The 115,343-nt window shown below is 49.7% G+C and carries 114 protein-coding genes, 1 tRNA gene, 1 rRNA gene and 1 riboswitch; of the genes, 65 read left to right on the top strand and 51 right to left on the bottom strand.

Annotated elements, in window-relative coordinates; all coding sequences use genetic code 11:
• A complete protein-coding gene (ilvY, locus tag M0415_RS18335; RefSeq protein WP_249553260.1) occupies positions 1-873 on the top strand; it encodes an HTH-type transcriptional activator IlvY in 873 nt (290 codons plus the stop codon).
• Between the two features lie 59 nt (positions 874-932).
• On the opposite strand, the gene paeA is transcribed toward ilvY, so the two are convergent.
• On the bottom strand, positions 933-2,249 hold the full coding sequence (paeA, locus tag M0415_RS18330) for a polyamine export protein PaeA (protein ID WP_249553258.1): 1,317 nt from the start codon (positions 2,247-2,249) through the stop codon (positions 933-935).
• 64 nt (positions 2,250-2,313) lie between these two features.
• Between paeA and M0415_RS18325 the strand changes: the two genes are divergently transcribed.
• Positions 2,314-3,261, top strand: coding sequence for a substrate-binding periplasmic protein (locus M0415_RS18325; protein ID WP_249553256.1), 948 nt, complete (start codon positions 2,314-2,316; stop codon positions 3,259-3,261).
• Here the strand turns inward: M0415_RS18325 and M0415_RS18320 are convergent.
• From M0415_RS18320 to M0415_RS18310, 3 genes are all read right to left on the bottom strand, one after another.
• Positions 3,224-3,637 carry a YkgJ family cysteine cluster protein gene (locus tag M0415_RS18320; RefSeq protein WP_249553254.1) on the bottom strand — a complete coding sequence of 138 codons (414 nt, stop codon included), beginning with the start codon at positions 3,635-3,637 and terminating at the stop codon, positions 3,224-3,226. The genes M0415_RS18325 and M0415_RS18320 overlap by 38 nt on opposite strands.
• Positions 3,638-3,788: 151 nt before the next feature.
• Positions 3,789-5,606, bottom strand: a complete 1,818-nt coding sequence (locus tag M0415_RS18315) for a GGDEF domain-containing protein (protein ID WP_249553248.1) — start codon at positions 5,604-5,606, stop codon at positions 3,789-3,791.
• Positions 5,607-5,622: 16 nt separating this feature from the next.
• A complete protein-coding gene (locus M0415_RS18310) occupies positions 5,623-6,648 on the bottom strand; it encodes an ABC transporter substrate-binding protein (protein WP_249553241.1) in 1,026 nt (341 codons plus the stop codon).
• Positions 6,649-7,051: 403 nt separating this feature from the next.
• On the opposite strand from M0415_RS18310, the gene recG reads away from it, so the two are divergent.
• The 24 genes from recG to M0415_RS18190 all read left to right on the top strand — a co-directional run bounded on the left by recG (position 7,052) and on the right by M0415_RS18190 (position 30,811).
• Entirely contained in the window at positions 7,052-9,127 is a 2,076-nt protein-coding gene (recG, locus tag M0415_RS18305; RefSeq protein WP_249553239.1) for an ATP-dependent DNA helicase RecG, read from the top strand.
• Between the two features lie 178 nt (positions 9,128-9,305).
• Positions 9,306-10,202, top strand: a complete 897-nt coding sequence (locus M0415_RS18300) for a DUF3014 domain-containing protein (RefSeq protein ID WP_249553237.1) — start codon at positions 9,306-9,308, stop codon at positions 10,200-10,202.
• 384 nt (positions 10,203-10,586) lie between these two features.
• Positions 10,587-11,321 (top strand): beta-ketoacyl synthase chain length factor, encoded by a 735-nt coding sequence (locus M0415_RS18295; RefSeq protein ID WP_249553235.1) that lies wholly within the window; start codon positions 10,587-10,589, stop codon positions 11,319-11,321.
• Positions 11,314-12,162 (top strand): lysophospholipid acyltransferase family protein, encoded by an 849-nt coding sequence (locus M0415_RS18290; RefSeq protein ID WP_011715575.1) that lies wholly within the window; start codon positions 11,314-11,316, stop codon positions 12,160-12,162. Before M0415_RS18295 ends, M0415_RS18290 begins: the two co-directional genes overlap by 8 nt.
• On the top strand, positions 12,149-12,403 hold the full coding sequence (locus M0415_RS18285; RefSeq protein WP_011621156.1) for a phosphopantetheine-binding protein: 255 nt from the start codon (positions 12,149-12,151) through the stop codon (positions 12,401-12,403). Before M0415_RS18290 ends, M0415_RS18285 begins: the two co-directional genes overlap by 14 nt.
• Positions 12,404-12,412: 9 nt before the next feature.
• A complete protein-coding gene (locus M0415_RS18280; RefSeq protein WP_011621155.1) occupies positions 12,413-12,661 on the top strand; it encodes an acyl carrier protein in 249 nt (82 codons plus the stop codon).
• On the top strand, positions 12,661-13,209 hold the full coding sequence (locus tag M0415_RS18275; RefSeq protein WP_011627439.1) for a COG4648 family protein: 549 nt from the start codon (positions 12,661-12,663) through the stop codon (positions 13,207-13,209). The genes M0415_RS18280 and M0415_RS18275 overlap by 1 nt, the downstream gene beginning before the upstream one ends.
• The gene (locus M0415_RS18270; RefSeq protein ID WP_249553233.1) at positions 13,206-14,570 is read left to right on the top strand and encodes an AMP-binding protein; all 1,365 of its coding nucleotides are present in this window, start codon (positions 13,206-13,208) and stop codon (positions 14,568-14,570) included. Before M0415_RS18275 ends, M0415_RS18270 begins: the two co-directional genes overlap by 4 nt.
• Positions 14,563-14,937 carry an ApeI family dehydratase gene (locus M0415_RS18265; RefSeq protein ID WP_011621152.1) on the top strand — a complete coding sequence of 125 codons (375 nt, stop codon included), beginning with the start codon at positions 14,563-14,565 and terminating at the stop codon, positions 14,935-14,937. The genes M0415_RS18270 and M0415_RS18265 overlap by 8 nt, the downstream gene beginning before the upstream one ends.
• A gap of 20 nt (positions 14,938-14,957) precedes the next feature.
• Positions 14,958-16,766 (top strand): glycosyltransferase family 2 protein, encoded by a 1,809-nt coding sequence (locus M0415_RS18260; RefSeq protein ID WP_249556566.1) that lies wholly within the window; start codon positions 14,958-14,960, stop codon positions 16,764-16,766.
• Positions 16,763-18,328 carry an HAL/PAL/TAL family ammonia-lyase gene (locus M0415_RS18255; RefSeq protein WP_249553230.1) on the top strand — a complete coding sequence of 522 codons (1,566 nt, stop codon included), beginning with the start codon at positions 16,763-16,765 and terminating at the stop codon, positions 18,326-18,328. The genes M0415_RS18260 and M0415_RS18255 overlap by 4 nt, the downstream gene beginning before the upstream one ends.
• The gene (locus tag M0415_RS18250; protein WP_249553227.1) at positions 18,325-18,759 is read left to right on the top strand and encodes an acyl-CoA thioesterase; all 435 of its coding nucleotides are present in this window, start codon (positions 18,325-18,327) and stop codon (positions 18,757-18,759) included. Before M0415_RS18255 ends, M0415_RS18250 begins: the two co-directional genes overlap by 4 nt.
• Positions 18,756-19,613: an outer membrane lipoprotein carrier protein LolA gene (locus M0415_RS18245; RefSeq protein WP_249553222.1), complete on the top strand. Its 858-nt coding sequence runs from the start codon at positions 18,756-18,758 to the stop codon at positions 19,611-19,613. Before M0415_RS18250 ends, M0415_RS18245 begins: the two co-directional genes overlap by 4 nt.
• 9 nt (positions 19,614-19,622) lie before the next feature.
• Entirely contained in the window at positions 19,623-22,178 is a 2,556-nt protein-coding gene (locus M0415_RS18240; RefSeq protein WP_249553218.1) for an MMPL family transporter, read from the top strand.
• The gene (locus M0415_RS18235; protein ID WP_249553216.1) at positions 22,179-23,486 is read left to right on the top strand and encodes an NAD(P)/FAD-dependent oxidoreductase; all 1,308 of its coding nucleotides are present in this window, start codon (positions 22,179-22,181) and stop codon (positions 23,484-23,486) included.
• Between the two features lie 4 nt (positions 23,487-23,490).
• Positions 23,491-24,225: a DUF3261 domain-containing protein gene (locus tag M0415_RS18230; RefSeq protein WP_249553213.1), complete on the top strand. Its 735-nt coding sequence runs from the start codon at positions 23,491-23,493 to the stop codon at positions 24,223-24,225.
• Between the two features lie 96 nt (positions 24,226-24,321).
• A complete protein-coding gene (locus M0415_RS18225) occupies positions 24,322-25,539 on the top strand; it encodes a beta-ketoacyl-[acyl-carrier-protein] synthase family protein (protein WP_249553210.1) in 1,218 nt (405 codons plus the stop codon).
• Between the two features lie 5 nt (positions 25,540-25,544).
• Complete coding sequence (locus M0415_RS18220) at positions 25,545-26,084, top strand: hotdog family protein (RefSeq protein WP_249553208.1); 540 nt, start codon at positions 25,545-25,547, stop codon at positions 26,082-26,084.
• Between the two features lie 125 nt (positions 26,085-26,209).
• Complete coding sequence (locus tag M0415_RS18215) at positions 26,210-26,935, top strand: 3-ketoacyl-ACP reductase FabG2 (protein ID WP_249553205.1); 726 nt, start codon at positions 26,210-26,212, stop codon at positions 26,933-26,935.
• Entirely contained in the window at positions 26,936-28,189 is a 1,254-nt protein-coding gene (locus tag M0415_RS18210; RefSeq protein WP_249553196.1) for a beta-ketoacyl-ACP synthase, read from the top strand.
• A 10-nt stretch (positions 28,190-28,199) separates the two neighbouring features.
• On the top strand, positions 28,200-28,943 hold the full coding sequence (locus M0415_RS18205) for a hypothetical protein (RefSeq protein WP_249553194.1): 744 nt from the start codon (positions 28,200-28,202) through the stop codon (positions 28,941-28,943).
• Positions 28,944-29,458: 515 nt separating this feature from the next.
• On the top strand, positions 29,459-29,677 hold the full coding sequence (locus tag M0415_RS18200; protein ID WP_249553192.1) for a hypothetical protein: 219 nt from the start codon (positions 29,459-29,461) through the stop codon (positions 29,675-29,677).
• Positions 29,678-29,854: 177 nt separating this feature from the next.
• Positions 29,855-30,325, top strand: coding sequence for a hypothetical protein (locus tag M0415_RS18195; RefSeq protein ID WP_249553189.1), 471 nt, complete (start codon positions 29,855-29,857; stop codon positions 30,323-30,325).
• A gap of 54 nt (positions 30,326-30,379) precedes the next feature.
• Positions 30,380-30,811 carry a hypothetical protein gene (locus tag M0415_RS18190; protein WP_011715554.1) on the top strand — a complete coding sequence of 144 codons (432 nt, stop codon included), beginning with the start codon at positions 30,380-30,382 and terminating at the stop codon, positions 30,809-30,811.
• 200 nt (positions 30,812-31,011) lie between these two features.
• On the opposite strand, the gene M0415_RS18185 is transcribed toward M0415_RS18190, so the two are convergent.
• Positions 31,012-31,653 carry a CatB-related O-acetyltransferase gene (locus M0415_RS18185; protein WP_249553187.1) on the bottom strand — a complete coding sequence of 214 codons (642 nt, stop codon included), beginning with the start codon at positions 31,651-31,653 and terminating at the stop codon, positions 31,012-31,014.
• A 355-nt stretch (positions 31,654-32,008) separates the two neighbouring features.
• Here M0415_RS18185 and M0415_RS18180 point away from each other — a divergent pair, with 355 nt between their 5' ends.
• Positions 32,009-32,464, top strand: coding sequence for a GNAT family N-acetyltransferase (locus M0415_RS18180; protein ID WP_249553185.1), 456 nt, complete (start codon positions 32,009-32,011; stop codon positions 32,462-32,464).
• A 59-nt stretch (positions 32,465-32,523) separates the two neighbouring features.
• Here M0415_RS18180 and M0415_RS18175 read toward each other — a convergent pair whose 3' ends face one another.
• Entirely contained in the window at positions 32,524-33,711 is a 1,188-nt protein-coding gene (locus M0415_RS18175; protein ID WP_249556565.1) for a benzoate/H(+) symporter BenE family transporter, read from the bottom strand.
• 129 nt (positions 33,712-33,840) lie between these two features.
• Here M0415_RS18175 and M0415_RS18170 point away from each other — a divergent pair, with 129 nt between their 5' ends.
• The 3 genes from M0415_RS18170 to M0415_RS18160 all read left to right on the top strand — a co-directional run bounded on the left by M0415_RS18170 (position 33,841) and on the right by M0415_RS18160 (position 35,041).
• The gene (locus tag M0415_RS18170) at positions 33,841-34,416 is read left to right on the top strand and encodes a helix-turn-helix domain-containing protein (protein WP_249553183.1); all 576 of its coding nucleotides are present in this window, start codon (positions 33,841-33,843) and stop codon (positions 34,414-34,416) included.
• Between the two features lie 95 nt (positions 34,417-34,511).
• Complete coding sequence (locus M0415_RS18165; protein WP_011627458.1) at positions 34,512-34,835, top strand: rhodanese-like domain-containing protein; 324 nt, start codon at positions 34,512-34,514, stop codon at positions 34,833-34,835.
• Between the two features lie 41 nt (positions 34,836-34,876).
• Positions 34,877-35,041, top strand: coding sequence for a hypothetical protein (locus tag M0415_RS18160; protein ID WP_249553177.1), 165 nt, complete (start codon positions 34,877-34,879; stop codon positions 35,039-35,041).
• A 61-nt stretch (positions 35,042-35,102) separates the two neighbouring features.
• Here M0415_RS18160 and azoR read toward each other — a convergent pair whose 3' ends face one another.
• The 6 genes from azoR to M0415_RS18130 form a co-directional block, all read right to left on the bottom strand.
• The gene (gene azoR, locus M0415_RS18155) at positions 35,103-35,699 is read right to left on the bottom strand and encodes an FMN-dependent NADH-azoreductase (RefSeq protein ID WP_011715548.1); all 597 of its coding nucleotides are present in this window, start codon (positions 35,697-35,699) and stop codon (positions 35,103-35,105) included.
• A 133-nt stretch (positions 35,700-35,832) separates the two neighbouring features.
• Positions 35,833-36,270, bottom strand: coding sequence for a thioesterase domain-containing protein (locus tag M0415_RS18150; protein ID WP_249553175.1), 438 nt, complete (start codon positions 36,268-36,270; stop codon positions 35,833-35,835).
• Positions 36,271-36,309: 39 nt separating this feature from the next.
• Positions 36,310-36,747, bottom strand: a complete 438-nt coding sequence (gene dtd / locus M0415_RS18145) for a D-aminoacyl-tRNA deacylase (RefSeq protein ID WP_249553173.1) — start codon at positions 36,745-36,747, stop codon at positions 36,310-36,312.
• A 15-nt stretch (positions 36,748-36,762) separates the two neighbouring features.
• Positions 36,763-37,365 carry a hypothetical protein gene (locus M0415_RS18140; RefSeq protein WP_249553165.1) on the bottom strand — a complete coding sequence of 201 codons (603 nt, stop codon included), beginning with the start codon at positions 37,363-37,365 and terminating at the stop codon, positions 36,763-36,765.
• The gene (locus tag M0415_RS18135; protein WP_249553152.1) at positions 37,362-38,318 is read right to left on the bottom strand and encodes an alpha/beta fold hydrolase; all 957 of its coding nucleotides are present in this window, start codon (positions 38,316-38,318) and stop codon (positions 37,362-37,364) included. The genes M0415_RS18140 and M0415_RS18135 overlap by 4 nt, the downstream gene beginning before the upstream one ends.
• Before the next feature lie 41 nt (positions 38,319-38,359).
• The gene (locus M0415_RS18130; protein ID WP_249553149.1) at positions 38,360-39,373 is read right to left on the bottom strand and encodes a virulence factor BrkB family protein; all 1,014 of its coding nucleotides are present in this window, start codon (positions 39,371-39,373) and stop codon (positions 38,360-38,362) included.
• Between the two features lie 81 nt (positions 39,374-39,454).
• Here M0415_RS18130 and M0415_RS18125 point away from each other — a divergent pair, with 81 nt between their 5' ends.
• From M0415_RS18125 to M0415_RS18110, 4 genes are all read left to right on the top strand, one after another.
• Positions 39,455-39,676 carry a hypothetical protein gene (locus tag M0415_RS18125; RefSeq protein WP_088212584.1) on the top strand — a complete coding sequence of 74 codons (222 nt, stop codon included), beginning with the start codon at positions 39,455-39,457 and terminating at the stop codon, positions 39,674-39,676.
• Positions 39,677-39,705: 29 nt separating this feature from the next.
• The gene (locus tag M0415_RS18120; protein ID WP_088212583.1) at positions 39,706-40,359 is read left to right on the top strand and encodes a DUF2959 domain-containing protein; all 654 of its coding nucleotides are present in this window, start codon (positions 39,706-39,708) and stop codon (positions 40,357-40,359) included.
• 198 nt (positions 40,360-40,557) lie between these two features.
• Entirely contained in the window at positions 40,558-42,291 is a 1,734-nt protein-coding gene (locus tag M0415_RS18115) for a GGDEF domain-containing protein (RefSeq protein ID WP_249553146.1), read from the top strand.
• Positions 42,292-42,498: 207 nt separating this feature from the next.
• The gene (locus M0415_RS18110; protein WP_249553143.1) at positions 42,499-43,713 is read left to right on the top strand and encodes a 4Fe-4S binding protein; all 1,215 of its coding nucleotides are present in this window, start codon (positions 42,499-42,501) and stop codon (positions 43,711-43,713) included.
• 86 nt (positions 43,714-43,799) lie between these two features.
• Here M0415_RS18110 and katG read toward each other — a convergent pair whose 3' ends face one another.
• The 4 genes from katG to M0415_RS18090 form a co-directional block, all read right to left on the bottom strand.
• Positions 43,800-45,986, bottom strand: coding sequence for a catalase/peroxidase HPI (gene katG / locus M0415_RS18105; protein ID WP_249553140.1), 2,187 nt, complete (start codon positions 45,984-45,986; stop codon positions 43,800-43,802).
• Between the two features lie 353 nt (positions 45,987-46,339).
• Positions 46,340-47,392 (bottom strand): zinc-binding dehydrogenase, encoded by a 1,053-nt coding sequence (locus M0415_RS18100; RefSeq protein ID WP_249553133.1) that lies wholly within the window; start codon positions 47,390-47,392, stop codon positions 46,340-46,342.
• A 49-nt stretch (positions 47,393-47,441) separates the two neighbouring features.
• Positions 47,442-47,948, bottom strand: a complete 507-nt coding sequence (locus tag M0415_RS18095) for a 2,4'-dihydroxyacetophenone dioxygenase family protein (protein WP_249553131.1) — start codon at positions 47,946-47,948, stop codon at positions 47,442-47,444.
• Between the two features lie 44 nt (positions 47,949-47,992).
• Positions 47,993-48,754: an SDR family NAD(P)-dependent oxidoreductase gene (locus tag M0415_RS18090; protein ID WP_249553129.1), complete on the bottom strand. Its 762-nt coding sequence runs from the start codon at positions 48,752-48,754 to the stop codon at positions 47,993-47,995.
• Positions 48,755-48,892: 138 nt separating this feature from the next.
• Here M0415_RS18090 and M0415_RS18085 point away from each other — a divergent pair, with 138 nt between their 5' ends.
• Positions 48,893-49,900, top strand: coding sequence for an AraC family transcriptional regulator (locus M0415_RS18085; protein ID WP_249553127.1), 1,008 nt, complete (start codon positions 48,893-48,895; stop codon positions 49,898-49,900).
• Between the two features lie 86 nt (positions 49,901-49,986).
• On the opposite strand, the gene typA is transcribed toward M0415_RS18085, so the two are convergent.
• Positions 49,987-51,798, bottom strand: a complete 1,812-nt coding sequence (typA, locus tag M0415_RS18080) for a translational GTPase TypA (protein ID WP_011715535.1) — start codon at positions 51,796-51,798, stop codon at positions 49,987-49,989.
• 985 nt (positions 51,799-52,783) lie between these two features.
• On the opposite strand from typA, the gene glnA reads away from it, so the two are divergent.
• Together glnA and M0415_RS18070 are read left to right on the top strand one after the other, a co-directional pair.
• The gene (gene glnA / locus M0415_RS18075) at positions 52,784-54,193 is read left to right on the top strand and encodes a glutamate--ammonia ligase (protein ID WP_011715534.1); all 1,410 of its coding nucleotides are present in this window, start codon (positions 52,784-52,786) and stop codon (positions 54,191-54,193) included.
• 409 nt (positions 54,194-54,602) lie between these two features.
• Positions 54,603-56,840, top strand: coding sequence for a TonB-dependent receptor (locus tag M0415_RS18070; RefSeq protein ID WP_249553125.1), 2,238 nt, complete (start codon positions 54,603-54,605; stop codon positions 56,838-56,840).
• 131 nt (positions 56,841-56,971) lie between these two features.
• On the opposite strand, the gene M0415_RS18065 is transcribed toward M0415_RS18070, so the two are convergent.
• Positions 56,972-57,151, bottom strand: a complete 180-nt coding sequence (locus M0415_RS18065) for a hypothetical protein (RefSeq protein ID WP_220057066.1) — start codon at positions 57,149-57,151, stop codon at positions 56,972-56,974.
• A gap of 417 nt (positions 57,152-57,568) precedes the next feature.
• Here M0415_RS18065 and M0415_RS18060 point away from each other — a divergent pair, with 417 nt between their 5' ends.
• Positions 57,569-58,771, top strand: coding sequence for a dicarboxylate/amino acid:cation symporter (locus M0415_RS18060; RefSeq protein WP_249553123.1), 1,203 nt, complete (start codon positions 57,569-57,571; stop codon positions 58,769-58,771).
• A 184-nt stretch (positions 58,772-58,955) separates the two neighbouring features.
• Positions 58,956-59,279: a YceK/YidQ family lipoprotein gene (locus M0415_RS18055; protein WP_342190836.1), complete on the top strand. Its 324-nt coding sequence runs from the start codon at positions 58,956-58,958 to the stop codon at positions 59,277-59,279.
• Between the two features lie 137 nt (positions 59,280-59,416).
• Here M0415_RS18055 and M0415_RS18050 read toward each other — a convergent pair whose 3' ends face one another.
• The gene (locus M0415_RS18050; RefSeq protein WP_249553119.1) at positions 59,417-60,538 is read right to left on the bottom strand and encodes an aminotransferase class V-fold PLP-dependent enzyme; all 1,122 of its coding nucleotides are present in this window, start codon (positions 60,536-60,538) and stop codon (positions 59,417-59,419) included.
• Positions 60,539-60,542: 4 nt separating this feature from the next.
• The gene (locus tag M0415_RS18045) at positions 60,543-61,721 is read right to left on the bottom strand and encodes a PrnB family protein (protein ID WP_249553113.1); all 1,179 of its coding nucleotides are present in this window, start codon (positions 61,719-61,721) and stop codon (positions 60,543-60,545) included.
• Between the two features lie 282 nt (positions 61,722-62,003).
• On the opposite strand from M0415_RS18045, the gene M0415_RS18040 reads away from it, so the two are divergent.
• Entirely contained in the window at positions 62,004-63,347 is a 1,344-nt protein-coding gene (locus M0415_RS18040; protein ID WP_249556564.1) for an anaerobic C4-dicarboxylate transporter, read from the top strand.
• Between the two features lie 79 nt (positions 63,348-63,426).
• On the opposite strand, the gene M0415_RS18035 is transcribed toward M0415_RS18040, so the two are convergent.
• On the bottom strand, positions 63,427-64,038 hold the full coding sequence (locus M0415_RS18035; protein ID WP_249553111.1) for a TetR/AcrR family transcriptional regulator: 612 nt from the start codon (positions 64,036-64,038) through the stop codon (positions 63,427-63,429).
• A gap of 153 nt (positions 64,039-64,191) precedes the next feature.
• On the opposite strand from M0415_RS18035, the gene M0415_RS18030 reads away from it, so the two are divergent.
• The 4 genes from M0415_RS18030 (at position 64,192) to M0415_RS18015 (ending at position 67,294) form a co-directional block, all read left to right on the top strand.
• A complete protein-coding gene (locus M0415_RS18030) occupies positions 64,192-65,262 on the top strand; it encodes an MBL fold metallo-hydrolase (RefSeq protein ID WP_249553108.1) in 1,071 nt (356 codons plus the stop codon).
• Positions 65,263-65,451: 189 nt separating this feature from the next.
• Entirely contained in the window at positions 65,452-66,165 is a 714-nt protein-coding gene (locus M0415_RS18025; protein ID WP_249553105.1) for a CHAP domain-containing protein, read from the top strand.
• Between the two features lie 16 nt (positions 66,166-66,181).
• Complete coding sequence (locus M0415_RS18020; protein WP_249553103.1) at positions 66,182-66,760, top strand: hypothetical protein; 579 nt, start codon at positions 66,182-66,184, stop codon at positions 66,758-66,760.
• A gap of 21 nt (positions 66,761-66,781) precedes the next feature.
• Entirely contained in the window at positions 66,782-67,294 is a 513-nt protein-coding gene (locus tag M0415_RS18015; protein ID WP_249553102.1) for a M23 family metallopeptidase, read from the top strand.
• A gap of 12 nt (positions 67,295-67,306) precedes the next feature.
• Here M0415_RS18015 and M0415_RS18010 read toward each other — a convergent pair whose 3' ends face one another.
• Positions 67,307-67,498, bottom strand: coding sequence for a DUF2986 domain-containing protein (locus M0415_RS18010; RefSeq protein WP_249553094.1), 192 nt, complete (start codon positions 67,496-67,498; stop codon positions 67,307-67,309).
• Between the two features lie 303 nt (positions 67,499-67,801).
• Here M0415_RS18010 and M0415_RS18005 point away from each other — a divergent pair, with 303 nt between their 5' ends.
• The gene (locus M0415_RS18005) at positions 67,802-69,973 is read left to right on the top strand and encodes a TonB-dependent receptor (protein ID WP_249553092.1); all 2,172 of its coding nucleotides are present in this window, start codon (positions 67,802-67,804) and stop codon (positions 69,971-69,973) included.
• A 71-nt stretch (positions 69,974-70,044) separates the two neighbouring features.
• Here M0415_RS18005 and M0415_RS18000 read toward each other — a convergent pair whose 3' ends face one another.
• From M0415_RS18000 to moaA, 12 genes are all read right to left on the bottom strand, one after another.
• Positions 70,045-70,212, bottom strand: coding sequence for a YqaE/Pmp3 family membrane protein (locus M0415_RS18000; RefSeq protein WP_011621091.1), 168 nt, complete (start codon positions 70,210-70,212; stop codon positions 70,045-70,047).
• Positions 70,213-70,331: 119 nt separating this feature from the next.
• Positions 70,332-71,021 (bottom strand): TIGR01621 family pseudouridine synthase, encoded by a 690-nt coding sequence (locus M0415_RS17995; protein WP_249553090.1) that lies wholly within the window; start codon positions 71,019-71,021, stop codon positions 70,332-70,334.
• 32 nt (positions 71,022-71,053) lie between these two features.
• Positions 71,054-72,310 (bottom strand): sensor histidine kinase, encoded by a 1,257-nt coding sequence (locus M0415_RS17990; protein ID WP_086903949.1) that lies wholly within the window; start codon positions 72,308-72,310, stop codon positions 71,054-71,056.
• Between the two features lie 49 nt (positions 72,311-72,359).
• Positions 72,360-73,037, bottom strand: a complete 678-nt coding sequence (locus M0415_RS17985; RefSeq protein WP_011621087.1) for a response regulator transcription factor — start codon at positions 73,035-73,037, stop codon at positions 72,360-72,362.
• 46 nt (positions 73,038-73,083) lie between these two features.
• On the bottom strand, positions 73,084-73,605 hold the full coding sequence (locus M0415_RS17980) for a hypothetical protein (RefSeq protein ID WP_011715517.1): 522 nt from the start codon (positions 73,603-73,605) through the stop codon (positions 73,084-73,086).
• Positions 73,606-73,931: 326 nt separating this feature from the next.
• Complete coding sequence (locus M0415_RS17975) at positions 73,932-75,035, bottom strand: ABC transporter ATP-binding protein (RefSeq protein WP_249553088.1); 1,104 nt, start codon at positions 75,033-75,035, stop codon at positions 73,932-73,934.
• The gene (gene modB / locus M0415_RS17970) at positions 75,016-75,696 is read right to left on the bottom strand and encodes a molybdate ABC transporter permease subunit (RefSeq protein ID WP_011715515.1); all 681 of its coding nucleotides are present in this window, start codon (positions 75,694-75,696) and stop codon (positions 75,016-75,018) included. The genes M0415_RS17975 and modB overlap by 20 nt, the downstream gene beginning before the upstream one ends.
• An 8-nt stretch (positions 75,697-75,704) precedes the next feature.
• On the bottom strand, positions 75,705-76,508 hold the full coding sequence (gene modA, locus M0415_RS17965) for a molybdate ABC transporter substrate-binding protein (RefSeq protein WP_249553086.1): 804 nt from the start codon (positions 76,506-76,508) through the stop codon (positions 75,705-75,707).
• A gap of 42 nt (positions 76,509-76,550) precedes the next feature.
• Positions 76,551-77,018, bottom strand: a complete 468-nt coding sequence (moaE, locus tag M0415_RS17960; RefSeq protein WP_249553084.1) for a molybdopterin synthase catalytic subunit MoaE — start codon at positions 77,016-77,018, stop codon at positions 76,551-76,553.
• A 1-nt stretch (position 77,019) separates the two neighbouring features.
• Complete coding sequence (moaD, locus tag M0415_RS17955) at positions 77,020-77,271, bottom strand: molybdopterin synthase sulfur carrier subunit (RefSeq protein ID WP_011621081.1); 252 nt, start codon at positions 77,269-77,271, stop codon at positions 77,020-77,022.
• A gap of 19 nt (positions 77,272-77,290) precedes the next feature.
• Positions 77,291-77,770, bottom strand: a complete 480-nt coding sequence (moaC, locus tag M0415_RS17950) for a cyclic pyranopterin monophosphate synthase MoaC (protein ID WP_220054424.1) — start codon at positions 77,768-77,770, stop codon at positions 77,291-77,293.
• A gap of 112 nt (positions 77,771-77,882) precedes the next feature.
• Positions 77,883-78,863, bottom strand: a complete 981-nt coding sequence (moaA, locus tag M0415_RS17945) for a GTP 3',8-cyclase MoaA (protein WP_249553082.1) — start codon at positions 78,861-78,863, stop codon at positions 77,883-77,885.
• Positions 78,851-78,984, bottom strand: a riboswitch (molybdenum cofactor riboswitch). Its footprint overlaps the gene before it by 13 nt.
• A gap of 252 nt (positions 78,985-79,236) precedes the next feature.
• Between moaA and M0415_RS17940 the strand changes: the two genes are divergently transcribed.
• The gene (locus M0415_RS17940; RefSeq protein WP_249553080.1) at positions 79,237-80,886 is read left to right on the top strand and encodes an electron transfer flavoprotein-ubiquinone oxidoreductase; all 1,650 of its coding nucleotides are present in this window, start codon (positions 79,237-79,239) and stop codon (positions 80,884-80,886) included.
• A 303-nt stretch (positions 80,887-81,189) separates the two neighbouring features.
• Positions 81,190-83,106: a methyl-accepting chemotaxis protein gene (locus M0415_RS17935; protein WP_086903941.1), complete on the top strand. Its 1,917-nt coding sequence runs from the start codon at positions 81,190-81,192 to the stop codon at positions 83,104-83,106.
• A gap of 81 nt (positions 83,107-83,187) precedes the next feature.
• Here M0415_RS17935 and M0415_RS17930 read toward each other — a convergent pair whose 3' ends face one another.
• The 4 genes from M0415_RS17930 to M0415_RS17915 all read right to left on the bottom strand — a co-directional run bounded on the left by M0415_RS17930 (position 83,188) and on the right by M0415_RS17915 (position 86,996).
• The gene (locus tag M0415_RS17930; RefSeq protein ID WP_011621077.1) at positions 83,188-83,544 is read right to left on the bottom strand and encodes a DUF4870 domain-containing protein; all 357 of its coding nucleotides are present in this window, start codon (positions 83,542-83,544) and stop codon (positions 83,188-83,190) included.
• Between the two features lie 36 nt (positions 83,545-83,580).
• Positions 83,581-84,276: an MOSC domain-containing protein gene (locus tag M0415_RS17925; RefSeq protein WP_249553078.1), complete on the bottom strand. Its 696-nt coding sequence runs from the start codon at positions 84,274-84,276 to the stop codon at positions 83,581-83,583.
• A gap of 118 nt (positions 84,277-84,394) precedes the next feature.
• Positions 84,395-85,852, bottom strand: a complete 1,458-nt coding sequence (locus tag M0415_RS17920) for a sensor domain-containing diguanylate cyclase (protein WP_249553076.1) — start codon at positions 85,850-85,852, stop codon at positions 84,395-84,397.
• 304 nt (positions 85,853-86,156) lie between these two features.
• Positions 86,157-86,996, bottom strand: a complete 840-nt coding sequence (locus tag M0415_RS17915) for a PfkB family carbohydrate kinase (protein ID WP_088212559.1) — start codon at positions 86,994-86,996, stop codon at positions 86,157-86,159.
• Between the two features lie 366 nt (positions 86,997-87,362).
• Between M0415_RS17915 and M0415_RS17910 the strand changes: the two genes are divergently transcribed.
• Positions 87,363-87,560, top strand: coding sequence for a hypothetical protein (locus M0415_RS17910; RefSeq protein WP_220054420.1), 198 nt, complete (start codon positions 87,363-87,365; stop codon positions 87,558-87,560).
• Positions 87,561-87,568: 8 nt separating this feature from the next.
• Here the strand turns inward: M0415_RS17910 and M0415_RS17905 are convergent, their stop codons facing one another.
• The gene (locus M0415_RS17905) at positions 87,569-87,964 is read right to left on the bottom strand and encodes a hypothetical protein (RefSeq protein ID WP_220054419.1); all 396 of its coding nucleotides are present in this window, start codon (positions 87,962-87,964) and stop codon (positions 87,569-87,571) included.
• A 338-nt stretch (positions 87,965-88,302) separates the two neighbouring features.
• Here M0415_RS17905 and ovoA point away from each other — a divergent pair, with 338 nt between their 5' ends.
• On the top strand, positions 88,303-90,402 hold the full coding sequence (gene ovoA / locus M0415_RS17900; protein ID WP_220054418.1) for a 5-histidylcysteine sulfoxide synthase: 2,100 nt from the start codon (positions 88,303-88,305) through the stop codon (positions 90,400-90,402).
• Between the two features lie 147 nt (positions 90,403-90,549).
• On the opposite strand, the gene M0415_RS17895 is transcribed toward ovoA, so the two are convergent.
• Entirely contained in the window at positions 90,550-92,505 is a 1,956-nt protein-coding gene (locus M0415_RS17895; RefSeq protein ID WP_249553074.1) for a methyl-accepting chemotaxis protein, read from the bottom strand.
• 310 nt (positions 92,506-92,815) lie between these two features.
• Here M0415_RS17895 and ppnP point away from each other — a divergent pair, with 310 nt between their 5' ends.
• From ppnP to glnG, 6 genes are all read left to right on the top strand, one after another.
• Positions 92,816-93,127 (top strand): pyrimidine/purine nucleoside phosphorylase, encoded by a 312-nt coding sequence (gene ppnP, locus M0415_RS17890; RefSeq protein WP_011715502.1) that lies wholly within the window; start codon positions 92,816-92,818, stop codon positions 93,125-93,127.
• A gap of 115 nt (positions 93,128-93,242) precedes the next feature.
• Positions 93,243-93,839, top strand: coding sequence for a TetR/AcrR family transcriptional regulator (locus M0415_RS17885; RefSeq protein WP_088212554.1), 597 nt, complete (start codon positions 93,243-93,245; stop codon positions 93,837-93,839).
• A gap of 149 nt (positions 93,840-93,988) precedes the next feature.
• A complete protein-coding gene (locus M0415_RS17880; RefSeq protein ID WP_220054414.1) occupies positions 93,989-95,146 on the top strand; it encodes an iron-containing alcohol dehydrogenase in 1,158 nt (385 codons plus the stop codon).
• 274 nt (positions 95,147-95,420) lie between these two features.
• On the top strand, positions 95,421-95,954 hold the full coding sequence (locus M0415_RS17875; protein ID WP_011715499.1) for a DUF4124 domain-containing protein: 534 nt from the start codon (positions 95,421-95,423) through the stop codon (positions 95,952-95,954).
• 121 nt (positions 95,955-96,075) lie between these two features.
• On the top strand, positions 96,076-97,122 hold the full coding sequence (gene glnL, locus M0415_RS17870; RefSeq protein ID WP_088212551.1) for a nitrogen regulation protein NR(II): 1,047 nt from the start codon (positions 96,076-96,078) through the stop codon (positions 97,120-97,122).
• 37 nt (positions 97,123-97,159) lie between these two features.
• Positions 97,160-98,575 (top strand): nitrogen regulation protein NR(I), encoded by a 1,416-nt coding sequence (gene glnG, locus M0415_RS17865; RefSeq protein ID WP_088212550.1) that lies wholly within the window; start codon positions 97,160-97,162, stop codon positions 98,573-98,575.
• Between the two features lie 68 nt (positions 98,576-98,643).
• Here the strand turns inward: glnG and M0415_RS17860 are convergent, their stop codons facing one another.
• The 4 genes from M0415_RS17860 to M0415_RS17845 all read right to left on the bottom strand — a co-directional run bounded on the left by M0415_RS17860 (position 98,644) and on the right by M0415_RS17845 (position 101,275).
• Positions 98,644-99,201 (bottom strand): porin family protein, encoded by a 558-nt coding sequence (locus M0415_RS17860; RefSeq protein WP_088212549.1) that lies wholly within the window; start codon positions 99,199-99,201, stop codon positions 98,644-98,646.
• 186 nt (positions 99,202-99,387) lie between these two features.
• Positions 99,388-99,798: a hypothetical protein gene (locus M0415_RS17855; RefSeq protein ID WP_249553072.1), complete on the bottom strand. Its 411-nt coding sequence runs from the start codon at positions 99,796-99,798 to the stop codon at positions 99,388-99,390.
• A 38-nt stretch (positions 99,799-99,836) separates the two neighbouring features.
• Positions 99,837-100,736: a cation efflux pump FieF gene (gene fieF / locus M0415_RS17850; RefSeq protein WP_249553070.1), complete on the bottom strand. Its 900-nt coding sequence runs from the start codon at positions 100,734-100,736 to the stop codon at positions 99,837-99,839.
• Positions 100,737-100,786: 50 nt separating this feature from the next.
• Complete coding sequence (locus M0415_RS17845) at positions 100,787-101,275, bottom strand: Spy/CpxP family protein refolding chaperone (RefSeq protein ID WP_176400000.1); 489 nt, start codon at positions 101,273-101,275, stop codon at positions 100,787-100,789.
• 305 nt (positions 101,276-101,580) lie between these two features.
• Between M0415_RS17845 and M0415_RS17840 the strand changes: the two genes are divergently transcribed.
• Together M0415_RS17840 and M0415_RS17835 are read left to right on the top strand one after the other, a co-directional pair.
• A complete protein-coding gene (locus M0415_RS17840; protein WP_249553068.1) occupies positions 101,581-102,267 on the top strand; it encodes a response regulator in 687 nt (228 codons plus the stop codon).
• A gap of 14 nt (positions 102,268-102,281) precedes the next feature.
• Positions 102,282-103,631: an ATP-binding protein gene (locus tag M0415_RS17835; RefSeq protein ID WP_011715492.1), complete on the top strand. Its 1,350-nt coding sequence runs from the start codon at positions 102,282-102,284 to the stop codon at positions 103,629-103,631.
• Positions 103,632-103,687: 56 nt separating this feature from the next.
• Here M0415_RS17835 and M0415_RS17830 read toward each other — a convergent pair whose 3' ends face one another.
• Positions 103,688-105,547 carry a sigma-54-dependent Fis family transcriptional regulator gene (locus M0415_RS17830; RefSeq protein ID WP_249553066.1) on the bottom strand — a complete coding sequence of 620 codons (1,860 nt, stop codon included), beginning with the start codon at positions 105,545-105,547 and terminating at the stop codon, positions 103,688-103,690.
• Between the two features lie 369 nt (positions 105,548-105,916).
• On the opposite strand from M0415_RS17830, the gene exaC reads away from it, so the two are divergent.
• The gene (exaC, locus tag M0415_RS17825) at positions 105,917-107,437 is read left to right on the top strand and encodes an acetaldehyde dehydrogenase ExaC (RefSeq protein ID WP_023265949.1); all 1,521 of its coding nucleotides are present in this window, start codon (positions 105,917-105,919) and stop codon (positions 107,435-107,437) included.
• A 69-nt stretch (positions 107,438-107,506) separates the two neighbouring features.
• On the opposite strand, the gene M0415_RS17820 is transcribed toward exaC, so the two are convergent.
• Positions 107,507-108,268, bottom strand: a complete 762-nt coding sequence (locus M0415_RS17820; protein WP_249553064.1) for an SDR family NAD(P)-dependent oxidoreductase — start codon at positions 108,266-108,268, stop codon at positions 107,507-107,509.
• 137 nt (positions 108,269-108,405) lie between these two features.
• On the opposite strand from M0415_RS17820, the gene M0415_RS17815 reads away from it, so the two are divergent.
• A complete protein-coding gene (locus M0415_RS17815; RefSeq protein WP_249553062.1) occupies positions 108,406-109,323 on the top strand; it encodes a LysR family transcriptional regulator in 918 nt (305 codons plus the stop codon).
• Here M0415_RS17815 and M0415_RS17810 read toward each other — a convergent pair.
• Positions 109,320-109,808 (bottom strand): hypothetical protein, encoded by a 489-nt coding sequence (locus tag M0415_RS17810; RefSeq protein WP_249553060.1) that lies wholly within the window; start codon positions 109,806-109,808, stop codon positions 109,320-109,322. The two genes, M0415_RS17815 and M0415_RS17810, sit on opposite strands and share 4 nt — an antisense overlap.
• A 28-nt stretch (positions 109,809-109,836) precedes the next feature.
• Positions 109,837-110,259 carry a ribosomal maturation YjgA family protein gene (locus tag M0415_RS17805; protein ID WP_249553058.1) on the bottom strand — a complete coding sequence of 141 codons (423 nt, stop codon included), beginning with the start codon at positions 110,257-110,259 and terminating at the stop codon, positions 109,837-109,839.
• A gap of 207 nt (positions 110,260-110,466) precedes the next feature.
• Between M0415_RS17805 and M0415_RS17800 the strand changes: the two genes are divergently transcribed.
• Genes M0415_RS17800 through M0415_RS17775 form a run of 6 tightly spaced genes read left to right on the top strand, consistent with a single transcriptional unit; the run spans position 110,467 to position 114,382 of the window.
• Positions 110,467-111,063 (top strand): cytochrome b/b6 domain-containing protein, encoded by a 597-nt coding sequence (locus M0415_RS17800; protein WP_249553056.1) that lies wholly within the window; start codon positions 110,467-110,469, stop codon positions 111,061-111,063.
• Positions 111,064-111,096: 33 nt separating this feature from the next.
• A complete protein-coding gene (locus M0415_RS17795) occupies positions 111,097-111,531 on the top strand; it encodes a DUF1924 domain-containing protein (RefSeq protein WP_249553054.1) in 435 nt (144 codons plus the stop codon).
• 47 nt (positions 111,532-111,578) lie between these two features.
• The gene (locus M0415_RS17790) at positions 111,579-112,142 is read left to right on the top strand and encodes a diheme cytochrome c (RefSeq protein WP_249553052.1); all 564 of its coding nucleotides are present in this window, start codon (positions 111,579-111,581) and stop codon (positions 112,140-112,142) included.
• A complete protein-coding gene (locus M0415_RS17785) occupies positions 112,135-112,401 on the top strand; it encodes a PepSY domain-containing protein (protein ID WP_011621049.1) in 267 nt (88 codons plus the stop codon). The genes M0415_RS17790 and M0415_RS17785 overlap by 8 nt, the downstream gene beginning before the upstream one ends.
• Positions 112,401-113,063, top strand: coding sequence for a winged helix-turn-helix domain-containing protein (locus M0415_RS17780; RefSeq protein ID WP_249553050.1), 663 nt, complete (start codon positions 112,401-112,403; stop codon positions 113,061-113,063). The genes M0415_RS17785 and M0415_RS17780 overlap by 1 nt, the downstream gene beginning before the upstream one ends.
• A gap of 2 nt (positions 113,064-113,065) precedes the next feature.
• Positions 113,066-114,382 (top strand): sensor histidine kinase, encoded by a 1,317-nt coding sequence (locus M0415_RS17775; protein WP_249553046.1) that lies wholly within the window; start codon positions 113,066-113,068, stop codon positions 114,380-114,382.
• A gap of 38 nt (positions 114,383-114,420) precedes the next feature.
• Here the strand turns inward: M0415_RS17775 and M0415_RS17770 are convergent, their stop codons facing one another.
• The 3 genes from M0415_RS17770 to rrf all read right to left on the bottom strand — a co-directional run.
• On the bottom strand, positions 114,421-114,933 hold the full coding sequence (locus M0415_RS17770; protein ID WP_086903914.1) for a DUF1993 domain-containing protein: 513 nt from the start codon (positions 114,931-114,933) through the stop codon (positions 114,421-114,423).
• 201 nt (positions 114,934-115,134) lie between these two features.
• A tRNA-Asp gene (locus M0415_RS17765) sits at positions 115,135-115,211 on the bottom strand.
• Positions 115,212-115,241: 30 nt separating this feature from the next.
• Positions 115,242-115,343, bottom strand: a 5S ribosomal RNA gene (gene rrf, locus M0415_RS17760); the annotation flags it as partial.

Raw genomic sequence — 115,343 nt, 5'->3', positions numbered from 1 at the left:
ATGGACATACGCACCCTCAAATTGTACCTGCACTTATGTGACAGTTTGCACTTCGCCAAGACGGCGGAGCAGATGCACGTCAGTCCCTCGACCTTAAGTCGCGCCTTGCAACGGCTCGAAGAAGAAGTGAACGCCAAATTATTCGAACGGGATAATCGCAGCGTGACCTTAACCCACGCGGGGCGCGAGTTTAAATTGTTCGCCGAGCAGACCCTGCACCATTGGCGCAACCTGCGGCACAGTATCGATCTCAAGCAGGATGTACTGCGCGGCACCTTAAATCTCTATTGCTCGGTGACCGCCGCCTACAGCCATTTACCGCAATTGCTGGAACGTTTTCGTCAGGACCATCCCTTTGTCGAAATAGCCCTGACCACAGGGGATGCCGCCAATGCACTGGCCGAAGTGCAACAGAATCGCGCCGACATTGCCATTGCCGCGCTGCCAGATCCCTTCCCTGCTACTTTGCATTTCGCCAAGATTGACGATGTGCCTTTGTCCTTAATCGCGCCGACCATGCGCTGCGCGGTGCAGCAACAGATAAGCCAAGCCCCCATCGATTGGTCGCGGGTGCCCTTTATCATTCCCGACCATGGCCCGGGGCGGCGCCGCGCCGATAATTGGTTCAAACTGATGGGAATAAGCCCCAATATCTATGCGCAGGTGTCGGGGCAGGAAGCGATAGCGTCTATGGTGGCGCTCGGTTGTGGCGTGAGTATCACCCCTGAAGTGGTGATTAATAACAGCCCAGTGCGGGATAGGATCCAGCTATTAGCCTCCCCCGTGGGTATTGCCCCCTTTGAGCTGGGTTGTTGCTGCAAGGTCAAACGCTTGGACGATCCGATAGTGAATGCATTTTTAGAAGCGATATAAATTTTAGTAGCGATATAAAAAAACGGGACTAAGTCCCGTTTTTTATGATGTTGATAAGATTAGGTATCTGGCGACATTAATTTATCGTTGCCATCGATGCGGGTCACCAGCAACTGGTCGACCTTGTAGGCATCGATATCCACCACTTCAAACTTGTAACCAGCATAGTTAACAAAGTCGGTGCGCTTGGGGATCTTACGCAGCATGTACATCATAAAGCCGGCAATGGTTTCGTAGTTTTGGTTATGGGGAAACTCCTCGATATCGAAGGCACGCATCACGTCGGTAATCGGCGTCACTCCATCCACTAACCAGGAATTGCCATCGCGAGCAATAATCTGCTCTTCGCTCTCGTGCAGCGACCAAGCCCCCATCACAGCGCGTTGCAGATCGTTGGTGGTGACAATCCCCACAACCAGGGCATATTCGTTCATCACCACCGCGAAATCGGCGCGGCTATTTTTGAAGTATTCCATTGCCTCGGACAAGCTTAAGGTATCGGGAATAATCAGAGAAGTGTGCACAAGACTGTTGTCTTTTAAGGTAATTTTCTCACCGTTAATCACACGGATCAGCAGCTCTTTCGCATCAACAAACCCTTTGACCATATCCAATTGGCCGTCGCAGACTAAAAACTTAGTATGGGGATCTTCGGCAATCTTACGCTTAATATCTTCCTCGCTGTCTTGCAGCAGGAAATACACTAAGCTCTCGCGGGCCGTCATGGCAGACGTTACCGAAACGGTTTGCATTTCAAATACATTTTCGATCATTTGCTGCTCGCCCTTGTCGAGCACGCCCGCTTCTGCCCCCGCGTTCATTACCGCATAAATATCGTCTGGGGTGATTTCATCGTTACGCACGGTTGGGATTTGCAGCAACTTGAAGATGGCGCTTGCCATGCCATTGAAAAACCACACCAATGGACGAAGGATCGCGATACAGAAACTCATAGGGCCAACCACCACTAAGGCGACAGGCTCTGGCATCGCCATCGCGATACGTTTGGGCATGAGATCCGCCACCAGAATAAAGGCGCTGGTCACCACCACGAAAGACAGCAAGAAGCTCACTTGGCCTAACCAAGGGTCGCTCATCCACGCACTTAAAAACTGGTAAAAATACGGACGAAACGCCGACTCACCCACAATACCGCCCATGATGGCGACGGCGTTTAAGCCAATTTGCACCACAGTAAAAAAACTACCGGGCTGAGCTTGGAGTTGCAGCACTTTTGCGGCACGACTGTCCCCCTCTTCGGCTAGCTGACGTAAACGGATTTTGCGTGATGCAGCCAAGGAGATTTCTGACATAGAAAAGAAACAACTTGCGGCGATTAAGCCCAATATTATCATCACGTTATCAAAGAAATTCATGTAACACCTTTTGTTTCACACTAGACTTACTACACCAACCCGCGCAGTGATTTTCGCGAGTCAGTTGAAATTTGTACCTAAAGAATGGGTCGAGGAACAGACGATAAAAGAACCCAGTGCTGCCAAGAAAGCCTTTGCTACACTTAAAAAATCGTCTCTTCGCCTAAAAAGTATGATGCGTATATTATATCCGCTAATCGTCTTAGTATGCGTGATTCTACACTCGCCAGTTGCCCACGGCGCCGATGAGCATTCCCCATTTAAGTTACGTTTTTGTGTCGAAGAGACTGAATATCCGCCGTTTAATTACTTTATTCGGCAAGATGGCATTAAGACTTCTACGCTTAGCGGCTATGATATTGACCTGCTAGAACAGACCTTCAAACCTATTGGAATTGATTATGAAGTGTTGGCTTTACCATGGTTACGTTGCTTAAAAGACGTACATAATGGCAGCATAGATGCCGCTATGAGCGCATCGCTCAATCGACAACGAGCCACTGATTATACCCCATCTGTTGCTTATTATTACCTCACTCCCAGTTATTTTTATTTGAAAGCTGAACTTGAACCACAGTTTCACATCAAGGATATCAACCAATTGGCTGATTTTGGCACCGTCTGCGGCATCAAGGGTTTCAACTACGATAACTTTGGCTGGCATCACGACACGCCAATTAGCGAGATAAATTCTCTACATCATCTACCGGAGATGCTGCTGAAACACAGGTGTAAATTCTTTATCGCCCGTAAGGAGATTTTGGCAGGCACACTCGCCTTAGCGCAGGCAGGCGAACTGCCGAAGACACTCACCTCACAACCATCGCCGAACACTCAACAGGAACCCTTTTATATGCTGATTTCGAAACGTTCAGCTCATAAAGACTTGATTGCTCGCGAGTTTAATCGGCAGGTCAAGGCCATGCGTGATAACCACCAACTCGAAGCCCTCTACCAATACCATATTCAAAAGCTTACTCACGGGGGCGATAAGGGCAGTGATTCGCCTTAGGGCCAATTTGTGGATGGTTACGGCACGTTTCTGGACGTTGATGATAAATGGTGCAGCGGCGGGTTTTACTGTCTAAATACAAACAGTCATCATTGGCCATACGGGCCAGAGTAAAGATCGCGGTTTTATGGTTAAAGTTGTCGATAATGCGCGCTTTTTGCAGACGTTTGGCGATAGCTTTGAGATCACCCTCGGCTTCAAATTCATCAACTAACGTCATGCGCACTAGGTCGCTGACCGTCACTTCAACAGGCAGCGTACAGCAGGTAGCGTGGCAAGTGTCGCACAAACCTTTACGGTATTTTTGCCAAGTCGACAAATCATCGATATTGAAAATCGCCACCGCATTAGCCGTATTTTTGCCCCGTTTCGACACGCCAGAACCTACAGATGGAAAATAAAGGGCGGCAATTATAGCAGCCCCAAAGCAGAAATAAATCTGCCGCCACGACTAGGTTGCAAACACATTGAGGCGGCCTTAATCAACAGTAACTTAGCTAAGCCTTGAGGCAAAGTCTTGAGGCAGTTTACGATTCAATGACCACAGTATTGCGCCCTTGCTCTTTGGCGCGGTACAGACAAATATCGGCACGGCGCAGCACCTCAGAGAGGGTAAAACCGCGAACACTGGTATCTAAGGGGAGATACACGCCACCAATGCTGAGGGTAATTTTGCCCTTGGGAGAGCTACGATGGGGAATATCCAAGGCGGCGACTCGATAGCAGAGTTGGTTGGCTATCGCCTCCAACTGGATAGGCGTTATCTGCTCAAGAATAATCGCAAACTCTTCGCCACCGATTCGAGCCAGCAAACTATCCTGCGGCAAGACATCACACTGTTTGAGCGCCTGCGCGACCAATCTAAGCGCCGCATCGCCTTCGAGGTGACCGTAAGTATCGTTGTAACTCTTGAAATAATCGACATCCAACATCAGCAATCCCACGGGTTTAGCTTGTTGGAGCAAGGTTTCCAAAGTATGAGTAAAAGGGCGACGATTGCTTAAACCGGTCAACTCATCGGTTTCGGCCATCACACGTAGTTGAGCATTCACCGACACTAAAGCCTGTTGCAGGCTGAGCATCTGTCGCTCTTTTTCCTCACGCAGTAATAATTCGTTCAAGGCCGCCGCAAATTGGGTCAGCATCACCTTCTTTTGTGGGTTCCAATTTAATGGACGACTCACCATAGAAAGTGAGAGTAAACCGAGTAATTCATTGGCATTTTTAATTGCAAATGCGGCGATAGAACAAATCCCAACCGAGCGCAGCGCTTGGTATTCCGCAGGAGACTCATGCTCTAAAAAATCAATCGATTCGATCACTAATGTCGACTCAGACACAAACTTTTGTGCCAGCACGGCAACACTATCGACTGAGATATCTTGGATCTGATTTGCCTGCGACTCGCAGCTCCAAAAGCTACGGTAATTGGCATAGCGCTGGGTAAACTCAATAATACTGACCCGCTCAACATCGAATAACAGTCCAATGCGATGGCAGGCATCGGCGAGACATTCATCCAGTTGCGAGGTATCCGTGGTTAAAAACTGCAGTGACATCTCGGCTAATAACTGGTTCGCCTGGGATTGCCAATTAAGCTCTTGAGTTCGCTCGTCGACTAAACGCGCCAACTGATTCTGCTGCTGTTGTAATTCACGCCCCTGACGCTTGTTAATGGCTAAGTCATTGCGAATACGCTGATACATAGCCTGTAGCGATTGCGCCACATGGCCAATTTCATCTTGGCTGGTCACTACACTGATGGGCACTTTCAGTTTGGGTAATGAATTCAAATTGATTTGATTGGCAAACCGCTCCAGTGCCGATAATCGGTTGGTCACCAATAAACGCACCATAGTGAGGATCAGGTAAATCATCAGCAGGGTTTTAAGGCCATTGCCGAGGACGATGATAATCAACTGCTGCCATAATTCGTAATACAGCTTATTGGTGTCCAGACCAACGGTGAGTGAGCCAATCAGCTGCTCTTGATACATAATCGGATAATGAAACGAAGTTTGGTTGTCCTCCTGTGCACCTAAGGACTTACCTAGCTGCATAGTCACACCATCGACACTTTCCAGATTGACACTCGAGACCATGGGCATCATCCCTAAACCCGACAACAGATCGGATAACAGGCTATGGTCGACATCCCAGAGCGACTTAGCAATGCTAGGCAAGATAGACTCGGAATACTCACGAATATCCGCCGTAGCCTTATCTATGCTCTCCTGATAATTCCATACCAACTGCACCAACATAGTCAGGACGGCAAAAAACGAGCTCACCCCAATAATAGTGAGCGTCATCCTGTGGCTGATGGAATGATTACGATGCTTCATGGATACCTATTCGTTATTATTGCGGTGGCAACTTATCCAAAATTTGGGATTGGAAAATTGCCGACCAATCCCTTGCCACTAACATGCGATAAAACTCTGAGCCCGGCTCAAGCACGCTGAATAACTGGACCTTGTCGTAGGAATAATATTGCCCTGTCGCCTGATAATGTTGCAGTTGCACTAACCCCAATGCGCCCGCTAAAAAATGCCCACCACCGAGTACACTGAGTTGTTGCTCTTGGCGAAGCCGTAAAATCTCGGCTGACGTATTTACAGAGCTCACCAACACCTCTCGCCCTGGGTTGAGCCCTTTTTCCTTCAATGCCTTAATTACCCCCATCGCCATTCTGTCACTTGCGGTCCAAATCAACTTTAAATCGGGATAACGGGTCAGCAGCGTCAATGCTTGCCCATAGGCAATATCCTCACTCCATTGGCCATAAACCGTTTGTGTGACTGTAACATTGGGTTGCATAAAGAAATAATCATTGGCGCCCTGAGTCCGCAGAACAGATGCGGGCGTGGACTTATCGCCCGAGATCAATAAAACCTTAGCTTTTTTAACGTCTAACCCCGTTAACAAAGCTTTAGCGGTCTCGGCTCCGATAGCATAGTTATCGGGCATAATGGCGGGCAATAAATAGGTCTGCCAGTGGGGATCTTGCAATAGCATTTCCCGTTCGGCCACGGAAATATCATTCAATATAAGCTGCACATAAATGGGATGGTGATAAAGCATCTGCAACATTTTTAATGCTGACTGCTTCTCATTAACCAAAATAACCTGATTAGGAAGGGATTGTTGCGATTTTAATAAAGAGTCTAACTGGCTAATCATTTTAAAATGATTGCGATCTGAATGGATAATTTGCAAATTAATGTCGAGTTTTGCTGAGGCCACCCACATTAATTTGTCGACATCACCCCAAAAGCTATCGGCCTCGGCACCGGGATTGAAAAACGCCACATCGAGTTTGGCCCATGCTGGCATAGCAGAAAACAATATGCCAATAAATAAACAGGTTAAGCACCATAGACGCAAAGGCGAGTACTCCTCGACCATGTTTCCCCACATGTGATCCGTCACCAGAGGTCACTTTCTTATTATCGATTCACAACCGTGTTACCGCATAAAGATTTATGCCCGATACAGGCAATCAATCATTCGATTAAACCACAAAAACTTACAAAGTGTACGTTATTAATAACGAATGATGATTTTCTCTATCGTTTAATTCTAGGATTGAAACACATTTATTTTAATATGAATAAGATAAGGAGAAATATGCTCCAAGGGCAATTTAGCCCATAAGACTGAAATAAATCCTCAATTCGTCGCTAAACCCTCCTATAACAGCACCCACCGAGCAACTCAGCCCAAGATTGCCTTACGCTTATACTCTGTTAGTATATGTATAAATTCACAGTGATTGAGCGCTAACGACTTGCAGCAATTGGATCTTGTTCCGATCACCGACCTCAAAGGCGTCGCCAAAAGGGTGGCGGAAAAACTCGCAAAGCTCGGCATCACAACAGTACAAGATCTGCTGTTTCACTTACCCCTGCGCTACGAAGACCGCACTCAAATTTATCCTATTGCCGCCTTAATGCCGGGAAATTACGGCACCATTGAAGCCGAAATCCAGTCGACACAAATCATTCAAGGCCGCAAACGCATGCTGGTGTGCAATGTGCGGGATAATACTGGCAGCATGAGTCTGCGCTTCTTTAACTTTTCGATGGCGCAACGCAATGCGATGCAAAATGGCTTAATGATCCGCGCCTATGGCGAAATTCGTCGGGGCAATCATCAGGCCGAAATCGTCCATCCCGAGTACAAAATTGTCTATCCCGGTGAAGATATTCATTTAAGTGATACCCTCACGCCAATATATCCCACCACGGAAGGGCTCAAGCAGGCGAGCTGGATTAAGCTTACCGAGCAAGCCCTCGAATTATTAGAAGACGGCGGTTTGGCCGAGTTATTACCCGCCAATTTGCAGCCCAATAGCATGAGCTTGAAGCAAGCGTTGCAAACCCTGCATCGCCCCCACGCGGGGATATCACAATTTGACTTAGAGCTCGGCCAGCATCCGGCGCAGCAACGACTGGTACAAGAAGAACTGCTCGCCCATAACCTCAGCATGCTCCGCCTCAGGCAGCGCAGCAATCTCGACGCTGCCGTGACCATGCACGCCAGCGGCCAGCTATTGAATCCCTTTCTCGCCTCATTACCCTTCAAACCGACGGGCGCCCAGCAAAGGGTCGTCGCCGAGATTGGTAAAGATTTAGCGCAGCCACACCCCATGATGCGCTTAGTTCAAGGTGATGTCGGCTCGGGGAAAACCTTGGTCGCTGCCCTCGCCGCATTGCAGGCCATCGAAAATGGTTACCAAGTCGCTATGATGGCACCCACCGAATTACTCGCCGAGCAGCATGCGGCTAACTTTACCGCATGGTTTGACCCCCTCGGGTTAAAAGTCGGATGGCTGGCGGGTAAGCTTAAAGGCAAGGCACGGGCGCAATCCTTAGCCGATATAGAATCGGGTGCTGCGCAAATGGTGATAGGTACCCATGCCATCTTCCAGCAGCAGGTAACCTTCAATAAGTTGGCTTTAATCATTATCGATGAGCAGCACAGGTTCGGGGTTCACCAACGGATGGGGCTCAGGGAAAAAGGCATTAACCAAGGCTTTCATCCCCACCAGTTAATTATGACGGCGACGCCTATTCCGCGCACCTTGGCCATGACGGCCTACGCCGATTTGGACACCTCGATTATCGATGAGTTGCCGCCCGGCCGCACGCCCGTGACCACAGTCGCCATTCCCGATTCGCGTCGCAATGAAGTGCTCGAGCGCGTCCGCAACAGCGTCGTCACGGATAAACGCCAAGCCTATTGGGTCTGTACTCTGATTGAAGAATCCGAAGTTCTCGAGTGCCAAGCGGCGGAAGATACCGCCGAAGAGTTGCGCCAAGCGCTACCGGAACTGAGCATAGGTTTAGTCCACGGCCGGATGAAAAGCGTCGAAAAACAAAAAATTATGGCCGACTTCAAGGCGGGAACTATCCATTTATTGGTGGCAACCACAGTGATTGAAGTCGGCGTCGACGTCCCCAACTCCAGCTTAATGATTATCGAAAATCCCGAACGACTAGGCCTTGCACAGTTGCACCAGCTGCGGGGCCGTGTAGGGCGCGGTGCCGTGGCAAGCCATTGTGTGTTACTCTACAAGGCGCCATTGAGCCAAACCGCAAGCCAGCGGTTAAATGTGCTCAGGCAAAGTAATGATGGTTTTGTGATTGCACAGAAAGATTTAGAGATCCGTGGGCCGGGCGAAGTACTGGGCACTAAGCAAACGGGACTGGCCGAGCTGAAAATCGCCGACCTTGTCCGCGATCAGGCACTTATCCCACATATCCAAAAACTGGCGAGCCATGTGATGTCACAGGCGCCAGAGTCGGTCGATGCCATTATTCATCGTTGGCTTGGACACAGGCAACAATACGTTCAGGCTTAAACCTTAAGCTAACCCCTTCAAGGTAAAATAAATTCCGCCTGTTCAGCTCACCGCTATGGACAAGCGCGTGGAAACTTGCACAATGAACCTGCCACCGACAACTCGTTGGCACTTGCACTTTAAATGTTAGCTGCATGTATTCACCCCGTTACCTTGACACTTAAGCGAAGGATGTAAAATGCAAGTTAATCAAGATGATAGAATTACACCTCAAGAAACCTCCTCAAGCAGTAATCGCTTTGCTTTGATTGCGATTGTGCTCGTCATCCTGCTCTCTGCGGGAGGTTATTATTACTACACCAAAGATGACTCACCCAAGCTCATCCCCAATGCGCCCATAGTGCTGCCTGAGCCGCCTTCATCTGAACCTATGACGCTCGAAACGGGCACTGAGCCTGAAACCACGCCGGTGGAAAATGAAACTCCAGCGGCGACCACGACGGAAACCGAAACAGTCGTCACGCCAACAGAGCCTGCGATTCCAGAAGAAGTCGTCCCCAGCCTGCCTGAGAGCGATGCCTTTGTGCATCAAAAAGCGCTGGCGATCATCAATAACAACGTGGTTGGCTCCTCCTTAGTGAACCAAGATTTGGCTCGTCAGTTTGTGGTGTTCGTGGACAACTTGGCCCAAGGCGATCTCGCCCGCAAAGTCAGCCCAGTCAAAGGCCCAGAAAAGCTGTTCACTGTGTCTGAAATCACTAGCAAAGTGTATTTAAATCCAGAGAGTTACCACAGATATGACGCCTACGCGACCGTGATTGCTAACATGGATGAGCAAACCTTAATGCACACCTACAAACAGCTCACACCGCTGTTTGACGAGGCCTTTGCCGAGTTGGGTTACAGCAACGCCAAGTTCAATGACAGAATGCTGCAAGCCATTAAGATCATGCTTGCTGCCCCTATCATCGAAGAGCCTATTGAGCTGAGCTCAATCAGCGTGAACTACCGCTTTGTGGATCCCAATTTAGAAGCCTTACCGAGCGCGCAAAAACTGATGATCCGCATGGGGCCAGAAAACACCCGTAAAGTGAAAGCGGCGCTGCGTAAACTGGAAAACCAACTCGCCCAGTAATGCTCCAAACTTGTCTAAAAAGGCGCCTAGTGCGCCTTTTTTTACATCCACACTTTCAGCTCCATTTCAGCGTATAAACCCAGCTTGCTAGTCGTTCAACTCTGGTTCAGTAAGACAGTTTATAGTGCTCTTCCCCCAACGGTTCTGCTGCAACTTATGTTGCTTAACAGTGATAAATCGAATCTTGATTGCATTTTGTTAACCGTCATGATGCAAATGGCTTCATTAAAACTAAGGACTTAGTGTAGAATAAGCCGCACATTCATCGGGGAATTGGCGCGATTTATCCAACGCGTAGACAAGCTATAGGCCTATCAATTCATTAATATTTTTCGCTTAGTTAGGGATAACTAAGACAGCTTTAAATAGTGTCGAGGCAAAGTAGTGCAACTCAGATTCAGCATCCATTCTTGGGGCGCATGGGCGCCAAAGTATCCACAGCGTGATGACTGGCAAACTTGGTGCAAGCACTCGGCTGACACAAGCAAAGATGACCTCGAGGGGATTTCCCCTGCACTTCCCCAAGTCCCCGCCATGCAGCGCAGACGTTTTAGCCGTTTAACCAAGATGATGCTGGATGTCAGTTTCCAATGTGAGGCCGCGCCTAACTGTCGCTCGATATTTGCTTCTCGCCACGGCGAGCTGCACCGCACCATTGGACTGCTCGAAGATATTATTGAAAAACAACCGCTTTCCCCCTTAGGTTTTAGTCAGTCGGTGCATAACACTGGCAGTGGTATTTTTGGTATTTTAACCAACAATACCGCCCCTTCAACCTCGATTGCCGCGGGCACAGAAACCCTTTCCCAAGCCATGGTGGAAGCGTTCGCCCAGCTGTACCAATCGCCTGAGCCACTGCTGTTGGTGTTTGGCGATGATCCCGTCCCGCCAGTCTATGATGAATTTACCCAAGAGTTTGAGTTGCCCTTAGCACTCGGATTGACCCTAGCGCCAGCAGATGAGAGTGCGACCGTTACCCTCACCCTCAGCCAACTGACAACGGAGCAGCAACAGCAGGCCACGCCGCTGTCCTACGGCAAATTGATCCACGCGCTGGCGACCTCACAGGATATTGACGGCTGCTTGTCGCACTGGCACTGGAGCCTAACGCATGCCTAATCCAGTACCACACAATGCCGAATTTAATGTCGCTTATACGCTGCCTGAAAAACGCCGCGCGGGAATCAACTATATTCCCCGTTGGCTTGGCGGCGTCAGTTGCTACATCGCCTTTGGTCTCGGTGGACTGTTAAGCTCGTTAACCATCTTGCCTCTGCTGCGTTTTTGGCCGGGCACGCCCGAGGCGAGGATTATCCGCGTGCAAAAAGCCGTGCACACTATGTTTAAAGGCTTTGTGGCCATGTTGACTTGGGCGGGAGTTATCCGAGTCAGCACCCATAATGCCGAGCTGCTGCAAAATGCCAAGGGCGTGATAGTCATTGCCAATCACCCGAGTCTGGTCGATGTGGTAGTTTTAATCAGCTTGATGCCCAATGCGGGCTGTATCGTTAAACAGGGGCTGTGGCGCAATCCCTTCTTACGCGGGGTCGTCTCCTGCGCGGGATATATTCCCAATCGCGGCGCCGAGCTGATGCTCGAAGATTGTCGCGAAGTACTCGCCCGCGGCACGAATCTGATTATCTTTCCCGAAGGCACGCGCACCGTATTTGGTGCAAGCATTAACGAATTTGCCCGCGGCGCTGCCAATATTGCGATTCGCACCCAAGCCGATATTTTACCTGTGGTTTTGCGCACCAATGTGCGTGGTTTGACAAAGGAACAGCCTTGGTATGAGATCCCAAGGCAGACCATGGGAATGGCCGTCGAAATCGGCAACACAATTTCTCACCAAGGCTACCAAGCCCCATTGGGTGAGCATGCGAAAATGGCTCGGCAATTAACCCGAGACCTTGAACAATACTATCAACAACAACTCGAAAATAATTATGACTTTACATAACGAAATTAAACAGTTGATCATCGACTGCCTCGACTTAGAAGACGTCAGTATTGATGATATCGACACAGATGCACCGCTCTTTGGTGAGGGACTCGGACTCGACTCGATCGACGCGCTCGAGCTGGGTTTAGCCATCAAGAAAAAATTTGATGTGAAAATCGAAGCCAACTCGGATAGCACTAAGGCGCATTTTTACAGTGTGGCCAGTCTAGCTAACTTCATCGAATCACAACGTCCGTAGGAGAGGAAGATGCAAAACCGCGAACAAATCCTCGCTATGTTGACCACGATTTTGGTGGATGAGTTTGAAATTGATGCCGATGCCATTACCCCAGAGGCGAATCTCTATCAAGAGCTAGATCTGGACAGCATAGATGCCGTCGACTTAGTGATTAAGCTGCAGCAGCTCACGGGCAAGAAAATTCAGCCCGACGAGTTTAAATCTGTCCGCACAGTCAACGATGTGGTTAACGCCATTGAAGGCCTAGTTAAAGACTAATGCGTGTTCTGCTACAAGTACTAACCGCACTCGCGCTGATTGCTTATCCAGTCGCCGTGTATTTAGGACTGAATTATCTGCCAGCAGGCACCATAGCCCTAGTGCTATGCCTCTTGTTGGTAGTGCGTTTAATGCTGCAAAAGCAAAAGGTTAAAACCTTAGTTTTGCCTTTGCTTGTGGGGATTGCGCTCACCGCGGGCAGTTTTGTCGCCAAACGCAGCGACTGGCTTTTGTATTACCCCGTGGTGATAAACCTCACCATGTTAGCCCTGTTTAGCTACTCGCTATACCAAGGCCCAAGCATGATTGAACGGCTCGCACGGCTCAAAGAGCCCGATTTGCCGGATGAAGCCATAGGTTATCTTAAAAAAGTCACCCTGCTTTGGTGTGGCTTATTTATCCTAAACGGCACTGTGGCGGCCTATACCGCCGCGTTTACCAGCCTAGCAACTTGGACCTTGTATAACGGTTTGATTGCATACGTACTCATGGGACTGCTCCTCGGTGGGGAATGGTTATATCGCAGCTTTTGGTTGAAGAAGACATGACACAACTACTCAAAAACTGGTTAACCCAAGGGCCATTCGCCCAACAACTGATCAGCTTTAATCACCATGACATAGTCACAGGAGCCCTGTTTACCAATCAGGTTGCGCATTTTTACGAGCAGCTGCGCCAAGCGCCTGAACAAAAATGGTTACTGGCGAGTGATACCAGCGATCTGTTTGCCGTGGGTTTATGTGCCGCACTCTTGGCGGGCAAGGAAATTATTCTGCCGCCCAACACCCAAACTGGCACCCTGAGTGAACTGACCCATCAGTTTGAAGGCATATTGTCAGACAAACCACTGTGCGAGAGTCACGCCTTTATCCTGCTGAATAAAGAGCTGAGCCTGCCTACCAAACCTTGGCCAGAGAGCGACACCTTTGGTGAACTGCTGCTCTTTACCTCGGGCAGCAGTGGCGAGCCCAAAGCGATTCGCAAGAGCTTAAGGCAGCTCGATGCCGAAGTGACAGTGCTCGAGCACACCTTTGCCGAGCATTTGCCCCATTGCAGTGTGGTATCGACCGTTTCCCATCAGCATATCTACGGCTTGTTGTTTAAGATCCTCTGGCCCTTAGCCGCCAGTCGCCCTTTTTTAAGCGAGCAGATCGAATACCCAGAGACCTTAAGCTACTACACCGCACTGTTGCCGAATTTGTGCCTCATCAGTAGCCCAGCGCAATTATCCCGTTTGCCTAAGGCGCTAGAACACGAACGCCAACTTCGCTCACCCAGCTTAGTCTTTAGCTCCGGCGGGCCATTAAGTTTCACCGCCGCCCAAGGGGTTGCCCAGTGCTACGGCCATTTACCTATCGAGATATTCGGCAGCACCGAAACCGGCGGTATCGCCTATCGTCGCCAACACGAGGCCGACGAACCTTGGCAAGTGTTTGAACAAATTACCATAGACCAAGACGCTGACGATGGCGCCCTGCTGCTGAAGTCGCCCTATTTGGCCGACGATCAATGGTTACGTTGTGAAGATAAAATCGAGCCGACGGCCAATGGCCAATTCAGGCTCAAGGGAAGACTCGATCGCATTGTTAAGATTGAAGAAAAACGTCTTTCGTTGGCGCAAATGGAGACCTTGCTCTGTAGCCACGCCTATGTCGAGCAGGCCGCCTTGGTCGTATTGCCCCAGTTTAAATCCCAGTTAGGGGCGGTAATCACCCTGTCGCTATTGGGCCGAAATGTGCACCAAGAGCAGGGAAAACTCAGTATCAACAATGCGTTAAAAGCGCATCTACTGACTCAGTTTGAGCGCGTGACCTTACCGCGCCGCTGGCGCTACCCCGAAACCTTACCGTTAAACACTCAGGGCAAGCGCGTCGTCGCCCAGCTAGTTGAGTTATTTGACCATGATTAAGTCGAGTTTACCGCCGATCCTCGCATCAGAGATCGGCCCTGAGAGTATTGAACTGCGCCTCTTTGTCGCCGCCGATCTCGAATATTTTAACGGCCATTTTCCCGAGCAAGCCGTGCTCCCCGGTGTGACCCAACTCGATTGGGCCGTGCGCTTAGGCTGCGAGCATTTTGGCTACAACGCTGCGGTCGCTAATTTAGAAGTACTAAAGTTTCAACAGCTTATTCTGCCAGGGCAGGAAGTCACCTTAGCCATTAGCCATAATGCTGCCAAAGAGAAGTTAACCTTTGCCTACAGCGATGGCGACCATCGTTACGCCTCCGGGCGTATCAGCTTTGCTAGTCAGCAAGATGATGGAGCATCCCTGTGAGTGACGGTATGAGCGACACAATGCTAGTCCCGCCGAGTGATTTAATGGGCACGGCGCCAATCAAGCTGGCGCTGGTGATCCCCAATTACAATCATAGCGCCGCGATCGCCCAGACCTTGGCCGAACTCGCCGCCCTCAATCTGCCCTGCTATTTGATAGACGATGGCAGCAACGATGAGACCCGCTATCTGCTGCAATCCTTGGCGGAGCAACACGACTGGGTGACGCTACTGCAACACCCCTACAATCGTGGTAAAGGTGCAGCAGTGATGACGGGGCTTCGCCGCGCCTATCGCGATGGCTTTACCCATGCGCTACAGGTCGATGCCGATGGCCAGCATAATTTGAGCGATATCCCCGCCATGCTCGCCAAGGCTCAGGCCAAGCCGGATGCGCTGATCTCGGGCAAGCCCGAGTACGACGAGTCCGTCCCCAAGGGGCGACTCTACGGTCGTTACCTCACCCACTTTTGGGTATGGGTCGAAACCTTAAGCTTTGATATTCAAGATTCTATGTGCGGATTTAGGGTGTATCCCTTAACCGCCACCGAGCGTCTCTTAAGCCAGCACGCCCTCACGGAGCGGATGGATTTTGATATCGAAATCCTAGTCAAACTCTACTGGCAAGGGGTGGAAATTCTGTTTCACCCCACTAAGGTCATTTATCCCGAAAACGGCGTCAGCCACTTTCAAGGTGTGGCCGACAATGTGCGCATCACTAAGCTGCACACCCGGTTATTTTTTGGCATGTTAAAGCGCCTGCCACAACTGCTGCGCCGTAAACAGAAGACGCAATCGCCCCAGTCCGATAAAGCCTCAACCCATTGGTCGGGGATGAAGGAGCGCGGCAGTTATTGGGGCATAAAACTGTTGGTCGAAAGCTACCGTTTCGGCGGCCATTGGTTGTGTCGCGCCATTATGTATCCGGTGATTTGCTATTTCTTCCTGACGGGCAAAGTCAGCCGCGAAGCCTCGTTGGATTTTCTGTGCCGTGTGCAACGTCTCGAGCCGCAACATCCGCAATTGAATCGCCCCATTGGCTGGCGCGATAGCCTGAACCACTTTCTCGCCTTTGGTAATGCGGCGCTCGATCGAATCGATGCCTGGTGCGATCGCATTCAATTAAGCCAAGTGGATTTTCCCGACCGCCAAGTACTGGCCGATCAGCTAGAAAGCGGCAAAGGCGCCGTGCTGCTGGTCTCCCACTTGGGTAACCTCGAACTGTGCCGCGCGATTTCAATCCACCAGCGCAAGGTCAAAGTGAATGTCATGGTGTTAACCAGCCATGCCGAAAACTTTAATAATGTCCTCAAGCAATTAAACCCAGATAGCACGCTGAATTTGATCCAAGTGACCGAGCTTAATCCCGCCACCTCTATGCTGCTGCAGCAAAAAATTGAAGACGGTGAGCTAGTGGTGATTGCTGGCGATAGAACCTCATCCCACTCCCAAGGACGCGTGGTATATGCGCCATTTATGGGTGAAGAGGCAGCCTTCCCGCAGGGGCCATTTATTCTGGCCGGCCTCTTGGATTGCCCAGTGTATCTGATGTTTTGCCTGCGCGAACAAGGGCGATATCGCGTGCATTTGGAGCACTTTAGCAACAGCCTCAAGGGCCCGCGTGCAGGGCGAATGGAACGACTACAACAGGCGGTGCATAACTACAGCGAGCGCCTCGAACACTATGCAAGGCGTGAGCCCTTGCAATGGTTTAACTTTTTTGATTTTTGGCGGGACGATAGCAAGGTTAACCGCGCGACATCCGCCCCACAAACGACAGCAGCACTCCCGGAGCTGGAGCGCACTACAGACAGGACAGAGCATTTATGAGCCACGCAGTTACTCACACGACAACCACTGAGCAGCCAATCGAATTTGGCCGTCAGTTACTCACATTAGAGCAAGTCGTCGCCGTTGCTAAGGGCGCTAAAGTCAAACTCTGTGATGATGCCGATTACCAAGCTTATATCCAAAAGGGCGCCCGCTTTATCGACAGCCTGCTACACGAAGAAGGTGTGGTCTACGGCGTCACCACCGGCTATGGCGACTCTTGCACTGTCAACGTGAGTCTCGACTTAGTCCATGAGCTGCCACTGCACTTATCCCGCTTCCATGGCTGTGGCCTCGGCGAAGTCTTGAGCGTGATGCAGGCGCGCGCCGTGATGGCTTGCCGTTTAAACTCCCTCGCCATTGGCAAATCCGGCGTAACCTATGAGCTCTTAAAGCGCATCGAAACCCTACTTAATCTCAATATAGCGCCTGTGATCCCAGAGGAAGGTTCGGTCGGTGCCAGCGGTGACTTAACGCCATTGTCTTACTTGGCCGCCGTGCTAGTTGGCGAGCGCGAAGTGATTTATAACGGCGAGCGCAGAGCCACCCAAGAGGTTTACCGCGAGCTGAACATCACGCCCCATGTGCTGCGCCCCAAGGAAGGTTTAGCCCTGATGAATGGCACGGCAGTGATGACGGCATTAGCCTGTTTAGCCTTTGATCGTGCACAATATTTAGCGCGTTTAGCCAGCCGCATTACCGCCATGGCGTCGTTAACCCTCAAAGGTAACTCGAACCATTTCGACGATATTCTGTTTGCCGCCAAACCTCATCCGGGACAAAACCAAATCGCGACCTGGATTAGGGAAGATTTGAACCACCATGTTCACCCCCGCAATTCAGATCGTCTGCAGGACAGATATTCCATCCGCTGCGCGCCGCACATCATTGGCGTATTGCAGGATGCACTGCCCTTTATGCGCCAATTTATCGAAACCGAAATCAACAGCGCCAACGATAACCCCATAGTCGATGGTGAAGGCGAGCATATTCTCCACGGTGGCCATTTCTACGGTGGGCACATTGCCTTTGCGATGGATTCCTTAAAAAACACTGTGGCCAACATCGCCGATCTTATCGACCGCCAAATGGCACTAGTGATGGACCCTAAGTTTAACAACGGTTTACCCGCTAATCTCTCGGGTTCGACTGGCGCGCGCCGCGCCATCAACCACGGCTTTAAGGCGGTGCAGATTGGCGTATCGGCTTGGACGGCTGAAGCACTGAAACACACTATGCCCGCGAGCGTTTTCTCTCGCTCAACCGAATGCCATAACCAAGATAAAGTCAGCATGGGTACTATCGCCGCCCGTGACTGTATGCGTGTATTGCAACTCACAGAGCAAGTCGCCGCCGCAGCCCTGCTCGCGATGACCCAAGGCATTGGCCTGCGTATCACACAGAACGAGTTAGACGAAGCCTCGCTGACGCCATCGCTGGCGACCACGCTCGCCCAAGTGCGCGCCGATTTTGAGCCATTAGTTGAAGACAGACCGCTCGAAGCCGTATTGCGCCAAACCGTTGCGAAAATCCAAGCGGGCGAATGGGAAGTGTGCCGATGAAATCCTTGCTCAGCATAGAAATGGACATGCAGATCCCCTTCCACGATGTGGATTCGATGGGGATCACTTGGCATGGTAATTACCTGCGTTATTTCGAGATTGCCCGCTGCAAATTGCTCGACGAGTTAGACTACAACTATCGCCAAATGCAGGCCTCGAACTACGCTTGGCCGATTATTGATTTGCAGATCAAATACGTTAAGGCCAGCACCTTCGAGCAAAACATTACCGTGCGCGCCGAGTTGGTCGAGTGGGAAAATCGTCTAAAAATCAATTATCAAATCCGTGATACCGCAAGCGGCGAGCGCATTACTAAGGGCTATACCATTCAGGCGGCAGTGGATATGACGAGCCAAGAAATGTGCTTTGTGACGCCAGAGATATTCCGCAGCAAAATCGCCCCGCTACTTGCAAAGGCGGATAGCGAATGAGTGCCCACTTTACAAATTGGCCACGAGCTAAGTGGTCGCAATGGTTCTGCCAAAGCCTACTATTAAGCTGCACACTGCTGCTTGGTTCAGTACAGGCGCAGAGCCTTGCCGATTCTAATCTCAATGGTGCAAACCTCACTGACTCAACCCTCAGAGGTGCGAGCCAGTACCAAACACTATTCGCCCAAGGCGCAGATAACGCCGCATTACTCGCCCTCAGCCAAAAGCTCAATCTTGGCGAAACGGTTCGCGGCCACTTTGTGCAATCACGCCAGCTTAAAGTGCTGAAAAAGCCCCTAGTGAGCCAAGGCCAGTTTGTGTTCGACAAGGCACAAGGACTGATCTGGCAACAACTTAGCCCCTTCGAATCTTTGCTGATCTTAAAGGATAAGCAACTGATCCAAAAAGATAGCCAAGGGCGAGTGCAAATCAGCCAAGCCGATGCTTCGGCAAGCGCGGCGGCCATGGGGGATTTATTACCGAGTCTAGTAAATGCCATGCTGGGCGGCGATATTTCGGGTTTAAGTGCAAACTTCGAACTGCACTTTTTAGCCCAAGAACCCTTAGCGCAAGGCAAGTCGCCACAAGAAAAATCAAATTCTAACTGCGCAAACTGGCAGTTGGGATTAACCCCTAAAGATCCGCTGATGAAGAAGGCAATCGCTAATATGGTGCTCGAAGGCAGCGATACGCTACACGCCTTAGTGCTACTCAGCGCCAATCCGAGTGTGAGCCCGCAGGATATCACCCGTATCGATTTTAGCGAGCTGCACCAAGGTCCACTGAGTGAGGCTGAGTTAGCCCAATATGCCATCAGCCAGACAACGCCTAAAGACACTGGTCCAAGAGAGTAAGGCAGAATCATGGCGCCCAAGATTGCCACACGTATTGGCTACAGCCTAATGCAAACCTCGACTAAATGGCGCTTCGCTATTTGGTTGTGTTTGATGCTGGCGGCGAGCCTGTGGACGCTGCAACTGTGGCAAAATGGGGCAAAGGTTCAAAGCGATATTCTCGCCATGTTGCCCCATCTGCAGCAGGACGCACTCACGGCGCGCGCCCTCGAACAAGTGGAATCGACACTCGCCGATCAAGTCTATCTCGCCCTGATTGCCAAGGATGAAACGCAAGCAATTGCGGCGGGCATACTCCTGATGGAGCAGCTTAAGACTCAAAATACCGCCTTTACCGATATTCGCAGCGCCGATCTGCAGATGGGTGAAGCCCTAGGGCAATTTTATTTCCCCCATAGATTTAAACTGCTCACGCCTGAGCAAACCGAAGCCTTAAGCCATGATGGCCTCGAGCACTTAATTGCCTCGACCACTCAGCAGCTCTACAACGCCTTTAGTTATGCCAATAGCCAACTCTTGACCCAAGATCCTTTGCTGTTGTTCCCCGACAATTTGCTCGCCCTTGCGCCTAGTTCGAAGCTGAGCGCCAGCCAAGGGATTTTACTTGCTCGTCCACAAAGTGTTGATACCAAACAAGGTGTTGATACCAAACAAGGTCTTGATACCAAACAAGGTCTTGATAATAGTGAAGGCGTGGCCGCCATTGTGATGGCAAAGGGCACAGAAAGCGCCTTTAACCCGAATGCGCAATTACGCCAGCAAGCGGCACTGACTCAGGCGCTGAATGCCGTCAGCGCACAATACCCCAGCATTAAAGTGTTACAGGCGGGCGCGCTGTTCCATGCCATAGAAGCTACCAATACCGCTAAGAGTGAAATCTCTGTCCTCGGCCTCGCTTCTTTGCTTGGCGTAGTGTTATTGGTTTGGCTGGCCTTTCGCTCCGTGATGCCACTCTTGCTGGCGATGGTGACCATAGGCAGCGGCCTATTGCTGGCGGTAACCTTTACCTTAAGCGTGTTCGGGGAACTGCATTTACTCACTCTCGTCTTTGGCACTAGCCTGATTGGGATTGCCATCGACTACAGCTTTCATTTTTACTGCGAGCGGTTAAGCGATCATCAGCGTAACGCGCAGGCGACCGTGGCCTATATATTCCCCACAGTGTCACTGGCCTTTATCACCAGCGCCTTAGCCTATGTCGGTATCGGTTTAGCGCCGTTTCCCGGCATGCAGCAGGTAGCGATTTTCTGCGCCTCGGGCTTACTCGGCGCCTACCTGACGTTAGTGCTCGCCTATCCATTATTGGCGAGCAGCAAGTTACCTTCGGGAAAACGTCCGTTAACCCTCGCGCAAGCTTATCTTGCGAAACTCACAGGATTCTCCAATAAACTGGTCTCGCCATGGGGATTGAGTCTGTTTGCCTTAGTGCTCGCGGGAGTCTGCCTGTTGGGGATCTGCAAGCTTAACGTCGACGATGATATTCGCCATTTACAGCAAAGCCCTGCGAGTGTGACTGAGCCTGAAGACAAACTCAGAAAATTACTCAGTGGCGGCACGGATAACCAGTTTTTATTGGTGCGCGCCCCCAGTGAAGAAGCCTTACTGCAACGACTCGAAGCCTTAAGTCCGCAGCTCGATGCCGCCATTAAACAGCAAGAGCTGGGCAACTATGTCAGCCTCAGCCGTTATCTGCCGAGCAAGCAAAAGCAGGATGCGGCGTATCAATTGCAGGGCAAGATTTACCAGTCGCAATTAACCACAGTGCTAAACAGCATTGGCCTAGATGACAGCCTAGCACCTGAGCTTTCAGCTGCCTACCTTGCCGCCAAGGATAGCTATATCACCCCGACGGATTTTTTCGAACTGGGCCTAGGTAAACAGTTAGCCCCACTCTGGCTTGCACCACAGGGATTAGCACCGCTTGGGCACTCAACAGAGCCAACGACCAGTCCTGATAATGCCAACCAAGTGAACGATAGCCATGGCGCCATAGTACTACTCGGCGGTATTGAAGATATTGCGGCCCTCAAGGCGCGCTTTGCCGAGGATCCGCAGGTACAGCTTATTGATAAGGTGGCGGATATCTCCACGGTAATGGGGCATTACCGCCTGCTTACGCTCAAGTTATTGGGGCTGGCGCTCGTTATCGCCCTCTTGCTATTTAGCCTGAGCTTTGGCGTTAAAAGAGCCGCCCTAGTGGTCGCCGTGCCTGCACTGGCTGCGGTACTCACCTTGGCCATTTTAGGATTAGTCGGATCGCCCTTAAGCTTGTTTCATGCGCTGGCGCTGATTTTAGTCTTCGGGATTGGGATAGATTACAGTTTGTTCTTTGCCTCTGCAGCGCAACATGGCAAGGCAGTGATGATGGCGGTGTTTATGTCCGCCTGCTCGACCCTATTGGCCTTTGGCTTACTCGCCTTTAGCCAAACCCAAGCTATTCATTATTTTGGATTAACCCTATCCCTCGGCATAGGATTTACCTTTGTACTTTCGCCATTGATTTTGACCACCAGTCAGGTTTTAACCACCAACAAGGTCTCGATACCTACAAGGAATGTTATTTAAATGTCCACATCTACCGCTGCAAGCTCCACACAGTCTCACTCCCTTTCCGTCGATGTGGCCATTATTGGCGCAGGCCCCTCGGGCTCGATTGCCGCTAGCCTATTGCATAAGCAAGGCAAACGCGTATTAGTGCTAGAAAAACAACACTTTCCACGCTTTTCTATCGGCGAGAGCCTGCTACCATGCTGCATGCAATTTATTGAAGAAGCAGGCATGCTAGAGGCGCTGAATGCGGCGGGATTCCAATATAAAAATGGCGCCGCCTTCCGTCGCGATGGGGTGTATACCACCTTCGACTTTACCGACAAATTTACCCCAGGGCCGGGCACAACCTTCCAAGTGCAACGGGCAAACTTCGACAAATTGCTGGCCGATACCGCAGCAAGCTTTGGGGTGGAGATCCGCTACGGTGAAACCGTTGAGTCAATCGATTTAAGCGCCAACCCATGCTTAAGCGTGCGTAACGAGCAGGGCGAGCTGTACCAAGTTGAAGCGCAATATGTGCTCGATGCCAGTGGTTTTGGCCGAGTATTGCCACGCCTACTCGACCTCGAAACGCCGTCTTCACTGCCGACCCGTAGCGCTATCTTCACCCATGTTGAAGATAACATCAGCGATCCCGACTTCGACCGGAACAAGATTTTAATTAGCGTACACCCACAGCATCAGGATATTTGGTACTGGTTAATTCCCTTCAGCAACGGCCGCTGCTCACTCGGCGTCGTGGCTGAGCCGCAATTACTCGCGCGTCTCGAAGGCGATTTAGACCAGCAGCTACTGACCATAGTCAAAGAAGAACCCGGCCTGAAAGCATTACTGGCCAATGCCAAGGTCGCTCAGCCCTGTGCGACGCTCAAGGGTTACTCTGCCAACGTATCGCGCCTCGCCACCGAAAAATTTGCCCTGCTGGGCAACGCAGGCGAGTTTCTCGATCCAGTCTTCTCATCGGGCGTGACTATCGCCATGCAGTCGGCATCCATGGCGGCGAAATGCGTGCTTAAACAGCTTAATGGCGATACAGTCGATTGGCCCGCCGAGTACTCGGCGCCGTTAATGCAAGGGGTGAATACCTTCCGCACTTATGTGCAGGCTTGGTACGATGGCCGCTTCCAAGATGTGATTTTTTACGAAAATCCGAATCCTAAAATCAAACAGATGATCTGCTCAATTTTGGCGGGCTATGCTTGGGATGTGCAAAATCCCTTTGTAAAAGATTCCGAGCGACGCCTGAATATGGTGGTCGAGCTATGTCGGCAAGAAGCCGAACTCAGCGCCGAGCCCGCCGTTAGCGAATTAGCCGAGGTGTAATTCGATGCGCTTAAGCCTTAACGCCAAAGGTCGCCCCAAGGCGATAGCAACCTTTTCCCTGCTCCTTATCAGCCTAGGTTTGATGGGATGCAGCGAGCTGCTCTATCGGCAAACCTGTGTCGGTTTGGCGAAAGATATGCGTTACTGCTTAGCGCCACTGCCCCATGATTTTGGCCCTGCAACGAATAAACCGCTCAATAAGCCGCAGGCGAATGACCCTAAAATTCAAGGCAATAGTCAGCAAGGTGACAGCAAGGCTGGGGTATCCTCAACCCAGTCCTTTAGTCAAAAGGTGAGCATTAAGGTGGGCGATAACACCCACGAGCTACTCACCCAGCTCGAACTCGAAGGAGAACGGATGACACTGGTCGGGCTCGCGCCCCTAGGTCAGGCACTGTTTACCTTGGTTTACGATGGGAATACACTCAGCAGTGAACAGAGTCTCTTGCTAGGGGATGAGTTTAAGGCCGAATATCTGATGGCGATGATGCAACTCATCTATTGGCCGGAGCAGAGTATTAAAAGCCATTTAGAGGGCGGCGAGTTAGTGACAGGGCTGTGTGACACGATTCCCTGTCGCCAGTTTTATAGCCAAGACACGCTGATCAGTCGCAGCGATAGCCAGACTCAAGTGATACAAATTCGTTATCAGCAACAGACCGACGATGCCCTCTGGCAGGCACACATTAATTTGACCATGCCACAGGCAAAGTTTGAGTTAGAAATACAACCCATTTAATCGTCTTTTGACAATGCCATAGGCACCCGTTAACAGCCAATCGATATGAGCCTTTAGCCTTGCTCACATCAAAGGCCATAGGTATAGCAAGCAGCAATGAACAACAGAGTCGCCATTACACAAATTGGATTGTGTACCCCGTTAGGGCAAACGCCCGAGCAGGTGTTAGCCCGCTTGATTGCAGGCGATACCAGTGCCATGCAAACCAGTGATACTCTGCTATTTGGGGAGTCGACACTGGTTGCGCCCGTCACTGAGTCGTTACCGACGATTCCTGCCGCGCTGGCGCAATTCGATTGTCGCAATAATCAGTTACTCCTTGCTGCCGCACTGCAAATTCGCGATGCCGTAGAGCAAGCCAAAGGTGAGTTTGGCGCCAACCGCATCGGCGTGGTCTTAGGCACCAGCACCTCGGGGATTTCGAAGGGCGAAGCCGCTTTGGCCTATCGCAATCAACACGGCCACTTCCCCGCCGATTACCATTACTTCCAACAGGAACTCGGCAGCACCAGCGATTTTTTACGCCAGTTATTTGAACTCCAAGGTCCCTGCTACACCATTTCGACCGCCTGCTCATCCAGCGCCAAGGTGTTTGCCAGTGCCAAACGCCTACTCGAGGCCAAGCTGTGCGATATGGTGATCGTCGGCGGTATCGACAGCCTGTGCCAACTGACAGTTAACGGATTTCACGCCTTAGAATCGGTTTCCAAGGGACATTGCAACCCCTTCAGCGCCAACCGCGATGGCATCAATATCGGTGAAGGCGCCGCGCTATTTACTCTGACCTTAGCGACAGACAACACAGCAAATGAAGCCTGCGTTTTGCTTGCAGGCATAGGCGAGTCGAGCGATGCGCACCATATGTCGGCGCCACATCCCGAAGGTGCGGGGGCAATTGCCGCCATGCAGGCCGCGCTTGATGATGCACAGATATCGGCGCAACAGATTGATTATATAAACTTACATGGTACAGCAACGCCTAAAAATGATGCGATGGAAAGCCGCGCCGTAGCCTCAGTATTTGGCGACACGCCGCCCCCTTCAAGCTCAACCAAACCGCTGGTCGGCCATACCTTAGGTGCCGCGGGCGCGATTGAAGCCGCATTTTGTTATTTACTGCTCTCACCCCATAATCACCATCTTGCCCTGCCTCCCCACAGATTTGATGGGCAGCAAGATCCACAGGATCCCTGCATAGCCTTAGTCGCACCCAAGCAATGTGCCCAGCATGGCAGGCTTAACTATGTGATGAGCAACTCCTTCGCCTTTGGCGGCAGCAATGCCAGCCTGATTTTTTGCCGTAAAGGGGCTTAAGATTTATGTCCAGTTCTACTGACACTGCAATGGCAGCCGCCGAGCCGATGTGGCTGCAACAATTAGCCGAGCAGAATATTGCCGATTTTATTCCGCACCGCGCACCGATGATCTTGATTGATAAGATTATTCGCCATCAGCAGGATGCGCTCGAAACCGAAGTGCAGATCAGCCCGCAGAGTGCTTATTTTGACGAGCAACGTCAGGCAGTCCCCAATTATGTGGGGATCGAATACATGGCGCAGAGCATCGCTGCCCTCGCCGGCGTAGAGGCCAAACTGCGCCACGATAAAATCCGAGTGGGTTTTTTATTGGGATCGCGTAAATTAGCCTTGCACACAGCGCAGTACGAACTCAATCGCCGCTACCGCACTCAGGTTAAACGCCTCTATCAGGAAGAGTCGGGACTGGCAGTATTCGATTGCCAGATTTATCTGTTGCCCGAGGGCGGAGCGGAGCAAACACCACAACTCGTGGCCGAGGCCAATGTGAACGTGTTCCAACCCCAAGACACCCAAGCGTATATCGCCTCCAGTCAGGCTTAATGCCTGAATTGGCGCTGATAAGCGCCAAGCTTTAAACCGACACAACGTCAGTCGCACTACAAAAGGATTTAGCCCTTTGATGCATAAACAACTCATCATCAAGCATCACGGGTGGAGAAATAAAGATGAATAACAGAGTATTAGTCACAGGTTCGAGCCGCGGTATTGGCAAAGCCATCGCCCTTAAACTGGCCTCGGCGGGCTACGATATCGCCCTGCATTATCACAGCAATCAGGCCGCAGCCGATGCCAGCGCCGCAGAGCTTAGTGCCCTTGGGGTGAACGTTAGCCTATTAAAGTTTGATGTTGCCGACCGCGCCGCCGTAAAAGCCGCCATTGAGGCCGATATCGAGGCCAATGGCGCCTATTATGGCGTGATACTCAATGCGGGCATCAACCGTGACAATGCATTCCCAGCGATGAGCGAAACCGAGTGGGACAGCGTAATCCACACTAACCTCGATGGATTTTACAATGTCATTCACCCCTGCGTAATGCCCATGGTACAAGGCCGCAAGGGTGGCCGTATCATCACTTTAGCCTCAGTGTCAGGCATTGCGGGCAACCGTGGACAGGTCAATTACAGCGCCTCTAAGGCGGGATTGATTGGTGCCACTAAGGCGCTGTCCTTAGAGCTGGCCAAACGTAAGATCACTGTAAACTGTATCGCCCCAGGTTTAATCGAAACCGATATGGTGGCGGATATTCCTAAGGATATGGTCGAGCAGTTAGTGCCGATGCGCCGCATGGGTAAACCGAATGAAATCGCCGCTTTAGCCGCCTTTTTAATGTCGGACGATGCAGCCTATATCACGCGCCAAGTGATTTCGGTGAATGGAGGCATGATCTAAATGACGCAGCGCAATCCCCTAGGCAGACGAGTCGTCGTTACCGGTATCGGCGGTATCAGCGCCCTAGGCCATGACTGGCCGAGTATCGCAAGCAGCCTTAAGGCACAAAAAAACTGTGTCGTGACGATGGCGGAATGGGATAAATACGACGGGCTGAACACTCGCCTTGCCGCCCCTATTACTGACTTTGAGGTGCCGAGCCACTATTCCCGTAAAAAGATCCGCTCCATGGGACGCGTCTCGATTATGGCGACTCGCGCCAGCGAGCTTGCACTGATGGATGCAGGACTCTTGGACGCTCCTATCGTTACCTCGGGGGAAATGGGGATTGCCTATGGTTCTTCCACCGGCAGTACCGATCCGCTGGTCGCCTTTGGCGATATGCTCAAACATGGCGATATGTCGGGCGTCACTGCCACCAGTTATATCCGCATGATGGCCCACACTACAGCGGTAAACGTGGGGGTTTTCTTTGGTCTTAAGGGACGCATTCATACCACCAGCAGCGCCTGTACTTCGGGCAGCCAAGGCATAGGCTACGCCTATGAAGCCATCAAATACGGGCAACAGACCTTAATGCTTGCGGGTGGCGGTGAAGAACTCTGCCCCACCGAGGCGGTAGTATTCGACACTTTGTTTGCCACCAGCACCAAAAATGCCACGCCAGAGTTAACACCTCGCCCCTTCGATGCCAATCGCGACGGTTTAGTGATTGGCGAAGGCGCTTGTACGCTAGTGCTCGAAGAGTTAGAGCATGCCTTAGCGCGCGGCGCGAAAATTTACGCCGAGATCGTCGGTTTTGGCACTAATTCAGATGGTCAGCATGTCACTCAGCCCAATAGCGATACCATGGAAATCGCCATTCGTTTAGCCCTTAAGGATGCTGCGCTTACGCCCGATGCCATTGGTTATGTGAATGCCCACGGCACTGCGACCGATCGTGGTGATGTTGCCGAAACCCATGCAACTCATGCAGTATTTGGTGCGGATATGCCGATTTCATCCCTGAAAAGCTACACAGGCCATACCTTAGGTGCCTGCGGCGCGCTAGAAGCTTGGGTCAGTATCGAAATGATGAATGCGGGCTGGTTTGCCCCCACGCTTAATCTCGACAATATCGACCCAGAATGTGCAGTACTCGATTACATTCGCGGCGAGCCACGTACACTCGACACTGACTATGTGATGAGCAATAACTTCGCCTTTGGCGGCATCAACACTTCACTGATTTTTAAACGCTGGAAAACGACATAAGGACATATCAATGAAACCATTAGTAGCAAGCATTTTACTCGGCATTAGTTTACTGGGCTCACCCGTGTGGGCGCAGGAATATACGGTTGATACCTATCAAGAAATTTTTAAAGGCGACAATCAATTTAAGCAAAAACAAGCCATCGAAGCACTGACGATTGCCGGATTATCCGATCCCGCCATTTACGATGTGTTAGAGGCCAAACTGCTCGAATCCCTGCCCCTCGCCACCGAGAAAAACGCCATCGACTACAGCGCTTGGTTAGTCAAAGGCTTAGCTTACTCGGGTAATGACAAATACAGCGCGACCATCAGCAATATAGTCAATGGCAGCTACCACAAGAAACTAAAAAAATACGCATCACAAGCCCTTGAAAATCTTGCGCAATACAAGAAGTGGAACGCTATCTTAGCGGATAAGAGCCAATATGTGGCCGAGCAAAGCCCTAAGAACAATGCCTTTGCCAACGCCTTGAAAAGCGATGATTTAGAGCTGATGCGCCTCGCCGCGAAACGCATGATGGACGATCAAAACTACGATGATTTTCTATTAGAGCGCCTTAGCGTTGAGCTGAAAAATCCACGCCTAATGAGCAACGACAAGTTAGCCATCGACACTTACGCCAATATGGCCAAAGCCCTCGCCGCATCGGGTAATACGCAATACCGCGAAGTGATTGAAAATATTGCCAACAACAACCCGAACAAAAAGCTGAAAAGCTACGCCGAAAGCTATCTGAAGAAGTACTACTAATCCCTTTGGATTCGTAAAAGCGTTAATAAAAAGCCGAGAATCATCTCGGCTTTTTGCTCTCTTTTGTAGGTAAACCAAGGGGCGGACAGTCGTCTCACCAATCACCATGGTTTGCCTTTCCAGTATTAGCGCAATTTGCTTGCCATATGACCAATGCGTATAAGACGTTTTCTGAAATCATGCTAGTGAACACTTTTTCCCCACAATGATTCTTTGCACAAAATAAATTACATTTAAATCAGTTTGTTGAAAGTTTTCCTGCTAAGTCATAGGATGTGAGATTATGTGCACTATACAAATGTTATATACATTCGGTCGAACTTTGTGAAATTTAAGAACCCCCTAAAAACCTTCATTTTTGTGGCATTCACACTAAACCTTGGCTGGATGTATTACGTTGAGGATTTAAAAGAACAACCAGAAAAAACTTAGAAGAAAGGATGCGAGTATATTTTACTGACGATGACGAAAAGATAAAAATGACATGGTTCAAAACTAGCGCATCAGGAATATCCTTGGCACTAGAAATACAAGGAATGGATAAACCAAATGTTGATATCGAAAAGATAAAGTCTAATTCCAAATCTATAATTAATAGTAAAGTCTGTAATGAACCTCAGCTACGTTCATACCTTGAAGCTGGAAATTGGATATCTATCGATATTCGTGATGGTTCTCAAACTACTGTAACAAACATTATGAACCTTCAATTCACCAATGAAATATGCATTTAAAAAACTAGAAAAATCATGCAAATGCATAGTTCCAGCTAAAAATGATTTTTGCTACTGTATAAACCAAATGTAAATCAGTAGGCTGCAAATTATTTTACCAACTAGCCTGAAGAAAGATTATGTGCGCATGCACAATACAAATTGTTATGTGTTTTCAGGCTCATCGAAGTAATGTGTATGGAAGAATTATCAACCTCTGTAGTATTAGATAAGTTTAAACGCACGAAACCTGAAGATTATAAATTAGTATCGCAATTCCAAGATTGGTATTTTGACTCGTTCATGGATGCGCTAGGAATTTATATCGAGTGGAGACAGAGAACAAAAAATCCAAAGGGTTTTCTCGATCGGTTATTAAAAATTTGGGGAGTAAAACAATGGATCCCCGAGTATCCACCCGCCGTCCTCAAGAAAATGATCACCAATAGCTACACAACGTTGTCGATTAATGATGTGGCCACTATTAGCATCGCCCTCTCAGCATTATTGATGGACGACAAAATGGGGAAACAGCTCAAGGAACGGGCACTAGTGTGTATAGAAAGACAGTCTAATGATCTCGTACTAACCCAAGCTGGCCACAAGAATTTAAATACTGCTAAGACCTTTTGGGATAACCTCAAGCTATTGATTAGTAAATCAAAATAGAGCTAACAAAGTATCGTAATAAAGTCACAGAACCGCTTTGGGCATTAACAACTAATGAACATCGAAACACTGATTGAACAAATAGAGAATACCAATTGGTTGAGCCAAGCTGAGCACATCTTAGCGCTTTCTCAATTGCAATTTGAATGGGATTGGTTGCCGACCAGTAGAGATCAATCCGATCCGTTCGAAGGAACATTTACGGCTAATGCAGACCAACGGCCTTACGACAAAGAGGCTGAGAAGAGGGTTTATAAAGCCGCGTTAAGATCGTTGCGCACTGTAGGGAATGCTCACCCTAAACTCGTTAATGGCCCACATAACTATACAGAGCCAATGAAGGGTAGCGCGCTGTTCGCTTGTAAACATGCAGCCAAAGAAGTCCTTTCCAATCAGCCTGGAAAATGGTTAACCATCTTAGCATTATATAAAAACGGTGTCTGGCCGTGTGGCATAACCCAAACAGGGGAATTGGTTATCCTGTAGACACAGTGCAGACAGTAAAACCAAAGTAGAGCTGGCATCACTCAACGATCGAGTGCTAGGCCATTAATGCTGGATATCTCTATTTTCCAAAAGAATCGTAAAGATAAAAGCCGAGCATCATCTCGGCTTTTATTTTGCCTCCAGCCTTTGTGAGTGAAACCGGAGGCATAACACGTTTAATCACCGCTATAAGATGCTGGTCAAGCGCTATGCTGTGCATCGTAAGCTAAAGCGGCCTCTTTAAGTTTCTCAATATCCGATGCACATAAATATCGCCTGAGTGACTCAAATTTTGCCTGAGGCCAATCGTAAATCCTTAGGCCTAATAACTCATCGATAACAGAGGCTTCGAAACGATATTTAACCAATTTGGCAGGGGTTCCCCCTACTATGCTATAGGGAGCAACATCTTGAGTGACAACGCTATTTGCCGCAACGATAGCGCCTTCCCCTATCGAAACACCCGGCATAATCATGGCTCTCATGCCCAACCATACACCATCGCCTATATGCGTATCACCTTTGCCAACATAGGCTTCCTCTATAACGTCCATAAAAGGATATAAACAAAACCAGTCGGCCCTGTGGGTATGATTTCCCCCCATCAGAATAACAGCTTCCGCCCCTATGCAGACGTAATCACCAATGTGGAGCTTATCTATTTCCCACAGCGGATCCCAAGTTAGGCTGATTTCGTCACCATAGAGATATCGAACGACTGACTCTTCGAAGCCCTTATCCCAGCAATCGCTGTAATAACTGTGCTCACCTTTGATAGTAATATTCGGATTTGTCACTACTTGATGCAGCAACTGGACTTTGGACCAATGCTTATTTTCCATTAGTATCTTCAACCTCATGTTAATTAATCGAAATTTGACAAATAAAGACTATGTCGTCAGTGAATTCGAGGCTGTTTTAATAAAGGTGAAGAGATAAACGGCATAAATAAACTCAAGTGTTTGAAGTGGATGCTAGAGCACCATAGCTCAGCGTTACGAGCATAAGTTACAACAGCCTACGCCGTATCGGCAAACCTATTACCAATAAGATGCTGTAGTTCAGGCAGATGCCATTCGCTTTGTTGGCTTAGGCTTTGCTTATCCACCGCGGCGTTTTAACCCTAAAAACAACCAAACGCGATAACGCTATGATGGATAAGCGACAACACAGGGAATTTTAATCTTGAGAGCAACAATGAAAATAATACTAGATGATCTAAAAGGGCCTGAAATTGCAGCACTTTTAACTGAACACCTCGAGGATATGCGGGCAACCTCGCCGCCGGAGAGTGTGCACGCATTAGACTTGGATGGCCTGCGCCAACCCAATATTCGCTTTTGGACACTGTGGGATGGCCGAAATCTGGCGGGCTGCGGTGCACTAAAATGGTTAGATGCCGAACATGCGGAGATCAAATCGATGCGCACCGCCACCACCTACAAACAACAGGGAATTGCTTCTAAGGTATTGCAGCATTTGATCAATGACGCCAAAGCCGCCGGTGTACAACGCCTCAGTTTAGAAACTGGCTCAATGGCCTTTTTCCAGCCTGCCCGTAACCTGTATGCCAAATTTGGTTTCGAGCTGTGCGGCCCATTTGCCGATTACGTGCTCGACCCCAATAGCCTATTTATGACCAAAAAACTCTAGGCCTCTGTACTCACATCAATCCACTAAGGTGGCGAACCGCAATCTAGACCTAACCACAGCTAAGCTTTTGCCTGTTTAGCTGTGGTTAAGACGCGATGCTTGTGCCAGTAATGCATTAAAAATCCGAGTAATAATCCCCAGAAGGCACTGCCGATCCCCAACATACTCACACCCGAGGCGGTGACGAGAAACGTAATCACAGCCACCTCTCGCTCGTCGTTATCCGCGAGCGCAGCGGTCAGACTATTACCTATGGTGCCAAGCAGGGCTAATCCTGCAATCGCCAGCACTAATTCCTTCGGAAATGCAGCGAAGAGCCCCACCACAGTTGCGCCGAGTAGACCTGTTATCAAATAAAAGACTCCGCCCCACACCGCCGCCCAATAACGAGTTGCGGGGTTAGGGTCAGCCTCTTTACCCATACAAATTGCCGCAGTAATCGCCGAGAGATTAAAAGCAAAGCCACCAAAGGGTGCAAACAGCACGCCCATCAGACCCGTCACGGTAATTAATGGCGAGATAGGCGGACGATAACCATGGCCGTGAAGCGCGGCCACTCCAGGCATATTCTGCGAAGCCATAGTCACCACAAATAAGGGCAGCGCCACGCCCACCACGCTAGCGATAGAAAACGTAGGCGCTATCCATACGGGGGCGGCGAATTGCAGCTCAAGCTTATCTAATTGCAATAAATCCAATTGATAGCTCATCCCTATCCCCGCAACGAGGGTAAGCAACATAATGTAGCGCGGCGCCCAGGGCTTAAGCACAACAAAGACTAGTAACATCAAGAGGATTAGACTCAGCTGGGTCTGCATGGCTTGAAATAACCCTAAGCCAAACTGCAATAAAATCCCCGCTAACATGGCCGCTGCCACCGAGGGTGGCATGATACGAATAAGCTTATCCATCCAGCCTGCCAAGCCGCAGAGGGTGATCAGCAACGAACTCACTAGAAAGGCACCTACGGCTTCATGGATACTCAATCCCGCAAGGCTGCTGACCATCAGCGCCGCCCCAGGTGTCGACCATGCCGTAAGCACCGGATTTTTATAGTAGAGAGACAGGCCAATACTGGTGAGCCCCATGCCGACACCCAAGGCCCACAGCCATGAACTCATTTGTGCCGATGTCGCGCCCACAGCGTCCGCCGCCTGCAGGATAATCACCGCCGAACTGCTGTAGCCCACCAGCACGGCAATAAAGCCCGCCGATATTTTTGATAGTCCTAAAGCCTCGCGCCACATCATCCCTACTCCTCTGCCTACCTTTGTCTTGATCATCGAACCACTTATCGTGCGCTATAACGCACAAGATGGACAAGATAGCACTTGTGCGTTATAACGTACAAATGATTTTTTAAGCGTCAGAACCTAATGCAGACCATCAACAGTTATCTTGCCGCGACCCTAAAACAACTGCGCAGCCAAAAGGGTTGGAGCTTAGATAAAGCGGCACTCGAGACAGGCGTAAGCAAGGCCATGATAGGCCAGATTGAGCGCGGCGAATCTAGCCCCACCATTGCCACCCTGTGGAAAATCGCCAGCGGTTTTAATACCTCACTCTCGACCTTTTTGGAGCCAACGCCCGAGAGCCAAGGCGCCGTCTTTCGTAACGCCGATGCATTACGCCAAAAGCCAGCAACCGATGGCATGTTAGTGGCGTCGCTATTTCCCTTTGAGCCACGTTTTGGTTTTGAGATGTTTGAACTCACCCTATTGCCCCACTATGAGCGCCTCTCCGAGCCCCATGAGGCGGGTGTGACCGAGCATGTGATCGTGCTGAGCGGCACAATGGAAGTGTTAGTCGATGGTCAGTGGCAGCCATTACAGCAGGGTGAAGCCGTGCGCTTTGCCGCCGATAAACCCCATGGTTACCGTAACTTAAGCGATCTACCCGTGGTGTTTCATGATCTTATCCACTATCACAGGGAACTGCCTGCCACCGAGTAGCGCCGACAAGCCAAGCGCCCAACAGATTGCCGCTTGCACCTGCCAATCCATTAGAATAAACTTATTGAAAATTTTCTAATCATAGAGGCAAAGCTATGTTTCAATCTTTACTGGCTAAATTATCTGGTAGCAGCAACGGTGAAAAGTGTTGGCAATTGATTGATCAAGGTGCGCGCGTTATCGATGTGCGCTCACCGGAGGAGTTTGCCTCGGGTCATTTGCCTCAAGCCATCAACGTGCCGCTGCCAACGCTCGACCAATGGTTACATCAGGTTGAAAATAAACAGCATCCCTTTGTGCTTTACTGCGGCGCAGGCATTCGTGCCCAAAAGGGTTGCGATATTTTAAGGGCCAATGGTTTTGAATGTGTGGTTAACGGTGGCTCGCTAAAAGATTTAGTGTGCTGCCAGCCAAGCTAAAACCTAAGCCAAGCAGATCAACTATGCGTGAGGAGGTGCGGATGACAACAAAGTGCCCACGCCCAACTAGCGGCGAACAACTGCCGGAGCCCAAGGTGGTTCGTGAAGCCCGCTACAGCGTGAGCCGCAACCGTTGCCAAGCCAGCACTAAGGTGCGTTATATCGAAACCAGCGCTATGTCCCTCGGTTGCAAGCTGTGCGAATAATCGCTTGCTGCAGAAACAAAAATGCCAGCATTTACGCTGGCATTTTTTATTATCTTGACGATTAAACGGTTAACGCATCGAGGCTTTGTTTCGCTTCGCTGATACCTTTTTGGTTAGCTTCTGGACCCATGTTCAGCGCTTCGCCATAAACCACTTCCACGTCGGTGATCCCGATAAAGCCGAGGAAGGTTTTTAAGAAAGGTACAATGTGATCCGTTGGACCATCTTTATGGGCGCCACCACGAGTGGTGATCAACACGGCACGTTTACCTTCCACTAAACCTTTAGGGCCGTTTTCGGTATAAGTGAAAGTCACACCTGCACGGGCCACAAAATCAATCCAGTTTTTCAGCTGGGTTGGAATGTTGAAGTTGTACATAGGCGCGGTGATCACAATAGTGTCGTTCGCTTTTAACTCTTCAACTAAGGCGTTAGACAGATCGAGCATCTCTTGCTGACGTGCGGTTAACTCAGCGCCGCCACGCAGGCCAGAGGCAATTTCACCATCAACCATTGGCAACACATCTTTACCCGCTAAATCGCGAACTGTGATGGTCGCGCCTTGGTCTTCCCATTTACCGATCAGGTGGTCAACTAACAAGGCAGATTGTGAATAACCGCCAAGAATACTGGATTTTAACACTAGGACTTTAGACATAATCTGCTCCGAAAATTGAAATTCTTGAGAGTCTTTCAACTTGCTCTCGACTCTATGGGCTTAGTTTATTAGCCCATAAAAAAGAAAAAAAGCGGATAAAATTTGAGATTGATTTCGATTTTTTAGAAAGGTTTTACATTTTAGGCACACTGACATACAAGCCATCGAATTGGGCGCAGAGTTTGTCGTCACAAAAGAGTTGTACTTCGAGTTTGACTTTGGCTTTACGCCCCCGTTGCAGCGAGCTTAAATCCGTTTCAGGCCAACGCACTTTGACCTCGGGTGCACTGGTCACGGGCGCCATGTAGCGGATATGGGCATCGGCTAACACTATGTCGCCATCCACCTGTTGAAGCTGCTGTTGCAGCCACACCATGCCCCAGCCAGTGAGGGTCATAAGGGTATAAATACTGCCCGCAAACATAGTGTTATGCAGGTTGATATTCGGCGCCAGTGGCGCACTCACGCGCAGCTCCCCTTCGACAAAGGAAACTGGCGCTATCTGCATAAACTCGCTAACGGGAATGGTGCTGTGCCAGGTCTGGCGCAATTGGTTTAATAATTCATCCATGTGCATGTCCTTACTGCCGTTGGCACACTGTCCTGTAGGTTACACCTGCAAATTGAAGGTCACAGGGCCATCGTTGATTAGCTCAACCTTCATATCGGCGCCAAATTGTCCCGTTTCTGTGGTCACGCCCTGCGCGCGGCAAAAGGCGACAAAGTCTTCATACAGGCCAAACGCTTGCTCAGGTGTACCCGCCCCCGAAAAGCTCGGGCGCAGGCCACGGCCAGTGTCGGCAGCCAAGGTAAATTGCGAAACCACTAAAAGCGAGCCACCCGCCTGAGTTAAGTTGAGGTTCATCTTGCCATTTTCATCGGAAAACACTCGATAACTCATCACCTTAGTGGCTAATTTTTGCATCTTCTCGCGGTTATCTTCCCGCTCAACCCCAAGTAAAACTAACAAGCCCTTATCGATTGCACCTATGGTTTGATTGTCCACCACCACGCTGGCGCGGCTCACTCTTTGAATTAACGCGATCACAACTTTTCCTTTAAATTAAGACTTAACGAGGGGCATCAAGGGGATAGGACGCAGATACTGCTCCACACCTTCGGGTAATGACTGGGCAATTTCCGCTAAACCGCCATCGGTCCACAGCATAAAGCGGCGAAGTTCCTCGATTTCGACCTTATCGGCAAAGGTCACTGTGCCTTGGATTTGGATCACTGCGCCCTGCTCACGCAGCACGAATTTAGCAAAATTGAGCTTGGCATTCAGCTCACCAATCACCGCGGGCAGTTCAGGATTGGCCTGCAACTGCGGATGCACCGCATAAAAACGGTTCATCAGAATACGGTCAATCCCCGCTGCATTCATGCTGGGTTCGAGCATAAAGTCATTATTGCCAAACTGCACCGCAACCTTATCCGCCCCGGCTTTGATGGCTAAATAGTTGGCATTGAGCAAGGCCTGATACAAGGTATCGGCGGCGGCCTCGTTGGTCATTCCCGCCAACTGCACCACTTTAGGCGCCACGGGAGCGCGCGCCTCAGTGGACTCGACCGCAGAAGATGAGGATTGAGACTCTGGGGTAGGAGATGAGGTGGCCGCGCAGGCAGTTAATCCCAAAATGGCGGCAATGATAACGGCTAATTTCATGCTAGCTCCTGTCGCTTTATCCATGTCCACATGGCTTGGATCTCGAGTGTGACGGCAAGTGAGAGTATGTCACTATTCAGCGAATGCCCACCATCGACAATGGTATGAATTTGTATCCTAGGGTTGTCGATTTTTGCCAAAAATGCGGCTAATAAACGTGCCGGACAGACAGCATCCTGCGTGCCTTGTAATAGCAGGGTACGCGCTGTGACTTGCGATGTCACCCGCTGTAATACGCTGAACATATTGAAGTAATCATTTTTTGCATAGTGCAGCTCGATTTGAGCCAAGGCCAATAGCGGCGGCGCAAGCCGCTTCGGTAAGCCTGTTAGCATGCCCGCTAAGGTTAATTCCCATTGGATCCAACGGCGGGCAAATTCATGACGGGTTGCTTCATCTTGGGCGTTAAATCCTAGCTGATAGTGCGTAAATAAATCCGCCAAACCAATAGAAGGTGCAGCAAATTCACGATAAGCCTGCGGATATAACTGCGCTGCGCCCGAGGGGGCATAGAGCCATTCAATACCGGCCTCTGAGGGAATAAACACCGCCCACAGCACTTGGGCAATCACTCGATGGGGAAATAAACCACTGTAAATTAAGGCTAAGGTGGCGCCAAATGAGCCACCCGCTAAGCACCAACGTTCTATGCCTAAGTGAATGCGAATCGCCTCAATATCGCTGATAAGTCCATTTAAATGATTATGCTCCAACTCGCCAGTAGGCAGTGATTGCCCCGCACCACGTTGATCTAGCAGTAAAATCCAGTAGTGCTCGGGGTTAAATAAACTCAGTTCACTGACCGAAGTTCCCGCCCCTGGGCCGCCATGCAAATACAGCAGCGGAATACCCTGCGGATTACCATATTGAGCCAGATGCAACTGCTGCCCATTGCCCACCATCAACCAATCACGGCGGATAAAAGGGGCAAGCTGATGGGCATCAGTGATCATAGGCGGGATAAGGTTCGTTGAATGTCTTGGTGGATGATTAGCTACGGCTTATCCAGTGTAGTCGATTGTGGCGCGTTTGCGGCAAGTTCACCCATCGTATCAACCTCTTGGCTTGATTGGGCAGATGGTGTTTCGGGCTTCACGGTGGGTGTATCCTGCGCCGCTAAGGGCTCACCATCGAGATTAGTTTCATTAATATCGCTGCTGGACTCATAGTCCAAATACTCAGGCATGGCTGCGGTAATTTCGGCGCCCAGCAGCACTATCATCCAAGATAAATAGACCCAAACGAACAGAATAGGGATGGTCGCCAATGCGCCGTAAATGGCCTCATAACTAGGGAATTTAGTCACATACAGCGCAAAGCCCTTTTTCCCCAGCTCGAATAGCAAGGCTGCCACGACAGCACCCAATAGTGCGTGCCAAAACTTCACCTTTTGATTCGGCACCACCATATAGAGCAGTAAGAACGCTGCCACCGAAAACAGCATAGGCAAACGTTCGATAAATAGCGGCATAACCCCGGATAAGGTATCGCCCTCAAACAGTTTTAACGACACTACATAGGAGGTCGCGACTAGGCTCGCGCCCACCAGCACTGGGCCTAAGGTAATCACCATCCAATACATGGAAAAGGCCACGACCACAGAACGTTTTTCCTTAGTTCGCCAGATATTATTCAGCGACTTATCGATGGCAGAGATCAACATGATCGCTACCACCACGAGAGCCGCGATCCCCACGGCCGTGCCCTTAGAGGCATTGCCAACAAATTCATTGATATAAACTTGTACTGTATCGCCCGCCGCGGGCAGAAAATTCTCGTAAACGAAGGCTTCGATTTGACCACGGATCCCCTTAAACACAGGGAAAGCCGACAGCATGGACATAGTCACAGCTACCATAGGCACAAGGGATAACAGGGTGACATAGGCCAAATGGCCGGCGCGAATATTGATTTGATCTTCCACTAAACGCTGACGTAAATGCAGCAGGAAGCGCCAGATCCCGAGGAATAAGACTTGAATTTGTGCCAGTTCTATCTTCTTAGTCACGGGTTTCTCTTGATTCTGTTGGTATTGACTCGTTATCTTCGTACAATAAACACTTAATTTACAAGTCTAAGGAGTGAATTGATGTCACAACAAGGATCTGCGGGCAACGTTATCGCCGCTATCGCCAGTCTGTTCTTTCCCGGCCTAGGTCAACTGGTACAGGGACGAATTATGGCTGCATTGCTGTTTTTCGTGGTCACTGTGGTTGGCTATGCCCTCTGGTGGTTAGTGGTCCCTGCGGTAATAGGTGCTATCTTTCACCTCTGGAGCATTATCGATGCGGCGCGTTTTAAGGCCGACTAACTTCATTTGACTCAGTGACGGAATACCCAATGAAAAGATTGATCACCTCTAGCCTGATGGCGGCAACGCTATTGCTGACGGGCTGCCAGAGCGCCTATTACGGCGCCATGGAAAAAGTGGGCTACCACAAGCGCGACATCATGGTCGACAGAGTGAAAGCCGCAAAAGAATCCCAAGAGGATGCCCAAAAAGAGTTCAGCTCAGCACTCGAGGAGATGCAAGCCCTGCTCAACCACGATGGTGGCAACCTCGAAAAGGCCTATAACAAGGCCAAAGATGAATACGAGTCAGCCCAAAGTGCCGCCGATGACGTGAGTAATCGCATCAATAAAGTCGAAGATGTCGCCGAGGCGCTCTTCGATGAGTGGCAAGCCGAAATCGGCGAGATCAGCAAAGCCAGCCTGCGCCGCAACAGTGAAACCAAGCTCAAGGAAACCCGCCGTTCCTACGAGCAACTGATGAAAACCATGCGCCGCGCCGAATCTAAAATGCCACCCATCCTCACCGCCATGAAAGACAATATGCTGTATTTAAAGCATAACTTGAATGCTCAAGCGATTGGCGCGATTAAAGGGGAATTTGCGAGTTTGCAGACGGATATTTCAGGCCTAATCAAAGAGATGAACAAATCGATCAACGAGTCGACCAAGTTTATCGAGGCCCTCGAAAACTCTAAAGGTTAACGCTCGCCGTCATCTTGCCTTGTCAGCCTCAGAGGCTGGCAAGGTCGATGCCCTCTTAAATCTTCCATTACGCCTGCTGTTTACCGCTTTATTCAACCCGATAAAATCCCCTAATCTCGCTGATTTTTTTTCATTCTCAGTACGCTATTGATACTTTATGGCATACTTGTTAGCTCAACGTTAATCAAGAGAATCTGTATGGGCCGAGCGACATGGATGGGTTTACTCACATTGGGAGCATTGCTGCTCATCTGCGTGACATTCACGACCAAGGCCGCAACGGCAGAGATATCCTGGCAGGATAATACGACCAGTCTCACCGACTTTCCGATGAGCTATTTTGTCGATACCTCGGAGAACATGCCCTTTACTGAAGTCACGCAACAAACCTTTATCGACTCCAGTAATCGCGTATCCCTAGGCACTGCCGCCATCAAAACCTGGGCAAAAATCCCCTTAGTAAATACCAGCGATAACCCACAAACCCTGTATCTGCACCATCCCTACGCCTATCACAATCGCCAGGTTGGACTCTATGAAACAGTCGATGGGCAGGAGATGCAGCGCCGAATACTCGACCTCGATGATCCAAGCACCTATGGCTGGCTCTATGGCGGTGCGGCGGTATTTGAGGTCACACTCGCGCCACTGCAAAAGAAAACCCTATACGTCGAAAGCGTGTCCTTTTCACACCAATGGTTCTCAATCGATTTATACAACAAGGAACAATCCCAACGAGCATTGCTCGGCAGTTTTACCGATATCGCCGTGATGGTGGGTATGCTGCTGGCGCTGATTATCTACAACCTATTGTTATTTATGTATTCCCGCCAGCGGGACAATTTGTTTTACGCCTGTTACTTAATCTCAGGCGGGATCTGGATTGCCCTCTCCTATGGGCTGGTCGCCGAAGTATTCGCGTTTTACGGCTCGGCGAGCCTGTATTGGCACCTTACCCTGATGACCATGCCCATCTTTTTGATTTTATTTATGATGGATATTTTCGAGACTCGGCAACATTATCGCTTCGAGCATTACGCTCTCGTGTTTGTGCTCGCCCTGTTAGTGGCCGAATTTTGTTACGGCGTGGTGGATATCGTTGGTGCGCTGCGCTATTCCAGCAGCTTGGCAGCCTTGATGATGCTAACCACCCTCTCGGTCACGATTTCGCTGGTAATAAAACGACATCCCATCGCGAAATACTTTCTCCTCGGTCACTGTCTTTTCGTCGGTTTTAGTGGTCTTGCGGTGATGTTTTACAAAGGCCGCGCCGAGTTTAGCTATCTCTCAAGCCACGGTGTCGGCGTGGGCATTATGCTAGAGGCGCTAGTGCTTGCCCTCATCATCGCCTATCGCATCCGTCTGCTCGAAGAAATTAAAGCGTCGCAGGAAGAACTTAAATATCAAGCGGCTACCGATTCGCTCACCCATTTATTTAATCGCCGTCATTTCCACAAAGAAGCGCAGCGGATCTACATGCAGGCGAGCGTGACACAACAACCCATGGCGGTGATTATCTGTGATATCGACCTGTTCAAACGGGTAAACGACAAATACGGCCACCTGATGGGCGATCAGGTCATTATCGATATTGCCACCACCCTCAAACAGCATGCGCGTAAATGCGACATAGTGGCGCGCTACGGCGGCGAAGAATTTATTATGTTGCTGTATGACGTGTCCCTCACCGAGGCACACCAATGCGCCGAACGTATTCGCAGCGCCGTCGCCGGGTTAAGCTTTATGGCCGAGACGCAAGAAGTGTTTACTGTCACCCTCAGTCTTGGGGTGGCGGCCGTTGATTTTGCCCATCCCCTAGAGCATGCCATCAAGCTCGCGGACGATGCCCTGTATCGCGCTAAACATCAGGGCCGTAACAATGTGCAATCCAGTGAAATCAATCTATTAGAGATACAGGAAGGCATAAACTAACACGGCAAACCGAAGCGAGTGCCATCTCCTACTCTACAAAATCGACTCGGTCTATAGGGTGCTGTGTCGGCTTTGTGAGTTATCACTCGCTTTTACCACGGCATACTGTAAATATCGGATCTGCCGCACAATTTCGCTTTAGGCTCAAAAACTTATCCAACCAAAGCCACTCAGATGGAATACGTGTATTCTATTTGCAGTATTAACATGACTTTTATTGAATCTCTTACCCTGATGTTGGCCCTGATGTATATCGCATCCTTAAGTTATTGGAGCGGTAAAAAATGGGGCGCCGTTGCCACCTTACTCTTAAGTGTTGGCGCCGTAGCGATTAGCCTCTACTGGCCTTTGGCGCTCGCCCTAGCCATTGCCTTGCCGTTATGCCTGATAGCCAACAAGTTCGCCCCTGAGGAATTAAAGGGTGAGATAAAAATCAACACCCTGCGCGAAGGCTGTCAGCATCTGCTCGCGCTCTCGCTGTTTATCGTCGCCATCCAATACTGCATCAATGCTATCCAGCTTAAACAAGGCATAGTGCCTTGGTTGATGCGCCCAGATGTCGCCGACGCCTTCTTGCCTATCGCGGGCGGAATTGAGCTAAAAGCCATTTTGGCGCTCAACCTGTGGGACCAAACGCACCCTGCCGCAGCCGTCATGCTCGCCGCCGTGCTACTCACGGGCTTACTCTGCAAACGCGCCTTTTGTGGCTGGGCCTGCCCATTAGGACTCGCTGGCGAATACCTCTACGCCTTACGCAAACGCTTTATCAAAGCAGAACTTGCGCCACCCGCATGGTTAGACTGGCCACTGCGTATGCTTAAGTACCTATTACTACTGGCGCTGTTTTACATCGTCATCGGTATGCCTAGCGAATCGATCCCCTATTATCTACAGGGTAACTACCACAAGATTGCCGACCTTAAGATGGCGCTGTTTTTTGTCACGCCAGGGCTCATTACCTTAGCCTGCTTTGCTCTTATCCTTGCCCTAGCTGCGTGGCGTCGCCAAGGTTTTTGCCGCTACTTGTGTCCCTATGGCGCCATGCTGGGGATCTTAAGTTTCGCTAGTCCACTCAAGATCCGCCGCAATACTCAGCATTGTCTGATTGAAGCCAAGGGTATGAAGTGCGACAAATGTACCCGCGCCTGCCCAGCCAACATCATAGTGCACACCAAAACCACGGTACGCAGCGACGAATGCCAAGCCTGTATGCGCTGTGTGGCCGCTTGCCCTAAATCGGCGGCGCTCGGTTTTGGCCTAAAATCGGGCCACAGAGTTAGCCATAAAGGCTTGTTAGTTTTGTTATTATTGGCACTCTTTGCCCTGCCGCTGGGCGCCTATTTAGCCGGGTTCTGGCATAGCCAAACACCGGACAGTATCCGCATGGAGCTTATCCAAGTAATTGACCGCGTGGGTCATTAATTCTCTGATTTATTGATAAATAGATATAAAAAAGGTGCAGCCCAAGCTGCACCTTTTATGTTCACGCTAAGTTTAAGTGCTAATGATTAGGCAAGGTCAAACCTATCGGCATTCATCACCTTAGTCCAAGCGACCACAAAGTCATACACAAACTTCTCTTTGGCATCATCCTGCGCATATACCTCGGCATAGGAGCGCAAAATCGAGTTGGAGCCAAACACCAGATCGACGCGGGTCGCTGTCCACTTCACCGCGCCAGTTTTACGCTCGACTATCTCATAAAGATTGCTACCCACAAGCTTCCAGTTGTAGGCCATGTCGGTGAGATTCACAAAGAAATCATTGGTTAACACACCCACTTTGTCGGTAAACACGCCGTGACGCGTGCCGCCATAGTTAGTGCCTAACACCCGCATCCCCCCAATCAGCACAGTCATCTCATGGGCGGTTAACCCCATCAATTGAGTGCGATCGAGCATCATCTCCTCGGGCTGAACCACATAATCCTTTTTCTGCCAGTTGCGATACGCATCGTGCAAGGGCTCGAGTACGGCAAAGGATTCCACATCTGTCATTTCCTGCGTCGCATCGCCACGGCCGGGGATAAAGGGCACTGTGATTTTGACTCCCGCATCGTGGGCGGCCTTTTCAATCGCTGCGGCGCCGCCCAGTACGATTAAGTCGGCAATGCTGACTTTTTTGCTTAGGCTTGCCTGCAATTCGGTTAATACTTTAAGCACCTTTTGCAGCCGCTCGGGTTCGTTGGCCTGCCAATCCTTTTGCGGTGCTAAGCGGATCCGCGCGCCATTGGCGCCACCACGGAAATCCGAGCCACGGAAGGTGCGGGCACTGTCCCACGCCGTTGCCACTAACTCAGATACGCTGAGCCCCGAGGCTAATAATTTCGCCTTCAGCTCAACAATCTCACTGGCATCTAAACGGTAATCGACGCTTGGGATCGGGTCTTGCCAAAGCAAATCCTCATTCGGCACTTCTGGCCCCAAGTAGCGACTCTTAGGCCCTAGATCGCGGTGAGTTAACTTAAACCAAGCACGGGCAAATACCTCGGAGAAATAGGCGGGGTCTTGATAAAACTTCTCGGAGATTTTGCGATACTCAGGATCCATCTTCATCGCCATATCCGCATCTGTCATGATGGGATTAAACTTGCGATTCGGATCGCCTACAGAAACGACTTTATCTTCCTCTTTGATGTTAATGGGTTCCCACTGTGAGGCGCCCGCGGGGCTTTTTTTCAATTCCCAGTCGTAATTTAACAATAGGTGAAAATAACCGTTATCCCACTGGGTGGGATGAGTTGTCCAAGCGCCTTCGAGGCCACTGGTCACGGCATTCGCGCCCGTACCTAAGCCTTTTTTATTGAGCCAGCCCAAACCTTGGGCCTCAAGTTCTTCGCCCTCAGGCTCGGGGCCAAGATCCTGCGCCTTACCATTACCATGGCATTTACCGACAGTGTGGCCGCCGGCGGTTAAGGCCACGGTTTCTTCATCATTCATCGCCATTCGTGCAAAGGTGACACGCACATCTTGGGCGGTACGCAGGGGATCGGGTTTGCCATCAACCCCTTCAGGATTCACATAGATCAGCCCCATCATCACGGCGGCCAAGGGGTTTTCAAGGTCGCGCTCGCCAGAATAACGACTGTTGGGATTTTCCGTCGGCGCTAACCATTGCTTCTCAGAGCCCCAATAAATGTCCTTCTCGGGATGCCAAATATCCTCTCGGCCACCGGCGAATCCATAGGTTTTTAAACCCATAGACTCGTAGGCCACATTGCCCGCGAGGATCATTAAATCCGCCCATGAGAGTTTGTTACCGTATTTTTTCTTGATCGGCCAGAGTAGACGACGCGCCTTGTCCAAGTTGGCGTTATCGGGCCAGCTATTGAGTGGCGCAAAGCGCTGATTGCCCGTTCCCGCGCCGCCACGGCCATCGGCAACTCTGTAGGTTCCGGCCGAGTGCCATGCCATACGGATCATCAGGCCGCCATAGTGTCCCCAATCGGCGGGCCACCAATCTTGGCTGTCGGTCATTAAGGCATTGAGGTCGCGCTTCACCGTGGCGAGATCTAAGCTGTTGAAGGCGTCGCGATAGTTAAACTTAGGATCCATAGGATCCGTCTTCTTATCGTGCTGGTGCAAAATATCGAGATTAAGTGCCTTAGGCCACCAATCCATATTGTTGCTGGCGACCGCCGAATTCGCCCCATGCATCACGGGGCATTTACCTTGGGAGCTTTGCGTCTTGTCCATTGAATATTCCTTTACTTAGCTTGCACTAACGGGAGTAGCGCGCCCTAAAACTCTTGCTAGACACACTACGGTCGAAACGAGAGCCTTCACAGTTTGCCAAGGCTTATTGGCAATCTTGTGACAGCAAAAAAGACAAATTTGGTAACAAAGACAATGCCATCACTAGGGATTGGCCCAACCATTAACCCTAGGCTAGATTCAACAAAACACAATCGAAATCGGTCAAAAGTCGCTATTTTGTGAACCAGTTCAGGATTAAAAATTAGCCAATTGAGGATAACAAAAATAGCAACAATAAACAAAAAAGCCGCTAAACGAGTTAGCGGCTTAATTTGATTGAGCGCGTTGAACGATTAGTTGAGCGTCTCCAACTCGCCGTTACGCCAAGGTTCAATCACAACCTTAATATGTGGATTCGGTTGCATTAATTGCTTGAATGCCGCCGATACCCCATCCATCCCCACTTTACCCGTGAGTACCTTACGCCAAGGAATAGTGCCCTGAGCTAATTCCGTTAAACAGGCAGCGAATTCATCTGGCTGATAGTAGTAAGAGAAACGCATATCCAGCTCTTTCACTGTGGCATAGGCGTAGTTGATATTCGCTTCTGCGGTGTGAATACCTGTTACCACTATGGTGGCTTTAGCTGGCGCACGCTTCACAAAGCCTTCGATAAGCTTGTGGATGCCCACGCATTCGAAAATCACCACACGATGGCCTGCGGCAACTTCGGCGGCATAGGCGACCTCGTCCTGCTCACCTGGGTTAACAGTGTGAGTCGCACCAAATTCACGGGCTAATTGCAGTTTTTCGCCCTGTAGGTCGGCCGCAATAATGTTGCGCACTCCGCGTAGATGCAGTGCAGAAATGGCAGCTAAACCAATTGGGCCACAACCTACCACTAATGCCGTATCTTCTGCGCCGACGTTCCCCCGATTTACAGCATGTAACCCTACGGCTAAGGGTTCGGTTAGTGCCACGGCTTCTGGTGGTAAATGGTCAGGCACAGGGATTAACAGCGCTTCATCGAGAATAAAATATTCAGAATAGGCCCCATTAACACCAGGAGTCACCCCCACACCCGCACCATTTTGGCTCATCAGTATAGGTACCGAAGTGACTCGAGTTCCTAGAGCTAAGGTTTGCTGGGTTTCGGGGCCGAACTCGACCACTTCGGCACAAAACTCATGACCTAACATCACAGGAGCGTGGTTATCAATTCCCTCTGGCATTACCCCAAGCTTACGATAGAAATCGAACACTTCGTTGTAGTGGCGGGTGATATGAATATCCGAGCCACAGATCCCACAGGCGAGACTACGCACTAACACTTGGCCGACCTGTGGATTAGGCAGTTCAACCTGTTGCAGGCTGACTTCGCCATCCTGCATCACTATTGCTTTCATTGTGGGTGCCTTCATTGTGGGTGCATTCATTATGCTCATTACGGGATCCTTATTCAGCATCGCTCATGCGCGCTAACGCACCGGGTTTAATGTAACGTGGCTTAATGCCCTGTGCCTTTGCCGCCGCTAAGAGCGCCTGCTCAATCCAACCTGCATCCATAATGAACATAAAGTTACCATCGGCATCGAAGTTAACGTTCACCCCGGTAATCACCATCACACCATCGGCGCCTTCGGAATCCGCAGGGCAATGGAAAGTGTGGATAGAACCGCCTGGCTCGTACAAGTAGCTGCCCGCGGTTTGCGGTTGGCCTGGGTATTCAAGGTAGTTCCAACGACCCGCTAAGGTATAGAAATGCACCACTCCCGTGTGGAAATGCTTAGGTAAGGTAATACCCGGCTTAAACTTAGCGCGGATCACCCAGATACCGTTTTCAGGATCTAAAAATAACGGGTACACATCAACGCCCGGCAGCGCATCTTTGATGATCTGCTCCTCGTTGGTGTTGAGGGTTAATAAAAAGTCTTGATGATTAATCACTTCTGGTAGAGCCATGTTTGCATTCCTCATTGTTGTTATTGTGCAGGGTCAAGCTTCCACTACCCCAGCAGTGGATATTTAAAGTTTTCAAAGCCGTCGGAGGCGTTCACTGTGCAGCCATTGATGCAGTTGGCCTCGTCACTAACGAGAAACGCCATCACATCGGCAATCTCATTCGGTTGGGTAAATTCTTGACGCATTTGCTCTTTACGAATGTGTTCCCATAACCCGAGCGCCTCGTACTGACGCAGCATAGGCGTATCGACACGGCCCGGCGCAACGGCGCAAACCCGCACGCCAAGCGGCGCCAATTCAAGCGCGGCGCATTTGGTCATCATGTCTACGGCGGCTTTACTGACGTTGTAGGTGAAGGTCATTTCTGAGGCGATCTGCGCGTAAACCGACGAAGTATTTAAAATCACACCCCGAGAGCCTTGGGCTTGGAATTGACGGCCACCGGCGAGGATGCCGTGGTACACACCTTTTTGGTTTACATTGGTGACAGGTTCAAAATCATTAATAGGATCATGCTGTAACAGCGGCTTAGCCAAGCCAATGCCGGCGTTATTGATCAGAATATCGAGCTGACCGAACTGGTCAGCCGCATGCTTGACCATGGCTTCAACTTGCTTGTAGTCGGTCACATCGACGCTAAAAGTCACCAACTTATCGGCGGGAAAATCGTTAAATACTTTGAGCGCATCGGCCGACAGATCGGCAGCAACAACGCGAGCCCCTTCGGCGAGCAGTTTACGGATGATGGCTTGCCCTATGCCCCCGGCAGCCCCTGTCACCACGGCGGTTTTATTCAGTAAACGCATAGCTGTCCTCTTTTTATATTTATCAATTTCATTATTAAGACGTTGTTAATTTAGATGGTTAATTGCACATCTTCTTGACTTATTACGAGCCAAATTTGATATATTGCGAGTCTTATAACAAAGTGAACTAAGCGTCCCATGTACCTAGTCCGAAGTGGTGCCGTCGCTCAATTCGAGCAACAGGTCCTAGAATTGGGGGAAAACCCCATAGAAATGATCCATCAGGCTGGATTGCGTCAGGCGCAGTTTCGCGATCCCAACACCTATATCGCTTATCCGCGGCTAGCCGAGTTATTGGAAATTGCCGCGCAGCGCTGTCAGCACCCCTTGTTTGGGTTAACGTTGGCCCAGCGACAAACTTTGCATGTATTGGGTGATTTACCTATGCTGGTTTCCCGCGCGGCCACTGTGGCCGATGCGCTGGCCCGCGTGAATGACTATCTGTATCTGCACGCCTCAGGCGTATCATTACAACTGCAATCTCAGGGTGAAATTGTCCGCCTTGCACTATCGATGAATGTTCACAGCCCTAGGGGCATAGAACAACTGATGCAAATGAGCGTGGCGCAGCTGGCAATGTTTGTCTCGAGCCTGCTGAATATCAATATCAGCAACGTTCCTTTGTATTTATGCCAAAACAAACCCAGCGAACAGGAATCTCAGCGCCTTACCCACTCGGTGCGTTTTCGCGAGCCATTTAATGGCGTAGTGCTTAAAAGCTCGCAACTCTTGGGGCGTAACTATCACGATGAAGAGGCGCTTAACCGCCATCTCCAGTCGCACCTGCAATATTTACAGAGCCGCTACCCCGACAACCTTGCCGACCAAGCACGGGACTTAATCCATCGGCTGCTGCCCACGGGAGAATGCTGCATCGAACGGGTATCGACGGCGCTGGGTTTACACGAACGCACCCTACAAACGAGGCTGCAAGAGACGGGGCAAAGCTATCGACAATTACTACAGGATGTTCGGCAAAATATCGCCCAACAGCAACTCAGCTACGGCACGCAAACCATCACCGAACTCGCACTGCAACTCGGTTATGCCGAAGTCGCCGTGTTTAGTCGCCACTTTAAAACTTGGACAGGATTGTCCCCAAAACAATGGCAACAACAGTATCGTAAGGGGCGAATTGAGGATTGAAGGCTGATAAAAAAGCCCCGCTAAGTTGCCTTAGCGGGGCTTTATTCACTCTGTGGCAGTCACTTTACGCGACTACACAACCACCATTAGCCGCGGCTAGCACGCTTACGGTCGTTTTCAGTTAAGTGTTTCTTACGAACACGGATGCTCTTAGGTGTTACTTCAACTAATTCGTCATCATCGATAAACTCAAGCGCTTGCTCAAGAGTTAAGGTGATTGGCGTAGTCAGTACTTGAGCTTCGTCAGTACCAGAAGCACGCATGTTAGTCAGCTGCTTACCTTTCAGACAGTTAACTGTCAGGTCGTTAGAACGTGAGTGGATACCCACAACTTGACCTTCGTAAACTTCGGCAGCGTGGCCGATAAACAGACGACCGCGGTCCTGCAGACCGAACAGTGCGAATGTCAGCGCCTTACCTGTCGCGTTAGAGATCAATACGCCGTTAGCGCGTTGACCGATATCGCCACCTTTGTGCGGACCGTAGTGATCGAATGAGTGGTAAATCAGACCAGTACCTGAAGTTGCCGTTAAGAACTCAGTTTGGAAACCGATTAAGCCACGGCTTGGGATGATAAAGTCAACGCGCACGCGGCCTTTACCGTCAAGCTGCATGTCTTTCATCTCAGCCTTACGAACACCCAGCTTCTCGATAACTGTACCTTGATGTTCTTCTTCAACGTCAACGGTCAGGGTCTCGTATGGCTCACACAGTTCGCCATCGATGGTTTTTAAGATAACTTCTGGGCGAGAAACTGCTAATTCGTAACCTTCACGACGCATGTTTTCGATCAGGATAGATAAGTGTAATTCACCACGGCCAGATACCGCGAAACGGTCTGGACTGTCAGTTTCTTCAACACGCAGTGCCACGTTGTGCACTAATTCTTGTTGCAGACGCTCAAGAATGTTACGTGAAGTCACGTACTTACCTTCTTTACCTGCGAAAGGTGAAGTGTTGACTTGGAAAGTCATGGTCAGAGTTGGTTCGTCAACTGATAGTGGTGGCAGCGCTTCTACGTTGCCTGCAGCACATACAGTGTCAGAAATCTTCAGCTCGCCTAAACCGGTAATAGCCACGATGTCGCCAGCGTTTGCTACGTCAACTTCGGTACGCTCTAAGCCCATGTAACCTAATACTTGGCCCATTTTACCGTTACGAGTCTTACCATCAGCACCGATCACGGTCACTTGTTGGTTAGTCTTGATGCTACCACGCTTGATGCGGCCAACACCGATAACACCCACGTATGAGTTGTAATCGAGCTGAGAAATTTGCATCTGGAATGGACCTTCAGCGTCAGCTGCAGGTGAAGATACTTTTTCAACGATAGTTTGGAACAGTGGCGTCATATCAGTGCCAACTTCATCCGGATCTAAGGTTGCAAAGCCGTTTAACGCAGAAGCGTAAACCACTGGGAAATCTAATTGCTCGTCGGTCGCACCTAAGTTGTCGAACAGGTCGAATACTTGGTCGATAACCCAATCAGGGCGAGCACCAGGACGGTCAATCTTGTTGATAACAACGATTGGCTTTAAGCCTTGGGCGAACGCTTTCTTGGTTACGAAGCGAGTCTGTGGCATTGGACCGTCAACGGCGTCAACCAGCAGTAATACTGAGTCCACCATCGACAGTACGCGCTCAACCTCACCACCGAAGTCGGCGTGGCCTGGGGTGTCTACGATGTTAATGCGGTAGTCGTTCCACTTGATGGCAGTATTCTTTGCCAGAATCGTGATCCCACGTTCCTTTTCAAGATCGTTGGAGTCCATCACCCGCTCAGTAGCTTCTCCCCGGGTTGCAAGGGTTCCTGATTGCGACAGCAGCTTGTCAACCAGGGTCGTTTTGCCATGGTCAACGTGCGCAATAATGGCGATGTTACGTAAATTCTCTAGCACGGATAAACCTCTTACCATCAAACAAAAATAGGGATATTTCAATATTCGTTATAGCAATCTACGTTGAGTCGCCATAAAAAAGCGTGACATTCTACTCCAGAGCGGCCTCGCCGCACAGGATTATTTTTGAACACTTATAAAACAATTTTTTGAGCGCAGTGCTCAAAAGCCACTCTCTTGCCCGAGTCAAATAGCCTAAATGCACCGTTAATGCGCAGGCGATTCGCCAGTTTATCTTGTTATCGACTAAGCTAAGCAGCTGAATTCACTGTTTTTCACTCAGTGCTACTTTTGCCGCTCGGCCCAAAGCCGCCATAAGTATAGTCAATCCACGCCATCGAGCCGTGACACGCCAGAATGAGCAGCGAAATAAGCCCGGCTGGCGCCATTTAGCGATTTCAGCGGATAACTTTGGCCTCAGTTTCAACAAACTCTATTCCCCATTGCGAACAACAACTTTAATGCTTTGATAATTAAGCGTTATTCAATATATCCAACCATAACTGCCCCGCGAAAAACAGCTTAGGTTGCCACAGTTTTGTGACATTATTGCGGGCGATTGAAATAGTGAGCTTGCACGGTTATCTCGCCTCACTAATGTGCTAAATTCGTTGTGCTTTATTTGGTTTCGAATCTTGTCAAAAGTCGGAATTGAGATATCAATCCGGCTTATCCATGAGCTTAATGGGCCGACGAGTTCGGGATAAATGGGCGTAGCGAGATTGCACTCAAATACCGTGCACTAAAATGGTGTTGTAACGGTGCGCACCAAAATGGATTAATGCACCAAAATGCCACACACAAACGCACCAATATAGTGCAACACTGAGTAAATTGTTGTGCAATAAAATATATAGCCTTTGATTATCAACACCTTAAATTATTGGCATAGATATCGCTATATAGCTTGTAAGTTTGGCTCAAGCGCGACTTGAGTTAAAAGATTATAGAAGGGACATCCCTTTACCCTACCGGAGACTTGAGAATGTCAGTTGAATCAGTTTTAAAGCAACTTGAAGAATTAGAAGTTAAGTTTGTTGATTTACGTTTTACCGACACCAAAGGTAAAGAGCAGCACGTATCTATTCCTGCTCATCAGGTAGACGCTGATTTCTTCGAAGACGGCAAAATGTTTGACGGTTCGTCAATCGCTGGCTGGAAAGGCATTAACGAATCAGACATGGTGCTGATGCCAGACCCAACCACGTTTGTATTAGACCCATTCACCGAAGAAACCACTGCCCTGATCCGCTGTGACATTCTCGAGCCAGGCACTATGACTGGTTATGACCGCGACCCACGTTCTATCGCGAAAAAAGCGGAAGAATACTTACGCTCTACCGGTATCGCTGACACTGTATTAGTTGGACCAGAACCAGAATTCTTCCTGTTCGACGACGTACGTTTCGGTACTGACATGTCTGGTTGTTTCGTGAAAATCGACGCTAAAGAAGCGGCATGGAACTCTGGTACTAGCTACGAAGGTGGTAACACTGGTCACCGTCCATTCGTGAAAGGCGGTTACTTCCCAGTAGCTCCTGTTGACTCATCACAAGACTTACGTAGCGCTATGTGTCTAGTGCTCGAAGAAATGGGTCAAGTAGTTGAAGCTCACCACCACGAAGTGGCGACTGCGGGTCAAAACGAAATCGCAACTCGCTTCAACACTCTAACGAAGAAAGCGGACGAAATCCAAATTCTGAAATACGTAGTACACAACATGGCTCACGCCTACGGTAAGACTGCGACTTTCATGCCTAAGCCAATCGTTGGCGACAACGGTAGCGGTATGCACGTTCACCAATCTCTGTCTAAAGACGGTGTGAACCTGTTCGCTGGCGACAAATACGCTGGTTTAAGTGAAACTGCACTGTACTACATCGGTGGTATCATCAAGCACGCTCGCGCACTGAACGCCTTCACTAACCCAAGCACTAACTCTTACAAGCGTTTAGTGCCACACTTCGAAGCGCCAGTGATGTTAGCTTACTCAGCACGTAACCGCAGCGCTTCAATCCGTATTCCAGTGGTACCAAGCCCTAAAGGCCGTCGTATCGAAACTCGCTTCCCAGATCCACATGCAAACCCATACTTAGGTTTCGCAGCACTGCTGATGGCGGGTATCGACGGTATCCAAAACAAGATCCATCCAGGCGAAGCGATGGATAAAGACTTGTACGATCTGCCAGCGGAAGAAGCGGCTGAAATCCCACAAGTAGCGACTTCATTAGAAAACGCACTTGAGAACCTGCAAGCTGACCACGAGTTCTTAACTCGCGGCGGTGTATTCAGCGAAGATTTCATCCAATCTTACATTGCACTAAAATCTGCAGAAGCTGAGCGTGTAAGCCGTACAACTCACCCATTAGAGTTCGAGATGTACTACAGCCTGTAATGGCTAACGACATCGATTAGCTGCACAACATCTAATAGCCCCGACAGTCTTCTATCGGGGCTTTTTTGCCTCTAATCTTCTGCGGATTTTATGCCTACCCGACATAGCTCTACCCACCATCTACACACATAAATCCCGACCTCTTGTTGTTATTTGTCCATTTGTTGTCGACTGGTGATTTGGGACGCGTAAAAAAGTAAAGGCTTTGTAAATTCAATTAAGAACGATTCTCGATTACAACTATAATAATGCGTCTTTTTTGGAGCCAAACACGGAATACTCTCCATTCATATTCAGTTAGCGCATTGAATTCAAACCATTAAAAACGCTTTCTGGGTCGCGAGAAAATGGCACCACAGTGCTGTCCTTTTGGCTTCTCATGTACCTGTTGTTTTTGATGGAGAATGCTATGCCTAAGTCTATGGGGCCGATAAGCCTAGTCGCCGCCGCAGTTATCTGCCAACTGGGGCTTATTAATGTGGCGACAGCCGCTGAAAACGAGATGGAGCGCATGGTGGTCTCCGCCACCCGCTCACCTACCCAAATAAGCGATCTCTCCAGCACTGTGTGGATCATTGATGAAGCCAGCATTCGCGAGCAAACCGATAGCGGCAAAGGGATTAAGGAAATGCTCGCCGCCTTAGTGCCGTCGATGGATGTGTCTAGCCAAGGGCGCACCAACTTTGGCCAGAATATTCGCGGTCGCGCCATGGTGGTATTAATCGATGGCGTGTCGATGAACACCTCCCGCAGCATTAGCCGTCAGCTCGACAGTATCGATCCATTCAACATTGCCCGCATTGAAGTGCTGGCTGGCGCGTCGGCGATCTATGGTGGTGGCGCACTGGGCGGTGCCATTAATATCGTCACTAAAAAAGCGGCTGACAGCAGTGATACCTTCGAGGCCGAAGCAGGATTTAAGTCCGGCTTTAATAGCAGTGATGATTTAGATTATCGCACCGCGCTGGCGGTTACCGGGGGCAGCGATTCTGTTAAGGGGCGCTTCAGCGCCGCTTGGCAGGAAAACGGCCAGTGGTTTGATGGCAGTGGCAATCCTGTGATGCTGGATATCTCGCAAACCGGAATGCAGTACACCCAAGGTTATGATTTGATGGCGAATATGGATTGGCAGCTTGCCAATGACGCCAGCCTCAGCGCCATGGCGCAATACTATCGAAATGGTTCAGACGAAGAACATGGCCTGTATATGGGTGAGAACTTCTCCGGTGTCACGGGCGATGCCTCAGTGCTGGAAACCCGTAAAGGATTGGACGCTGACCGCAGCCCCGCCACCGAGCGTACTTTACTGAATCTGTCCTACTCCCAGGATGAGTTTCTGGGTCAAACCCTGTATTTACAAGGCTTTTATCGCAAAGAGAATCTGGATTTCCACCCGTTCCCCTATGTCAATGAAACCAGTGGCGTCTACAACTTCTCTGCATCGGCCCAAAACACCAGCATCTATGGTTTGAAAGCGGTCGTTGAATCCAAACCCGTCGATAGCCTCACACTCACTTGGGGACTGGATTGGGATAAAGAAAGTTTTGATTCGAACCAAATGAGCTTCGACCTTGATGCCGCTAACCAACACGGCGGCTTAGTGATGCGCGAGCTGTTCACTACCGGCCGTTATGTCGACTTTTCGGTCGAATCCATTGCTGCATTTGTCCAAAGCAGTTGGGAGATGAATAGCTTTTTGGTGCTAAACGCAGGCTATCGTTATCAACACATGGAAAACAGCGTTGATGATTTTATCGGTTATAACCAACAGGTGGCGATTGCCTCTGGCAAGGCCAAGGGAGCCGATGCCATTAAAGGCGGCAGCACCGACTATAACATAGGGTTAGTCAATCTCGGCTTGGTGGCTAAATTAAGCCAAGACCAACAACTCTGGCTTGCCTATTCCCAAGGTTTTGAACTGCCAGATCTGTCGAAATACTACGGCCGCGGCACCTACAAGGCCGATGCAGATGGTTACTTACAGCTGCAAAATAGCATCAATATCAATGATACTCGCCTTGATGGGATCAAGACCGACTCCATGGAGCTGGGATGGCGTTATCTTGCTGACCGTTGGCAGGCGCAAGCCAGTGTCTATTATGCAGTGTCTGACAAGGTTATTGAGGTCAACAGCAAAGATCTGACCATCAATGTCAAAGACCAAGATAAACGCAGCTATGGCCTAGAGGCACAGCTTAACTTTGATATCAGCTCCGACTGGCAAGTCGGCACCAACCTGCATTTGGTGCGCAGTGAAGTGAAGGATGAGAATAATTGGGTCGATGAAACCGTCACTTACGCCTCACCCTCTAAAGCCACTGCCTTTATTGGCTGGCGCGGCGAGACACAGAAGATCCGTTTACAGGCAGAGCACAGTTTTAGCGCCGAGTCCGACTATCGCTTCAAAACCAATGATGGCCTAACGAGTGAGCTTGATAGCTACACGACGCTGGATTTACTGGGCTCTATCGATTTACCCGTCGGTACCCTGAGCTACGGTATCGAAAACCTGCTCGATAAAGACTACAGCACCCTGTGGGGCCAAAGAGCTGTGTACTTCTACAGCCCAACCTACGGCCCTGAGTCTATGTTCGACTACCATGGCCGTGGCCGCACCTTTGCCCTCAATTATCAACTGAGTTGGTGATAACAGGCTAGAAGGCATCAATCACTTGTGTCAGCCTTCCGCTAAGGCGGTTGAGCAATAACAAATGCGACAAACAAAAAACGGTCCTCAAGTGGACCGTTTTTTTGCTGATACATGCAGGAGCAAGCTGATTATCTGCAACGACCAAGGCGTGAACCCGTGGTAGTGATTTTGTCGCAATCTTTTTTGGTGACTTTCTTCTCGGCGCTGCTTGCCACCGTCGAATCGGCGTCGGTATCACTGACCGATGCGCAGCCACTCAAACCTAATACGGCAACGGGCAGCAGTATCGCAATCCATTTTTTTAGCATTTCATTCATCCCTGATTAAATAGTAATTTTGGCCTTTGGTATTAGCATACAACCCAGAGTGGTTAAGCTAATGAATAAACGAGCGTGGCACAACGCTACAAACGAGCCTAACTAGGTAAATACACCTTTTTACTGACGTGCACTCGCCGTGTGGCTAATACGCCTAAACAGAAGCTATCGCGTTAACAAGAGCCGCATCGTCCAAAATCAGATGAAGAAAAGACTTAAGCACGCTGGTTACCCGTTAGCCCACAACCAAGCCAAAGCCCAAAAACAGTTTATTTCAAATCCCGTCTTGCACTTATTTACATGACTCGCTAGCTTGAACATGTCCATGCTGCATGATTGTTTCCTTTCATTTGGGCGCTCCTAATGACTCACCGAAACAATGATAAAAATAACAATAGGCGCTTAGCTATGTGGCAAAAACTCAAACCCTATCAAGACTCTATTGTGCTGCTCAGCGCATTATTACTCGGCGGCATGATCGGCATCTATTGGCCATCCTTGGCACTCAAGCTCAAGCCATTAGGGCAAATCTTTTTAAATCTGTTGTTTATGATTATCGTGCCCTTAGTGGCGATCAGCGTGACTTCGTCGATAGCCCGCATGACGGACTTAAAAAAGCTCGGGGCAATTTTAGTGTCGATTATGGGCGTCTCGATTCTGATGGCGATTATTCCCGCCGTCAGCATCACCTTACTGGCACTGATGTTTGATCCAGCCCAAGGCGTGATCCTCGACCTTAATCAAACCGTTAGCGATACCTCAGGAAAGATGGATTTTGTGGCGCTGCTGACCACCAATGACTTTTCTGGATTACTCTCCAAATCCAATATCTTGGCGCTTATCATCATGTCGGTGATTGCCGGAATCGCCATAGGTCAATCGGGGGAAGATGGCCGTAAAGTTTCGGCACTGCTCGACAGTTTTAATACCGTGATCATGAAGATAGTCGCCATTATTATGCTGGCTGCCCCCGTCGGCCTTGGTGCTTACTTTGCCTCCACCATGGCGAGTCAAGATCCGCAGCTTGTGGTGACCTTTGCCCGCGCCGTAGGATTATTTTTAGTGGCCTGTTTTATCTACCTCACCGTCGGCTCCACCTTTTATGCCTGGCTTGGCGGCGGCATGCACGGAATTAGACAATTTTGGCGCCACGCCCTAGAACCCGCAGTGACAGCATTAGGCACGACTTCATCCCTCGCGACTCTGCCAGTCACCTTAAGGACGGCGCTGAAGATGGGGATAAAACCCGAAATCGCCGATATCAGCCTGCCGCTGCTGGTGAATTTGAATAAGGGCGGCGCATCCATTATCACCGCACTGAAGATTGTGTTTATCTACTCTCTGCTCGGTTTAGATTTCACGGTCGATGTGTTTATGGTGACCATACTCATTTCCGTCCTGTCCGCCTTCATCATTGGCGGCGTGCCGGGCGGCGCCTTCCTCGGGGAGATTTTTATCGTCACCACCTTAGGATTACCAATGGAAACCATCCCCATTCTAGTGGTGATAGGCGCCATTACCGACGCACCTTCCACCGTGATAAACGTCGTCCACGATCTCAATGCCAGCCAGATTGTTGAACGCCTCAATCGCAAAAGGCTTGAGCCATAGAGCTATCATTGCCGAATAATTGACAACGAAACTTATCTGACTAGAATGCCAAACCATTGAAAAAGAGCACATTTGTGCCGAGTAAAATCCGCTATGCTACCGGAGTGCCAGAACGCTGAGTCGAACAAGCGAGTCAGCCATATGGAAGCGATGCGGTTTTTCAAACATAAACAATGGAGTGGTTATGCGTTGGTTGGTTTGGTTAGTTGTGTGTGGGTCTCTCACTGGATGCGCAGCGGTAACGTCGAGAATGGGAGCAGATTCAACCTGGGGTCATTCATTTTCTAGTGTGCAAACGGCTGTCGATAATGGCGAGGAGTGTGTGGTGATATCCGCGATATCCGCTCCGCCTCTACTGCTGTTTACCATCCCACTGACACTGGTGGATATGGGCGGCTCACTGGTGGTCGATGCAGTGATGCTACCCGTCGATTTGGCGATCACCCCAAGCAATCCTGCGCTTCGCACCCCGCGCTCTATGTTCTGCCGCTATAACTACAGCATTTAAGCACATTCGCCACCCATAAATTACCTTAGCCTCAACCAGTGAGGCTAAGAGTTAACGTCCCATCGACAAAGGGGAGCAACAAGATCGCCTTAGCGCACCCCATTCATAGCCGCTTCGAGCAAGCCCTGTTCAATCCGTTAACGATGGGCTTTTATCACCTCCAGCAATTTCGCGATATCGGCTTCATCGTTATAGATATGTGGCGATACGCGTATTCCTAAACTACGGGCATCGACACTGATATTCGTCTCCGCCAACGCCGCCATGATGGGTGCTTGGCGCTCGCCAAATTGCAGGATCAAGGTGCCACTGCGCTTATCGGCTTCCCGTGGCGAGACCAACTCACATTCCAATGTTTGGACGACTGTCTCCATCAACTGCAAGTTATGTTCACGCATCGCCAATGAACCAATATTGGCAAAATATTGAATGCTGTGAGCAGCAATGGCATAGGGCGCGATAGAAGGTGTGCCGCCCCAAAACCGCAGCGCAGTTGGGTGATAGCGGAAATCATGGATATCAAACTCGAAGGGGTTTTCATGGCTAAACCAACCCACATCCTGCGGCTGACACTGGGGCAAAATCGCCGGATTGACCCACAGATACGCAGCACCGGGGCCAGAGCATAACCATTTAACACTAGAACCAATCATAAAGTCCGGCTGTAGCTTGGCTAAATCCAGCGGCAGAATCCCAGCTGATTGCGCTACATCCACTAGGCTCAAGCAGCCACGCTCACGGGCAAGGGGAATGATCTGCGCCAATGGCGCCTGCTGACCCGTATTGGAATAAGCATGGCTAACAAAGACTAAATCGACATCGGCACAAATATGCGCGTCCCACACATTGGGGTCGGTGACATCTAAGCCCTTGGGAATAAAGCGCAATTCACAACTTGCGGGCAATGCCTTTTTCAGGGCAAACCCCATGCTGGGAAAATCAATCTCGCTCATCAACACCACGGCGCCATCGCGATTTAATCTATCCTGTGACATCACCAACTTGGTCAACGCGCTCGATAGATTCACCTGCGGGCAAAAATCCCGTGGTTGACCGTTGAACAACTGCGCCAAGGCTGAGGTGAAATTATCTATCACCCCTAACCATTGGCTCCATGGCTCGCGGCCAGACTCTTGCCATGGCGCAAAAAACACCTGCTTAAATGCCTGTTCGGTCGATTTAAGTGGTCGTCCCACCGAATGGTTAAGTAGATAGCCTGGGCCTGCGAGGCAAAAGTCCTGTTTTACATTTAGCAGCATGGCCTTACCTTAAACTGTCTTTGAGTTTCTTCAGATCGTGATAACGGGTGCGAATATCGTGTCGCAACACCGCGGCGCGTCTATCCCTTAAGCGCTCGAGGGAGCCGAGCAGCACATGCAATGGTGGACCACTGGCGGTGACCTTGGCTAAATGTTGCTGCTCCATATTCACCGAAGGCTCGGCAATGTATTTAGTCACCAACTCATTGTGGTGTTGAATGGCGGTTTCGCCATGCAATTCACAGACTTCGATAAACAGCTTGAGGTTTTCCTGATACCAATCCTGCTGCACGCAGGCCTTGGATTGTAAAAAGTCATCCATCAAATTCGGACGGCGCATACACTCCCGCAGGATTTGTTGATCCTCTGGCATCATGTATAAAAACTTATCCACCAGCATTTGCGAATAGGCCGATTCGTTGGCAAAACATAGACCTAGAGTTAAATCGATAACGTTAATTCCGGCAAAGTCGCCAGCATTGGCGCCGCGATACACCACAGAGCCAACCCGATAGGGTTTGTAATAGGGGCGCACGCAATAGAAGAAGCGGTCGGTATCTAACCGCTTGAATAACTGCTGGTTTGACTCAATCACATCCTGCAATGCCTGCTTGGCGACCCGCAGTAAATCGTGGCTAATAGGATGAGAGATCCCCAAGGGCTGAATTTTTAATAAGGCATCGCTGGCACGCTTATAGGCCAAAATGCCCTTAGTGTTGTAATCCACAAACAGCTTCTCGTCGGGCAGATCGGTAAAGCGTTTGTAGATACCATTGTGGGCACGGTTATGGGTGGTTAAATGAGCAGTAGCAAAGCGCGGCGTCACGCCGATGGAGGCGCCGATATGCATAGCGAGCGCCGAAGCTTCTACCAGTGGCGAAGTGGTTTCCCGTGTCGGTTCGGTAATTTCATGGCGACGGCAGGCGGCCATATACAGGCCGACATTCCCCAGCAGATCGAAGGCACTGTCGAACCCTTCATCGGTATTGCCTTCATCGAGCAGCGCCTTAATCAGTTCGCGCCCTTCGCTTTCTAGTGTTTGCTTAAGCTCGGTGCCGATATCTTGCACATTGGCACGGTCGCTCTGCTGGTAATAAAGATGTTCGAGCTGGGAGTTGAGTTCCACAAAGCGACTGCGGATCCACTCATCGAAGGCTTCGGTGTTATAGGTGGCAGGTTTCACTTGGACATCCTTGGAAATTGTTATGGTTATTTTTACCGGAGCAAGTACTGATAGACGCATTTTTACTTGGCTACTGGCGTCTTTAGCGTATCCGAGTTAACAAGAATGCAACTTCTGCTCGCGCGTTTCTAGCGCTAGCTCAAATTTATGAAAAATCCAATGCCACTTTTTATTTACACCTTGCGCCAGCGCAAGTTCTCAAATCCAATCCCCTCTCACAATAGCGCCAAATACAGCTAGTTCTAATGCAATTGTGCGGCAGGTTCCGCAGGGGTGAATCAAATGATTTTAATGGAGTTTATTGTCGTACTCGGCTGTTTACTGCTCGGTACCCGCTATGGTGGTATGGGGCTAGGGCTAATTAGTGGTATTGGCTTATTTTTACTGACCTTTGTGTTTGGTCTCGCCCCCGGACAACCGCCGGTACAGGTGATGCTCACCATTCTTGCGGTGATCGGCTGTGCCTCAGTGTTACAAACTGCAGGTGGTTTAAATGTGATGATGCAGTTTGCCGAGCGTTTACTACGCCGCCACCCACAATACATCACCATTCTGGCGCCACTCACCACCTGGACCTTAACCTTTTTATGCGGAACCGGCCATGTGGTTTACACCATGTTCCCGATCATCTCCGATATCGCCCTGAAGAAAAACATTCGTCCAGAACGCCCGATGGCGGTGGCCTCGATCGCCTCGCAAATGGCGATTTGTGCATCTCCGGTGTCGGTCGCCGTGGTTTCTATGGTATCGATTTTGGCGGCGCAGCACGGCGTCGGCCATGCCTATAGCATGCTGGAAATTTTAATGGTGTCCGTACCCGCCTCCCTTTGCGGCGTGTTAGTGGCGGCACTTTGGAGTCTGCGTCGTGGTAAAGATCTAGATAAGGACGAAGAGTTTCAGGCGCGAATTAAAGATCCCGAACAAAGGGCGTTTATCTACGACAAGAGCGAGACTCTGCTAAACCAAACCTTTCCTAAGGAAGCCTATTGGGCAACGGGGATCTTCTTTACCGCAATCGCCGCCGTGGTGTTGCTCGGCTCCTTTAGCGAACTGCGGCCTGTGTTTGAGGTGAAGGGTAAGCTGGCGCCGCTATCGATGAACTTAGTGATCCAGATGATGATGTTGATCGCAGGTGCTTTTATCTTAATGAGCTGCAAAGTCAGACCCACAGAAATTGCCAATGGCCCAGTGTTTAAAGCCGGCATGGTGGCGATTTTCTCGGTATTTGGCGTGGCTTGGATGAGTGATACTTACTTTATCAGCCATATGGACGTGCTGAAGGAAAACCTCTCCCATGTGGTGCAAAACCAACCTTGGACCTATGCCTTAGTGCTGTTTTTAATCTCAAAATTGGTCAACAGCCAAGCGGCGGCGCTCACGGCTATCGCGCCCATGGGCTTGGCCTTAGGCGTCGATCCTAAGTTGTTGATTGCCTTTTTACCCGCGAGCTATGGTTACTTTGTGCTACCTACTTATCCAAGTGATTTGGCCTGTATCGGCTTCGACCGAACTGGCACCACCAAAATTGGTAAGTTCATCATTAACCACAGCTTTATTGTTCCAGGATTGATCGGTGTGGGTACGGCGTCGACCGTCGGTTATCTGCTGGCGACCACCTTACTGTAAGCACGGTTTGAAGCGATAAAACACATAAGGCCGATAATGTGAAAGCATTATCGGCCTTATGATTGAAACGGAACGAGGACTAAGCGCGATACATGGCGAGAAACATACGGATATTGGCATCGATAATATCTTGTTGGTACTCGTCATGGCTTTTCATATGGAACAATTTAGGCCAAAAAGCGAATGCCTTAAACATGCCCCAAAACTGAGTGGCCGCCAGTGGGATATTATCGATTTTCAACGCCTTATGGGCTACAGCTCCGGCAAGCCACGCCTCTAATCCACCCTCTTGCTTGGCCAATCGTTCCATGGCCTCGGTCGCTTGGATGGGTGAACGAATAAACTCAGCCATCACCACCCTTGCCACGCGCAGGAAATCCGGTTGCTGATACAACTCCCAGCAGCGGCGAGCGATATGTTGCAATTGAGACTCGAGGCTTTGCTCGGGATTAAATGCCAAGGTGGCCGCTTCTTTGGTGCGTGCCCACAGGTCACTTGTTGTCGCCTCGAATAACACTTCTTTGCTGGGGAAATGATTGTAAACGGTGCGCTTGGAGACATTGGCGCGCTGGGCAATTCTATCCATGCTGGCGCCGGCAAAACCATTGACCATAAATTCTTCCTGTGACGCGTCGAGGATCGCTAAACGCTTCAATTGGGAATGTGTCAGTTTCACTGCTTTTTCTGCCATTGCGGTACGCCATCAAAATATTTGCCGATATTTTACACTATTGAGTTTACTTTTGCACAACCTTGAGTAAACTACACTGTGTAGTTTACTTTCATCAAGTTTACAATGCGACTCAAAATCACCTTGGCCCTACTGCTACTCGGGAGCGTTATTATGACCTTAGATCCCAATATCATTGAAACTAGCCCATCGGAGGGTCAACGCTTTCGTAATGAAGCGCCAAATACTCACAGTGGTGAAGGTAATTTACCAGCCATTTTATGGCGTTATGTCACTGAACGCATTCCCGATAAGAGTCCAAACCAGCCGCTACCGATTCAGCCCATGCGGCTGCCTGCCACGGCTGATGACACACCTATGCTGTATAAAATCAGCCACTCGACCGTGCTGTTACAGTTAAATGGTCAGTATTGGTTAACCGATCCCGTGTTTTCGAAGCGTGCCTCACCCAGCCAATGGTTTGGCCCAAAACGTTTCCATACTTTGCCGATTGAGCTCGAAAACATTCCAGCGCTCGCTGGGATTATCTTGTCCCACGATCATTACGATCACTTAGACAAGCAGAGCGTGTTGGCACTCGCCGCGCGCACTCAAAAATTTATTGTGCCACTGGGCGTCGATAAGCATCTTATTGGCTGGGGCATTCCCAAGGAAAAAATTGTCGCCCTCAACTGGTGGCAAGCAACCGAGCACCAAGGTGTGCGCTTTACCGCCACCCCAGCGCAACATTTCTCGGGCCGTGGACTTAGGGATAAGAATCAAACCCTGTGGGCTTCTTGGGCCATTCAATCCCCTAAATTAAATATCTTTTTCAGTGGTGACTCTGGATATTTTGATGGCTTTAAAAAGATTGGCGATAAACTTGGCCCCTTCGACCTCACCTTAGTCGAAACTGGCGCCTACGATGAGATGTGGGCCGATATCCATATGCAACCTGAGCAATCGCTGCGGGCGCATTTAGATCTACAAGGCCAATACCTTATCCCAATCCACAACAGCAGTTTCGACCTAGCGCTGCACAGTTGGTATGAACCCTTAGAGCGGATCGCCGCAGCGGCGAAAGCCTATGCAGTCCCTCTGCTGACCCCTGAGTTTGGTCAAGGGATTAATCTCAATGAGTTAGCCCACAGCCCAGCGCTCAATCAAGGGTGGTGGAAGTCATACTTACCCAAAGACAGGCCCGAGTTTGAAGTGGTTCCAGTCAAACTTGCCTCCAACAAATAATCATAGCCGATGCCTCCTTAGCGGCACTTAACCATTGCGCCGCTAAGGATCTCCCCACCAATAGCCCAACGAAAGTATTAAGCTCCCTGCAAACCGCCAGTACGCCTAGACGTTTTTAGCGACAACAGCATACAATCCGACCTTGTATCCTGCTGAATCAATTTATCTTTTGAGAATGTCGTACTAAAGATGGTCAAAGGTTTTCGTTTATTGCTACTCACAGTAAGCCTAGTCTGCGGCCTTGGTTATCTCGGCTACCACGGGCTGACTCGTTATAACTTAAATACCGACTACCAAGTGGGTGATGTGCTCGACTCACTCAATGGCGTCGAGATTTATTATAACGGCGGCGTCAACACTAATGAGGGGCGAAACCTTTCCCTCGACGGCTATAACCTAGGTATCAAATACCAATGCGTAGAGTTCGTTAAACGTTACTTTTACCTGCGTTATCAGCACAAAATGCCCGACAGTTTCGGTCACGCCAAAGACTTCTTTAATGACCTGTTGCCCGATGCGAGCTGGAATGAAAAACGCGCCCTGCGGCAATATACCAATGGCAGCCAAAGCAAGCCGATGGCCGATGATTTACTGGTATTCGCGCCATGGATGTTTAATCCCTACGGCCATGTCGCCATTATCGCTAACGTCACTGAGACCAGTGTCGAAATTGCCCAGCAAAATCCCGGCCCTTTTGCGCCGTCACGGGAGGTGTTTCCCTTAGCACAACGTGAAGGACTATGGTATATCGATGCCCCGCGCACTAAGGGCTGGTTACGCAGGGAAGCTCCCGCGGCCATGATTATCGCGGGAGAGGTTGAGGAGAGCGTTGGGGAGAGTGTTGAAGGAAGTACTGAGGGGAATCCCCAAGCAAACCAACAAGCGACTCCACTTAAGCGCTAAGGTTAGGAGAACAAAAATGGGACTACTCGACTGGCTAAAACGACACCTCAGCCCTAGGGCGAATACGAACTCACAGGCAGCGGATCTCCAAGCGATTTTTAATGGGCCCTTACCTCACCTGCTTTTGCCCAGCCATCAAGTTTATCCCATCGTCACCGCCGCGATGCAGCCCGATCTCGCCGCCTATCAAATACATTGCTTGTTGAGTAACCAAGATAAACAGCGACTCGATGCCTTGCTCGCCGAGATGGCATTCGCGCCTGTTGTTGAACAGGATGCGGCATCGAGTAAGCTGTTGCACCATGCCCAAGGGCAAAGCCATGTTTTTCTACATCAATATGCTGATTTTGCAGGGATCTGCGTGCTACTGATCAGCAATGATATCGCGCTGCTGCAACGGCTAATCGCCTTTAAGGCCGCACCACCTGCTCCTTGGGAAAGCTTTCCCGAGGTCGATCCTGACACGCTCGGCAGTCTGCAGGGCAATATTGAGTTTTGGTGCGATACATTTTGGCGGCCTTACTGGTTATCACTCAGTGAAGCCGAGCGCAGCCAGTATCCCGCTAATTGGCACGAATTCAGTGAGTTTCACTAACAGCGTTATACCGAGGTCAAAATGAAGCTCAAATTTATCGCTCTTGTTATCGCACTTTTTATCCTCGCAGGATGTTTAGTGCCAGAACAGCCCGTCATCCCAGTCAAAGGCGCTAGCGATAAGGATTGGAATAGCCAAACCTTTTGGTATGAACCCTGGGGCAGTTCAGGCACCCACAAAGGCATTGATATTTTTGCCGCAGCCAATACGCCCGTGATCGCGCCAACGCCACTGTTACTGCTGTACAAAGGGGAGTTTTTTAAGGGCGGCAAGGTGGTCGTGGGACTCGGCCCAAAATGGCAAATCCACTATTTTGCCCACCTCGGTAGCATTAACAAATCGGCAGGTTTATTTGCGGGGCGCGGGGATGTGCTCGGCACCGTCGGCACCACGGGAAACGCCCAAGGCAAACCGCCCCATTTGCACTATTCCATTGTCAGCCTATTGCCTAGACCTTGGCTGATAGACACTTCCACCCAAGGGTATAAGAAGGCGTTTTACTTAAATCCAATCGACTATTTAGACCCTAAGTAAAGGGTTGGTCGGTTAAGCATTCTCGTTGGCAACAACCTCAGCGGGCTGTTCAAAGGGTTGTGTCATCTCAGTTTCTGCCGCGATGGCCTGCGCTGCACGCTCGGCTTTAGAAACATATTTAGGCTTATTGCTGCTATGCAACTTGGCATTGGCTTTTTTCGCCTTCTGTTTAAGCGTTTCGTTAATCTTCTTTTTGCGGTTCATATGGGCACCAAGGCGAGAAAAAGGTCGCCATTATAAGCTTCCTTCGACGCGGCAACAAATCGGGGGCTCAGCCTACAAACAAACCCTCAATCTAAATGCACCTATTTGTTAGCCGAATCACAACTCTTAAAAATTGCCACTTTTCCCACGCATTTTATTTACAACTCGACTAGACAAGCCCAATTCACTTCCTTAAAATCGGCGACAATAAAAATCGTTATCATTTGCAATGTTGTTTAACGGAATAGTCTGATGCCAAGGATATCGGTGTAGCAAATTCACTCGCCCTTAGCAGGAAGTTATATGACGTTCAAAACCTCGTTTGTTGCCCTCGCCGTATTTGCGGCCCTCACCCAGTCTGCCGTCGCTCAAGAAACCCCTGATACGGGAACGAATAAGAATAAAGACATCGAAAAGATCACTGTCACCGCGAGCCGCATGGATAAATCGCCAAGCTCTATCCCCAATACAGTGACTATTATCGACCGCGTGCAACTCGAAGAGCAGTTCCGCACCACTAAAGATTTGTCGACCATTATCGGTAACTTAGCACCTAGCTTTTCACCCAGCCGTCAGAAGATGAGCAACACGGGCGAAACCCTGCGTGGCCGTCCGCCCTTAATCATGATCGATGGTGTGCCCCAATCTAACCCGCTGCGTAGCGGTGGCCGCTCAGGGCAAACAATCGACCCTGCGATGATCGAGCGTATCGAAATTATCCACGGTGCTAATGCGATGCACGGCTTAGGCGCTCAGGGCGGCATCATCAACTACATTACCAAAAAACCAACGGGCGATAACCAGCACGTGGTTAGCTTCGATGCCACTGTGCCCGATTCGCTCAAATCTAACGGTGTGAGTTTCGGTGCCAGCTATGCGTTTTCGGGCGAATCCGATCTGATCGATATGTTGGGTTCGGTGAGCTATCGCAATAACGGCGTGTACTACGATGCAAACCACGATGTGATTGGTGTGGACACGACGCAAGGCGAGTCTATGGACAGCCAGAGCAAGGACTTTTTTATCAAACTCGGCCACAACTTTGCCGAGTCGCGCTTAGAGCTGATGGTTAACCATTACAACATGGAGAACAATGGCGATTGGATGCCGGTGAAAGGCGATATCACCACTGGTAAACCGACGGGCGCAATCGAAGAAAAACAACCTTGGGAAGCGGCCAATAACCAAGTCACGACAACTAGCTTAACTTACACCCACGAGAACATTGCCGGCCAACAGCTGAGTGTCCAGCTATTCAATCAGGACTTCGAGGCAGTGTATGGCGGTGGCTGTAACAAGACCTTCTACGACCCTGCATTGGCAAACAACAGTAACTTAGTGCAATGCGAAGGCCCTAAAGGTGAAAGCTGGTACTATGAGCAATCGCGCAACTCTTCGGTCAAATGGGGCTTAAAGACCTCGTTGATTGCGAAAAATATTGCCGATACGGGTATTGATGCCGCCTATGGTATCGACCTATTCCGCGATACCACAGAGCAAGCTTTAGTGCAGACAGGTTTATCATGGGTTCCTGAAAGTACCTATGACAACTTCGCACCTTATTTGCAGTTAGATTATGATTTAATTACCGATCTTACCCTATCGACTGGCGTACGCTACGAGCATGCTAAGCTCAATGTCGATGACTATAAGACGCTCTACGGCGCGGGAAATAAAGAAATTGAAGGGGGCGAAGCGAGTTTCGACGAAACCCTATTCAACATAGGTATCTCCTACAAGATCACTCCAGATATCCGCGTTTACACTAGCTATAACCAAGGCTTTGGTATGCCAGATATCGGCCGTATTCTGCGCGACGGTAACAGCTTCCCTGGAGCAAACCCAAGTATCAGCGACTCCTTATCCCTTGCACCTATTGTGACGGATAACGTGGAGTTTGGCGCCGATTACCAAGGCGAATACTTAAGCGCAAAAATTTCCTACTACCGCTCAGCCACGGATTACGGCGCCCGTTTAGCCTTAAACAGCGATGGCTTCTACGACGTTAAACGTGAGAAGAGTGTGATTGATGGTATCGAAGCCAATATCACCGCTTACCTGACCAGCAACGACGATCTGGGCATGAATCTGGCGATCCAGCGCGGTGAATACGATTCGAATGATGACAACAAAACAGATACCGATCTCGATGGTGCCAATATTTCACCAAATCGTATCAACCTGTTCTGGACCCATAATTTCGATAACGAGATGTCGACGCGCGTACAGGCAAACTACTTTATGGACCGTGACTTCGAAGATGCCACAGGCGAGAAATATGCCGAGTTTGATGGCTATACGACTGTCGATGCGTCATTCTCTATGCCGCTCTACACTGGTACCTTAACCTTAGGCGTGCAAAACCTGTTTAATAAGGATTATTTCAACTACTACTCACAAACCATGGGTACAAATGATCGTTATTTCAAAGGCATGGGTCGCACTGCGACTATCGGCTATACAGTGGCATTCTAATTAGTACGCTAAATTTACCGTATAAAAAAGCGCAACCTAGGTTGCGCTTTTTTATTGGATTACTGGAATCACTAATCTTTAGTGACCACCCAGAGGGCGTGTAATAAACCGGGAAGCCAGAAAAATAAACACAGCACAATGTTAATTAATAGGTCTTTGCCTGCGCCCGCCTTTAAAAATACCGCAACGGGTGGCAAGAGAATCGCAATAATAACTAAAAGTAATTTGTTGGTATCCATAACGAGCTTGCTCCTATACAAGGAAAATCATCACACTGCTAACTTCGCAGGAAGACTCAGGATTTGCAAATATTTTATCCCGCAACACACGCATTCAATACTGACAATGCGCAACAAAACTAATCCTTAGAAGGCCAGTCGAGTGAGTCTGGCTCACGCCACGCAACCAATGCAGCACTTACCGTCTCCTCTGCAAATGCCTCACCCTGCTCGGGCATATCAAGATACGCATAATCCTGCCAGTGACCATCCTCATGTTGATAGCGAAAATGCAGACAATAGGCGTGCAGATAACAGCGGTCGGCGACATCCGAGCCATAGAGGGCATCACCTAAAATCGGCACCCCAAGGCTAGCAAGCGCAACCCGTAACTGATGGGTTTTCCCCGAGTGGGGTTTGAGTAAATAAAGCCTAAGCCCTTCGCCAACACTGGTGGAGAAGAATTGGGTTATCGCGGGATTTTCTTTGGTTCTAAGCAGTTTAAACATGCTGCGACGGGATTTGGCCATATCGCCAATCACCCAGCCTTGCTTCTTTTTCGGCTTGCCTTTAGCGAGCGCAAGATAGTATTTCTGCACTCTATGGGCGCTAAAAAGCTCAGTCAACTGCCGAGCCGCCGCCGGATGTTTGGCTAACAGTAACAGCCCTGAGGTGGGCGTATCGAGCCGATGCACGGCAAAGAGTTTTATCCCTAAATCCTGCTCCAGCTGCGCAACGACACCCGCGGTGCCATCTTGGCTGTGAAAATGCACATTCGCCGATTTAGAAATAACAAGAAAATCAGCCTCATCGGCTATGATTCGGTACATGGGGTTCTCAACAGTGTCACGCGGATATTGGCCTAAAACTGAATGGTCACTACTAGGCCGGGATGATTATCCGAAAGAGTAATTTGCGCATTGTGCCGCGACATAATCGCTTTGACCATAGATAATCCTAAACCCGTGCCCTGTAAATGGCGGCTTGGGTCGAGACGCACTAGACGCTCAAACACCCTTTCCTTGCTGTCATCGGGGATCCCTGGGCCGTTATCGCAAATCTTAATTTGGGCGCCAGATTGAATAATATCGATACGAGCGCCTTGGCCTGAGTACTTCATCGCATTGTCGACTAAGTTATATAAGGCTTGGAACAACAAGTACTTGTCACCATAAATCTTATGATCCGATAGGAGCGACAGACTCAAGGTTTGCTCATTCGACTCGGCGACCGCGTCGGCCATGTCCAACAAATCGGTACATAGCTGCGCCAAACTCAGCTCCTGCAAATCTAAGGTTTGCTGCCCTTCCTCGATGCGTGTCAGCGAGAGCATGGCATCGAAGGTCGCAAGACAGTGGTCGAGCTCTTCGGTCAAAATCGCGCAACCTTCGCTGATTTCATCGGGGGATTTGGCCGCCAACTCCTCAAGACCAATGCGAATATGCGATAGAGGCGTGCGCAAGTCGTGGGCAATATTATCTGTCACCCCGCGCACCGCCATCAGGTTATTCTCAAGAATATCCAGCACGTTATTAAACTGCAGCGCCAGCATATCGAACTCGTCCTGACGCCAACTGAGCGGCAGACGGGTGTCGTAATGCCCCCGCTCAATTTGCTCACTCAAGCGGTTGTACTGTACTAAGCGGCGCAAAATCGCCTTAGAAAACAAATAGCCCAGCGCTAAGGTTAACACTATGGTCAACATCACGGCCGTGGCCGCCGCACTGATAAATTTATCGATCAAGGTGGCTAAGTTATCGGTACGGGTGGCGATGAGCACAGGGCCATAGCGGGTCATCACTAGACCGCCGGTGAGGATATGCAGCTTATCAGGGCCGCCAGTTAAAATCGGGAAATCCCGGGTTTGCGGCAGCATGGGCATGCCTTCAGGCATAAAGCTTAAGGCTCCAACCATGTCATAACTGTTGCGCCAGGCGATGAGCGCCGTCTGCGGATCGGCGGCACGAATTTGTGCCGCAAAACTACGACGGTCGACAGTAAGAGCAAGCTGTTGATAGCGTTGGGTTTCTGACTCGAGATACTGAGTCACTTGGTACTGCTGTTCGATAATCAGTTGTCGATAAAGGGCAAACAGCAAAGCGCCTATGATCACAGTCACTAAGGTCGAGAAGATAATAGTGATGCGCCAGGCGCTGCTTTGGTAAGGCTTAATGCCTTTGGCGTAAGCGATAACCCGCTCCCCTTACGGTTTCAATCAATTCACCGTGGCCTAACTCTTCAAACTTGCGGCGTAACTTAGCGATATGCACGTCGATCACATTAGTACGGGGATCGAAGTGATAATCCCATACTGCTTCGAATAATAGCGTGCGGCTAATCACCTGATTGGCGTGTTCCATCAGATACTTAAGCAGTTGGAATTCTTTGGGTTGCAGCATTAAATCATGGCCATCTAAGGTCACGTTGCGGGTAAGTAACTCCATTTTTAAGCCGCCGACTACCAAATCTGTGGTAATAGGGACAGATTGGCCCCGTTGCATCAACTTTTCGGCACGCACGAGCAGCTCCGAAAAAGCAAAGGGCTTAGTCATATAATCATCACCGCCCGCACGCAGGCCTTTCACCCTTTCATCCACATGGGCCAGCGCCGACAGGATAAGCACTGGGGTTTGATTGCCTGTGGCTCTGAGGGCGGCCAGCAGTTTCAAACCATCGAGTTGGGGCAACATGCGATCGAGAATCAAGAGGTCGTACTGACCACTGGTGGCTTGCAGCAGGCCTTGATGGCCATCGCTGGCGGTCTCAATATTATGCCCCTGCTCAAGAAATCCTTTAACGATGTAGTCGATCGTTGTCGCATCATCTTCAACTAAAAGTATTTTCATCTGTATGCTGCGCTCCCCAGTCTTCACTTAGCGGTGATGCTCAGTGCTAATCCCACTTAAGTAAAGGTAGTTGCCGTAAATTTTCAATATCGAATGCCAATTTATACTTACCAGTATCATCCAGCAACTTTAACTCTAAGTAGCTGATACCTAAGTCATGATCTAACTTCGCGTCGGTCAAAAAGGCCTTATGGTCCTTAGTCGCCATCGCGATAATGCCGGAGAAGGTTTGATGCTTAGTGCTGATAAGGCGTGCGGCTTCCACTTCGCCAACATCGTCGGCGGTGACTTTACCCGCTTTTTGTTTCAATAACTTACCATCTCGCGCCCGATATTCGAAACGGGTAATCGCATTCGCCAGCGGATTAATCAACTCAAATTGGTAGACCAACTCACCTTCCTGCATTTCCATTTCAAACTCGGCAATCACGCCAGGAAAATCCTTCTCAATTTGCTGCATCACGCTTAACGGCGGCAGATATTCACCGCTCGAAAGCATCGAATACATGCTCTGGGCTGCGGTGGCAATCCCAGATACCAACATGAATCCTAGCAACCATAGTCTCATGGCTCCTCCATAAAAATCGGCTAAGTTTGTATCTTATGAGACAATCAGTTAGATGTCGATGGCGTGCCAAAGCTACCATAATCTCTCTCACTGTTTGTCCATGACGGCGCCTAGTTCATCACCCATATGGATTGCTCAATCCGATTGATTCAGGCTCGGCCAACACTGACGAATGTATTCAGTTTACCTAATACCTACTGAAACACCGATGGAAACAAGATTAAGCTTTGATCATCTAGGGATTTAACGGCAACGCAGCTTCGCAAATCAAGCTGAGTTATTCGTTAATGGAGAATAGATTTCGCGAAATGCGGGAAAAAACTTAGCTACTCTAAAATATGAATTTGCTCAGATTTAAGTGCAACAGTGGTTTGCATCCCCTTGGTTAAGCCAAGCTTCTGCGCAAGGTGAAGTGACACTTCCGTATTAAGTTGCAGCTCAGTCCCAGTGGCATAACAGACCACCCGTACCGACTCACCCATCACCAGCAAGGAGTCGATGGTAACATCTAACTTATTAAAACTGCGGCATAAACGCCCATTGGTGATAGAGTTAAATCGAATGCCTTGATTTGGGATCACCCAACGTACTTTACTGCCCACGCTGCGGTCTTTGCCAAAATCACTGGCGATCAGCTGCTCACCAAATTTGAGCCAAGTGATGTCCTTAGTACGGTCTTGAAACACCACTTCGCCATCGAAAATGTTTCTTAAACCCATCTGCCGCGCAACAGCCTCGTTACGTGGTCGCGATAACACCTCAAATGGCGCGCCCTGCTGCAACATCTGACCTTGGCTAATCAAGATCATCGAATCGGCCAGCAGCAGTGCTTCGTTTAAATCGTGGGTCACCATAATCACAGGGCAAAGCAGTTGCTCTTTTAGGCGAGCAAGCTCGAGGTATAAACGCTCGCGGGTTTCTCTGTCCACCGCCGAAAACGGCTCATCGAGTAACAACACCGACGGCTCACGGGCAAGGGCACGGGCAAGCGCAACCCGTTGCCGCTGACCGCCAGAGAGGTGCATAGGCAGTCTATCGGGTAAACCATGCAGATTGACCCGCTCTAACCAGTCCTTCGCCCTAGCAACACGCTCCGATTTGGGAATATGGTCAAGCCCTGCAACCACGTTCTCGAGCGCGGTGAGATTAGGAAAAAGCCCAAAATGCTGTGGCATGTAGCCGATATGGCGCTGCTGCGGCGTGAGTGCGGTGCGGCTTTTATTGTCGAACCATGGCGTTTCACCAAACACAATGCTGCCCGTATCGGGATGATTCAGTCCTGCGATCATCCGCAGTAACGTTGTCTTACCGCCACCCGAAGGCCCGACGACGGCCAGCACCTCCCCCGCCTTACAGCTAAATTCGGCGCTCAGTTTAATATGCTTATGGTTTTGGATCTGGCAATGCAGATCAGCGATGATTTGCGCCACGCTGACCTCCTAAACGCCGCGATAAACTGGTGGTGAGGGCCAATGCGGTAATTGCAAATAACAGCAATACCAGAGACATAGTACCTGCTGCGCCAAAATCGAAGGCCTGAACACTGTCGTAGATGGAAATCGAGATAGTCTTGGTCTCGCCGGCAATATTCCCGCCCATCATCAACACTACCCCAAACTCACCGAGTACATGGGAGAAACACAGCACTAAGGCAGTCAACACCCCAGGCCATACCATAGGCAATTCAATTTTCAGCAGAATTTTAAGTTTGCTCATGCCGCAACAGGCTGCAGCATCGCGCACATCATGGGGAACCGCCTCAAAGGCGCGTTGTATCGGTTGCAACGCAAAGGGAATATTCACCAGCACGGACGCCAGCACTAACCCCGAGAAATGAAACACTAGTTGCTGCCCGGTTAGGCGCTCTAACCATTGCCCTAACCAGCTTTGGCTGCCCAGCCCCACCAGCAAGTAATAGCCAATCACAGTTGGCGGTAAGACTAAGGGCACCATGATGAAGGCCTCAACCCAAGACTTACCCACAAACTGACGATAAGCTAAGGCTCGCCCCGCCAGAATCGCCAGCGGGATCAACACCAATACCGTGATGCTACTGAGCTTGACCGATAACCAGAGTGCCTGCCAATCCATGTCTGGCCTTACAGAGTGGGTAGACCAAATCCGTATTGCAGGAATACGGCTCTGGCGGCATCAGATTGAAGATATTGGTAAAAACGCTCTGCGGTTGCTCCCGCTTTTGGCATCAACGCCATACGTTGATTGAGTGGACCATGCAATGCTTCGGGCAAGGCAATCGCCTGGCCTAAGGCCTTAAACTGTGGCGCTAAGGCAAGGGATAACGGAATAATACCGCCTTGAGTAGAGCCACTCACGGCAAATTGCGCCGCTTGGGAGGCATTTTCGCCAAGGATTAATTTAGTTTGTAGGCCGTCCCACAAACCTAATTTTTGTAAAAGTTCACGGGCGCGCTCCCCATAGGGCGCATGTTCAGGGTTGGCAATTGCAAAGCGCTCTAGCTTGCCCGCGGCGAGCAAACTTTTTACGCCATTCAACTCGGCATCTAAGGTTAAGGGGGACTTGTTTGGAGCCACTAAGGCTAGGCGACCGACCGCGTATAGCACCCCAGCATCGCGAGTAAAGCCCGCTTTTTGCAGCTCATGGATATAACGCTCATCGGCGCTGAGCAAGAGTTCAAACGGCGCACCATGTTGAATTTGCGCCACAAAATTACCCGACGAGCCATAGGAGACTCGCACCTTAAGCCCGGTTTCGGCGCTGAAGTTTTTAACAATATCATCTAGGGCAAACTTGATATTGGCGGCGGCCGCAATCGCAGGCACAGTCTCGGCGCGGCTAACGGCTGGCACCAAGGCGACACAGCACGACAAGCCCAGAGCAAATACTAGGCTCCAGATTTTGCCTAACCCTGTCACACTGTGCATAAACTCACCCTCACTCTCGCCTACTACTGACTCAGTCTTACGCTAGTCTTTGTGTTGCCACAATTGCGCCGCTTGTTCATCGGCGTCCTTGGCCTCGACCCAATTCTGACCCTTGTCCCCCACTTCTAATTTCCAGAAAGGGGCTTTGGTTTTCAAAAAGTCGATTAAGAATTCGCAGGCCGCGAAGGCCGCCTTGCGATGAGCACTGGTGACGCCGATAAACACAATTTGCTCACCCAAAGCCATAGTACCTACACGGTGGATAACAGTGACTTTATTGAGCGGCCAACGCTCACGCGCTTCGGCCACAATTTGCTCGAGCACACGCTCCGTCATGCCGGGATAGTGTTCTAAGGTCAGGTCGGTCACCACTGAGCCGTCGTTAAAATCGCGCACCTTGCCCACAAAAGTGACAACGGCGCCATCGCTATTGTCTTGGGCTAATTGGTGATACTCATCGGCCACATTAAAATCGACGGTTTGCACCCGCACATTTGGCAGTAAACGCATATCAACCTCCGGTCACAGGCGGGAAGAAGGCGACTTCATCACCATCGCTCACGCGGGTGTCCCACTGGCTGATGGTTTGATTCACCGCCACCAGTAATTTATCTGAGGCTAACACTTTGGCCCATTTATCGTCGGTGGCCGCGAGTGTTGCGCGCAGTCCTTCTGCGGTTTGTGTCTGCTCGCTCGCTTCAACACTCAGTTGGGCAGTCCCTAAAAGCTCACGAACTTGGGCAAAAAACAACACGTTAATCATATTTTTATCTCGCTTTACGTTATTCAGCTTTAAAGTGTCCCGACTTGCCGCCGCGTTTTTCGAGCAGGCGCACCTGTGAAATCACCATGTCTTTCTGCACGGCTTTACACATGTCGTAAATAGTCAGCGCTGCAACAGAGGCCGCCGTGAGCGCCTCCATTTCGACACCGGTTTTGCCGGATAATTTACACAGGCTAGCGATGCGTACGCGATTGTGCTCAGGCTGAGCCTCGAGCTCGACTTCGACCTTGGTAAGCATTAATGGATGACACAACGGAATTAAATCTGAAGTCTTTTTCGCCGCTTGGATCCCCGCGATACGCGCGGTGGCAAACACATCGCCCTTATGGTGACTGCCGCTCATGATCATCTCGAGTGTCGTGCTCGCCATCTCGATAAAGGCTTCGGCGCGGGCCTCGCGCTCGGTCACGGCTTTCTCGGTCACATCGACCATATGGGCATTGCCGTCGGCGTTAATATGGGTAAATACATTGCTCATTGAAGCGATCCTTTAAACTGATGCCAAATTCAAGCATAGGGAAGTTAAGCGCCATCGCGAAATCTAACTTAATGAAAGATAACGCGATAAGCAGACTAAGACCTAAGTTAGATTAACCGCCAATCGAGGCCAGATGTTGCGTCACGCCAGTAATGCCCTGATGCAGATAATGGGTTTCCTTCTTCTGCGCCAGTTGACCGTGTAACCGCTCGATTAATTCCGCTTGCTGACTCGGGTGTTGCAGTAGATCACGCAAATCGATGCCAGACTCGGTAAAGAGGCATAAGTGCAACTTACCCTTGGCCGAGACCCGCAAGCGATTACAGCTCGCGCAGAAGTTAGTGGCGTAGGGCATGATCAAGCCGATACGGCCCTTAAAGTCACTGTGGCTGAAGTTTTGCGCTGGGCCATCGTCGGCACGGGGCGTATCTAATTGCCAGCCCTCAGCTTGCAGCTGCGCTTTAATATCGGCACCCGCCAAATGGTGAGCTTGGAAATACTCGCGGCCAAGGCCCGTTTCCATCAGCTCAATAAAACGCAGATCGATGGGCGTGTGCTTAATCCAATTCAAAAAACGCGGTAAATCTTTATCGTTCATCCCCTTGAGCAATACCGCATTGACCTTCACGCGCTCAAAACCCGCGGATAAGGCGGCATCGATACCACGCATTACCTCGTCGAACTTATTCTCGCCGGTGATCTGGTAAAACATCTTAGGATCTAAGCTGTCTACCGACACATTGATACGGCGTAGCCCTGCGTCGAACCACTCTTGGGCATGCTTCTCGAGCCTATACCCATTAGTGGTAGTGGCTACGGTATGAATACGAGGATTGTCGGCAACCACTCGAATGATATCGGTAAAATCTTTACGCAGCGTGGGTTCACCGCCAGTGATACGGATTTTTTGAGTGCCAACCTGGCTAAATGCGGACACAAGGTTTTCTATCTCACTGAGAGATAAAAACTGTTGTCTGCCATTCGGATGATAACCATCCGGGAGGCAATAACTGCATTTGAAGTTACAAACGTCAGTGACCGACATTCGTAAGTAATGAAATTTACGACCAAAATTGTCTTGCAATTGAGACATGATCACCTTTCCAAGTGTGGGAGGCGAGTGCATTTCTTTACTCACCCCAGTGGCCTTATTACCACGGCTACACCCCCATATCTGTCGACTTAGGTAGGCAAGCTCGGAGAACCGTCATTCGTGATTATAAGCCGAAAGTACTGCCTAGCTATACCCCTAAACAGGTATTTCTTGATCCGCTTCAAGTGAGCGTGAACAATCTGTGACAGTGCTCACCCAAAGATTTGTCATTCTTTAGGCTAAACAGCCCGCTTAGCCCCTGTGCCCTGCGATGATTTTGAGGTAAGGTGGACATCAGCAATAAAACGCCCGTTTACAAACAAACTACAACACCCGGTAAAAATCGGGGATATGCGAAGGAAGAGGTGAACTGATGGAACGCGAATCAATGGAATTCGATGTTGTTATCGTCGGCGCAGGCCCAGCTGGCTTGGCCACTGCGTGCCGATTGATGCAGATATCACAGAGTTCAGGTAAAGAGATTACCGTCTGCGTGGTTGAAAAAGGCTCCGAAGTGGGCGCGCACATTCTATCTGGCGCCGTATTCGAACCACGTGTGTTAGATGAACTATTCAGCGACTGGCGCGATTCAGGCGCTCCTGTCACCACCGCCGTGACCCACGATGAAATCTATCTACTCAACTCCGCCACCGACAGCAAGTTGATGCCCAATGCGTTTGTGCCTAAAACCATGCACAACGAAGGCAACTATATTGTCAGCGTGGGTAACCTCTGCCGTTGGCTCGCGACCCGCGCCGAAGCGCTCGGCGTAGAAATCTTCCCAGGCTTTGCCGCCAGCGAACTACTCTTCAATGAAGATAACAGCGTGAAGGGTATCCTGATTGGCGATATGGGCGTCGGTGCCGATGGCCAGCCGAAAGACAGCTTTATGCCCGGCATGGAACTACACGCCAAATATACCGTGTTCTCAGAAGGTTGCCGTGGTCACTTAGGCAAACAGCTGATCGCGAAATACCACTTAGATAATGGCAAGACACCACAGCATTACGGTCTAGGCTTTAAAGAAATCTGGAAAGTTCCCGCCGAACAACACGAGCAAGGTAAAGTGGTGCACACAGGTGGTTGGCCACTAACCGATGGCGCATCGGGTGGCGGCTTCCTTTACCATATGGAAGACAACCAAATTGCCGTGGGTCTGATTATCGACCTCAACTACAAGAATCCCCATTTAAGCCCGTTCGATGAGTTCCAACGTTATAAGACTCACCCAGTTATCGCCAAATACTTAACCGGCGGCGAGCGTTTGACCTATGGTGCTCGCGCAATCACTAAGGGCGGCCTGAACTCACTGCCGAAGATGAGTTTCCCCGGCGGTCTGTTGATTGGTTGCGATGCGGGAACCTTAAACTTTGCCAAGATCAAAGGCACACACACCGCCATGAAGAGCGGTATTGTCGCGGCAGAAACCTTAGCCAAAGCGATGCTGGCCGAGGTCGAAGGCGGTAAAGATCTGGATTGTTTCCAAACCCATCTGGAAGAAAGCTGGTTACACGAAGAGTTGTATAAGTCGCGCAACTTTGGCCCAGCAATGCACAAGTTTGGTACTTTCCTCGGCGGCGCATTTAACTACATAGATCAAAACTGGTTCGGCGGTAAGTTCCCCATCACTCTGCGTGATGAACACCCAGACTACGCACAAATGGCCCCAGTCAGTGCCTACAACAAGATTGATTATCCCAAACCCGATGGCAAACTCAGCTTCGATAAGCTCTCTTCAGTCTACCTGTCGAGCACTTATCATGAGGAAGACCAGCCTTGTCATCTGCGCTTAAAAGACAACAGCATCCCGCTTGGCATAAACCTGACGCAATTTAACGAACCCGCCCAGCGTTACTGCCCTGCTGGCGTGTACGAAATCGTTGAAGAAGCAGGCCAGCCTAAGTTTGTGATCAATGCGCAAAACTGCATCCACTGCAAAACCTGCGACATTAAAGATCCGAGCCAAAACATTACTTGGGTGACGCCCGAGGGCGGCGGTGGTCCAAACTACCCAAATATGTAACTCAACCGGAATAAGGCGCTCATCGAGCGCCTTATTTTTGCTTGCCTTCACGCCACACTTTGGTCACAATTGCGCCATAAAAATCACATGCTCCAAATCAGCAACTCATTTCCATCTATACTCTACATAACAAGATCTACCGCAAGAGCAACAGGTTAGGCCCAATAAATGTCTTGTACGCTGTTTTATTCGGCATTCGACCTAAACAGAGGTTAACTTTTAACATTTCTGTCCGATACTTGTTATTGGCTAGAAAACGTCGACCGATATTTCTAAACGTCTAACACAGGCATATTGATATTTATGATATTGAATAACCTTACTATTAAGCAGAAAATCCTGCTGACAGTGACATTTGCTGTGCTGCTGTCGACCATACTCGTGGGCGTCCTCAGCCAACGTAGTGCAAAAAGCGTGGTACAGCAGCGTATGCTCGGGTCGGAAATGCCCAGCCTAATGATGCAGATCCGCAACAAGATTGAGCTAGATATTTCGAGCTTAATGAATGCCGCCGAACAACTCGCCAGCAGCCGTATGTTGCTGCAATGGCTCGAAAACGGTCGTCCACAGGAGCAAGAGCCGCAAGTCGTTGCCCAGCTGAAGGATATCACCCGCCAATATCATTTGGCTCAAGCCTCCTACGCCGATAGACAAACCGCCGCCTACTACACCCAGGATGGTTTTTTACGTGTACTCACCCCAGCGCAGGATGGTTGGTTTTTTGGTTATCGCGACAGCGGCCAAGAGCGAATGCTTAACGTCTTTACCGAAGCCAATGGTGAGGTAAAACTCTTTATTAACTACCAGCAACCGAATGGTCGTGGACTCGTTGGCCTCGCGAAATCCCTCGATGATATGGTGCGCCTACTGGGCTCCTTTAAGATTGAAGAAACAGGCTTTGTTTACTTAGTCGATGCCAAAGGCGAGATAAAACTGCATCCCGACGCCAGCCAAATTGGCAAGAGTAGCCTCAAGAGCTTGTACTCAGGCGCGAATATCAGCTCATTACTTAATCGTAATGATTTCAACCTGATCGATACTCAAATCCAAGGTGAAAACACCTTCGTAGCCAGCAGCTATATTCCCTCCATGGATTGGTATCTCGTGGCACAAGTGCCCGAAGCCGAAGTGTTCGCCCTGCTGACGGATGCCGCCTACCAGATCTTAATTTGGACCTTAATCATTGCCGCGGGCTTTATCATGCTGGCGATTGTGGTGGCAGGTTCAGTAAGCCGCCCTATCGCACAAGTCGCGGCAATGTTCCGTGATATCGGCGAAGGTGAAGGCGATTTACGTCAGCGCCTCCCCGTTAAAGGTGAAGATGAGATTGCCCAACTGGCGCAAGGGTTTAATAGCTTTATCAGCAAAATCCAAGACTCTGTGATTGAAGTTGCGCAGACCAGCGAACAACTCGGCTTCTCGGCGAAGGATGTGTCGAATCAGGCACAGCAAACCCTTGAAGACAGCCATGAGCAAAAAGATCGCACTATGATGGTTGTGACCGCCATCAATGAGATGGGCGCAACGGTAAATGAAATCGCCAGCAATGCCGCCCAAGCAGCTGTTGCGGCCAAGGATGCCGATACTGAATCCAATAGCGGCCAAGTGGTGGTGACCCGTGCCCGGGATACCATCAATCAACTCTCCCAAGATGTGGAACAAGTTGGTGAAGTGATTGAATCCCTTGCCACTCATACCAAGTCTATCGGCGGCATTCTCGATGTGATCCGCGCGATTTCGGAGCAAACCAACCTGTTAGCCCTCAACGCTGCGATTGAAGCTGCCCGTGCCGGTGAAGCAGGACGAGGCTTTGCCGTGGTAGCCGATGAAGTCCGTAATCTGGCATCGCGCACCGCCGCATCGACCAACGAAGTCCAAGGTATGATCGACAAGTTGCAATCCGAGGCCAGCCGAGCAGTGAATGCCATGGCCCAAAGCCGTGCGCGCTCCCACGAAGGGGTGGCCGCCGTCGATGAGGCGAGCCAATCTCTGGTAGGCATTAGTGACCGTATTGGCCTGATCAGCGATATGAACATTCAAGTAGCCGCTGCGACGGAAGAGCAATCGACCGTGGTGGAAGATATCAACCGCAACGTGACCGAAATTAACGAGATCACCCAGCGCACCGCCAGCACGGCACAGGCTGCGGCACAGGCGAGCTTAGCGCTAAACCAACTCGCCCATCGCTTAGACACCTTAGTAGCGAAGTTTAAGGTGTAAGCCTTGGTAGGTTAAAACCAAACAAAAACGCCTTAGCGAATTCTCCCTAAGGCGTTTTTTATTACTCAGCGTAAAAAGCGATTAGTTATCGGAAAGGAACTTAATCGTCAGCGGATAACGATACACTTGCCCTTCACTCGCCTTAATGATCCCCAGGATAGTGCAAACTAAGTCGAGAATGCCGAGGATGATCAAAAAGATAAACCCAATGCCCACAAAGGCTAACAGCCCGCTGATAATCACATAGATCAACAGGCTTAATTTAAAGTTCAAGCAACTACGGCCGCATTGGTCGACAAAAGCCGACTCTTCACGCTTCATCAACCACATAATCAGCGGTCCGAGAATCGAGCCTAATGGCACTAAATAACCGATTAAACTGGAGGCATACACCAGTAAGCCAAAATCTCTTTCACTCTTAGTCACTGACTCTATCATTACACTTTCCCTGTATTATCGTTTGAAAAATAAAGTTTATTTACCTTTTGGCCCATACAAGCGCATCTGCCAATCTTCGACTTGTTGTGTCGCTAAGCGCCGCTGCAGGCTATTCACCCAGCTTTGTGCCAACCCTTCACAGGAGGCGAGTCTATCATAGGCTTTGGCATCGTATTCAGGTGAAAAGTACAACGCCATGGCTTCGGCGACACTGATATCGGTTTTACGCTCGACTAATTCTATCCTGTCGTTTAGCTGAATCACGCCTGGGGTTAATACTCTGTAAAACCAACCGCATAGCTGACTCTGCTGCATGGCGAGGGCGAAGTCTCTATGGCCAAATTGCAGGTTCAATTTAAAGCAAGGTGAGCGCGGCTGAGTCACCTGCACTGTGACGGCACCGATTTGCAGGATATCTCCGATATTGACCTCGGTTTCATTCAAACCAACCGTGCTGATGTTTTCCCCCATGCTCGGCGCATCTTCGAGTTGGGTGATTAAATCCCAGCGACGGTACTGACCATAATGCTCGCGGGGAAAATGATGCAGCACTCGGTCGAGGCCGCCATGGTGCTTAGGATCGGCCTGCGCATCGCCTTCGACACGGTCGACATTCACTCGCAATTGCTGCGCCGATTGTTTACCGTCGATACCAGTAGAAACACCGTCAATCTCTTGCAGAACCGCCCCTAAATACAAACCCGATAATCTATTTACCAACAAGGTCGACATTTGTTACTCCTACATCATCGCTATCCGTCACCTACCTCTGCCCGAACTGCTCAGTCACTCAAACGCGGCAGTGAGCCCAAACAATCTCCTTGGCAGATTCGGCCATCATAGCAGCATACTACTGATTGAGAACTACTTGATTGCGCCCCGCTTCTTTCGCCTGATACAGGGCGAGATCCGCTCGCTTAATCAAATCTTCCGCAGGCTCGAGTTTTTGGTATTCGGCAACTCCAATACTCACAGTAATAGCAATGTGCACGCCATTCACTTTAAGCTCCCGTTGGGAGATTAAATCGCGAAATTGTTCTGCCAGTTCAGCAGCCTGACTTAAATCCTGCTCTGGCACTAATATCAAGAATTCTTCACCGCCCCAACGACACAACACATCCTGGGTTTTTAGTTGACTTCTTAATAGGTTAGCCACAGTTTTTAATACTAAGTCACCAATGCTATGACCATAGCTATCGTTTACTTTTTTAAAGTGGTCGATATCGACGAGCAGAATGGAAATCGGCGCTTGGGATAGCTTGGCCTTCTCTAATGCCTGATGGAAATACTCTTCAAACACTTGGCGATTAGCGGCACCAGTGAGTTTATCGGTTGAAGCCATGACCTCAAGTTTGCGCTGATAACGACCTAGGGTCATGTTTGAAATCAGTAAAATCCCAATCGTCACCAGTAAACTTAAGGCTAAGTTACCCCAAAAGGTATTGAGCAGCTCTTGCTCCTGCGGCGCATCCTCCTGCTCTACAATAAGATACCATTTAAATTCAGGCACTAAGCGGCTGTTCAAGTAGGCGGTTTTACCGTTGCGTTGGTAGCTAAAGGCCGCACTTGGACTGGTTAAAATCCGCGTAGCGAGTTGCTCAAGCCCTGCGCTGGTTTGCAGCGAATCGGCACCATCATACTCATCGCCATGGAGCGTGACACGACCTTGTCTATCGGTGAAGAACACCCGGCGGTTGTAGCGTTTCTGATAGAGTTCAATCAATGCCTTGACCTTCTCAACCGCAAGGCCAACGCCAGTAACACCAATAAACTTACCTTCAAAATCGAACACTGTATAGTTCACAAATACCGTTGTCTTAGTGCGATCTGCGGTGTCTGAATCGATATTGATTTCGTAATGCTCTGACTCAGGTAAAGAACGTACTCGAAAATACCAGGCATCGTTTGGGTCGATATCTTGGATTTTCTTCAATATGCCCGTCGAATGGTAATAGTTGCGACTCTGCTCAGAGACAAAAAAGCTGGTGACTGTATCGTATTTTTCTTGGATTTCTTTGAGGTAACGGACCAGTTTTTCGGGTTCTTGCTCGTGATTCAACATCCAGTCACGCACAAAGGTATCCTGCGCCATCAGCGAGGAAATAAAGATGGGGCGCAGCAGATCCTGTTGAATTTCTGAATAAATATTGTCGCTGGTTAGAGGTAAAGTATTGCTCTCAATCTGCTGACTCAAGGAGTCGTGGGCCACTTTATAACTAATGCCACTGGTGACTAAAAAGGCCACCAGCAACAGCACTGACAGTAGCCAAATAAACTTCTTTTTATCATTCCAAACGTGATTGCCCATTTCCAACTCCAACAACGGCAGGCTTATTATTTTATTTCAACGAGATGCGTTGCCTGAATGTTAACGTAATCCCTTGCCGACCGCACAATATTTCCACAATATGAACGTTCGGTAACGGAATAACATTATTCGAGCTAAAAAAATGCCCCGTTGGGGAAACGGGGCAAACATGCGAACCAACAAAATGGGAGAAAAGCACAAGAAAACGTTAAGGGACAAGAGCTATTCGTCACTGAGCACACTCTATCAAGCCCAGATGACAGAAAGATGACTCCCTTTTATGCCCTGCTATTTATCTCCCAACTTATGCTTCTAAATACTGCTTCAATGCATCGCCAGGGATAGAACTGTCGGTGGCCACGGCAAATGCCGCCCAAGTCGCACCTTCGGCCATGGCTTGGGTAATGGTTTTTCCCGCGCATAATCCATGGATAAGCCCTGCGGCATAGGCATCTCCCGCCCCAGTGGTATCGACAACCTCAGCAGGCACAGCCGGGACATGCTGCACATCATCTCGGGTATACACCTTAGCGCCGCGCACACCATCGGTGACGACAAAATAGCGTAATGATTCTCCGCCAATGCTCACGCCATAATCCCACGAGGCGACATCACAGCGCCCATGCATATCACTCACGGACGCTAGCAACACGTGGCAAGGGCGCGGTCTGTCATCCTTCGCTAGCTGCGCGATCACAAGGCAGTGATCAAGTGCGGTTTTCGCCCAACTAACCGTGCCCTCAGCCGAAGTATTAAAATACAGTGCATCCCAGTGTTGCCATTTAGGCGGCACCGATAACTCAAAAATAGGCCGCTGCGGACGAATGATGGTGCGCTCACCATCGGGCGTCATCACTAATAACATTTCACAGGTATTTCCCGCGCGGCGCTGCACTAAACGACAATCTAGCCCTTGAGTACTCGCCTCAGCGATAACCCAGTCGCCCATTTCATCCCGCCCGACTTGGCTCACGAGGGCAACCCTATGGCCCGCCCATACCAGTCCAAGCCCAGTATTGGCGCCACCACCGCCGAGCCTTTGTCCGCCATCTTGATAATGAAAGCGACCGCCTGTTTTCAGCGGCTTATCAAGGATCAACACTCGGTCACAGTTAAGATTGGCCACCAGCAAAATATTTGCCATGACAGGACTCCATAATGAAAAAACGGACCGCGCTAACTCTCGGCGAAGACTCGGTTAAAAGAGCCCTCAATCTAGACCAAAACCTCAGGTGACACAATCGCAGCTATCAAGGTGTTGAACCCCATCACGGCAGCCAATAGCAGTTTTTGCTGTAAGACTTTATCCATATTTGAATTCAGCGAGACAACCCACCCGGCACCTTAAACGCTAAATGCAATCACACAATATTTTGATAAATAATAAAAATATTCTTCAATGTGTGATTTTTAGACATTTATTCATAAAAGTGTCATCAAATGCCATTCCACACTAGATTAGAAAAAGGTTAAGCTGGTGCTTCAAGGATGAAAAACTGAAGGAATTTGTATGCTAATGGAATGGCTACATAGGGACATTGATGGTGAAGAACAACTCCGCCGCTATCGCGAATGCTTAGAGGAATTTAACGAGTTGGAATTTCATGATGCGTATGTCGCGAAGATTCAACACGAATATCAGTTACTGCAAGTGTTGTTTGAGGAGCAGTCGGTTCAACATTATGAGCCTAACTGCTCCGAAAAGTAGGATTGACGTTAATCGACCATCTTAAAGGGTGAAAGCGAGGTAAACTTTACATCCAGCTGCCAATCTTGGATCACCATCTCCGAAGGTTGCCAGCTGTCATCAACCCATTCGTAAATCAGGCCAGGATCTTCCTCCGCATTGACTAGCAAGCGACGGCCATCCTTTAACACAACCGTATAATCAAGCCCTTGAGCATCAACACTTTCAATATCCCCCAATACTTTGTGATGAATGCTTGAAATTGTGCCTGTCGCTTTCACTGCGTCAGTTTCTTTCGCGCCGCTGTAAAATCTCAGTGCCTCATTGGTAGCGGGTTTATGAAATACAAACTCTTCAGTCACGCCCACAACGATCGACGGATCAAGCTCATACCAAGCGGGTATCCATAATGCGTTCATTGCCATCCCGTTATATCCTGCATAATAATTTTACGGACGAGAACATTCTGCCTTAACCTTGGCAGATAAAATACTGGTCAGGGATAAAATAATTTTAACCTTCTGCAGACAATTCCCCTCAGGCTGTAACCCGCATAACTGCAATAAAAATAACGCCGCTAAGGTCATATGCTGTACTTCGAGTTAATGATTGGAGCCATGCTGACTTTCTGTTAGCTTGAAAAAAACAGCTCAATAACTGCCACATTTTGTTGATAGAGTGATCCAATAAACCCGCGTCACGTATTGAGCCTGACCCCATAGCCACCACTATGGCACCAGCTTGCCCTATGGAGAAATCGAATATGCCAGTTTTGCAAACACTCAAACTTACGGGTGAGAATGAGGCGCTGAAACGTCAAGAGCTTAAACAATACTTCAATCAAACCTGGGCACTCTATGAATCCCTCTTCGAACTGATAAGGCACGACGATGCTTATTACGTCAAAGCCGAACCACTGCGCCATCCGCTAATTTTTTACTTTGGCCATACCGCCACTTTCTATATCAATAAACTCAAGCTGGGTAAGTATCTCGATGAACGAGTGAATGATCACTTTGAATCTATGTTTGCCATCGGTGTGGATGAAATGTCTTGGGATGACCTCGACGAAACCCACTATCAATGGCCCAGTGTCGCTGAGGTAAAAACGTATCGGGATCACGTCAAACAGGTCGTCAATCAACTGATTGATAGCATGCCAATCACTCTGCCGGTCAGCCAAGACTGCCCCGCTTGGGTCATCTTGATGGGCATAGAACACGAGCGCATTCACCTAGAGACCTCTTCCGCCATTATTCGCCAGCTTCCATTAGAGGACGTGTGTGCCAATGCTCAGTGGCCAGAGTGTCAGGATGTTGGCAGCGCCGAGCCAAATCAACTACTTGCCGTGGCGGGTAAAAAAATCACCTTAGGTAAAAAAGAGCAAGACAACACCTATGGCTGGGATAACGAATACGGTAACAAGAGCTTTAAAGTCGCCGACTTTAAAGCCTCAAAGTACTTAGTGAGTAATGAAGAATACCTAGCCTTTGTCGAAGCGGGGGGCTATCAAACCCAAGACTATTGGAATGAGGAAGGCCAAGCTTGGCTGGCGTATACCCAAGCTCAAATGCCACGCTTTTGGCGCCGCCGCGATGATAAATGGTGGCAACGTAACCTCACCAGCGAAATCCCTTTGCCGCTCAATTGGCCCGTCGAAGTCAATCAACTCGAAGCTAAGGCCTTTTGTAATTGGAAGGCGCGCCAAAGTCAGAGCAATATTCGCCTGCTCACCGAGGCAGAATGGTATATCTTGCGGGAAAATGTGCCGAGCGATGCCCCCGATTGGCATGAAGTCCCAGGCAATATCTCGCTGGCTTACTACGCCTCTTCCTGTCCGATAAACCGCTTTAAACACAATGATTTTTATGACATTGTCGGCAATGTCTGGCAATGGACCGAAACCGCTATCGACGGTTTTAATGGTTTTGCCGTACATCCGCTCTACGATGATTTTTCGACGCCAACCTTCGATGGCAAGCACAATCTGATTAAAGGTGGTTCGTGGATTTCAACGGGCAATGAAGCTATTGCAGCCTCACGCTATGCCTTTAGGCGTCACTTTTATCAACATGCCGGATTCCGTTACGTCGAGTCGTTGCAAAATCCAGAACAGATGGCCGAGGTCAATGTGTACGAAACCGATGAACTGATTTCCCAGTATTTAGAATTCCACTATGGCGCCGAGTACTTTGGTGTACCGAATTTTTGCGTCAACGGGGTGCAACAGGCACTCAACGAGATCCAACTCGAGCACACCACCAAGGCCTTAGATATAGGTTGTTCAGTCGGACGCGCCAGTTTTGAGTTAGCCAAAATGTTTGAGCATGTGGATGGTATCGACTTTTCGGCGCGCTTTATCCAGCAGGCTTACGCCCTGACCGAACAAGGCGAAAAACGCTACACCATTCGCACCGAGGGAGACTTACAGGAATTCAAGAGCGCCAGCCTTGCTAAACTGGGATACCTTGGCGAAGCTAAAAAAGTCAATTTTATCCAAGGGGATGCCTGCAATCTCAAGCCAATCTACACAGGATACGATTTGGTCTACGCCTCAAATCTAATCGACAGATTGAACGACCCGCAACACTTCCTCACCAATATTGGGCAACGCATCAATCAAGGGGGATATCTGGTTATCGCCTCACCCTATACTTGGCTCGAAGACTACACGCCAAAGGAGAAATGGCTTGGGGGGATTAAAGTCAAAGGAGAAAACTTCACAACTTTAGATGGGTTAACCGAAACCTTGATAGGCCAATTTGAACTGGTCGCAGTGAAAGAAATCCCCTTCGTTATTCGCGAAACCAAGCGTAAATTCCAGCATTCGATTTCAGAGATGACGATCTGGCGTAAGCGTTAGTTTTGCAAGATTAATAGCGACCCTAAAGAAAAATCCGCCAGATAATCCTTTCTGGCGGATGCATAACAAACGGCGCAGCAATAACAGTCATCCAGTTGCAAGAACGGCGAATGCTCGGCATTGCTTACTCATGCCTAGCACAGCGTCCTAGACCTTAAACTGAGCCGTTGTTAAACCAAGTTGATTCGCTAGCCCTAACAGGCTGCGGGTGCTGGCGGCCACTTGGCTGATGGCTGCGCTATTTTCCTCTGCCGCCGCACTGAGCCCTGCAATGCCCTGAGCAATCGTCGACGACACTGTGGTTTGTTCCTCCGCAGCCGTTGCCGTTTGGATCATTAAGGCTTTGAGTGTATCGAGCCGCTTGGCAATATCATCCACCGCCGCTTGCATGCCTTCGGCATCCTCTGCGGTTTTAGACGCCTCAGATGAACAAGTCACACTATGCTGCGCCAACACAGCCGATTGCTGCTGAATGCCTTGTAATACCTTTCCAATATCCTGCGTCGCCTCCTGTACCTTCACGGCGAGTTGCCGCACTTCATCGGCGACTACAGCAAAGCCACGGCCATGCTCGCCCGCTCGGGCAGCTTCAATCGCCGCATTGAGGGCTAATAGATTGGTCTGCTCGGCAATCGCATTAATCACATCCAGAACACTGCCGATCTTCTGGCTATCGGCCTCAAGATTACCGACCTGCTGATGAATGGCGGCGAAACTTGCTAGCGTCACCTGTAAACTTTGGCGGGTACTCGCCAGATTCTGCGAGAGAATGCCACTCGATTGAGTACAGGAAGAAACCTCATCGGAAGATTTCATGGTATTAGTGCTGATCTCTGCGGCGGCATAACTCATTTCCTCCACGGCCGTGGCTAACATATCGGTTTCTCTGGCCTGCATCTGAATACTGCTGTCGGCTTGGCTCATTGCCGCCGAGTTTTGCTCTGCGGCGGATTCTAACTCATGGCCCATCCCCACCAATTGGCCAATAATTTCCTTTAATTTGGTCTGCATCCTCGCGAGCCAGCTCATTAAATGATTATCGGCATGGACGTGGGAGAGACTATGGGTTAAGTCCCCGGAGGCGATAAGGCTAGTCAAATGGCACATATCCTCGGGCTCACCGCCCAGAGGTTTAAGCACAAAGCTAGTGACTAGTTTTGCCGCCGCAATCGCCAGCACTATCGATAGCCCGCACACCACGAGTCCGATATACATCATATGGTAGGCAGGCGCGGCGATTTCACTCACATCAATCTCGGCCATTAAGCCCCACTTAAGTCCCATCTCAATGACAGGCGAGTAGGCCGATAGCACTAAATTATGATTGTAATCATATATCTGCATAACTCCCTCTTGCCCAGCTAACGCAGCCTTTACCGCCAAGGTATCAACCCCATTCTGGGCAATTGTGCCCGCAAAAGAGGCTGATACAGTGCGATTTTGAGGATCTAAAAAGGAGTCAGAACGCATTCGATTGTCGGGACCAATCAGATAGGTTTCACCCGAGTCCCCCATCCCTTCACGGATTTGCATCACACGGTTAATTCGCTCGATAGACACCTGCGCCGCCACCACAATGCGCTGTCCATGGTACTGAATACTTTGACCAATAAAGGCGGCCGCTTGTCCATTCGATGGTGCATAGGCGGAGAAATCCTGTAAAAACACGGTATCCGAAGTTGCAGAGGCCTTATCGAAGAGTTGAGCCAGCCCTGAAGTTCGGTAAGGGCCGGTACGCAGATTAGTGCCATAATCAGGCTCTTTCGCCACTGTGTAAAAAACCGAACCGTCATCGGAGATGATAAAAAGATCATAAAAACCCAACAGTTTGTTGAGGGATTTGAGTGTTGAATCTAAATCGCTCAGGGTTTCTAGATTCGGCTGGCTGGCGATCACCGCACTAACGGACTGTAAGTTATCGGAGAAGTCTTGGAACATGCCATTGATCTGTCGCTGCTTAATTTCCCGCACAGCCACTAAACGTGACTGAGCCTCGGCAAAGAGTTCATTTTTAGCAAGATAGGTGACGATCGCCGTCGCAAGTACAAGCGGCAAGAGGACAATCAGTAAACTGATCAATTGAATTTTACGCGTAAATCCCATGGAGACACTCCTTGTCGCACTCAAGATTCCATAATTGCAGGCAAAACAACTACCGTTAAAACTATAGGTGAAGATTGAAACCTCGACCAAGTGAGGCCATTTTTTTATTCAGTACGCAACTCCCTAATAGAGTAGACATTAACCTTACTCAGACGCTTTTATGCAAACCATCCCAAAACGTGTACTGCTCGATGAAGCAGAGCCGATAACTGGTTTATGAAATTAACGATGAAAATTTTCACATTGACGACAGCATAAAAATCACATTGAATTGAATACAAATTCAAATCACACACTTTGGGAGCGTAAAATGGAGTTAATCGAGCAAGTCTCAGTCGCGAAAAAAGCCAATATTTACTTTGAGGGTAAAGTTGCCAGCCGCAGCGTATTCTTCAGCGATGGCAGCAAAAAGACCTTAGGTGTGGTTCTCCCTGGAGAATATGAGTTTTCCACCTCTCAGGGTGAAATAATGCAGGTTACCAGTGGCAGTTTCGAGGTATTACTGCCCAATAGCACAACCTGGCAAACCTTTAGCGAAGGCAGCCAATTCGAACTTGCAGCCAATGTCAGTTTCAAAATCCGTAACAATGCAATAGCCGAGTATTGCTGCAGTTACCTGTAACCCCTTACCGAGGAATACTTAACCAGCTTAGGCATTCCTCTATCAGTTACTCTCCACTATTGATGTAAATTAGAACACTAGACGACTGGTCTAATATACTTTATGCTCCTCCCCCATGAAAACAGAACCCCAATCGACGCGTCAGCATATTCTCGACGTTGGATACTCACTGATCCTCAAACAAGGCTTTTCGTGCCTAGGCTTAGCCCAATTACTCAAGGCAGCCCAAGTACCTAAAGGCTCGTTTTATCACTACTTTAAATCCAAAGAGCAATTCGGTGAGGCCTTGCTAGCGGGGTATTTTGAGCAATACCAAGCAGAACTCGATTGCCTGTTCAACGAGACTCAACTCTCAGGCTTTGAGCGCCAAATGCAGTACTGGCAAAAATGGTTGCACGTGCAGCAGGACGGTTGTGTCGATCAAAAATGCCTTGTCGTTAAGTTAAGTGCAGAGGTGGCCGATCTGTCTGAGGCCATGCGCCTTGTGCTTTTAAAAGGCTCGGCTGGCATCATCGAGCGCCTAACTCAGTGCATTCAGGTGGGGATTACCGATAAATCCATCTGTGAACAGGATGCCCAAGCAACGGCAGAGCTGCTGTACCACATGTGGCTCGGCGCCAGTTTGATGAATAAACTCGGCCACAGCCATGCCGCTTTAGCGCGCGCCCTTGCAATGACCGAATCTATTTTAAAGACCAAAACCATGGGTTAATGCCAGCAACACTGACACACCAATGCATCAGCAACCCGTTAATGAACAATGAAATATCGCTTCATCGGCTTGATTTATCATTTAGTAGCCAACCAATCTAGACGACTGGTCTACTAAAATCATTTTCCAACCATAGGACACATAGCAGTATGTTCAATTTCGCCTACTACAACCCAACCCGAATCCACTTTGGTAAAAACACCATAGCTGAAATCGACACCTTAGTGCCTCGCGATGCCAGAGTCATGGTGTTATTTGGCGGCAGCAGCGCCAGACGAACTGGCACATTAGCCGAAGTAAAACAAGCGCTTGGAAACCGTTTCGTGGTCGAGTTTGAGGGAATCGAGCCTAACCCAACCTACGAAACCCTGATGCAGGCTGTCGACCAAGTTCGTGAATTAAACATCGACTTTTTACTCGCAGTCGGTGGTGGTTCTGTGATCGATGGTACCAAGTTTGTTGCTGCGGCAGCGGTATTTGAAGGCGAGCCTTGGGATATCCTCACCAGCTGGGGCGCGAATGTGACTCAAGCCATGCCATTTGGCTCGGTATTAACCTTGCCTGCGACGGGTTCAGAGATGAACAACGCCAGCGTGGTGACCCGTAAATCGTTGAAAGCTAAACTGCCATTCCGTAACGACTTGGTTTATCCGCAATTCTCAATCCTCGACCCTACTAAGACCTTCACCCTGCCAGAAAGACAAGTGGCGAACGGCGTGGTCGATGCCTTTGTGCATATCACGGAGCAGTACCTCACCTACCCGGTCAATGCAGCTGTGCAGGACAGATTCGCCGAAGGCTTACTGCAAATTTTGATTGAACTAGGGCCACAGGCACTCACACAGCCCGAAGATTACGATATTCGCGCTAACTTGATGTGGGTCGCGACTATGGCACTCAATGGCACGATTGCGACCGGTGTACCCCACGACTGGGCAACACATATGATCGGCCATGAACTCACAGCCTTGTATGATATTGACCATGCCCGCACCTTAGCCATTGTATTACCAGCATTATTGCGCTGCACTAAAGCCGCTAAGCGTGAAAAGCTGCTACAGTTTGCAGACAGAGTGTGGCATATCAACACCGGCTCTGAAGACGAACGTATCGAGGCCGCCATTGCGAAAACCCAAGCCTTCTTCGAAGCTATGGGCATTGCAACCCATTTATCTGCCTACGATTTAGGTAAAGAAGCCGTCGATGCTGTCGTCAATCAGCTTGAGCAGCATGGCATGGTTGCCCTAGGCGAACATGGCAATATCGATCCTGTCATGAGCCGCGATATTTTAACCCTAGCGCTCTAAGCTTTGGTTGCCGCCGTCAACGCACCATAGTGGTGCGTTGACTCTCCCCTAAAAGAGGCAAACTCCCCTGCGCCTCAACATCAAAGCCGCTCTCACCTTTCCCATACAAAACATTTGCCGCCAGAACCACGCTCGCCGAAGATTTAAAGGCATAAAAACAAACCCGCGTTTATTCCCACGCTAAACCTCAAGCGAGCTGAATAAACACCATGATTTTTGGTGAAAAAACGACTAATCTTGTAGAACTTCATCTCCAAGGCAAAAGGACTTTCGCATGCGTGCATTAACCCTCATCAGCTTATTGCTGCTCAGCCTGTTCGCCCAGGCAACAGTGTACAAATGGGTCGATAAGGATGGAAAAGTCCATTATTCAGATGAACCACATCCCAATGCCGAGGTTGTTGAGTTAAAAGAGAAAACGCTCAATCAAATTGCACTCCCCCCCGTAAAAAATGATGCGGATGACTCGCAAGTGATCCAACAAATCCAGTATCAAGTCGTCATCACTTCCCCTACGGAAGAGGAAACCGTGAGAGACAATAACGGAGACTTTCAAGTCACCGCCACTGTCACCCCAGAGATCAAAAGCCAGTATCTGATGGCACTCAAACTCGACGGTCAAACGGTCGGTCAGCCTCAAGTGGGTGGCATCTTCCAACTTAAGAACATCGACCGAGGTGAACATACCATTGTTGTCGATGCCATGACTCAAAACGGCAAAGTCTTTGCATCTAGCTCTCCACGAAAGATATTTCTTCATCAAGCGGCGATGAATCCAGTCCCGAAAAAACAACCAAAATCTAATTAAACCATTTAATAACAATTGATTAGGTCGTTTTTACTCAATCTAGCCCTTTGATGAAGTCGAGTTGCAGCCTGCACCAAATCGGTGCAACATAATGGTGCAACCCTATTTTCAGGAACGGTAGATGGATAAAGAGACTCTGCTTAATCATTTAGTGACCGCGGTACTTGTCATAGATAAGGATCTTAAGCCTTGTTATGCCAACGCCGCCGCAGAGCAACTGTTAGGTGTCGGTAGCCATAGGTTAGTCGAGCAAGCCCTGCCGGAGCATTATCAAGCACTTGGTGTTGAAGCGCAGATCCTGAGCGATGCGGTGAAAGCCGGCCAAGGTCTCACGGTCAACACCGCCACCTTAGTGACCTTAGATGCCCAACATCATACCGTCGATCTGACGCTGATCCCGCTCGAAGATGAAGCGCAGTTAAGCCTGCTTGAGCTTAGACAGGTCGACCAACAACGCCGGATCCACCAGCAACTCAGCCAAGATGCCCAGCAACAGGCGGCGCAATTCCTAGTGCGAAATTTGGCCCATGAGATCAAAAATCCCCTGGGCGGCCTGCGTGGCGCGGCACAATTACTCTCGCGGGAATTAGACGATCCGGCACAAAAGGAATTTACCAATCTGATCATTGAGCAGGCCGACCGCCTGCGCAGCCTTGTGGACAGATTGCTCGGCCCGCAGCGACCGACCCAACATAGCCTGCACAACATTCATCAAGTGGTGCAAAAGGTCTATAAACTGGTGGAAATGGCCCTGCCCGCCAATATTCAGCTTAAGCGTGACTATGATCCCTCGATCCCCGATATCGAGATGGATCCCGACCAAATGCAACAAGCTGTGCTGAATATTTTGCAGAATGCGGTGCAAGCCCTTGAGCATACAGGTGGCGAAATCCTGCTCCGCACCCGCACACAACATCAGGTCACTATCGGTTCGCAGCGCCACAAGCTTGTACTGACCCTGTCGATTATCGACAATGGCCCAGGCATACCACCAGAGCTGATGGACACGCTGTTTTACCCCATGGTCACCAGTCGTGAGCAAGGTTCGGGGCTAGGCCTATCGATTGCCCATAACATTGCCAGATTACACTCGGGCAGAATCGATTGTGTATCCAGCCCTGGGCATACCGAATTTATCATTTCGTTACCGATTTTAAGCGCCAAATAATCAAGACAAACTAACACATACCGTATGAGGAAGCAAAATGCGAATGAGTGAACAAGTATGGATCCTCGACGATGACAGTTCGATACGTTGGGTGCTCGAAAAGGCGCTCCAAGGCGCGAAACTCAGCACCGCCAGCTTTGCCGCGGCCGAATCACTCTGGCAAGCATTAGAGATTTCCCAGCCACGGGTCATAGTCTCAGATATTCGTATGCCGGGCACCGATGGTTTAACCCTGTTAGAAAGGCTGCAAATCCACTACCCGCATATTCCCGTCATCATCATGACTGCGCATTCGGATTTAGACAGTGCCGTCAGCGCCTATCAGGCAGGGGCATTTGAGTATTTACCCAAGCCCTTCGATATTGATGAGGCGATTTCCCTCGTCGAGCGCGCCCTGACCCATGCGACCGAGCAAAGCCCCGCACCTGCGGCGCAGGAGACGCAAGTCAAAACCCCCGAAATCATAGGTGAAGCGCCCGCGATGCAGGAGGTGTTTCGCGCCATTGGCCGGTTATCACGCTCCTCAATCAGCGTGCTGATCAACGGCCAATCGGGTACGGGTAAAGAGCTGGTTGCAGGCGCATTGCACAAACACAGTCCACGTAAGGATAAGCCCTTTATCGCCTTGAATATGGCGGCAATTCCCAAAGATTTAATCGAATCGGAGCTCTTCGGCCATGAAAAAGGCGCCTTTACCGGCGCGGCAAACGTGCGCCAAGGACGCTTCGAGCAAGCCAATGGCGGCACCCTGTTTTTAGATGAAATCGGCGATATGCCGCTGGACGTACAAACCCGCCTACTGCGGGTGCTTGCCGATGGGCAATTTTATCGCGTCGGCGGCCATAGCGCCGTTCAGGTAGATGTGCGGATTATTGCCGCAACTCACCAAGATCTGGAGCAGCTCGTGCTCAAAGGCGGCTTTAGGGAAGATCTATTCCATCGGCTCAATGTTATCCGTGTTCACTTGCCACCGCTGTCACAACGCCGTGAGGATATTCCCCAACTGGCGACCCACTTTTTAGCATCCGCCGCTAAGGAGATTGGTGTCGAGGCAAAAATCCTCACCAAAGAGACCGCCGCCAAGCTATCGCAACTGCCTTGGCCAGGGAACGTCAGGCAACTCGAGAATACCTGTCGCTGGCTCACGGTAATGGCCTCAGGACAAGAAATCCTGCCCCAGGATTTACCGCCAGAGCTACTTAAAGAACCCGCTAGCATTAATCCTATGGCAAAAGGCAGCCAAGATTGGCAATCGGCACTCACCGAGTGGATTGACCAAAAACTGTCTGAGGGAAATAGCGATTTATTAACCGAAGTTCAGCCGGCCTTTGAACGTATTTTGCTCGAAACCGCATTACGCCATACCCAAGGGCATAAACAAGAAGCGGCAAAACGTTTAGGTTGGGGAAGAAATACCTTAACGCGAAAACTCAAAGAATTGTCTATGGATTAAGCATCCATTAAAAAGCAAAAAAGGGATATCACTATCCCTTTTTTATTATTTAGATTAACTCTAAATCATTAGAACTGGTAATGTACACCAATCGCCAGTTGCTTCATATCGGTGTCGATATCTTTCATATTCAAATAGCTGTGGTCAGCATCTAAATCACCTGTGGTGACATCGTAGCTAAAGCGCACATTTAAACGTTCGGTCACGGCAGCATTAATACCTACGCCATATGTCCAACCAAAACCGGTGAAATCTTCATCGAAACCAAAACCGTCAAAATTCATAGCCATAGATGCAACACCAACTTTTGCATAAGCTGAGAACATATCATTGATTTGCAGAGTAAACTTAGGCGTGAAGGTTAATGCGCCCGCTGTGACATCCGTATCTCTGTCGCCCAAATCGGCCGTCGCAAATAAATTGGCTTCTAAACCAAACCACTCGTTGAAGTTGTAACCACCGTAAACACCGAAACCTGTGCCAGTATCTGAATCATCAACAACATCCACAGCTACGCGGTTTAGTGCGCCACCCACATAAAAACCAGTAGTATCGGCTGCCGCAGAAGCTTGGCCGGCCACTAATGCAGATAATAAAGATACCGCAACTAAAGATAGTTTTTTCATTATATTTTCCTAATGAGTTAACTTGAGTAGTAAACGCGGCGGATATTACAACAAACAAATAATAAGAGTGACAGTTTGTAAAAACTAAATACGTTTCATACAGGAAGTATTCAGCTTTAAATTAAAAAATAACAAACTTGATATACTTAAGTATTAAATAACATACTCAATATTAAATACTAAGTATTAACTGACTATACGCAATAAATTCATTATGCCGAAATAACACCAACGAATTATCGAACGGCGTTTTCGTTCATCGAGACATTCAATAATCACCACCTTTCTAGACTGCTCGCAGGTCACACGACTGCGCCACATCAACAAGGGCCAAATATGCAGTCGGTAGTCCCGCAGTGCAATATTAAATGGAATCGTTCTCGGCCAATAATATAAAGGTTGGCACAGGATAAGCTCGCTCCAAACGCCCATAGTAGGATTGCCTAAGTTGTGGCCATTGAGATTTGAATCAAGCCCCTCACTCGCGGCGGGGGCATGTTCGGCAATCAACTCGAAGCGGGTCGATAATCTATGATAACGGCAAATGAGCCGAGTCTGTTCGGCTAAGGGGTGAACCTGTTGCTGCGTCCATGACATAACCAATCCTTTGGCTGTTTAATAACGGTTAACACTTATTATGATGAAGCCGCAACACTAGGCTCCATCTGCACGGGATCTTGGTGAATAATCACCTCGGCATCTTCAAAGGCGGCTTTCACCCTGAGTCCCGTGGTATCGGCAATACTATGGGCTTCGTTCAGACTCAAATTCCCATCCAACTCCAAATGGAATTGAATGAAGATGGTTTTACCCGCTTGGCGCGTGCGTAAATCATGCAGCCCTTGGACTCGGGAGTCTTCCTTGGCGATTTGTTTAATCCGTTGACGAGTGTCCTCATCCAGCTCACGGTCGAGCAGTGCTTGAATAGAGCGGTAACCTAGGTCAAATGCCTGTTGGCCGATATAACACGCGATAAGCACGGCAAAGAGCCCATCGGCCCACCACCAACCATATTGGGACAAAACGAGTGCGAGCAACACGGCACCATTGAGGAATAAATCCGACTTATAGTGCAACGAATCGGCTTCGACTACCGTGCTATTGGTTGCCGCCAGCGCCCGCTTTTGCAACATAACTAATGCTAATGTCAACACAATCGCGACGACCGAGACCACCACACCTAAAGTTGCGTGCTCAACTGGGGCGGGATTGAGTAACCGCTCTCCCCCATAAAACAGCAGCAGGAATGCCGAGCCCATAATAAAGGCCGATTGTGCCAGCGATGCTAATGGCTCCGCTTTACCGTGGCCGTATCTGTGGTCATGGTCGGCGGGAACGATAGCATAACGAATGGCGATAAAGTTGATGATTGAGGCGAGTGCGTCGGCGAAGGAATCCGTTAAGGACGCCAGCATACTGGCCGAGCCAGAATATAACCAAGCTAACAGCTTGATAAGAATAAGGGTCAAAGCGGTAGCCACGGAAGCGCGACTAGCCAGTTTGACCCAAAAATCGTATTGGGAAGTCTGAGTCATAGGGGTCTATATCGGGAAGCTATGACCCTATTGTATATCAGCTTACAAGCTTAACCGCGAGGTTCTTTACCAGCTTGTGCTTCAAATCGCGCTTTAAACTTAGCTTGCTGTTCAGGTGTCAGCAGATTGTAGATTTGATTCTGCATCTTCATCCGTTCAATCGCTTGGGCTTGACGTTTTTCCTGCTGTGCACTCATCAGCGCCTTAGCTTGCGCCTCATCGAAGGTAGCGGAGGTGATCAATGCCTGCATTTCAGCACGATGCGCTACACGCTCCTCCTTGCTCGGTTTATCTTCGCTACGTGCGGCGCGTTGCTCAGCAAATAGCTTTTTAATGTCGGCCTTCTGTGCATCGGTTAAATCCAAGCCCTCAAACATTCTGTGCATACCATCATGGGCCATACGCTCGCCGTGTTTGTGGAACTCACCACGAGGATGGTCACAACCTTGGCCTGGCTCGGCATTAACTGTCGTCGCAAATACCGCGGAGCTTGCTAGGATGGCAAATAGGCCTGCTTTAAAAGGAGATAATGTTTTCATCATGTTAACCTCAATAGTTCAACGTTATGTTGTAAAGACAAGATACAGTGACGACCCTTTTAAAAGCCGAATCACTTTCGACGATTACAGTCTAAAGCGTCATATGTAAGTGAGGGCGTGACCTGAGTAAATCAGTGTAAAGTTGCGACAAGAACTAACAAATTCCCTATTCTTTACTTTGGCTTACATTGCTACACAGCAATTGACATCAAAAGAGGTATACTCAGGCAAAATGCTAAAAGGGCCTGCGGTTTCGCGCACGACTATTAGTCTTTCGCACCAGTTCACCCAGATTAAGGAACACTATGAGTCGGATATTATTAATCGATGATGACCTTGGTTTATCAGAACTCCTCGGACAATTACTCGAGCTCGAAGGGTTTAAGCTCACGCTGGCCTACGATGGCAAGCAAGGCCTAGAACTGGCCCTCGCGGGGGATTACGATCTGATCTTACTCGATGTGATGTTACCTAAATTAAACGGTTTTGAAGTGCTACGCGCCCTGCGCCAACACAAGCAAACACCGGTGCTGATGCTCACCGCCAGAGGTGATGAAATTGACCGTGTGGTAGGCCTTGAGATCGGTGCCGATGACTATTTACCTAAGCCCTTCAATGACAGGGAGCTTATCGCTCGGATTCGCGCAATCATTCGCCGCTCACACTTAACCGCCCAAGAGATCCACGCCACCCCGGCGCAGGAGTTTGGTGATTTACGCTTAGATCCCTCACGCCAAGAAGCCTACTGCAATGAGCAACTGATTATCCTAACGGGAACCGAGTTTACCCTGCTACACACGCTAGCGATGCATGCGGGTGAATTGATGAATAAAGAAGAGCTTAACGAGATAGTGCTCGGCAAAAAACTCATGCCCTTCGACCGCAGCCTAGATATGCACCTCTCGAATCTACGCAAAAAACTCCCCGAGCGTAGCGATGGCAGACCTAGGGTGAAAACCATCCGTGGCAAAGGCTATATCTGGCTACCATAACGGCGGGAACAACTGTGCCTAATCGCTTATTTATCAAGTTACTACTCGGATTTTGGATCTGTAGCTCGCTGATTATCGCTTTGGTCGGCCTGCTGCCATTGCTGCAGCAAAATCATGACCGCGCCCCAATTCCACCACATCTACAAAAAGTGCTGGCAAGCATAGCGCAGCGTATTCAAGACAATCCCGAGTTAGTCACGTCCGATTTTCTGCGCCGCTGGGAAAGACGTGGCGATATGGAAGGCAAACCCCTTAGGCTCTATCTGGCCAACAGCCAAGGCCAAGTGATTAATACCAGCCGAGTGAGCCGTGGCGTACGCAGCTTTATGCTAATGACCGACGAGGAAAAACAGCCGATTAGTCATCAATTTAAAGATGAATTGGTCTTCGGCCCACACCAGTTTACCCTTCAGGGTGAAACCTACTATCTCTATGGTCGCTTGCCGGATATTCACCCTCGTCCCTGGTTCTTCTTCTTTATTGAAAACAAGCTGCTCACCCTAAGCCTAGCCATAGTGCTCTCGGGATTACTGTGCGCCATACTCGCATGGCATTTAGGTAAGCCATTAAACTCGCTAAAGAAAAGTGCCGATGCCCTCGCCGAAGGTGATCTCAGTAACCGCGTCGATAAGGCGACCACTCAACGTAACGATGAAATCGGTCAGCTCGCCACCGCCTTTAATAGCATGGCGGACTCGATTGAGGCCATGGTGAAGAATCAGCAGCGTTTGATGGGGGATATTTCCCACGAACTGCGCACCCCACTGACTCGCCTACAATTGTCACTGGCACTGGCTCGCAAGAAAGGCCAGCAGACTACGGAAACCGACCGTATCGCCTACGAGGCAGAGCAACTAGAGAAATTGATCGCAGAGCTCTTGGAGTTGTCGCGGGTCAAACTCAGCACCAATGAGACTAAGGTGCGCCTCGGATTGGCCGAGTCTCTCAGTCAAGTGCTTGATGACGCTGAATTTGAGGCCGATCAACAGGGTAAAAAGATCACTATCGATATCGATGAAGCCATCGAGCTCAGCCATTATCCGAAATCCCTGTCCCGTGCGATAGAAAACCTGCTGCGCAACGCGATTCGTTATGCCCAGAGCGATATTCATCTGCTCGCGAGCCAAGCCAACGGCCAAGTACAGATCACCATTAAAGACGATGGTCCAGGGATTGATCCTGCGGAGCTTGAGGCAATTTTCAAACCCTTCTATCGCCCCGACTCGGCAAGACAGCGAGAAAGCGGTGGCTGGGGCCTAGGACTCGCCATTACTGAAGCCGCCATTAGCGCCCATAAAGGTAAAATCAGAGCCGAGAATCGTCAGCCCCACGGCCTTGAAGTCAATATCAGTTTGCCTACCTAAAAACATAAGCCCCGCTAACACAGTTAGCGGGGCTTATGTCATAAACACAGCAACAATCAATCTTTAATCCCTAGCTGTTTTAACTTGCGATACAAGGCATTACGGCTAATTCCCAAACGCTTGGCGCATTGGCTCACATTGCCATCGCAGGCGCGGTAAGCCTGCAACACATTCAGATTTATGGTTCCGTGGAGCGAGTCGATGGTGACGGAGCTAGACTCAGCCAGTTCGTGCGGATGCACCGTAGCTTCTGCTTCGACAACCTCAGTTAAAGTTTGGGGCTCACACGCCAGATGCATTAACTTTTGAGCAAGGTAATCGGGGAGATGATTGATCTCGAGTACAGCCTCACCTTCGGCCATCAAACAGGCCACCTGCATCAGATTATCTAGCTCCCTTAGGTTGCCGGGCCAATCGTAACGCATCAGCAGCGCCAACAGCTCAGTACACAAGGTTTGCGCGCTGCTACGGTGACGGCGGTGCAATTTATGGATGATGCGCTCAATATCCTGCCGCTCACGCAGCGCAGGCAGCCGCACCTGCAATCCATTCAGGCGATAAAACAAATCCTGACGGAACAGCCCCTGCGCCACCAGCGACTCTAAATCCATATGGGTCGCGGCGATGATCTGAATATCGACCTTAAAACTTTGATTACTGCCGACGGGGACCACCTCGCGCTCCTGCAACACCCGAAGTAAACGACTCTGCGCCGCCAGTGGCATCTCGCCAATTTCATCGAGGAACAAAAAGCCACCGTGGGCCTGGCGGATCTTACCGATAAAACCAGTTCGATTGGCGCCAGTAAAAGCTCCCGCCTGATAGCCAAATAACTCAGACTCAACCAACTCCGCGGGCAAGGCGGCGCAGTTCACCGCCACCAAGGGCTGCGCGCGACGGGCACTCTGGGCGTGGAGCTTTTTCACAAATTGCTCTTTGCCGACACCCGTTTCGCCAAGCACAAGTAGCGGGATCTGCTTAGTAATCACCTTGTTCGCCTGCTGCCAGGCACGCTCCAATAGCGGGTCACGAAACCTGACACCCAATTGGTTCAAGGGTTTATCTTGAAGGGTTCTGGTACTTTTCGTCTGCGTCAGAGCCAATGCTTGCGTCTGCACATGCAGCGCCGAGTCGCGGTGAAAGCCACCCGCTCGCGCCCAATTGTCGCCGAGGTGTTGCTCTAAACTGTCCCCCAGCTTGGCTTGGCTCAGCAATTGTTTCGCCATGGGGTTGCAACCCACGATCCGCCCATCACTGCTGGCGATAACTATGCCTTGCCAGCCGGAATTCAATAGACTCGGCTGTGCCGCGAAATCGATTCGATAATGACTATCGGGCAGATGACACAGCAGCGCCGTTTCGACCTGCTGCGCCAGACTCGACACTAGCATCAAGGTTTGCTGCGAATGCCGTTGCTGCTCACTGGTAATATCGAGCACTCCGAGCATCTCACCTTGGGGCGAAAAAATCGGGCAAGCGGTGCAACTCATAAAGCGGTTTTGGCGGATAAAATGCTGCTCACCGACCACTGACACCGCCTGCTTGGCCGTGAGCGCCGTGCCTATTGCATTGGTGCCCTTATATTTTTCGAGCCAGTTGACCCCAATATCGAGCGCCACATCCGCCAGCTTGCTGGAATAGCGGCTCACGCCCCAATGTTTCAGCACATAACCGTCGGCATCGGAGAGCAATAATCGACTATTGGAGTGCGCCATCAGTTGATTAAATAGCGGCAAGGCATGGGATTGTACTAATTCGATGAGCTGCTGATATTGTTCATGTTTATGTTTGAGCTCCGAACGCGTGAGCCTGAGATCCTCACCAGCATGAAACTCTGACAAGCCAGCACCTAAGCTGCGCTGCCATGAATCAGTTAACCATGCCTGTGTGGTTGGAAAATGCGGTTTTACTGTCATAGCCAAGCTCCCCGAGCGCTGCTCCATTTCGGCACACTCACGGTGTGTCGTTGGATGACAAAATGACCACAGGGCACCTTTCCTTCCGTGAGTGCCCCTATTATTTTGGATCTGCAAAATTAGCTTTTCATCATACTGTTAGCTCAACAAGTGTACAACTCCTGCCAGTTTGGCACTGTCCTTGCGATGTCTGTTTATACGCATCGCTCAAGTGTTGCGTAAGAGAACACCAACTTAATCAATAGCTTTGTCAGTCAACTCGATTGGCAAAGGATAAAAATAACAACAGTGCTTAAACCTATTTCAACAAGACCCATTGCTGAGACGCTGCACAATTTGCGTTTTCGGTAATCACAGAAGGAAAACACTATGATCTATGCTCAACCCGGAACCGCTGGTGCCATCGTTAACTTTAAAGAAAAATACGCCAACTTTATCGGTGGCAAATGGGTAGCCCCAGTCAACGGCGAATACTTCGATAATCGCTCCCCCGTCAATGGTCAAAACTTCTGTAAAATTCCCCGCTCCGACTACCGCGATATCGAACTGGCGCTCGATGCCGCCCACGCCGCTAAGGATGCCTGGGGAAAAACCTCGGTCACCGAGCGTGCGAATTTACTGCTGCGTATCGCCGATCGCGTTGAGCAAAATCTCGAATACTTAGCCGTTGCCGAAACCTGGGAAAACGGTAAAGCAGTGCGTGAAACCCTCAACGCCGACTTACCTCTGTTTGTCGACCATTTCCGTTACTTCGCCGGCTGCATTCGAGCACAGGAAGGCAGCGCCGCCGATATCGATGGCAACACCGTCAGCTACCACTTCCCCGAGCCATTGGGTGTCGTCGGGCAAATCATTCCGTGGAACTTCCCACTGTTGATGGCGGCATGGAAAATCGCCCCCGCACTCGCTGCAGGTAACTGCGTGGTACTCAAACCCGCCGAGCAAACGCCTGTATCTATCCTTGTGCTGCTCGAACTGATCGAAGATCTGCTGCCGCCCGGCATCCTTAACGTCGTCAACGGTTTTGGCGCCGAAGCGGGCCAAGCCCTCGCCACCAGCAAACGCATCGCTAAACTGGCCTTTACTGGTTCCACCGAAGTGGGTTACCACATCTTAAAATGTGCCGCCGAATCGCTGATACCATCGACCGTCGAACTCGGCGGTAAATCGCCTAACCTGTATTTCGCCGATGTGATGGACCACGAAGACGAGTATTTAGATAAGGCCGTCGAAGGCATGTTGCTGGCCTTCTTCAACCAAGGTGAAGTCTGTACTTGCCCATCAAGGGTATTAATCCAAGAGTCGATTTACGATCGCTTTATCGAAAAAGTGCTCGCCCGTGCGCAGACCATCAAGCAGGGCAACCCGCTGGATACCACCACCCAAGTGGGCGCACAGGCCTCACAGGAACAGTTCGATAAGATCTTAAGCTATCTCGCGATTGGTAAAGATGAAGGCGCACAGGTGCTCTTAGGAGGCTCGCTCTGCCAACTCGAAGGCGAGCAAAGCAAAGGTTATTACATCAGCCCAACGATCATGAAAGGCCATAATAAAATGCGGATTTTCCAAGAGGAAATCTTCGGCCCGGTAATTTCGGTGACCACCTTCAAGGATGAAGCCGAAGCTTTGGCAATTGCCAACGATACCGAATACGGCCTTGGTGCGGGTGTATGGACGCGGGACATGAACCGCGCTCAGCGTCTAGGTCGAGGCATTCAAGCGGGTCGCGTTTGGATTAACTGCTACCACGCCTATCCTGCCCACGCGGCCTTTGGCGGTTATAAAAAGTCGGGCATCGGCCGTGAAACCCACAAAATGATGCTCAATCACTATCAAAACACCAAAAACCTATTGGTGAGTTACGATATCAATCCGCTCGGGTTCTTCTAACCAAACGGAAACTTTGCCTTGCTCACAAGAAAGGGCCATTGGCCCTTTCTTTGTTTTTATCGCATTGAACTATAAGAACATACCGCCAGAAGCCTCGATACGTTGTGCGTTTATCCACGCCGCGGCGGGTGACAACAAGACACTGATTGCGCCGCCAATATCCTCAGGTAATCCCACCCGCCCCAAAGCCGTTTGCTGCGCTAAAAACTCATTCATCTGTCGGTTATCCCGCACGGCACCACCGCCAAAGTCCGTTTCGATTGCACCGGGAGCCAGCACATTGACGCGGATCCCGCGTGGCCCTAGCTCCTTCGCCCAGTATTTGGTCATGGTTTCGACCGCGCCTTTCATGGTGGCGTAGGCACCAAACCCCGGGACAGCAAAGCGCGTTAACCCCGTAGAGACATTGATAATACTGCCGTTATCGGCAAGTAGAGGCAGCAACGCCTGAGTTAAGAAGAAAGGCCCTTTGACATGGATATTCATCAAAGTATCGAACTGCTCCATACTGGTTTCAGCCATGGGCACATGGATACCAATACCAGCATTATTAACTAGATAGTCAAAACTATCCCGCTGCCAAGTCTGTTCGAGTGCGGCTTTTACGCGCAGCGAAAAATCACTAAAGGACTGGCTATCACCCACATCTAACGGTAAAGCGACAGCCTTGCGCCCGTGCCATTCAATTTCCGCTACCACCTCGGCGGCGGCAGCAGCATTGCTTTGGTAAGTTAGAATAATATCAACACCTTGTGCGGCTAAGGTCAGGGCCGCATTTTTACCTAAGCCACGGCTTGCACCGGTGATCAGCGCGATGGGAGTTGTGTTCATTGTGTATCCTCTTCATTCATCTATGTTAATGCCGCCGCACAGCATGGCGATTCCACAGAACACAGCTTATTACTTGCACAAAGAAGGATAAACACACTATAAATGGCAAGACTGTTAGCCATTAGAGAACAATTCCGATGCAAGATAGACTACAAGCCATGCAAATTTTTATGCGGGTGGCTGAATTAGAGAGTTTTACTCAAGCCAGTATCAGCCTTGGTCTGTCGAAAACCCATGTGTCGAATATCGTAGCTCAGTTCGAAACCGCTCTAGGCGCACGTTTACTACAACGTACCACTCGCACAGTGCGCCTCACTCAAGATGGTATAAGTTGTTATGAGCGCTGCAAAAATTTGCTCACCGACTATCAAGAGTTAGAAAGCCTCTTCCAACTGCAGGCGGCGCAAGTTTCCGGTCGCTTAAGAGTCGATATGTCCACAGGGATTGCGCGAAACTTAGTGCTTCCCCATCTTCCTGACTTTATTGAGCAATATCCCCAGATTGAGTTGGAGCTGAGCAGCACCGACCGTAAAGTCGATATCGTTGCCGAAGGTTTTGACTGCGTGATCCGCGTTGGCAGCGTGCAGCAAGAAGGTGTTATCGCTAAAAAGATTGGCCACTTTAAGATGCTCAATTGTGTTAGCCCAAGCTATATCGCAAAATACGGCAAACCATCGAGTTTAGAAGAGCTTAGCCAAGGGCATAAGCTTATCCACTACGTTGGCCAGTTAGGCGGCAGTGATTCAGGATTTGAGTATCTGAGCCAAGATAATCACGAACTATGCGCCCTAACCTTACCTAAGCTAATCACAGTCAATAATGCCGATGCCTACAGCGCGGCCTGTCTCGCAGGATTAGGGATTATTCAAGCGCCGAATATTGGGGTGGCAAAATATCTCCAAACCGGAGAACTGATTGAGATCCTGCCAGATTACCCTGCGCCCTCAATGCCGGTGAGCTTGCTCTATCCCCATAGACGCCACCTTTCGAAACGACTTCAGGTGTTTATGGCTTGGTTAACCGAGCTGCTAACGCCTTTTTTAGTATCGCGTTAACGGCCAGTCTCGATATTCGCTAACCGCTGCGACAGTTCCGCCATCGAACTTGCCGTGCGGGGATCGCACTCAGGCTTGGCTACTGGGTTAAATTCGAGGCGCGGACCGCCGAACCTACCTAAACGGCTTGGCAGAATATGCAAATCCCAAACTAACTGATCGTAGTAATGCAGCCGCAGGCCATTATCCGCAACAGGCCAATGGGCATAGAGTAAAAATGAATGATAACTCTGCGAGAGGGAGCGACTCGCCACTAATTTAAAATTTGCATCGAGCAGGCTGCACTCGGTCGATTCTTCAAAGGGGCAATCGTAGGAGGTCAGCAGTAAATAGCCTTGGGTGCCATTGGGTAATGTGCAGCAGTACTGGGCCTCAAGCTGCCTTCCCGCAATCTTGGCCCCAGTAGCTTGCTCATTGAAATACAAAGGCTGAGTGAGCGCCTCGTTATCGGACACTCGCAGTGTGAAGGCTGTTATCGGCTGCATGTTGTATCCTCCCTGAGCCTTGAACTCGCTAATTTCGCTTCCAATACAAGCCCATTAAAATCAGGTACCCCACAAAATACGCCAGCAAGTCGAGTGGGTCGAAATGGCTACCAATCACGATTCGCGCTAAACGATTTCCGCCCAACCCCAGCTTGTCCACTAAGCCCCAATACTGACCAAATTCGATACCGAAGGCAAACAACAGCACAGCCAGCGCCAACCATGGCGTGTGCCAAAACATATTGATTGACTCCCCTTTTGCATTCACCACGGGCACTAGCGTTCGCGCCATGCAAAACAACAGGATCACCACTAACACGTCACCGACAAAACCGCGAATAAACCCCGGAGGCGCAAAACGCGCGATCAACACTTCGATGATAAACAGCAGCACCGCATAAATTAAAAAAGATTTTCGATCGGGCTGACGGCTAAAAAGATGGACTGGCATAAACAGGTTGCTCCCTTACCTCTCGAAGATGAAGCGGCAAAATCTAGCTTAAAACCAATACCTTAACAAGCTTAGTTCGATGGATTTATCTCTTATTTACCCATTTCGCTCACCAGAACAGCGGGCAAGTTCACTCCGCAAAATTTAAGCGCCGTTTAAGTTTGGCTTTAGTAGCCTGCAAGCACACCACCTTAGGAGCAACAGATCATGTCCTCAAATATGCAGCAAAACATCAAAGTCTGGGATCCCTTGATCCGTATCTTTCACTGGTCATTGGTGGGCTTTTTTACCTTAGCCTACCTCACCGAAGGTGAAGACGAATGGATGAACATTCACAGTTACGCGGGCTACAGCATCTTAACCCTGCTGGTATTTCGCCTGCTATGGGGCGTGATTGGCACTCACCATGCGCGTTTTATCAACTTTGTTACCCGTCCGAGCATCGCATGGGCTTACCTGAAAGAACTCTTCACGGGCAAGGCTAAGGATTACATCGGCCACAATCCCGCAGGCGCGCTGATGATAGTCGCCCTGATCCTCAGCATAGGATTCACGGGCTTCTCCGGCATGGCGCTTTATGCCACCGATGGCCAAGGTCCACTGGCCACAAGCTTTTTCGCCACTTGGCCAGAGGGCGCATTAAAGGAAGTGCATGAGTTTTTCGCCAACTTCAGCCTGTTTCTTATCGTCACCCATGTCGGCGGCGTGATCGTCAGCAGCCTGCTGCATAAGGAAAACCTCGTCAAAGCCATGCTGACAGGTAAAAAGCAGCGCCCGCTGATCCAACAAGATGAACATCAATAACCGTCACAATCCGACCGTTCAAAGGAGTTAGAGATGAACAACAACCTGAATAAAAGCCTGATGGGACTGGCACTCACTGTGGTACTACTCAGCAGTGTGAATGCCAATGCCGCCAATTCGAAGGTCGCCAGCTTGCCACTCAGCGCCGAGCGAATTGGCTTACAACTACAACAATATCAGGCACAAGGTGCAGGCCCCTTTAGCGCCGCGGCAGGACAAGCACTGTGGCTACAGCAGAGTGAGGATCGCAGCTGTGCCAACTGCCACACCGCCAAAGTGACAGACCCGGGTATGCATCAAAACACCCGAAAGCCCATCGAGGCCATGGCGCCATCGCTCACTAGTAACCGTTTAACCGATGCGGCCAAGATTGAGAAATGGTTTACCCGCAACTGTAACTGGACCTTTAAACGCGAGTGCACGCCTCAAGAAAAAGGTGACGTACTGCTGTGGCTCAGTTTGCAATAACGGCGTTATTTACATCCATTTTAATCAGTAAAACTTAAGGAAATACTATGACTAAACAAGCCCATCCCCTAAGCTGGATTGCCGGAACCACACTCACCGTTCTCGCCCTTGCGATAGGCGCCGTAGGCCTTAGCTTAACCTTTACCGGCACAGGTTATGCCCACGATGGCTTCGAACATAATCAAGCCATCCCACAAAATGCAGAATATTCAGCAGAATGCGGTAGCTGCCATATGGCGTATCCCGCAAATTTACTGCCCGCCGAAAAGTGGCAGGCAATTACCAGCAACCTAAGCAACCACTTTGGTGATGATGCCAGCCTGCCCCCTGAAGCAACGGCTAGAATTGAGCAATATCTCGTTCAACATGCTGCGCAAAATGGTAAGGTGATGAAAAATAGCAAACCTTTGATTGACGGCATGGGGCCGCAGAAAATTACCGAGCAGGCATTTTTTATCCGTAAGCACGATGAGATCCCAAGACGCATGGTGCAAGATAACCCCAAAGTCGGCTCATTCAGCCAATGCAGCAATTGCCATAACCTCGCAGAGAAGGGCATATTCGATGAAGATACCGTTAATATTCCTGGCTTTGGCCGCTGGGATGATTAACAGCCCAAGCTGTCTAGCCCATGATGAAGACCTCTCCAACAAAGTGGTCGAATGGGTGAAGGAGGGTAAAGTATTACCCTTCGACACCATCATGCAACGCTATGAGTCGCGCCTTAAGGGGCGCTTGCTCGACCTCGAGGTCGAGCAAAAACACGGGCGCATCATCTATGAACTCGAAATCCTGCGCGACGATGGCGTGGTCTATGAGATTAAGATCGATGCCAAAACGGGTGAATGGCTTAAGGAAAAGGTCGACTGATGCGCTTACTCCTAATTGAAGATGATACTGACTTAGTGACTCGCCTCATCCCCGCCCTTAACAAGGCGGGCTACACAGTTGAACATGCCAATAATGGTATCGATGGTGCTTTTCTGGGTGAGGAAGAAGCCTTCGAAGCGGTGATCCTCGATTTAGGCTTGCCCGGAAAGCCGGGCTTAAGCGTACTGAGCCAATGGCGCCAAAAGGGTTTGCTGATGCCAGTGTTAATTCTTACGGCTCGCGATGCTTGGCACGAACGCGTCGATGGCCTAAAGGCCGGCGCCGATGATTATCTCGGGAAACCTTTCCATGTTGAGGAGCTGCTCGCCAGATTAGAAGCGCTGATCCGCCGCCACTTTGGCCGCGCCGATAATCTGTTGCAACATGCGGGCGTCTCCCTTGATGTGGATAAACAAGCGGTGACCAATGCCGAAGGAGAAGTTATCGAGCTGACTAAGATTGAGTATCGCCTGCTGCATTATTTAATGGCCAACCCGACTAAGATTGTCTCCAAATCTGAGTTGAGTGAGCGCATTTACGAAGAGGAACAAATCAAAGACAGCAATGTGATTGAAGTGTACGTCAACCGACTCCGCCAACGCCTAGGTAAAGACTATATCGAGACGCGGCGCGGCCAAGGTTATCGACTCAAGGATGCATAAGCGTGTATTCACTCAAAGCCTACCTCACCCGCAATCTGCTTATCACCCTCACCTGCGCTATGGCGCTATTGTTGTATTTGCTATTTCAAGGCATTCAAATCTTGACCCAAGACTTTGTCGCCTCGCGCCTGCAGCACGATACCGATAGTCTGATCTCCGCCCTCGAACCGCAAGCCGATGGCACTTGGGCACTGAGTGCCGATAGGCTCCCCAATGTGTATCACAGGGTCAATTCGGGCCACTACTTTGCGATTAAAATCGGTGAGCAGCAGCTCCGCTCTCGATCGCTTTTCGATCATAACGTAACCCTGCCAACACTAAAGGTTGGTGAACAACAACTCGCCACTCAATATGTTGGCCACCATCATTGGCTGATGCTCAGTCAGGCAATCGTCAAGAATGAGCAAACCATTATCCTCTGGGTGACGGAAGACATTAGCTCACTCGAGCAAACCCAATTACGCTTTTTAGGCTTTGCCGCGGTAGTGGTACTGCTGACCATTATGATCCTGCTATTTGCCCAGCACCTGTTGCTCAAACGGGGCTTTAAACCGCTAGAGCAAATGCCAGATGCAATCAGGCAACTGCGGCTCCAAGGTCAAGAAATCGATACCCAGCGCACGCCAACAGAGATTAGCCCTTTGATTGAGGAAATCGAACGCCTTATGAATCAACTCGGGCAGAGGGTGCAACGTTCACGCAATGCCTTGGGTAATCTTGCCCACGAAATGAAACGTCCTCTGCAAGGGCTGCAATCCTACCTCGATAGCCTAGCGCCGGAACAAAGACGCGAAGGCAGTAAGGTGCTCGCGGATCTGCACCATATTATTGAGCGAGAGCTTAAGCGCACTAAAATCGTCGGGCTTTCAACGCCTGGGCGTTTTACCGTGCTCAATGACGATCTGCCGCCACTCATCCAAGTGATGCAGCGCATCTATCCAGAGCGTCAAATTGATTATCAGTTTGATAAAGCACTGGTCATGCCCTTCGACCGGGACGACTTACTGGAGCTGCTAGGCAATCTACTCGACAACGCCTGCAAACATGCGCGTCGGCAGATAAAGCTGTGTATTGAGCAGACTCATGCCAGCAAGCAGGCGTATCAGATTGAGGTCAGCGACGATGGTGAAGGCGTATCCGATAGCGATTTAGCTGTGATTACGGAGCGAGGGATTCGGCTCGATGAGAGTATTCAAGGCCATGGCTTAGGCCTATCGATTTGCAAAGATATTGTCGAGAGTTATCAGGGGGAACTTAGCTTTACACATTCAGAACTTGGCGGGCTAAAGGTTAGCGTACTATTACCTCAGCCGCATTAAGCGCACAGCAAAGCAAATGCTCTGCTGTGCGATGAACATTACGACTTGTAAGGCATTGGGCCAAGATAATCTTTCTTACCCACATCCACACCGTTATGGCGCAGAATCGCATAGGCCGTCGTTACATGGAAATATAAGTTCGGAATGGCATGCTCAATCGCAAACTCGTATCCCGTTAAATACTTACCTTCCCAACGCGGTTGAGAGACGTGAATTGTCGCCGCATCGGCAAAATCTGCTTCGGTAAATTGAGCTAAGTAGTCGATAACAGAAGCAATACGCGCCTGCAGCTCAGGCAGAGTCGTTTCTGTATCATCATGCTTAGGCACTGTATCTAAATTACCCGTCAGACGCGCGACCCCAATCTTGGCGGTATCACAGGCAATCTGGATCTGACGGATCAGATTAAATTGATCGGGTGCTAAGCGGGAATTCAATAATACCGCCATATCCACCTTCTTCAAGTTGGCAAAAATCTCACCCTTTTCCAGAATAAGACTCAAGTTTTTCAGCATCTTGCTAAATTGAACAGCCGTTAAATCATAAAGCATGACATAAACTCCTGTGATAAACGCCACCAGATTGCAGCACTTCGGATTATCTTGGGGCAAATAACATGATTTCAACAGCAGAAAATAAAGATTTATTCTGCACTAGCCAGAAGATAGACAAAGAGATAAGAGCGACTCAAAAATGAAACAGATAAAACGAAAAAAGCCTCTGCATTGCTGCAGAGGCTTATCTCTTAATGTTGGCGGAGCGGACGGGACTCGAACCCGCGACCCCCGGCGTGACAGGCCGGTATTCTAACCAACTGAACTACCGCTCCAACTCTGTCTGGTCATTGACCAAATTAGGCGCTTGGCGATGACCTACTCTCACATGGGGAGACCCCACACTACCATCGGCGCGATTGCGTTTCACTTCTGAGTTCGGGATGGGATCAGGTGGGACCACAATG

The sequence above is a fragment of the Shewanella sp. 10B genome, from assembly GCF_023475885.1.
Taxonomy (GTDB): Bacteria; Pseudomonadota; Gammaproteobacteria; order Enterobacterales; family Shewanellaceae; genus Shewanella; species Shewanella mangrovisoli.
Note: the sequence above shows the minus strand (reverse complement) of the source record. Positions and strands in the feature narration are given on the sequence as shown.

Excerpts from the sequence above, each read along its gene's own strand:
- M0415_RS17790 (WP_249553052.1), top strand. The coding sequence starts at position 111,579 with ATGACTAAACAAGCCCATCCCCTAAGCTGGATTGCCGGAACCACACTC.
- M0415_RS18140 (WP_249553165.1), bottom strand. The coding sequence starts at position 37,365 with ATGAAATTAGCCGTTATCATTGCCGCCATTTTGGGATTAACTGCCTGC.
- M0415_RS18165 (WP_011627458.1), top strand. The coding sequence starts at position 34,512 with ATGTTTCAATCTTTACTGGCTAAATTATCTGGTAGCAGCAACGGTGAA.
- M0415_RS18280 (WP_011621155.1), top strand. The coding sequence starts at position 12,413 with ATGCAAAACCGCGAACAAATCCTCGCTATGTTGACCACGATTTTGGTG.
- M0415_RS18025 (WP_249553105.1), top strand. The coding sequence starts at position 65,452 with ATGGTCAAAGGTTTTCGTTTATTGCTACTCACAGTAAGCCTAGTCTGC.
- M0415_RS18050 (WP_249553119.1), bottom strand. The coding sequence starts at position 60,538 with ATGCTGCTAAATGTAAAACAGGACTTTTGCCTCGCAGGCCCAGGCTAT.
- M0415_RS18300 (WP_249553237.1), top strand. The coding sequence starts at position 9,306 with ATGCAAGTTAATCAAGATGATAGAATTACACCTCAAGAAACCTCCTCA.
- M0415_RS18245 (WP_249553222.1), top strand. The coding sequence starts at position 18,756 with ATGAGTGCCCACTTTACAAATTGGCCACGAGCTAAGTGGTCGCAATGG.
- M0415_RS18030 (WP_249553108.1), top strand. The coding sequence starts at position 64,192 with ATGACCTTAGATCCCAATATCATTGAAACTAGCCCATCGGAGGGTCAA.
- M0415_RS17770 (WP_086903914.1), bottom strand. The coding sequence starts at position 114,933 with ATGCTTTATGATTTAACGGCTGTTCAATTTAGCAAGATGCTGAAAAAC.
- moaD (WP_011621081.1), bottom strand. The coding sequence starts at position 77,271 with ATGATTAACGTGTTGTTTTTTGCCCAAGTTCGTGAGCTTTTAGGGACT.
- M0415_RS18125 (WP_088212584.1), top strand. The coding sequence starts at position 39,455 with ATGTCACAACAAGGATCTGCGGGCAACGTTATCGCCGCTATCGCCAGT.
- M0415_RS17800 (WP_249553056.1), top strand. The coding sequence starts at position 110,467 with ATGTCCTCAAATATGCAGCAAAACATCAAAGTCTGGGATCCCTTGATC.
- glnA (WP_011715534.1), top strand. The coding sequence starts at position 52,784 with ATGTCAGTTGAATCAGTTTTAAAGCAACTTGAAGAATTAGAAGTTAAG.
- glnG (WP_088212550.1), top strand. The coding sequence starts at position 97,160 with ATGCGAATGAGTGAACAAGTATGGATCCTCGACGATGACAGTTCGATA.
- M0415_RS18040 (WP_249556564.1), top strand. The coding sequence starts at position 62,004 with ATGATTTTAATGGAGTTTATTGTCGTACTCGGCTGTTTACTGCTCGGT.
- M0415_RS18035 (WP_249553111.1), bottom strand. The coding sequence starts at position 64,038 with ATGGCAGAAAAAGCAGTGAAACTGACACATTCCCAATTGAAGCGTTTA.
- moaA (WP_249553082.1), bottom strand. The coding sequence starts at position 78,863 with ATGTCTCAATTGCAAGACAATTTTGGTCGTAAATTTCATTACTTACGA.
- M0415_RS18220 (WP_249553208.1), top strand. The coding sequence starts at position 25,545 with ATGTCCAGTTCTACTGACACTGCAATGGCAGCCGCCGAGCCGATGTGG.
- M0415_RS18235 (WP_249553216.1), top strand. The coding sequence starts at position 22,179 with ATGTCCACATCTACCGCTGCAAGCTCCACACAGTCTCACTCCCTTTCC.
- M0415_RS18065 (WP_220057066.1), bottom strand. The coding sequence starts at position 57,151 with ATGCTAAAAAAATGGATTGCGATACTGCTGCCCGTTGCCGTATTAGGT.
- modB (WP_011715515.1), bottom strand. The coding sequence starts at position 75,696 with ATGGATTGGCAGGCACTCTGGTTATCGGTCAAGCTCAGTAGCATCACG.
- M0415_RS17885 (WP_088212554.1), top strand. The coding sequence starts at position 93,243 with ATGAAAACAGAACCCCAATCGACGCGTCAGCATATTCTCGACGTTGGA.
- ovoA (WP_220054418.1), top strand. The coding sequence starts at position 88,303 with ATGCCAGTTTTGCAAACACTCAAACTTACGGGTGAGAATGAGGCGCTG.
- M0415_RS17920 (WP_249553076.1), bottom strand. The coding sequence starts at position 85,852 with ATGGGCAATCACGTTTGGAATGATAAAAAGAAGTTTATTTGGCTACTG.
- M0415_RS17830 (WP_249553066.1), bottom strand. The coding sequence starts at position 105,547 with ATGACAGTAAAACCGCATTTTCCAACCACACAGGCATGGTTAACTGAT.
- M0415_RS17810 (WP_249553060.1), bottom strand. The coding sequence starts at position 109,808 with ATGCAGCCGATAACAGCCTTCACACTGCGAGTGTCCGATAACGAGGCG.
- M0415_RS18100 (WP_249553133.1), bottom strand. The coding sequence starts at position 47,392 with ATGAAAGCAATAGTGATGCAGGATGGCGAAGTCAGCCTGCAACAGGTT.
- M0415_RS18230 (WP_249553213.1), top strand. The coding sequence starts at position 23,491 with ATGCGCTTAAGCCTTAACGCCAAAGGTCGCCCCAAGGCGATAGCAACC.
- M0415_RS18095 (WP_249553131.1), bottom strand. The coding sequence starts at position 47,948 with ATGGCTCTACCAGAAGTGATTAATCATCAAGACTTTTTATTAACCCTC.
- M0415_RS18185 (WP_249553187.1), bottom strand. The coding sequence starts at position 31,653 with ATGGAAAATAAGCATTGGTCCAAAGTCCAGTTGCTGCATCAAGTAGTG.
- exaC (WP_023265949.1), top strand. The coding sequence starts at position 105,917 with ATGATCTATGCTCAACCCGGAACCGCTGGTGCCATCGTTAACTTTAAA.
- M0415_RS17815 (WP_249553062.1), top strand. The coding sequence starts at position 108,406 with ATGCAAGATAGACTACAAGCCATGCAAATTTTTATGCGGGTGGCTGAA.
- fieF (WP_249553070.1), bottom strand. The coding sequence starts at position 100,736 with ATGACTCAGACTTCCCAATACGATTTTTGGGTCAAACTGGCTAGTCGC.
- M0415_RS18000 (WP_011621091.1), bottom strand. The coding sequence starts at position 70,212 with ATGGATACCAACAAATTACTTTTAGTTATTATTGCGATTCTCTTGCCA.
- M0415_RS18020 (WP_249553103.1), top strand. The coding sequence starts at position 66,182 with ATGGGACTACTCGACTGGCTAAAACGACACCTCAGCCCTAGGGCGAAT.
- M0415_RS18060 (WP_249553123.1), top strand. The coding sequence starts at position 57,569 with ATGTGGCAAAAACTCAAACCCTATCAAGACTCTATTGTGCTGCTCAGC.
- M0415_RS17780 (WP_249553050.1), top strand. The coding sequence starts at position 112,401 with ATGCGCTTACTCCTAATTGAAGATGATACTGACTTAGTGACTCGCCTC.
- M0415_RS18135 (WP_249553152.1), bottom strand. The coding sequence starts at position 38,318 with ATGATCACTGATGCCCATCAGCTTGCCCCTTTTATCCGCCGTGATTGG.
- M0415_RS17845 (WP_176400000.1), bottom strand. The coding sequence starts at position 101,275 with ATGAAAACATTATCTCCTTTTAAAGCAGGCCTATTTGCCATCCTAGCA.
- M0415_RS17980 (WP_011715517.1), bottom strand. The coding sequence starts at position 73,605 with ATGAGACTATGGTTGCTAGGATTCATGTTGGTATCTGGGATTGCCACC.
- M0415_RS18315 (WP_249553248.1), bottom strand. The coding sequence starts at position 5,606 with ATGAAGCATCGTAATCATTCCATCAGCCACAGGATGACGCTCACTATT.
- ilvY (WP_249553260.1), top strand. The coding sequence starts at position 1 with ATGGACATACGCACCCTCAAATTGTACCTGCACTTATGTGACAGTTTG.
- M0415_RS18260 (WP_249556566.1), top strand. The coding sequence starts at position 14,958 with ATGCTAGTCCCGCCGAGTGATTTAATGGGCACGGCGCCAATCAAGCTG.
- M0415_RS18190 (WP_011715554.1), top strand. The coding sequence starts at position 30,380 with ATGAACATCGAAACACTGATTGAACAAATAGAGAATACCAATTGGTTG.
- M0415_RS17915 (WP_088212559.1), bottom strand. The coding sequence starts at position 86,996 with ATGGCAAATATTTTGCTGGTGGCCAATCTTAACTGTGACCGAGTGTTG.
- M0415_RS18250 (WP_249553227.1), top strand. The coding sequence starts at position 18,325 with ATGAAATCCTTGCTCAGCATAGAAATGGACATGCAGATCCCCTTCCAC.
- M0415_RS17875 (WP_011715499.1), top strand. The coding sequence starts at position 95,421 with ATGCGTGCATTAACCCTCATCAGCTTATTGCTGCTCAGCCTGTTCGCC.
- M0415_RS17985 (WP_011621087.1), bottom strand. The coding sequence starts at position 73,037 with ATGAAAATACTTTTAGTTGAAGATGATGCGACAACGATCGACTACATC.
- moaE (WP_249553084.1), bottom strand. The coding sequence starts at position 77,018 with ATGCGTTTACTGCCAAATGTGCGGGTGCAAACCGTCGATTTTAATGTG.
- M0415_RS17940 (WP_249553080.1), top strand. The coding sequence starts at position 79,237 with ATGGAACGCGAATCAATGGAATTCGATGTTGTTATCGTCGGCGCAGGC.
- M0415_RS18120 (WP_088212583.1), top strand. The coding sequence starts at position 39,706 with ATGAAAAGATTGATCACCTCTAGCCTGATGGCGGCAACGCTATTGCTG.
- M0415_RS18265 (WP_011621152.1), top strand. The coding sequence starts at position 14,563 with ATGATTAAGTCGAGTTTACCGCCGATCCTCGCATCAGAGATCGGCCCT.
- paeA (WP_249553258.1), bottom strand. The coding sequence starts at position 2,249 with ATGAATTTCTTTGATAACGTGATGATAATATTGGGCTTAATCGCCGCA.
- M0415_RS17930 (WP_011621077.1), bottom strand. The coding sequence starts at position 83,544 with ATGATAGAGTCAGTGACTAAGAGTGAAAGAGATTTTGGCTTACTGGTG.
- M0415_RS18205 (WP_249553194.1), top strand. The coding sequence starts at position 28,200 with ATGAAACCATTAGTAGCAAGCATTTTACTCGGCATTAGTTTACTGGGC.
- azoR (WP_011715548.1), bottom strand. The coding sequence starts at position 35,699 with ATGTCTAAAGTCCTAGTGTTAAAATCCAGTATTCTTGGCGGTTATTCA.
- M0415_RS18275 (WP_011627439.1), top strand. The coding sequence starts at position 12,661 with ATGCGTGTTCTGCTACAAGTACTAACCGCACTCGCGCTGATTGCTTAT.
- M0415_RS18010 (WP_249553094.1), bottom strand. The coding sequence starts at position 67,498 with ATGAACCGCAAAAAGAAGATTAACGAAACGCTTAAACAGAAGGCGAAA.
- M0415_RS18175 (WP_249556565.1), bottom strand. The coding sequence starts at position 33,711 with ATGTGGCGCGAGGCTTTAGGACTATCAAAAATATCGGCGGGCTTTATT.
- M0415_RS18170 (WP_249553183.1), top strand. The coding sequence starts at position 33,841 with ATGCAGACCATCAACAGTTATCTTGCCGCGACCCTAAAACAACTGCGC.
- M0415_RS17895 (WP_249553074.1), bottom strand. The coding sequence starts at position 92,505 with ATGGGATTTACGCGTAAAATTCAATTGATCAGTTTACTGATTGTCCTC.
- M0415_RS17855 (WP_249553072.1), bottom strand. The coding sequence starts at position 99,798 with ATGTCATGGACGCAGCAACAGGTTCACCCCTTAGCCGAACAGACTCGG.
- M0415_RS18090 (WP_249553129.1), bottom strand. The coding sequence starts at position 48,754 with ATGCGTTTACTGAATAAAACCGCCGTGGTGACAGGGGCTGCCGGGGGC.
- M0415_RS17860 (WP_088212549.1), bottom strand. The coding sequence starts at position 99,201 with ATGAAAAAACTATCTTTAGTTGCGGTATCTTTATTATCTGCATTAGTG.
- M0415_RS18005 (WP_249553092.1), top strand. The coding sequence starts at position 67,802 with ATGACGTTCAAAACCTCGTTTGTTGCCCTCGCCGTATTTGCGGCCCTC.
- M0415_RS17880 (WP_220054414.1), top strand. The coding sequence starts at position 93,989 with ATGTTCAATTTCGCCTACTACAACCCAACCCGAATCCACTTTGGTAAA.
- M0415_RS18180 (WP_249553185.1), top strand. The coding sequence starts at position 32,009 with ATGAAAATAATACTAGATGATCTAAAAGGGCCTGAAATTGCAGCACTT.
- M0415_RS18195 (WP_249553189.1), top strand. The coding sequence starts at position 29,855 with ATGGAAGAATTATCAACCTCTGTAGTATTAGATAAGTTTAAACGCACG.
- M0415_RS17935 (WP_086903941.1), top strand. The coding sequence starts at position 81,190 with ATGATATTGAATAACCTTACTATTAAGCAGAAAATCCTGCTGACAGTG.
- M0415_RS18270 (WP_249553233.1), top strand. The coding sequence starts at position 13,206 with ATGACACAACTACTCAAAAACTGGTTAACCCAAGGGCCATTCGCCCAA.
- M0415_RS18210 (WP_249553196.1), top strand. The coding sequence starts at position 26,936 with ATGACGCAGCGCAATCCCCTAGGCAGACGAGTCGTCGTTACCGGTATC.
- ppnP (WP_011715502.1), top strand. The coding sequence starts at position 92,816 with ATGGAGTTAATCGAGCAAGTCTCAGTCGCGAAAAAAGCCAATATTTAC.
- M0415_RS18055 (WP_342190836.1), top strand. The coding sequence starts at position 58,956 with ATGCGTTGGTTGGTTTGGTTAGTTGTGTGTGGGTCTCTCACTGGATGC.
- M0415_RS18085 (WP_249553127.1), top strand. The coding sequence starts at position 48,893 with ATGTACCTAGTCCGAAGTGGTGCCGTCGCTCAATTCGAGCAACAGGTC.
- M0415_RS18240 (WP_249553218.1), top strand. The coding sequence starts at position 19,623 with ATGGCGCCCAAGATTGCCACACGTATTGGCTACAGCCTAATGCAAACC.
- M0415_RS17805 (WP_249553058.1), bottom strand. The coding sequence starts at position 110,259 with ATGCCAGTCCATCTTTTTAGCCGTCAGCCCGATCGAAAATCTTTTTTA.
- M0415_RS17840 (WP_249553068.1), top strand. The coding sequence starts at position 101,581 with ATGAGTCGGATATTATTAATCGATGATGACCTTGGTTTATCAGAACTC.
- glnL (WP_088212551.1), top strand. The coding sequence starts at position 96,076 with ATGGATAAAGAGACTCTGCTTAATCATTTAGTGACCGCGGTACTTGTC.
- M0415_RS17995 (WP_249553090.1), bottom strand. The coding sequence starts at position 71,021 with ATGTACCGAATCATAGCCGATGAGGCTGATTTTCTTGTTATTTCTAAA.
- M0415_RS18115 (WP_249553146.1), top strand. The coding sequence starts at position 40,558 with ATGGGCCGAGCGACATGGATGGGTTTACTCACATTGGGAGCATTGCTG.
- M0415_RS18070 (WP_249553125.1), top strand. The coding sequence starts at position 54,603 with ATGCCTAAGTCTATGGGGCCGATAAGCCTAGTCGCCGCCGCAGTTATC.
- M0415_RS18285 (WP_011621156.1), top strand. The coding sequence starts at position 12,149 with ATGACTTTACATAACGAAATTAAACAGTTGATCATCGACTGCCTCGAC.
- M0415_RS18215 (WP_249553205.1), top strand. The coding sequence starts at position 26,210 with ATGAATAACAGAGTATTAGTCACAGGTTCGAGCCGCGGTATTGGCAAA.
- M0415_RS17910 (WP_220054420.1), top strand. The coding sequence starts at position 87,363 with ATGCTAATGGAATGGCTACATAGGGACATTGATGGTGAAGAACAACTC.
- M0415_RS18150 (WP_249553175.1), bottom strand. The coding sequence starts at position 36,270 with ATGGATGAATTATTAAACCAATTGCGCCAGACCTGGCACAGCACCATT.
- M0415_RS18160 (WP_249553177.1), top strand. The coding sequence starts at position 34,877 with ATGACAACAAAGTGCCCACGCCCAACTAGCGGCGAACAACTGCCGGAG.
- M0415_RS18015 (WP_249553102.1), top strand. The coding sequence starts at position 66,782 with ATGAAGCTCAAATTTATCGCTCTTGTTATCGCACTTTTTATCCTCGCA.
- katG (WP_249553140.1), bottom strand. The coding sequence starts at position 45,986 with ATGGACAAGACGCAAAGCTCCCAAGGTAAATGCCCCGTGATGCATGGG.
- M0415_RS17795 (WP_249553054.1), top strand. The coding sequence starts at position 111,097 with ATGAACAACAACCTGAATAAAAGCCTGATGGGACTGGCACTCACTGTG.
- M0415_RS17820 (WP_249553064.1), bottom strand. The coding sequence starts at position 108,268 with ATGAACACAACTCCCATCGCGCTGATCACCGGTGCAAGCCGTGGCTTA.
- M0415_RS18225 (WP_249553210.1), top strand. The coding sequence starts at position 24,322 with ATGAACAACAGAGTCGCCATTACACAAATTGGATTGTGTACCCCGTTA.
- M0415_RS17925 (WP_249553078.1), bottom strand. The coding sequence starts at position 84,276 with ATGTCGACCTTGTTGGTAAATAGATTATCGGGTTTGTATTTAGGGGCG.
- M0415_RS17785 (WP_011621049.1), top strand. The coding sequence starts at position 112,135 with ATGATTAACAGCCCAAGCTGTCTAGCCCATGATGAAGACCTCTCCAAC.
- M0415_RS18290 (WP_011715575.1), top strand. The coding sequence starts at position 11,314 with ATGCCTAATCCAGTACCACACAATGCCGAATTTAATGTCGCTTATACG.
- moaC (WP_220054424.1), bottom strand. The coding sequence starts at position 77,770 with ATGAGCAATGTATTTACCCATATTAACGCCGACGGCAATGCCCATATG.
- M0415_RS18110 (WP_249553143.1), top strand. The coding sequence starts at position 42,499 with ATGACTTTTATTGAATCTCTTACCCTGATGTTGGCCCTGATGTATATC.
- M0415_RS17905 (WP_220054419.1), bottom strand. The coding sequence starts at position 87,964 with ATGGCAATGAACGCATTATGGATACCCGCTTGGTATGAGCTTGATCCG.
- M0415_RS18255 (WP_249553230.1), top strand. The coding sequence starts at position 16,763 with ATGAGCCACGCAGTTACTCACACGACAACCACTGAGCAGCCAATCGAA.
- modA (WP_249553086.1), bottom strand. The coding sequence starts at position 76,508 with ATGCACAGTGTGACAGGGTTAGGCAAAATCTGGAGCCTAGTATTTGCT.